Genomic DNA, 115,343 nt, shown 5'->3' on the forward strand with positions numbered 1-115,343 from the left:
TTTCCCGTACCAAACGTTCCTGGTAACGGTAACGGACTAATGAACGACGATAATCCTCTACCAATTTGTCAACATCCTCTTTTTCATTTCCAAGATTGCGTAGCGCCACATCATAAACCAAGGCATCCTTTATCCATTTCTTCATAATATTTTCCGCAAACAGTAAACTGTCAGCAGAGGAAACCGCACGTGGTATCTGATCTACAACTTCAGAACGCCTAAGGACACGATCCTTCACTCTTACCAATGCATCCGAATCTTCTACCGGCTGCGTATTCTTGCAAGAACACAGCAAAGATACAAATGCTATAAAAATGAAGCAATATCTCATAACTATCTCTTAACTATTTCTTTATTTTTTCTCCCTTTAATAAGGTCTGATTCTCCTTACTATCGTTACTACATGAAAATCAGGTTACAAAAATAACACTAATCTAACGGATACCTAACTAAAAAAGTATGAGTCCCTATTAAATTAGTGTTTTTTATAATTGGTGTGATTTACATTATCAATAGAGTTTATAATCAATTTGCCATTTCAGACAAAAATTTAATACGAACCAGACGTATTTCTTCTTCCGTATAATCCCCGCCCAATTCCTCAATCGCATCATCCAGACCATCTGTTTCCGAATCCTTAAAATATTCATAGATGTCTTCCACATGGTCTTCATCCATCACATCATTCAGGAAGTAATCAATATTGATACGGGTACCGGAATAAACAATAGCTTCGATTTCATCCAACAGTTCGTTAAATTCAAGTCCGTTCGTCATTGCGATTTCATCCAATGCCACCTTACGGTCTATACGTTGTATGATGGACACCTTCAATTTGGATTTATTTGCAACAGTACGTACACGAAGATCTTCCGGACGTTCTATTTCATTCTCTTCTACATGTTTCTTGATTAACTCGACAAACTCTTTGCCATAACGTTTCGCTTTACCGGCTCCTACCCCTGGGATATTCTGCAATTCATCCAAAGTTACAGGATAAGTTGTTGCCATAGCCTCCAATGAGGGGTCTTGGAAAATAACAAAAGGAGGAACTTCCAGACGTTTGGATAACTTCTTACGCAAATCCTTCATCATGGAATATAAAACAGGATCTACGGCACAAGTTGCACCTCCACGAACCGGAGCTTCTTCTTCCTCTTCATCAAATTCGTTATCCTTGGTAATCTTAAACGAAACGGGCTTCTTAATAAAGTCTTTTCCTTTGGGCGTTATTTTTAACAGACCGTAATTTTCTATATCTTTAGCCAGATATCCGGCAATCAAAGCCTGGCGGATAACAGCATTCCATGTTTTTTCATCTTCATCCTGTCCTGAACCAAAGATTTCCAGCTCGTTATGTTTATAAGACTGGATTTCGGAGGTTTCATTACCCACCAACATGTTTACAATATATTCTGCTTTAAACTTTTCTTTCAATGTACCGATAACTTCCAGTACTGCACTTAATAATTCTTTTGCTTCCACTTGCTTTTTGGGGTTCAAACAATTATCACAATTACCACAATTATCTTCCAGATATTCCTCACCAAAATAATGCAATAACACTTTCCGGCGGCATACTGAAGTTTCAGCATAAGCCGCTGTTTCCAACAACAACTGCTTACCTATCTCCTGCTCTGCTACAGGTTTCCCTTGCATAAACTTTTCCAGCTTCTGCAAGTCCTTATAAGCATAAAAGGCGATGCACTGCCCTTCACCACCATCACGCCCGGAGCGTCCGGTTTCCTGGTAATATCCTTCAAGACTTTTCGGTATGTCGTAATGAATTACATAACGAACATCCGGTTTATCTATTCCCATTCCAAATGCGATTGTTGCCACAATCACATCAGCCTGTTCCATCAGAAACGCATCCTGGTTGGCCGAACGTTGCTGGGAATCCATACCTGCATGGTAAGGCAGTGCTTTTATTCCGTTTGCTTTCAAAATATCGGCAAACTCTTCCACTTTCTTACGGCTCAGGCAGTAAATAATTCCGGATTTTCCTTCGTTGGATTTAATATATTTAATTATCTCACGATCTATGTTGGCACCTTTCGGGCGGATTTCATAATATAAATTGGAGCGGTTAAAAGAAGATTTAAAAACAGAGGCATCAATCATACCCAGGTTTTTCTGGATATCATGTTGTACTTTCGGTGTTGCCGTTGCAGTCAAAGCCACCAAAGGACGCTTACCGATCTCGTTTATAATCGGACGGATACGACGGTATTCCGGACGAAAATCATGTCCCCATTCCGAAATACAGTGTGCTTCATCCACTGCATAAAACGAGATATTTACTTGACGAAGGAATTCCACATTTTCCTCTTTTGTCAACGACTCGGGAGCTACATACAATAATTTCGTTTTTCCAGATAAAATATCATCCTTTACCTGGTCTATTGCCGACTTATTCAGAGATGAGTTTATAAAATGGGCTATCCCATCTTCCTCACTGAAGTTACGCATGGCATCCACCTGGTTTTTCATAAGTGCTATCAACGGGGAAATAACAATAGCCGTACCTTCCAGCATAAGAGAAGGCAACTGATAACATAAAGACTTCCCACCACCGGTCGGCATCAACACAAATGTGTCCTTTCCTGCCAGCACATTTTCGATGATCGCCCTCTGAGTACCTTTAAAGGTATCAAAACCAAAATACTTTTTGAGCTCCTCTGTTAAATGATCTTTTTTTGCCATACTCAATTATATTTTTTACCGCCAACTAAGCTACCTGTAAACGGTTTACATCCGATTTCTCAAACTTTTCCTTCGCATACTCCACTGTTATGTGAAGCGACTTTTCGTTTGCCGAAGGCATCGTATACATAGCATCCATCATAATGGCTTCCACAATGGAACGTAAACCACGAGCCCCAAGCTTAAATTCAAGAGCTTTATCCACTATAAACTCATAAACAGCCTCATCAAATGTAAGTTTTATTTCATCCATTTCAAACAATTTGACGTATTGTTTAATAATTGAATTTTTTGGTTCCGTCAAAATACTACGCAATGTGGCCCTGTCTAACGGGTTCAGATAAGTCAGAATAGGCAGACGACCTATAATTTCCGGTATCAGTCCGAATGATTTTAAGTCCGTAGGCGTAATATATTTCAGTAAATTGTTCCGGTCTACCTGAGCCGTTTCCGTTGTTGCCGTATATCCTACTACATGAGTATTTAAACGCTGGGCTATTTTCTTCTCTATTCCATCGAAAGCACCTCCGCATATAAATAAAATATTCTTCGTATCCACCGCTATCATTTTCTGTTCCGGATGCTTACGTCCACCCTGAGGCGGTACATTTACAATAGAACCTTCCAGCAACTTCAACAGCCCTTGCTGCACACCTTCTCCACTCACGTCGCGAGTAATAGACGGATTATCGCTTTTACGGGCGATCTTATCGATTTCATCAATAAAGACAATGCCACGCTGAGCCGAGTCCACATCATAATCAGCTGCTTGCAGTAAACGGGTCAATATACTTTCAATATCCTCTCCCACATAACCGGCTTCGGTCAATACGGTTGCATCCACTATAGCAAACGGAACATGAAGCAATTTAGCAATTGTACGAGCCAGCAAAGTCTTGCCGGTACCCGTAGCTCCTACCATAATAATATTTGACTTCTCGATCTCTACATCATCCGATGTTACCTTCTGGATCAAACGTTTATAATGATTATATACGGATACAGACAAATAACGCTTTGCATCATCCTGCCCTATCACATACTGATCCAGGAATTTCTTTATATCCTCGGGTTTAGGAAGCTGGTCACGACTTAAGCCGAAAGAGCTCTTCGCCCCGGGTTTTTGTTCTTTTACAATTTCATACGCCTGCTGTGCACATTCATCACAAATAGCGCCCGATATTCCGTTAATCAACATATTAACGTCCCGGCTACTACGCCCGCAGAACGTACAGGTATCCCCTGTTTTGGTCATTCCGTATTTGTTTTTTAAACAGGGCAAAGCAATGCTCTGCCCTTACATTAATATTACTTATTACGAACAAGGACTTTATCTACCATACCATATGCTACAGCTTCTTCTGCTGTCATCCAGTAATCGCGGTCGCTATCCCGCTCCACTTCCTCATACGGTTTTCCCGAGTGGGTAGATATAATTGTGTACAACTCCTTTTTTACTTTCAGGATTTCACGAGCCGTAATTTCAATATCGGAAGCTTGTCCCTGTACACCTCCCAGCGGCTGATGAATCATTACGCGGGAATGGGGCAAAGCCATACGCTTTCCTTTGGTACCTGCAACTAATAATACAGCAGCAAAAGAAGCAGCCATACCCGTACAAATCGTAGATACGTCACTACTGATAAACTGCATCGTATCATAGATACCATAGCCTGCATATACAGAACCACCGGGAGAGTTAATATAGATAGAAATATCTTTTCCCGGGTCACTTGAATCCAGATATAATAATTGTGCCTGAATTACATTTGCTGTATAATCATCAACCTGTGTACCTAAGAAAATAATACGGTCCATCATTAACCGTGAAAAAACGTCCATCTGGGCTACATTCAATTGGCGTTCTTCAATAATCGTAGGAGAAATATAACTACTGGTAATGTTCATATAACTATCCAGTGCGTTGCCATTCATCCTTAAATGCTTTGTTGCATACTTTCTGAAATCTTCCATAATCTTTAGTCTAAATTATTGCCGAAAAACCATAAAAAAAGGGATTCCTCTCAAGCTTATCGGAATAACAAAGTTATAAATAAATTTCTGAAAGAAACAACTTATTTGCTATCCTGTAAGATATTTTTTAGAGAGAAAGCCCCTTTTACGCACAAAAAAGCAACTCAAAAGCTGCTTTTTCTGATATACGATTATTCAAAAAGTTTATTAAACTCTTCGACTGTCATTGTTTTTGTATCCAGCTCAACCTGTCCTTTCAACCATTCTGCCAATTTTTCTTCTACGGCACGGTCAATAATATTCTGCAAAGTCTGTTTGTTCTTCAACATATCTTTTGCATAGTTGCTCAACACATCTTCCGGAACAGAAAGCATTCCATACTGAGCAAACTGAGCCTTAGCTACACGTTTTGCAAAGTTTTCAATGTCTGCATCTTCTACTTTCAGGTTGTTTTCTTTTACCAATGCTTCTTTTATCAAATGATACTTCAAATCATTGATAATCTGAGGATATTCTTCATCAATTTTTTCTTTGGTATTCTTTTCGTTAGCTACAAGCAACCAACGTTTCAACAAATCTTCTGCAAAAGAAAGTTCGCCTGCTTTTTCTACCAATAGATCGCGTGTATCTGTCAGGAATTTAAAATCACTTTGTGGAGTGAATTGTTCCAAAATAGCTTCGCGGATTTTATTTTTAAATTCTTCTTCACTAGTTACTGTGCCTTCACCAAAGACCTTGTCAAACAGTTCCTGGTTCACTTCTGCACTCTTATGACGGGTTACTTCTTTAATTTCAAAACTGAAATCACCAGTAATACCGGCAACCGCACTCTTGTCTACTTTCAGAAATGAAGAAATCTCAGATTCAGCACCTTCGTAAGCTTTATTCGGATTGAATATAACTACAGCATTTTTCTTAGCACCGATAAATTTAGCCTTTTCAGCCTCATCCTTGATATACATCGGCATTAATACAGCATCTTCTACAACAATACCACCTTCTTTCGGAGCACCGTTTTCAAGTTCTGCAACTGTACCTTTTATCAAATCTTTCTCTTCAACGTCTTCTACTTCATCGTAAGCGCCATAGTTTGCCTGATAAGACTCTATTTGCTTGCCTACCATTTCATCATCAATAACAACCTGATAATAAGGAACTTTATCACTCTTAGACAATGCTATTTTGATTTCAGGAGCAAAAGCCACATCAAAACAGAATTCAAATTCATCCTGTGTATCGAAATTAATTTCTTTCTGTTCTGTTTCGTTAGGCAGAGGTTCGCCCAAAATGTTCAGTTTGTTTTCACGGATATAGTTATACAGATTTTCAGAAACCAGCTTATTGATTTCTTCAACCAATACATGTTTACCATACATCTTCTTTACCATACCCATCGGTACCATACCCTTACGGAAACCCGGTACATTTGCTTTCTGACGGAAGCTGCGCAGGCTCTTTTCCACCTTTTCAGCATAATCAGCAGGTACTATTTCCAATTTCACAATGCCTTTGGTAGCATCAATGTTTTTAAGCGAAACGTTCATTCTGAATGATTTATTTAATTAATAGTCGTATCAAATTTTAGGGTGCAAAATTAGTTTTATTCTTTTAATATCGCAAATTGTTTGCATAAATTGTTATAAGCCGCATAAAATTAGAAGGTCGCATATTTTTTTGAGGCTAAATTATTGTTTTTCTAAAATAAATGTATTCCTTTGTGGTGTAAAAAGGTACAGGCCTTGGACGTACATAACATTGTTTTTTTATTTCTTCATTTACTTGTTACTTGTCGAATTATCACTCACTGTTACGAATTCCGGTTTTTTACTTTTTTCTCATTAGTAACAATTTATTTTTTTAATTTTCTATTTTATGAACATTTATGTTGGAAACCTGAACTATCGTGTTCGGGAAGATGATTTAAAACAAGTTATGGAAGAATACGGATCTGTTGAATCCGTAAAAATCATCAAAGATCGTGAAACCGGTAAATCTAAAGGCTTTGCTTTTGTTGAAATGTCTAACGATGCTGCTGCTCAAAAAGCTATCGAAGAATTGAACGAAGCAGAATTTGAAGGCCGCCAGATGGTAGTAAAAGAAGCTCGCCCAAGATAATTTTACACCGATAAAGAAATGGAAGGGACTGTCTTTAATCAGACAGTCCCTTTTTTTATGTTTTGATTCGTACTTCTTATGCAGAATATGCAACCCCCTGAAACTTTATGAAACGTATTTGACAGCCTTTTCTTTTTTGACCTCTGCTTTCTTAAAATTTAATACGATGATTTTAAAAATCATCTCGATGTTTCTCCCAAAAGTAACCAATGAAATATTCTTTTGACAATTATAAAAATATAAACTGACAGCTATAAAAATAAAAAACAACATATATCAAAAGCAATTACTATAATCATCAAAAGAAAATATTGTCGGTATCTTTTTAGGAAAAGAAGCCGACAATTTTTAAAAAGTAACCGTTCTTTTTTAGAAATCAAAAGTATCTGTATTTTGTATGTAGATACAATCCTAGAGAGCCTATAGAGTATCTATCTTCTTTATACTACTTCACAGGGATATACCAGGACAAAACGGGCACCATCCACATATTCAGAATCAACAAAGATGGTTCCACCTAAACGGTCGGCTATGATACTGCAAATAGAAAGTCCCAAACCGGCGCCAGGTTTATAATCATCTAATTTCTCAAAACGCTTAAACACATCTTTTTGTTTCTCAAGAGGAATGCCACATCCGGTATCAGTTACGGCTATACGTACTTTATTACCCTCCGGCTCTAACCGATAAGACAGGTTAATCTCCCCTTGCTGAGTAAATTTTGCAGCATTCGTTAATAAATTAGTCAACTGCTGTTGCAAACGCAATGTGTCCGTAGATATTATTATATTTTCCGGAGACGGAGTAAATGTCAACTTCACACTCCCAGACACGCGGTGACGAACACTGTCCAATGCCATTTGGCAACATTCCTTCAATTGATATTTTTTTATGTTAAAAGTCATATCACCGGCCTCTATACGCGACAAATCCAATACATCATTCAACAGGTTTAACAGCAAGTCCGTATTATTCTTAATAATATGAATATATTCCTCCCGTTCTTCCGCCTCAACAGAAGGTTCCACTAATAAACCTGAAAAACCTACAATTGCATTCAAAGGTGTCCGTATCTCATGGCTCATATTGGCAAGAAAAGCACTTTTCATAAGACTGGCATTTTCTGCACTCTTTTTCTCTTTTAATAAATTACTTTCAGATTCAAGCAGGGCATCCTTTTCATGTAATAGCTCATTCTTCAATTGACGGGTACGTTTATAATACCTGAGCAATACATAAAAGACAATCAATAGTACCAAAGAAAGCGAAACTGAAAAAACAAGTTGTTTTTTCTGATGTTCCATCCGTTGATTACTCAGCTGCAATTCATGTTCTTTTTTTTCTTTTTCGCGTAGCTCATGAAAAGCACGTAATTGATTGATTTGCCGAAAAAATGTTTCATTGTTTTCTTGCAATGCTATATCATACAATTCGTCACACAACACCAATGCCTCTCTATATCGTCCCAGATGGTTCAATATATCAGCTTTCATTCTCAGGTCTTCAGGTAAACGTTCTGTTCTCAAGACCTCATCCAGATAATGGAGTGCCAACGTGTGATTTCCTATTTGTTCATAATAACGTGCCTTAACAGCCAAATAGGTATTAAGCGCATAGTCACCTTCTATTAGGATATTTCCATTATATTTAGTAGCCATGTCCAATGCTTCTTTAGCCTTGTCCATTTTATTTTCCTTCAAATATAAGCTCGTATAAAAACTATACAATAACCAATATTCCCGCTCTACAAGACAAATATCACCGACCTGTTCATTCAATTTAGCCTGTTCATCTATAAAAAATCTGTAGCGTTGCAATATTTTTTCCGCCCACTCAAATTGTGTCGTACGAACTGCACTTTCCGCCTGATAAGAAGCAAGCCGTATCAAAGAATAATCTTTCTTTCCAATACTCAATATTTGTTTCAAGGCATCATCAAATGCATCAATCGCTTCATCGTCATGCCGTATTCGTTGGTAAATCAGGCCTAATGTTTCTGTACAACGAGCCATACCATATGGAGATTTGTGCTTTTCTACCAACCGGTACAGTTTAGTCGCTTCATCCAATGCCATCTCATAATTCTTATCCCACAATAAGGATTGTGCCAAAAGACTTTTCGCTTCATAAAAAACATCCGGATATTCTTTCCGTATCAAAATTAGCGAGTCTATTTTTCCTATCCAGTAGATCATACTATCACGACCACCGCTCAAATTATAATAGTATTCAACCAAACCACCTAACGATGCATAAATCGCTTCTACAGAATCTATCCGCAATGCTATATTTAATTGTTGTTTTAAAAAGTCAAGACGTATTGGCGATTCCTGTGATAAATCAGATAGCAAAGACAAAATAGAAATCTTTTGTTTCGGATCTGCAGATCGGGATAGCACCTGCTGCAAACTATCTATTTCATGTATATTTTTTTGCGATAATACAGCCGGTGCGTCCGAAGCAAGTAAACATAATCCCAAAAGAATTACCAGAATCCTTTTGCAACTTCTTGTTTGTATACCATCTTTCCAATTCATAATCGGGCATTTTTCAATCAAGATTCCTTTGTTACTTCATTATTCATCGGATGAATAAAAACAAAACGAGCACCATTTTTATAGGAAGGATCAATAAATAACCTCCCACCCAAACGGTCTGCAATAATACGGCAAATGGGTAATCCTAATCCTGTCCCTTGAGCAAACTCATCCAATTTTTCAAAACGTTCGAAAATACAGTTCTGTTTATTAAGCGGAATGCCACATCCAGTATCCGTAACAACCAAACGGACTTCTTGTCTCCCATTATCAATTTCAAAAGAGAGCACAATCTCTCCTTCTTTTGTAAACTTGGCTGCATTAATCAATAAATTCACCAATAATTGCTGAACCCGGTACGGATCTGTATTCAAGGCAAAAGAATCGGATGCCGGAACGAAAGAAAGATGTACACCCGGGGCAAGCCGATGCTCCATTTCGCTCATGGATTTCCGACAACAATCCAGCAAATCAACCGGCTGAATATTAAAAATAATATTCCCGGCCTCCAGACGGGACAAATCGAGCACATCGTTTATCAAATTCATCAACAATTCCGAATTTGTATTGATTGTAGAAGCAAACCTTTTTTTCTCATCTTCTTTATAATCTTTATCTGTCAACAATTCTGAAAAACCAACTATCACATTCAAAGGAGTTCGTACTTCATGGCTGATATTGGAAATAAATGCGGTTTTCATTTGATTGGCAAGAATTGCTTCTTCTTTCATTTTCCATAATTGCTGTTCAGATTCCACCAATGATTTTTTTTCAACCAGCAATTCATTCTTCAGTTTCCGGATACGCAAAAAATACACACATAAACGATATAACAGAATGAGCAGCACAAACAATATTATAACCGAAAGGACTAATAAACGCTGCCTGACGATAACCTGTTCATTTTGAACTTTCAGAATCCGGTCTTGTTTCTCCTGGTCGTTTAAATCATTCAATTCGTTAATCTGGGCAATCTGTCGGGTGAAAGCTTCTTCATTTATCTTATTTGTTTCTTCCAGTAACTCTTTATATACAGGAATCGCTTCCTTATCTTTTCCATAAAGGCGCAGTATACTGACTTTCAAAGAGAGTGCATTCAAATCGCGCTTCAAAACAAGGGCCCGGTCTACATAAATTAGAGCTTGGGAATAGTTTCCTGTCTTTTGGTAATAGGAAGCCTGCATCATATAATAAATATACCGGACAAAATCTGTACTTCTTTCGCTTATATAGCTGGATGCTTTTTCTTTATAAATACGGGCCTCTTCCATTTTATCTTCTAACATGCATAAATCCGCATAATAAGAATTTATGATTATTCGATACTCATCAACAGAATAATTCTGTCCTGTGGTTTTACATTCCTTTTCTATCTTATTAAGCAAACTATCATACCGTTCAAATAACAGAATAGCCTTTTCATATTTCGACAAAGGAAGGCAAGACATGATCATTTCCGGATAAAAGTCCAACTTCAGTAATATGAACTTATCATCATCCTGTCTATCAAGCCATCCCAAACATTTTTCAAAAGCAATTAAGGCATCTTCATTTCTGTTGATTTTCTGGTAAACAAGAGCCAGTGCATAATTCGCCCACATCAAACCTTCCTCATGGTTTTCTTTTCCAGCCAAGTCCAATAGCTTAAGAGCCTCATTCATTGCCACCTCATAATTGTTGTCCCACAAATAATCCTGGCTAATCAAGCTTTTAGCAATAAATAAAGCGTTCGGACATTCCCCTCTTGCAAGCGCCAAAGCAGTTATTTTATCAGCCCAAAATAAAAGACTATCACTCTTATCTTCATAATAATAATACAGACCAAGACGCACCATGGCATCATACATGATATTCACAGAATCAATTTCCTGTGCTAAAACAACTATATCTTTCAGATAAACAACTTCTTCCGGTCGATGCCAATATAAATCAGCCAAATCTTTCAATACCGGAATCTTGGCTTGAGAAGTCGACAATTGAGGTAATATTTTCAATAAACTGTCAGAGCGCACCATACTAATAGAATCTCTGGCTGATAAGTAGCCCGACGACATTAGGATACATACCAACACAATACTTCTAAAGGAATAATAAACAAACGCGTGCTTAACGTTCATAGGTGCATTTTAACAGCGGCAAAATTACAATAAATTATTTAAATCGAACTTATCAATCCTAAATGAGTTTACATTTAAAACCATTAAAAATCAAAACATATAGCAACGACATCATCCTAACTTTCCCCAAAAGGGAAGTATCTTCTTTTTTCAAAAACTGGTCTGTCAAAATATCACATTTTTCTTACCACTACCTACTTATTGCTATCATTTCATTTATTATCCCCACAAATAGGTATTGCCCACTCTTGTAACGCCCAATACCTTTGCGTCAATTAAAATTATAACATAATTCATGAAAAACAGACAATACAGGGAAACGGATAAAATGGGTGACCTGATATGCGAAAACTATGCAATGGTTTTAGTAATGAGCCGCTTTGGTATTGATTTAGGTTTTGGAGAAAAAAACATCGGGGATGTTTGCCGCCAGAACGGTATCGATTCACAAACGTTCCTGACGGTTGTGAATTTCTTGATAAAAGGAGAAAATACAACTGGAACAAAGAAAGATATATCCATTATCTCATTAATAACTTATCTGCATAACGCACACGATTATTTCCTAAACTTCCGTCTCCCGCATATACGGCATAAACTGACAGATGCAATCACGAACTGTCCTAAAGATGTTGCTTATGTCATTCGACAATTCTTTGACGAATATGCCGAAGAAGTACGCAAACACATGTCATATGAAGAAAAAACCGTATTCCCCTATGTACAAAACTTGTTGAAAGGAGAAAAAGACCCCAGATACAATATATCCATCTTTCGTAAGCGGCACGACCAGATAGAAATGAAAATCACGGAATTAAAAAACTTATTGCTCAAATATTATCCGGGACCGGATAGTAACCTGCTAAACAGTGTTCTCTTTGATATCTTCGCAACCGAACAAGATTTGGCTTCTCATAATCAGGTAGAAGACTATCTCTTTGTTCCTGCCATTTTAGCGATAGAAAAAACATATAATAAATAATACAGCAATGTCCACAAATATTAAAATCACGATTGCCGAACCATCCGCCATCATTCGCTGTGGACTGGAAACACTCCTCAAACGACTGACAGGTTTCCGCATACAAATCTCGGAAGTAGCCGTAAAGGAAAATCTTGCAGAGAGCCTGTGTATTTATAAACCGGATATACTGATCATTAATCCTTCCATTCCCGGAGCATTCAACCTGTACGCTCTGAAAGAAAGTTGCAGCTGCCCTAATATGAAATGTTTTGCCCTTTTATATACAATTACAGACCCTATACTTCTCCGTCCCTATGATGACCAAATATCCGTATACGACAGTATTGATGAAGTAAAGCATAAACTGGAACGGCTCAATGCAGATGAAGCTCCTGAAATTGAAAAAGGAGAAGATGATTCGCAAACTCTCAGCAGCAGGGAGAAAGAAATAGTCGTATGTGTTGTAAAAGGTATGACTAACCGGGAAATAGCAGACCGTCTTTACCTGTCGACTCATACGGTAATTACACACCGGCGCAATATCGCCCGAAAACTACAGGTTCATAGTGCCAGCGGCCTGACTGTATACGCCATTGTAAATAAATTAATCGAACTGAAAGACCTGGATAATTAATAATAAAAAACTTCTGTCTATCTTTGACCTTTGTTTTTTATATTGATATGTATGCAGATAAAAGGTATATACGCCGGAAAACCGGCATTATTTCAGTTAATAGTCTTACTGCTGTTCATTCTGGCAGGAAGTATTATTTCTTCTTTCATTTCATTGGGACTATTCTATGCTTTCTATGGAGCATCTGTTAATCTGAACGAATCCCCCAATATGATGCGGATCGTCCAGTTTCTGTCCGCTATCGGAACATTCCTTTTCCCGGCGGTAGGTATTGCCTATACGTGCAGCCATAATCCGGCAAAATACCTTTCCATCCGAAAAATACCCAAAGGAAATATTTTGCTACTGACTTTTGTTTGTGTATTCCTGCTATCACCAACCATCAGCCTGACAGGACTTCTGAACAAACAAATGGTATTACCTGATTTTCTGGCCCCTGTGGAACAATGGATGATAGATCAGGAAGCCCTTGCCGAAAAACTGACACTTTCTTTAATTTCCGATAACCGGTTGCCTATAGTTCTTTTTAATTTGCTTGTGATAGCAGTAACGGCAGGTATTACAGAAGAATTTCTTTTCAGGGGAGCTTTACAGCGAATTATCGAAGGTTGGACAAAAAATCACCACATTGTTATCTGGAGTGCAGCATTCCTTTTCAGTGCTTTTCATTTACAGTTTTTCGGATTCCTGCCACGTATGTTGTTAGGCGCTTATTTCGGTTATTTGCTTTATTGGAGCCGGAACATATGGATACCTGTATTCGCCCATTTTGTAAACAACGCATTTGCTGTAATAGGCATGTCCGATGAAAAACTCAGAAGCAATGAGTTTGTCACCGGAGATATTTCTTCACAGCACCTACTGCCCTACTCGATTGCAGCAGTAATTACCTTAATCCTACTCTATTTTTGTACAAAAAAAATAAAAGAAGAGCTGGCTTCGTCGGCGAAGCCGACGAAGCAGTTGACAGTTGACAAGTGACAGTTGACAGTTAAGCTTCGCGCCCGATATACTAATCGGCTGAAAGCCGAAAATAACTGTCAACTGTCACTTGTCACTTGTCAACTGTCAACTATTTTCCGCTTTTCCCATATGCTTCATCACCTTTGCATCCAGATAGAAGATTAATTCCTCTGCAATATTTGTACAATGGTCGCCGAAACGTTCCATTTTCCGAATTACACCTGCCATATATAAACCGGAAAGTGCACTTCCGGGATGAGTTTCGATATATTGGGCGATAATAGGTAATGATTTATGGTTAATATCGTCAATCAAGTTGTCTTTCAGGAAAATACGGGAAGCTATTTCCGAACTTTCTTTTTCAAAGGCCTCCTGGGTCAGAGCGATCATGCTCAGAAGTTCTTTCAGCATTTCTTCCACACGGGTAATCCGTATCAATTCCGGGTCCAGAGGTTCATCTTCAGGCATATTTCCGGCAAAACGGGCTATGCTTTCGGCAAAGTCTCCCAAGCGTTCCAGGTTTGTATTAATCTTATACATTGCCAATACAAAACGCAAATCGATTGCCACGGGAGCATAAAGGGCGATGATGTCTTCACAATCGCTGTCAATCTTCAACTCAAAGGCATTCACACGGCGTTCGCGGCTCAGTACTTTATAGGCAAGTTCCTTATCACCTGTCAGCATCGCTTCTCCGGCATTATATAACTGTTGGTGGACAAGGCTCCACATTTCGCTGATACTATTCTTCAGCGCTACTATTTCTTGTTCTATAACTTTCATATCTGTTCTGTTTTTATTCTTTCCCTGTTTATAAAAAATATAACTCCGGATGTGATTTACTCTTATACATCTCCTATCCGAAACGGCCCGTTATATAATTTTGAGTCGATTCTTTTTCCGGATTCGTAAATATTTTACGGGTATTCCCGTATTCAATCAGTTCACCCAGATAAAAATAACCGGTTTTATCACTTACACGGGCAGCCTGCTGCATATTATGTGTAACGATTACAATCGTATATTCTGTTTTCAGTTCATGGATTAAATCCTCAATCTTTCCGGTTGAAATCGGGTCGAGTGCCGAAGTCGGTTCGTCCATCAATAAAATAGAAGGGGAAATAGCCAGGGCACGTGCAATACAGAGACGCTGTTGCTGGCCTCCGGACAAAGCAAAAGCAGAATCTTTCAGTTTATCTTTTACTTCGTCCCAAAGAACTACCTGCTTCAATGTTTTCACGACTGTTTCTTCAATAAAGCTGTTGTCTTTCACTCCATTCACCCGCAGGCCATAAGCTACATTTTCAAAAATTGTCTTTGGAAATGGGTTCGGCTTCTGAAATACCATCCCCACATTTTTACGAAGCTGGTCTACTTTCTCGCTTTTATCATAAATATCCCTTCCGTCTATCAGGATTTTTCCTTCCAGACGTGTTTCCGGGATGAGGTCGTTCATTCGGTTAAACAAACGGAGAAATGTAGACTTGCCACAACCGGACGGGCCGATAAAGGCGACCGAGGTGTTTGCTTCTATTTCCATGGATATATTTTTCAATGCATGGAAATCCCCATAATAGAAGTCTACATTTTGAGCATCAATCTTTATCATATTATTTATCATTATTATCTTTATGATGTTTTTATTAGCTAATTATTATCTTTCTATGGTCGTCATCACTTATTTGCCATTTTCCGTTAGCTGTATACCGGTTTTATGAGCTTTATATCATAATTTCATGGCTTTTTGATGATGTTTTTATTAGGTTCCTGTGATGTTTCAGTTCATTTTCACCTTTTTCGCAAAATAACTGCGGAGCGCATTAGCAAGCAGATTAACCACCAACACGATTGCAATCAACACAAGAGCCGTTCCGTAAGCCATACCACGCGAAGCTTCGATATCCGTTCCACTGGTTGAAATCACATACAAATGGTAAGGCAATGCCATACACTGGTCGAAAATACTTCCCGGCAGTTGGGGAAGGAAATAAGCCGCAACCGTAAACAGGATAGGTGCCGTTTCTCCCGACACACGCCCGACAGACAGGATTAGCCCTGTGATTATATTCGGAAATGCCATCGGTAAAACCACCCGCCGGATTGTCTGTAATTTAGTCGCTCCCAAAGCAAGGCTACCATGGCGGAACGAATCATCTATACTCTTCAACGCTTCTTCCGTTGTACGTATAATTAGCGGCAAAGACATCAGAGCCAATGTAAACGAACCTGCAATGATGGAGTCTCCCCATCCCAACGCATTCACAAACAAAGACATACCGAACAAGCCAAATACGACAGACGGTACCCCGCTCAGGTTGTTTGTCATTATACGGATGAAACGTACCAGTTTCCCGTTTGTAGCGTACTCATTCATATAAATACCACTCATGATACCTATCGGGAAACTAATCAGGCTACTGCCGAGTATCAAATAAAAGGTTCCGACAATTGCGGGGAAAATACCACCTGCAGTCATCCCTTCTTCCGGCGCTTTAGTCAGAAAATCCCAACTGATAACGCTTCCTCCTTTTATAATAATGAAACCCAGTATGATAAACAAAATCACTACAACCAAATAACTCAGGAAGGTAAAGAAGCCAAATGCCACTTTCTGGGACATTCGCTTATTCGTATCTATGTTTCCTACTTTTTGAACAGGTGCCATAACTTTATCAGATTTTTCTTTTAGATGAAATATATTCTACCGTGATACTCAACAACAAAGTGATGAGGAACAAAACCGCTCCCAGAAGGAATAAGGCTTCATAATGCGCACCGCCAGCCGGAGCTTCACCAAGTTCTGCAGCAATTGTTGCCGGAATAGTACGTACAGGCTCAAAGAAAGAGGTCGGTATTACAGCAGCATTGCCGGTTACCATCAATACAGCCATCGTTTCTCCGATAGCACGCCCGATACCTAACACAACCGCCGAAGTAATGCCGGAAATAGAATACGGAATGATTACTTTATAAATCGTCTGCCATTGGGTAGCCCCCAAGGCAAGACTTGCTTCTTTCATAGCACGCGGCGTTGTACGCATAGCATCTTCCGCTACCGTAATAATCGTAGGAAGCGCCATGATAGCAAGAACGACACTTCCAGCAAAAGCAGTTTCCCCAACCGGTAAATCCAATGTTTTTTGGATAAGCGGCACAATCACTACCAACCCGAAAAAACCATAAACAACAGAAGGGATTCCTGCAAGCAATTCTATAATCGGCTTCAGCATATCGCGGGTCCGCTTATTTGCAATCTCCGCCAGATAAATAGAAACCGCCAAACCGAAAGGAAGCGATAAAGCAATAGCCCCGATACTGACCAGCAACGTTCCGAGCAGTAAGGGTATCAATCCGAATATCGGTGCCGGAGTTGCTGTCGGATACCATTTCGTTCCTCCAAAAAATTTTCCCGGAGTAATATTCTCATCAGGGAGTACCCTGCCCTGAAAATCATCCGCCAACAAATATTGTTTTGGGAAAAAGGCGATAATTCCCGGTTCACGGGCAACCAACTCACTTATCTTTTGAGGAACATGCTGAAACTCATCACCCAACTCTTCTTCTGAAAAATAATTTGTTAAATCAGAAAAACGAAATACAAGGATATCCTGGTCTGTACCTCCTATTTCGTTCCAGTTTGTAATCTCTCCGTCAAAAACATCCATAATTTTTTCCGGGGAAAGGTTCTCTACCGTGTTGGCATTATTCACTGCCAGCACATATCCTTCTTCTACCGCCGGAGTATTAAACAGTCCACCGGCTTCCTTAAAAAGGAAAAAAACTATCAGCAATATGGTGAAGCTACTGACCCCTCCGCTGATAAGTAATCCTCCTTCTACTATTTTCTCGAAAAACTTTCTCACGTTGCTTATCATTTTTATTCTGTTGCAAAGGAACGAAACAGATATTAAGAAGCTGTTACAAGCAATTGAATGAGGTGTTACATTCGTATTTCAAATTGGTTACAGGGGGTGGTTTTCCCTTGAATCCCACCATGTCAGGAAATATTCCTGCATATTTCCTGAAAACCGAATAATTCCCGAACAATGAAAACAAATTACGAATTACATTATGCCGCACCTCCTGAAGATGTCCAGCTATACTTTTGTCAATTTGACAAAACAACCGTTCCCAGCTTCGCCTATACCGAGGATAATCCAAGGCGCTTTTCCAATATGCCACTCTCGAGAGGTTTAATTTTTCCGCTTTGTTAGCGCTGAGACTGGTATACTTACTAATTGAATCAAGAGGCGGATAGTATTTATTGGACGCGGATGACGCGAAAAACGCGGATTAAGAAATGAAAAACTGTATTAATCCGCGTTTTTTTGCGTCATCCGCGTCTAATCATATTGTTATTTTTTTGAGGAGATAGCAAGCTAATTGATATCCGCGTAATGTTAGCTTTACAGACCATTCCAGAGTCGCGTCTCTGCTTAATAACATCGAAAAACGAAACATATATGCTTTGAATTCAAAACATATATGTTTTAAATTCAAAATACAGGTGTTTTGCCGCGCAGATTATTGTTTTTTGGTCCGCAGATAATTGGAATTAGTTGCGGAAACAACTGGAATTACCCACCAAGTAAATGAAAACAGGTGCCGGACAGTGTTAAAAATCTCCCGGTTTGACATCTAAAAGAGACAGATTCTTCCTGAAACAGCTTTTATACACAAAGCCTAAGTTAGCAATAAAGGGAATATACTTTCAATATGTCATAAAACAGCGCCGAATACCTACATACAGTAATACACAAAAAGGGCTGCCTAAAATGAATTAAGCAGCCTTTTGTCGTATTAATAGTTATATCTATTACTTATTATATTTGCTCCAATCCACATTGTGCATATCGCCACTTGCAGCCAATTCTTCATGGAAGGCAAAGCAACATTTTAAATTTTGAGGCGTATGTCCCTTAATGCCCATTTCCAGATATTCATTCAACAACGGTCTGTAGTCCGGATGAACGCAATTTTCAATGATGCAACGTGCACGTTGTATCGGAGACTTACCACGCAAATCAGCCACACCGTATTCAGAAATAATTATCTTAACCGAGTGTTCGCTGTGGTCGAGGTGAGAAACCATCGGAACAAATGCGCTAATCTTACCATCTTTAGCTGTAGAAGGAGTAGTAAAGATGGACAACATAGCGGAACGGGTAAAGTCGCCGGAGCCACCTATACCATTCATCATCTTGGTTCCTGATACGTGAGTCGAGTTGATATTGCCGAATATATCAGCTTCCAGTGCTGTATTGATAGCAATCAAACCTAAGCGGCGTGCCACTTCCGGGTTATTGGAGATTTCTTGCGGACGCAATAAAATTTTATCCTTAAAGAAGTCCAGATTAGCATAGATTTCACGAATCACTTCATTGCTGACCGACAGAGAACAACCGCTTGCAAACTTAACACGGCCTTCTTTCATCAAACTGATAACAGCATCCTGGATAACTTCGGTATATACATTGAAAGCAGGAATGTCCTTATTGGCGCCCATACAACCAAGCACTGCATTAGCAACATTACCTACCCCACTCTGCAATGGAACAAATTCTTTCGGCAGACGACCAGCCTGAATTTCAGAAACCAGGAAGTTGGCAACATTCTGTCCGATAGCCATTGTTACATCATCCAGCGGAGTAAATTTACCACCTTCGTTCGGTTCTTCTGTCCTGACTACGCCAACAATCTTGGCCGGATCCACTTTCACAAACGGGCTACCGATGCGGTCGGAAGGCGTATAAATAGGAATTTCACGACGGTAAGGAGGATCTGCCGGTTCGTAAATATCATGCATGCCACGGATTTCTTTCGGATGGCGGCTGTTCAATTCTACAATGATACGGTCTGCCATACGACAAATAGTAGGCAGGATACCCACACCACTGGTAGGAACGATTTCACCGTCTTCAGTTACATCGGCAGCTTCAACGATTGCAACGTCTACCTTACCGAGAAAACCATAACGCAAATCCTGAGCCAATTCAGAAAGGTGCATATCGAAATACTGAGCGCCATGTGCATTCAGCAAAGCACGTAAATCCTTATTTGACTGATACGGAGTACGGAACTTGATAGCATTGGCACGCGCCAGTTCCCCGTCCAGTTTATCACCTGTCGAAGCACCGGTAAACATACCAATCTGGAAAGGATTGCCTTTTTCATGCTCTGCAATTGCTTTTCTTGCAATCGCTCCGGATACAACTTTAGGACATCCAGCAGGAGTAAATCCACTAAAGCCTACATTATCATCGTGATGTACGAATGAAGCAGCCTCTTCAGCTGTAATAAATTTTAAAGCCATGATATTATATTGTTGTTAAATAAGTTAATACATCAACATTAATCAGAACGGGCACAAAGGTATTAAAAAAAGGAAACGGATTAATATTTACGATTTAGTATTTCGCTATAAATAACCGCTTTTCGTAATTCTGCGGCATTATCAAAATCCATATCATCCAACAAGCTATCATCTACCGGATTATCGGCCATAATACTTTGCCGGGCAATAGAAGTTGCCTTAGAAGCATTCTTTATATTTTCAAATGATGCGGGTGACGCGGCTTTAGGTGTTTTCTGCTTCTTTTTACTGGTAACGACGGGCTGTACAGGTTGTGTTTTTTCCTGTTGCATTTCTTCCAACAATTCCCAAAAACCTTTCTGGGGAGCCTCCTTGTGTTCCACGACAATTTCCCTGCCGGGTTGCCCAAGCACTTCCGTAGGATGTTTTTTCTTTTTCTTAGAACTTAGTAAACCACTAATTCCTGCAACAATCAGAAAAACAATATAAAGCCAATCGCCTGCATTATCCATAACTTTTGATTATTTTTGCACTCCAAATGTAGATAAAATTATTTAGAAGTGAAAGAGAGGAAAGATATAAACATTATAAAAGTAAATAAGGGTAACTTCACAGCCACCCTTATTCGATTTAACCAAAACCTTAACTATGAAAAAATTTACGTTTTTCGTATGCAAATATAACCGGCGGTTTTGAACTACGCAAACGTTTGAAGGATTATTTTTGACAAAAATACTTATTTAACTATAATTAATTATTACAAGATGACTATTCAAGAAAATGACGCGGACTTAAAATCTGCGTTCACAGAAAAGAGATTGTTCATTGAAACTTATGGCTGTCAGATGAATGTCGCAGACAGCGAAGTTGTAGCATCCATCATGCAAATGGACGGTTATTCGATGACTGACAAAATAGAAGAGGCTGATGCTATCTTTGTAAATACCTGTTCTGTCCGCGACAATGCAGAACAAAAAATTTACAGCCGGCTCCAATATTTTCAATCGTTAAAAAGAAAAAATAAATCCTTAATAGTAGGTGTATTAGGATGCATGGCTGAACGTGTGAAAGAGACGTTAATTAAAGAGCACCATGTCGACCTGGTAGTAGGTCCTGATTCCTATATGGATTTACCGAATTTAATCGGAGCAGTCGAGCATGGCGAGAAAGCCATCAACGTTGAATTGTCCACCCAGGAAACTTACAAGGATGTAATCCCGCTAAAGATAGGCGGCGTCCATATTTCCGGCTTTGTATCGATTATGCGCGGGTGCAATAATTTTTGTACCTATTGTATTGTTCCTTATACCCGCGGACGCGAACGCAGCCGGGATATCGAAAGTATCTTAAATGAAATCCGCGACATGCGCGACAAAGGATTCAAAGAGGTAACCCTTCTCGGACAAAACGTAAATTCCTACCTATTTGAGAAAGACGGAGAAAAAATTTCATTCCCAATCTTGCTGGCACGTGCGGCAGAAGAAGTACCGGAAATGCGTATCCGCTTTACAACTTCCCACCCCAAAGACATGAGTGATGATACTTTACACGTCATTGCAGCCCACGACAACATTTGCAAGATGATTCATTTGCCGGCGCAGTCGGGCAGTTCGCGCATCCTGAATGTCATGAATCGCAAGTATACCCGCGAATGGTACCTGGACCGCATTGCCGCTATCCGCCGCATTCTTCCTGATTGTGCTATTTCCACCGACTTATTCTGCGGTTTCCATTCCGAAACAGAAGAAGATTATCAAGAAACGCTTTCACTCATGCGTGAAGTCGGATACGATAGCGCTTTCCTTTTCAAATATTCGGAACGTCCGGGTACATACGCCTCAAAACATCTTCCGGACACGGTATCTGAAAAAGAAAAAGTACGCCGCCTCCAGGGCATGATAGACCTGCAAAACCAACTTTCCGAAGAAAGCAACAAACGGGATATAGGCAAAACTTTTGAAGTACTGATTGAAGGTTTTTCAAAGCGTTCCCGTGAACAATTGTTTGGCCGTACAAGCCAGAACAAAGTGGTAATTTTCGATAAAAAGAATTATCATGTCGGACAATTTATAAAGGTTCGCATCAACCGCGCCTCCTCAGCCACTCTTTTCGGAGAACCGGTTGAAGACTGATAAGAGACAGAATACAGACACTGGTTTTGTAATTTTTGTTATTTCAAACCCTAAATAACACACCTAAAAAGACAGAACCAGTGTCTAAGTAGAATCCGCTACTCGATTGTATTAGTAATGGTGTTTTAGATTAAAACATATACGAATATTTCGTAGACAAATAATTTATCGTATCTTACGCCTATTAATCTAATATGAAAAACTATGAGCAAATATTACTCGCTTTTTATAGTTTTCGGGGTGTTTTTAGCATCCTCCTGCCAGCATAAAAAAGCAGAATCATCGGTAATTGCTGCTAAAACCGATACTGTTATAACCGAAGCCAGGCTTCCTCCTTTAGAAGCCGGGGATGTGTTCCTAAAAAATAAAAATCCATTTGAAAGTATTATCGAATTAAAAGGCGAACATATAGCAAACGATACTTTCATCTTTAAACCGGGAGAACCCCATATGATTATTTGCGGAAATAAATTGATAACATCCAATTTATCCCGCCAGCAAGGCGACGGACAAGTTCTTATCTTCAATTACCCGGAAATGGTACATCTGAAATCGCTTGCCCCTCGCGGGAATGGCGCGGATGAATTTGCCTATCCGTCAATTATCCCAACTCCGGACACCACATTATATGCCTACATTTTCGAATCCACCCGCGAACAACTTTATAAACTGGATAAACAGGGGAATATCACTCCGGATTTTCATTTTCCAACCTCCAAACAAGGTGGATATTGGAGCAGCAAACAGGACATTGTCAACCTGGGACCTGAAGACTTTATTTATGCGGATGACAGTAAAACCGGAAAGAGCATCTTCCGCGTCTATAAAGAAAAAGATTCGGTTATAACAAAAGAATTACTCAGCCTGCAACTGAATCCTAAACGGAAATCACCTTTTACCTATATTGGCGATTTTGGTGTCAATCCGAAGAAAAAGCGAATGGTTTATGCTTATAAATATTTCAAGATACTAAAATTCATAGACATGGAGACGAATGAAGTCCGCACATTAAATTTCCAACAGGGAGATTTCAATGACGGCTCTTTAAAAATGGCCGATGGCTTGGATCAAAATGTCACCCACTATTGGGGTATGTGCGCACAGGACAACTACGTTTATTGCCTGTACAGCGGACGTACTCCTGTGGAAGTAATGCGGGACTTCGGTAAAGGAAAACATTATATATATGTAGAACAATTTGACTGGAATGGAAACCCTGTCAAAAAATACAAACTGGACCATTGGGGATATTTTTCGGTGGATGAAAAAAATAAAAGGATTATCATGATGTCTACCAATGATGACGACCCATTCTTTTTCTTCCAATTACCCTAAGCCCACATTTATTATACGCGGATTCAAGTAGTTAAAGAATTATAAAGAAGCCGCTGTTCCATAAAATATTCGTTCTTTTGCAAAAAAATTGGGAGGTATGTTCTCTAATGCATGCCTCCCCAATTTACTAAATAATAATCAAGGTTACGTCTAATGGCTGAAAAGAATAAGGTAGGGGCTGTTTCTTTTTTTAATTCTCGTTTGACTTCCATTATCAGTATCTCATTGGTACTCTTTCTTTTGGGACTCATTTTTTTGATGGGATTATTAGGAAACAAGCTCTCGGTATATGTAAAAGAGAATATTTCGTTCTCCATTATTTTAAAAGACAACCAAAAAGAGGCGGATATCAAGAAAATGCAAAAAACACTTGATACAATGCCTTTTATCAAATCGACAGAATATATTTCCAAGGAACAGGCTGCGAAAGAACTGGAGGAAGAACTGGGAGAAAACCCTGAAACATTTCTTGGCTTCAATCCGCTTCAAGCTTCCATCGAAGTAAAGTTGCACTCCGAATATGCCAATCCTGACAGCTTACAGTTAATCGAAAAAAGAATCAAAAATTATACGACCGTATCCGATTTGCTCTACCGTAAAGATATGATGCAAATGGTGAACGACAACATGAAGCGTGTCAGCATTATTTTGCTCGGACTTGCCGTCATGCTTATGGCGATATCATTCGTTCTGATCAGTAATACAATACGCTTGTTGATTTATTCTAAACGGTTCCTGATTCATACGATGAAACTCGTTGGAGCGACTCCCGGATTTATCAGAAAGCCCTTTGTAAGGTATAATGTGGTAAGTGGCATTTTCGCGTCTATCCTTGCGATATTAATGCTTACCGGAGCATTATATTATTTGCAAAATGAGTTATCCGGCTTTATTCAATTGCTGGATATTAAAACGTTGATTTGCCTATATGCCGGCGTATTGGCTATGGGTATTATCTTATCTATACTGGCAACAGTCGTTGCCGTAAATAAATACCTCAGAATGCGTGTTGATAAACTTTATTATATATAATGTGTATGGCTAAAAGAGATTTTGCTTTTGGAAAAGAGAATTTTATACTGATTGCCGTTTCTATCGTAATCATAGCAATCGGTTTCATGTTGATGAGTGGTGGCGGTTCTCAAGACCCTACAGGTTTTAATCCGGAAATATTCAGTGCCCGCCGAATCGTTATTGCACCCGCAGTTGCATTGTTCGGTTTTATCCTGATGATTTTCGGTATATTAAAAAACAGCAAAGATAAAAGAGCTACGGAATGAGTTGGTTTGAAGCACTGATATTGGGTATCGTACAGGGACTCACGGAATATCTGCCAGTCAGCAGTAGTGGTCATTTAGCTATAGGCTCAGCCCTATTCGGCATAAACGGAGAAGAAAATCTGGCTTTCACTATTGTTGTCCACGTAGCAACAGTGTTTAGTACATTGGTGATTTTGTGGAAAGAAATCGAATGGATTTTCCGCGGACTGTTCAAATTTGAAATGAACGATGCAACCCGGTATGTCATTAATATCTTGGTTTCTATGATACCTATTGGCATTGTCGGAGTTTTCTTCAAAGATAAGGTTGAAGCAATTTTTGGTTCCGGACTATTGGTTGTAGGTATTATGCTGCTACTGACTGCTGCATTACTCAGTTTTTCTTACTATGCGAAACCACGCCAAAAAGATAAGATTTCGATAAAAGACGCTTTTATCATCGGTTTATCCCAGGCTTGTGCGGTAATGCCGGGACTTTCCCGCTCGGGAACAACCATTGCAACAGGATTGTTATTAGGGAACAATAAGGCTCAATTAGCCCAGTTTTCTTTCCTGATGGTAATTCCTCCGATTTTAGGGGAAGCACTGTTAGACATCATGAAAGCAATAAAAGGCGAAGCTATTGCAGGGGATATACCGGCACTTTCTTTAGTTGTCGGATTTTTTGCAGCATTCATTTCCGGTTGTATCGCTTGTAAATGGATGATTAACATAGTAAAAAAAGGCAAACTTATTTATTTCGCCATTTATTGTGCGATTGCAGGATTAGTGACAATAGCCTGCACATTATTAAATTAAAAAAGGAAGCACTATCCTAATCATAACGGGAATGGATTTTATAGCAGGAGAAGTACTATATTTTAATAAACCTTTGAAGTGGACCTCCTTCGATTTGGTAAACAAATTCCGCTACAAACTGTCACGGAAGCTGAAAGTAAAAAAAATCAAGGTTGGGCACGCCGGAACATTAGACCCGCTTGCAACAGGAGTCATGATTATCTGTACCGGCAAAGCCACTAAAAGGATAGATGAATTCCAATATCAGACAAAAGAATATGTTGCCACATTGAAACTCGGAGAAACAACACCTTCTTTTGATCTTGAAAAAGAAATAGACGGAGTATATCCGACAGAACATATCACTTGCGAGGAAGTTGAAAAAGTATTGCAATCGTTTGTGGGAACGATTCAGCAAGTGCCACCCGTATTCTCGGCATGTAAAGTGGAAGGTAAGCGGGCTTATGAACTGGCACGTAAGGGGGAAGAAGTTGAATTGAGGTCCAAGACGCTGGTCATTGACGAGATGGAATTACTGGAATGTAACCTGCCTGTGATCAAAATACGCGTAGTATGCAGTAAAGGTACTTATATACGGGCATTGGCACGCGACATTGGCGTAGCATTGCATTCCGGAGCCCATTTAACAGCCTTGGAACGTACTCGTATCGGAGATATCACACTGGCACAATGTATGTCGACAGACGATATCGATACATTTTTAGACCAGGCAATACCTTCTGTAGAAACAGATGTGCAATCTGTGTAGTTATTTTGTATAATGATAAAAATAAAATAAAGTTGCATTATGAAGCTTTCTAAATTCAAATTTAACTTACCGCAGGAGCTTATAGCTCTTCAGCCGGCAAAGAACAGGGACGAAGCCAGGTTGATGGTTATCAACCGCAAAACCGGAGAAATAGAACATAAAGTATTTAAAGACCTATTGAACTATTTCGGAGAAAAAGATGTATTCATTTTCAACAACACAAAAGTATTTCCTGCCCGCCTGTATGGAAATAAGGAAAAAACAGGTGCACGCATCGAAGTTTTTCTATTACGCGAGTTAAATGCGGACCTCCGTTTATGGGATGTATTGGTTGATCCGGCACGAAAAATACGTATTGGCAACAAACTATACTTTGGGGAAGACGACTCAATGGTTGCTGAAGTAATAGACAATACGACTTCCCGTGGCCGTACGCTACGTTTCCTGTATGACGGGAACCATGATGAATTTAAAAAAGCTTTATATGCTTTAGGCGAAACTCCACTGCCCAAATATATAGATCGTCCGGTGGAACCTGAAGATGAAGAACGTTATCAGAATATCTTCGCAGCAGAAGAAGGTGCAGTTGTTGCTCCGGCAGCCGGTCTGCATTTCAGCCGTGAATTAATGAAACGTCTGGAAATAAAAGACTGCAAATTTGCATTTCTGACACTTCATTCCGGCTTGGGTAATTTCCGTGAAATAGATGTGGAAGACCTGACCAAACACAAGATGGATTCCGAACAAATGGTTGTGAATGCAGATGTAGTGGATATCGTAAACAAAGGTAAAGATGCAGGACAACAGATTTGTGCAGTCGGTACATCCGTAATGCGTGCCATCGAAACAGCCGTGAGTACAGACGGACACCTAAAAGAATTTGAGGGATGGACTAACAAATTTATTTTCCCTCCTTATGATTTCAGTGTGGCTACCAGCATGATTACCAATTTACATATGCCCCTTTCCACTCTATTGATGATGACTGCTTCTTTTGGCGGTTATGACCTGATTATGGAAGCATATGAGGTTGCCCTGAAAGAAAAATACCGTTTCGGAGCCTATGGTGATGCTATGTTGATTCTTTAAAAAAACAGTTTATGGCTATCGTATATCTGGGATTAGGGACAAATATCGGTAACAAACGGAAAAATATGATAACAGCCGCTTCGCTGTTAGCCAGAAGGGCGGGAGATGTTCTCGCCCTTTCCTCCTTTTACGAAACAGAACCCTGGGGATTTGAATCCTCGAATAAATTCCTGAATGCTGCCATTAAAATAAGGACATCCCTCTCTCCCATCGAATTGCTTCATCTGACCCAGGAATTTGAAAAAGAACTTGGGCGTACTGAAAAAAGCAAGGGTACATACCACGACCGTGTTATCGACATCGACCTATTAATGTATGACGGACTGGTTTTGCAATCCGAAGAATTGGTATTACCTCACCCCTTAATGCACAAACGAAAATTTGTGATGGAACCTCTATCTGAGATAGCTCCTTTTGTGACACACCCTGTATTAAAAAAACGTATTATTGAACTAAACGAAGAAATATGAACGATATAGAAAAAATCTTGACCGGTGGAGGAATGGTTTTTAAGAATAAAGCCAAAGATGAAAATACCGGTGAACGTAAAATAAAGTTTTCCGATTTTCTTAAAGGGACTCATGGCTCTGATTCGGCCAAATACAAAGCAGGTTTCAAGTATAAAAAAGCCTTGCGCAACTCTAAAAAAAAGAAATAATTAGCGGTTTCACCTTCTAATTATCAATTAATTTATAACTTTGCATCCGAATTGATGTGGATAGATTTGTATTGCTTGCAACCACAGGAAAAAATGCTAAAAACAAGCTTCATCTTTCATGGCCGTCCGGCAAGCAAATTTCCCCTCGTCAATCCAATATTTTAATTATTAACCGTCAGTTGCAAATTGACAGCCCATCTTTAGGCATTATATTTCCGATGAGTCGACTGTCAACGGCCAACTGTCAACAACAAAAACGATGAGTTATTTATTTACCTCCGAATCGGTGTCCGAAGGGCACCCCGATAAAGTAGCCGATCAAATATCGGATGCTTTGCTGGATGAGTTCCTTGCTTACGACAAGAACTCGAAAGTTGCTTGCGAAACCCTTGTTACAACCGGACAGGTTGTCTTGGCTGGAGAAGTTAAATCAAGTGCATATGTAGATGTGCAGGAAGTTGCTCGCGGCGTAATCGAAAAGATTGGTTACACCAAAAGTGAATACCAGTTTGAAGCTAAATCCTGTGGCGTTTTCTCGTCAATCCACGAACAGAGTGGCGACATTAACCGTGGTGTCGAACGTGAAGATCCGTATAACCAAGGAGCAGGGGACCAAGGTATGATGTTCGGTTATGCAACAAATGAAACCGAGAACTACATGCCTCTTGCACTGGATCTTTCGCATAGTTTATTATGGGAACTTGCCGAAATCCGCAAGAACGAAAATGACCTGATGCCTTACCTCCGTCCGGATGCAAAAAGTCAGGTTACTATCGAATACGATGATAATGGCAAACCATTACGCATCGATACCATTGTTGTTTCAACCCAGCATGATGAGTTTATTACCGCAAAAGGTATTACGCAGGAAGAAGCAGACGTCGCCATGCAGAAGAAAATTGCAGATGACGTTAAGAATATTCTGGTTCCACGCGTAAAGGCACAATATCCGGCTCATGTACAGGCATTATTCAATGACAATATTATCTACCATGTAAACCCGACCGGTAAATTCGTTATCGGAGGTCCTCATGGGGACACAGGTTTAACAGGACGTAAAATTATTGTTGATACCTACGGTGGCAAAGGAGCTCATGGCGGTGGCGCTTTCTCAGGAAAAGATCCTTCCAAGGTAGACCGCTCTGCGGCTTATGCAGCCCGCCATATTGCAAAGAATATGGTTGCAGCAGGTGTTGCCGACGAAATGCTTGTACAAGTCTCATATGCGATTGGCGTAGCTAAACCTATGAATATTTTCGTAAACACATTTGGCCGTTCCAATGTGAAAATGACAGATGGAGAAATTGCAGAGAAAATCTGGGATATTTTCGATATGCGTCCGAAAGCAATTGAAGAACGTTTGAAATTACGTAATCCGATTTATCTGGAAACAGCTTCCTACGGCCATATGGGACGTACTCCTCAGATCGTTACTAAAACATTTACTTCCCGTTATAATCCGGAACCAACCATGTGCGAAGTAGAACTTTTCACTTGGGAAAAACTGGACTATGTAGATAAAGTAAAAAAGGTTTTCGGATTATAAGAAACTAACTTATAATTAATTCGAATATATAAAGGTTCCTGTCTGATTCCTTATCAGAACAGGGACCTTTTTATTTTAATTACAATAATTATCTTTACTAAAATTTCAAAATAAAAAAATTGTATATTTGCTCAGTCCTATAGGACAATATATTAATATTTGGAAGTGCCTTACTTCGTTAAAATCGCCAGTTTTGACAGCACACAAGGCACAAGCAACTGCTATATCCAGTGGGTTGTTTGTTTGCGTGTGCTTAGGTCTCTGGCGATACCTTACGAAGTGTGGACGACAACCCACTTCCTTTTTTATTCATCCTTATATTGGTTGTCTAAAGGTAAACGCAAATCGAAAATCACCATATGCCTAAAGAAGGTTTTTATGTGCAAAAAATAGAAGAAGGAGACCAGAGTGCTTTCCGTTCTTTTATGGATATGTACTCAAAAGACCTCTATCATTTCGCTATAGGATATGTGAATACCCGGGAAATAGCAGAGGAAATTGTCAGTGATGTATTTCTGGAAGTATGGAACAACCGCCGGAATCTTCATCAAATCCAACAAATAAAACCATGGCTGCTTATTATTGTCAGAAACAAAGCTATTTCCTATTTACGGAAAGAACATCCGGACACTACCGTTTCGTTTGATGAAATAGAAGATTACTATATACCATTAGTCCAATCCCCCGACCATGCAATAATCAGTGAAGAAGAAATAAAAAAAATCAACCAGGCCATTTCTTCACTTCCTCCCAAATGCAAAGAAGTTTTCATGTTGGCAAAAATAGAAAAAACGCCTTACAAAGAAATTGCCCAAATTTTAAATATCTCAGTGAAAACCATCAACATACATATCGCAAAAGCCCTAAGCCTTATATCACAAGTTCTCGAAAAATAATTTTTTTCAAAAAAATCATCTTTTCGAATAGGATATTTTTCTTTAATCTGCGTCTTTTTTATGTAGTACCATAGAAAGGCTGAATGAAGAAAAAACAAAACATAGCAGATAAAGACCTTTTCCAACCTGCAGACAAGGAGACACAGAAAAAACTGGATTTTTTCTGGGAGCACTGCTCGCCGGAAATTGAATCAGGCATAACAGATTCTATCCGCGAACAAACACTTAGAAAGATACAGGGAAAAATGAATCTGCAACCATTGGTACCTGAAAAGAAAAAAACATTAAAAACATTCTACATAACAGTTACATCCATTGCCGCTTCCATAGCCATATTAGTTGCGGCCATTCACATTATCAATCATTCCCCCCAACAGGATAATATCAGGAATATTATATCCCAAATAGAATTACCGTCATTCGAAGATACGGACGAGGTAGTCCTGGTTATGTCAGACATGGAAAAACACCAATTAGCGACAGATGCACAAATCACTTATACCCCCGAAGGAAATGTGTCTGTCAACTCGGAAAAGCTCTCTCTGGAAAAAGAACAACCCCAAAAGGAAACAACAATCCAGGAACTATATAACCAGTTGATTGTCCCCAAAGGAAAACGTTCGCAACTCTTATTATCAGACGGAACGAAAGTCTGGGTCAACGCCGGAACGAAAGTTATCTATCCGCGTGTTTTCAATGAAAAGAAACGAGAAATTTATGTAGAAGGTGAAGTGTATCTGGAAGTAACCCATGACCAAAACCGCCCCTTTTACGTAAATACAGACGGGTTCGATGTAAAAGTGCTGGGTACCTCCTTCGATGTATTTGCCTATAAACAAATGCCTGCCAGCCGGGTCGTTCTTGTAAACGGAGCAGTAGAAATCAAAGACCGGAACAATCAAACAATACAAATGCAACCGGATGAACTCGTATCGCTCGAACAAAACAACATTACCGGCAAAAAACAGGTAAATGCAAAAGACTACAGAGCCTGGATTGACGGAATAATGATTTTAAACGGAGACCACCTCCGGCAACTTGCCGAGCGCCTGAGTTTGCTATATGGAACCCCCATAAAATGTGACTCATCGTTGGCAAACGAACAAGTATACGGGAAGTTAGACCTGCGAGACAATTTGGATGAAATTATAGACAACATTAAATCGATGATACCTATTTCTGCGCGCGAAGAAAACGGAATAATTCATTTAAAAAGAGAGTGATAACCTAATTTGTTAATCTAAAAAATTATACCATGAATAAAAAATAGCAACATTTCAATATAAAAACCGGAAGACACTGCCATGTCCTCCGGTAGAGATTTTTCAATCAAAAATTTTCAGTGATTAATCAAAAATCTAAGTAAAGTTATGAATAAGAAAATTAATCCTTGGTGGATACCAAGGAAAAAAGATTTTTTGTTTTTAATAATTAGTATTTTTTTATCTTTTTCTACCATTCCTTTATATGCATCAGCGAATGATACCTATGAACAAGATAAAAGTTTCACAGTCAGAATAGAGAACAAAACTGTGAAAGAAGTAATGAATTACATCGAAAAGAACAGTGAGTTTATTTTTATCTACACGAACAACCTGTTAAAAACACTCGACAAAAAAGTTTCCATCCAAGTTGAGAATAAAAACATATCAACGATTATGGAACTGCTTACACAAGAAACAGGCATCCGTTATGAAATAAAAGGCAGACAGGTCATCTTATCGAACACAGTAGCAAACCAACAACAGCCTCAAAAAGGAATTAACATTAACGGTACGGTTTGGGATGAACAAGGAAATCCTCTACCCGGTGTGAATGTTGTTGTTAAAGCAACCAATATTGGTGCCACTACCGATATTAACGGTAACTATTTCTTAAGTGTTCCCAGTAAAACTTCCACACTAACATTCAGCTACATTGGTTTTGAGTCTCAGGATATAAAAGTAGGAAACCAAATCAATATCAATGTCAATTTGAAAGAAGTCTCTACTGGCTTAAATGAAGTAGTAGTGGTCGGGTTCGGTTCACAGAAAAGGGAATCCATTGTCGGTTCTATCACAACAATAGATCCCGGACATTTACAACAAAGCCCGACACGTGCGTTAAGTAATAACCTTGCCGGTCAGTTAGCCGGTGTAATTGCCGTACAACGTTCCGGAGAACCGGGAGTAGATGGTTCCAACTTCTGGATTCGCGGTATCTCCTCTTTTCAAAATGCAGGAAGAAGCCCACTGATATTGGTTGATGGCATCGAACGTTCATTAGATGATATGGACCCTTCCGAAATCGAATCATTTTCCGTACTGAAAGATGCAGCCGCCAGTGCCGTATACGGAGTTCGTGGTGCAAATGGTGTTATCATCGTAAATACCAAACGAGGGAAATTAGGAAAACCTTCTGTGGATGTACATTATGAACAAGGATTTACCCAACCGGTCAAACTGCCTAAATTCATCGGTTCGACAGAATATCTTTCATTAATGAACGAATTATCTTTGGATGGTGGTGGTTCAGAGGTCTATTCCCCGGAAATAATTGAAAAATACCGTACAAACGCAGACCCGGAATTATATCCGAACGTAGACTGGCTGGATGCCATAACAAGAGACCATGCCACAAACCAACGGGCAAACCTGACAATTACCGGAGGTAGCGATATTTTACGCTATGCATTAGTAGCTTCTTACTATGGCGAACGCGGTATTTTCGAACGGGATAAAAGCCAGACATGGGATTCGTCTACAAAGCTGAACAAATATAATATGCGTTCAAATGTGGACGTTAACATCACAAAAACAACTGTTGCCCGTATTAGTATCGGTGGTTATCTGCAGGAAACAAACGGTATGGTTGACGATGGTGATACAAGAGCCTCCGACCATGTATTAGGAGCCGCCTTTGAAACACCTCCGTTTGTTCACCCGACCATTTATTCCACAGGAGAAATTCCTAAAGAGAAAAACCGTATAAACCCGTGGTCCAGAGCAACCCAACATGGTTTCAGCACATATTCTAATGCAAAAATAGAGTCCTTGTTCTCGTTGGAACAAGATTTAAAATTCTTACTTCCGGGACTTAAAGTGAAAGGTATATTTTCTTTCGACCGTTATATGAGATCCGGTGTGGTCCGTTCAAAAAGTCCGGACTATTATTACCCGGCAACTCAACGTAAAGAAGATGGAAGTCTGGATATTACGATTGCAGACTACGGACAAATGTTCTTAGGCTCGGATTCAAAAAAAGAATGGGGAAATAAAGCCACTTACCTGGAAGGTAATTTAAGCTATTCACAGAAATTCGGAGAACATAATGTAGATGCCATGTTTATGTACAACCAACGGGATTACCAGGATGGCAGCATCGTGCCTTTCCGCCGCATGGGTATTGCAGGAAGAACGTCCTATACATATGGAAACCGCTACATTGCAGAGTTCAATTTCGGATACAACGGTTCTGAAAACTTTGCTAAAGGCTATCGATTCGGATTCTTCCCCTCTGTTGCTATCGGTTACTTATTCTCGGAAGAACCCTTTATGGAAAAATTCAAAGACACATTCTCTAAAATCAAACTAAGAGGTTCATGGGGGTTAGTTGGTAACGACCAATTGGAAGGACGCCGATTTGCCTATATTACGACCATTAATAGTAGCGATGACAACCAATACAAATGGGGTGTAAACAACGATTACCATCGTACCGGTCGCTTCGAAGGTGATTTTGGTATTCCGAACCTGACTTGGGAAACTGTCGAGAAAATAGATGTTGGTTTGGAATTGGGCCTATGGAATGCTTTAGACCTGCAAGTCGATTGGTTCAAGGAACATCGCCGCGATATCTTTATGAAAAGAAATACCATACCCTCTGCAGCCGGCTTCATTAACACGCCATGGGCTAACTTCGGAAAAGTAGACAACCAAGGTATTGATTTATCACTCACATACAATAAGCAAATAAACAAAGACTTGTATGTCGGTTTCCGGGGCACACTGACTTATGCCAAAAATAAAATTGTTGAACAGGATGAAGCCCCCGGAGTGATGGGGACTAACCGGCAAAGAACAGGTCTGCCTGTCGGACAGTTATTCGGTCTGGTTGCTGATGGATTATTTACAGAAGCTGATTTTGAAAATGTAGAAGAAGGTACGCTGAAGAAAGATATTCCGACACATACTTTTAGTTCGAAAGTTCGTCCGGGAGATATCAAATATATTGACATCGACGGTGACGGAGCAATAACAGACATGGATGAAGTTCCTTTAGGAGGAACAGTCGACCCCCAAATCGTATATGGATTCGGCGTGAATGCATCTTACAAAAATGTAGATGTGAACATATTCTTCCAGGGTAATGGTAATACATGGAGATTTATCGGAGGTTCCGGTTTCCTGCCTGGCAGTTCAATGGGAGCAATGTATAATATTTACGATAATTATCAGGACAGGTGGACACCGGATAATCCAAGCCAGGATGTTTTCTACCCGCGCCTGACGTACGGACAAAATGAAAACAACTCCAAAAATTCAACTTGGTGGCTACGAAATATGAGCATGTTGCGTGTGAAAGATATAGAAGTAGGCTATCGCTTCCCCAAAACATGGATGGGAAAAATCGGAGTGAAATCACTCCGCCTGTACCTGAAAGGTTCTAATTTGCTGACCTTCTCCAAATTCAAAATGTGGGATCCTGAACTGGATACAGGAAATGGTATGAAATATCCGATTATGAAATCTGTTTCTTTCGGACTGGATGTTAATTTCTAATAGCATAAAATGACACATATGAAAGCAATCAAATTATTGAAATATATAGGAATTTCAGCAGTATGCCTGACATTGAACGGTTGTGCCGATTTTATCGATAACGCACCGGATGACCAATTGACACTGGAAATGGTCTTTAATGATAAAACACGTACGGAAGACTGGTTAGCCAATATCTACTCCAGCATTCCCGATCCTTATTGGGGATATGCCAACAAAATAGGTTGGGAAATTGTAGGGGATGACATGACTCCTTCACAACGTTGGGTTCAATGGTGGAGCGGCTCCTTATTAAATTTCCGTACAGGGAATTTTTACACAAACTCTTCTTGGGATGCCGGTTTCTGGGCAAATCTGCCACAACGTATCCGTGCAGCTTATATCTTAATAAACAATGCACATGCGAATCCGTTACAAAAAGTTACGGAAGAAGACATCGAAACAATGAGAAATGAATGCCGTTTCCTGATAGCTTATTATTATTGGACAATGACAGAAGCCTATGGTTCCGTTCCTTATTTTGAAGATATTGTAGATGTTAATGCTCCATTAGAAGAAATGTCCATCGGCCAGATGGCATTCGACGATATGGTAGATATGCTCGATAAGCAATTACTGGACTTGTCTAATAAATTACCGGCAAAATGGGAAGAAGCCTTTTTCGGACGTGCAACCTCCATTGCTTGTTTAGCGGTGCGTGCCCGTATGCTATTATTCGCGGCAAGCCCATTGGTCAACGGTAATGAAATGTATAAAGGCATTGTCAACAATGATGGCAAAGAACGTTTCAATACCTCTTACGATGCAACCAAATGGAAAAAAGCGGCTGATGCTTGCAAACTGTTAATAGATAAAGCACATGCGGCAGGACACGGATTATATTATGAATATATCAACGGGAAAATTGACCCGTTCATGTCCTGCTACAACCTGCACTTAAAGAAAACATCCGAAGGGAATAATGAAATCCTGTTCGCCCGCCCGGATTGTGACTATAGCAACTGGGAAGGGCATTCCACACCTCGCGGTTGCGGAGGTAACGGAGGATACGGTGTCACCCAAAGTTTAGTAGACGCTTTCTTTATGAAAAACGGCCTCTCTCCTATCTTGGGATACAACAGTGATGGTTCTCCGATTATCAATGAAGCATCCGGTTATACGGAAAAAGGGTTCTCCACCGAACCGGAAATCCGTGAAACAGCTTGGGACCCATGCCGCAAATTTTCGAATGTAAAACCCGGACAAATCACAACTCCGAATACATTCAATATGTACAGTAACCGTGAACCCCGTTTTTACTTAACCGTTTTATACAATGGCGCTTGGTTCCATCAAGAAAACCGGGCAACGGAAATGATGTCAAACCAGGCAGACGGCGGTCCGACACACGATGCACCCCAAAACGGCTACCTGAACCGGAAAAAGATCTCTTTGGAATCAATCCCCAGAGACGGAAAACGTCCTTATCGTCCGGGAATCTTATACCGTTTAGGAGAAGCATACCTAAACTATGCAGAAGCTCTAAACGAATGTGAGCCGGGAAATTCCGACATTATCACTTACTTAAACAAGATACGCGAACGTGCCGGTATTCCTGAATATGGAACAGGAACCGACAACAACGGTTTTCAACGTATTCCGTACAAAAATGACCAAGCCAGCGTACGGGAACTTATCCGGAAAGAACGCCGTGTAGAACTGTGTTGCGAAGGAATCCGTTATCATGACATCCGTCGCTGGAAATTAGGAGAACAATTGCTGAATGGATACGATTATGGTATGAACTTTAACGGCACGGAATATTCAGATGATGCAACAAAAAGCAATTCATTCTTTGTCCGCACAAAATGCCTGTTACGCTCCTATCAGAAAAAACAGTATTGGATGCCTATCTTCCAGGATCAGATAGATAAAGATGCAACTTTAGTTCAAGCTCCTTTCTGGAATTCAAATGAATAATAATAAATATAAAATGTGTTTTTAATCTAAGTATAACTTTAAGAAGGGCGTTACTTTTATAGAAGTACGCCCTTCTTTTTTTATTGACTAACAGTTTGCTAAACTGCAGAAAGCCCCAAAACAGCCAATAACCATTAGTTAACTGTCAACCAAATAAAAACTTTATTTAAATAGTTGAATCAGCCTTTATTTTTCTATATTTGGCACATATTATTTATCTAAATCTAAAACTTATGCGTAAAATTACCCAGTTTATCCAGTTAGCCGTCATTCTATTACTGGCGACTGCCTGCGCAAAGACCTCTCAGTTTAAATATGAGTCGGTCCCTAATGATCCTCTGAAAGCCCGCATTTACACACTCGACAACGGTCTAAAGGTGTATATGACAGTAAACAAAGAAACGCCTCGTATCCAAACATTCATTGCGGTTCGTGTCGGAGGTAAAAACGACCCCGCAGAAACTACCGGTCTGGCACACTACTTCGAACACCTGATGTTCAAAGGAACCCAACAGTTCGGAACACAAAATTATGAACAGGAAAAACCTATGCTCGATCAAATCGAACAACTGTTTGAGGTCTACCGGAAAACAACAGATGAAGCAGAGCGAAAAGCAATCTACCACCAGATAGATAGTGTTTCGTATGAAGCATCCAAACTGTCGATACCGAATGAGTATGACAAATTAATGTCTGCTATCGGTGCTACCGGAACCAATGCATATACAGGTTTCGACCAAACCGTATACATTGAGGATATCCCATCCAATCAGGTGGAAAACTGGGCGAAGATTCAAGCCGATCGCTTCGAAAATAACGTAATCCGCGGCTTCCATACCGAACTGGAAACGGTATATGAAGAAAAAAATATGTCATTAACCAGTGACGGGCGTAAAGTTTATGAAGCTGTATTAAGTTCACTCTTCCCCGACCATCCTTATGGAACACAAACCGTATTAGGGACTCAGGAAAACCTGAAAAATCCGTCCATTACCAATATTAAAAATTATCATAATATTTGGTATGTACCTAATAACATGGCTATTTGTATGTCCGGAGATTTCGATCCTGACCAAACTATCGAAATTATCAACAAGTATTTCGGAGGTATGAAACCCAATCCGAACCTGCCTAAACTACCGGTTACCCACGAATCGCCTATCAAAGCGCCGGTTGTCAAAGAAGTTTTAGGACTGGATGCTGAAAATGTCACATTAGGCTGGCGTTTTCCTGGCGCAGCATCACCGGAACAGGATTTATTAGAGTTGACCGGAGAAATTGTAAACAATGGAAAAGCCGGTTTATTGGATGTGGACTTAGTTCAACAACAGAAAGTATTAAGCTGCTATGCCGGAACTTATGGCATGTCCGATTATAATGCTTTTGTAATGAGCGGACGTCCGAAGCAAGGACAAACACTGGACGAAGTAAAAGACTTATTCCTGGCTGAAATAGAAAAATTGAAAAAAGGAGACTTCGATGAAGGCCTGCTCGAAGCGTCAATCAACAACTATAAACTGAGACAAATGTACCGCCTGGACCAGAATGGAGGACGTGCCGATATGTTTGTTTCTTCTTTCATTGATGGTGTAGACTGGAAAGATGAAGTTGCATCACTGGATCGTATGAGTAAAGTTACAAAACAACAGATTGTTGATTTTGCCAATAAATACTTCGGCGACAACTATGCCCTTATTTATAAAAGAGAAGGTAAAGACCCGAACGAAAAGAAAATCGACAAGCCACAAATTACTCCTATTGTAATGAACCGCGACAGCTCGAGTACATTCTTAAAAGATATACAGACTGCAAAAGTTGCACCGATCGAACCGGTATTCCTTGATTACAATAAAGATTTGCAAAAGTTAACAGCAAAATCAAATATACCTGTTCTTTACAAAGAAAATACGTCTAACGATATCTTCTCCCTAATGTATGTGTTCGATATGGGCAACAACAACGACAAAGCAATGGGAACCGCTTTCGAATACATGAAATATTTGGGTACTTCAAAGAAAAGCCTGAAAGAAATCAATGAAGAATTTTATCGGTTAGCCTGTTATTTCAGTGTATTCCCCGGATCAGACCGTACCTATGTGATGCTGGAAGGCCTGAAAGAAAATATGCCGAAAGCAATGGCGCTGTTTGAAGAAATCTTAGCCGATGCCCAAGTAAATAAGGAGGCTTATACGAATCTGGCCGGCGATATCTTGAAAAAACGGTCTGATGCTAAATTAAATCAGGGGCAGAACTTCAATCAATTAATCCAATACGCTATCTGGGGACCTAAATCTCCGGCAACAAATGTATTGACAACCGCTGAATTACAACAAATGGACCCACAAGAGTTAGTAGACCGCATTCATAAGATCAATTCCTTCGAACACAAAATCTTATATTACGGCCCGGAAAAGCCACAGGCTTTACTGGATATCATACAGAAGTATCATAATGTACCTGAAAAATTAAATCCGGTTCCGGCTGGTATTGAATTTACACAACAGGAAACCAAAGAAAATAAAGTATTGCTTGCTCAATATGATGCAAAACAAATTTATTTCTCAGCAGTATCCAACCGTGGAGAAAAATTCGACCCTGCTATCCAGCCGACATTGAATATGTATAACGAATACTTCGGTGGAGGTATGAATGCCATCGTATTCCAGGAAATGCGTGAAGCCCGCGGTTTGGCTTACTCTGCCGGAGCATTCCTGATTACTCCTTCCAAGCTGAAATACCCGTATGTATACCGTACATTTATTGCTACTCAAAATGATAAAATGATTGATGCAATGAAGGCTTTTGATGAAATCATCAACAATATGCCGGAATCGGAAAAAGCATTCAACCTGGCAAAAGATGCACTTATCACTCGTTTGCGTACGGAACGTATCACAAAATCAGGTGTACTCTGGTCTTATTTGTATTCTCAGGATTTAGGACAGTCTACCGATAGCCGGAAAGAACTGTTTGAACAAGCACAAACATTGACTCTCCCTGAAATCAAAGCATTCCAGGAAAAATGGGTAAAAGACCGTAAGTATACGTACTGTGTATTAGGTGACGAAAAAGACCTTGACCTGAAAGGACTACAAAAATACGGCCCTGTTCAGAAACTGACGAAAGAAGAAATATTCGGATATTAATTCTATCCGAATAATATACCCCAAAATTAACTGTATCCCAAAAGTTGGATAGTAAATTATTAATCCCATTTTGAAAGAGTTCGGCATTAGACCGGACTCTTTCCTTTCAACCGGAATTTAATCCTTTTATGGTTAAAGTATTGAATATATTCCTCTAAAGCCTTAATGAAGTCTACATCAGATTCGGGCTTATTCGAACAAACGACATTAGAAATCATATCGTATTTTATTTATATTTTCCATTGAATTTATAAAAGATCAAAGCAGGATTCGTATTATCATCTGCTGCATTCATTATTTCCAAATAGTGTTTATTAAATAGCACAGAATCATTCAACACAGGCATAGGATTAAATGATGACACAAAATAATCTTTATATACACATTGTGGGTTTGCGATTACATAAAGTCCATTCTTAAAAGGACGTGTCTTATCAAATATCTTTTCAAAATCAAAATAGAAAGTTTCCTTTTCTGCCTTATTATAATAATAAGGACGTAAAAGAATTTTTCCCTTACAAGATAAATTTACAAAAAAGCAACAATAGTCATTATTTTCAAAAAACTCACTACCCAAACTTGTGTAGTTATTGTCGAAAATGAGATCAGCATGATCTATATTTGATAAAGATTCATTCTTTTTATTCCATAAACTCTTTGTTTGATTTATCACATACTTCGCCTGATAACACTGATTATCAAACAAATGATAAACCGTATCACATAAAAATGGAATATAAAGTAATTCTCCTAAAGCATTTTTATTAAATGGATTACTGGTTACAGCATCTTGCTGAGTAGGATAAAAAGGAAAACCAGCATTTAATACAAACGTATCTTTACATAGCAATAATGCATATTCCTCTCCTGTTTCACTTTTCATCTGTTTATACCCAACACAATTATAAAAAGAATCATCTATTCCTGGATAGTAGAAAAATCCAGGAACTGTTTGAGTTTTTCGAATCAACTCTCCATCTAAGCTATAATGAAGAAATTTAGGATATCCTTCATCGGCTATTATAAGTTCTTTAGAATCCTCATTAACATTTATTCTGCCTAATCTCAAATATTCATTTGGTCCTCCACCTTGATTGTCTATGGCGCGAATCAATCCCCCTTGCATATTAAATATAAAAACTTTTTTTGCCAAAAACTGATCTAAAATAAATATCCTATCTTCAAATATACAAAGACTTGTTATTTCTCCTATCAGTTCTTCTGATGATAGTTGTAAAAAATAAACACTATCTACAAAATCATCAATATAATCTCTATAAGATAATGACTTGGCTTCAGAAATATCTATTTCTGTTGCAGCTTTCTCAATCCTATTAAAACCTCCAAAATCCTTATAGACAAATTCCTTTACATCTTTTTGTGAATATCGGCAAGAGTTCAACAGTATTATAAACAATAGGCTCGCTATATATCTTCTTACTATTTTTTCAAATAATGATTTCATAATATTTTTTCTTCATAACTATTCTGTGTATTCAAAACTCATCCAACAAAAATTGATCAAAATAGGGCCGAATAATTATTTCAATTTATAGACTAAACATAAACCTATCCGATTCATGTAATATAAATTATTAACGGGTAATATTAACAAAGCTATAAAACAAACCTAACAGTCAAATTAACTCAAATCAGATTAAGGGTTCTACATTAAACAAGAAACATTCATTCTTTTTGCAAAAGAAAAAAACAAAAAGCATACAAACAAGCAAATTACACACTTTTTTTGTTGGGGCGATATACTCCACGATTGGTCTTTCCTTGGAAAAGAGAGGTCGTCAATTCGGCTTTCAGCGTTTTTCATATGCCATTCAGGATCAAAATTATCTTCTGTAGCATCCTCCGGCACCTGTACATTGGTTATCGTTACAGTTATGTGAACATCTTCTTTTGTCACAGGAGCAAAATGCACGGTGGTTTCCATTTCATAGCTGCCTCTCAATCTGGTTTGGGAAACATACTCCAAATGCCCGATATTACCTTTATCTTTTTCATCTTAGTAGCATTTTTCCTTTACAGACTAAGCGGCACACGCTACAAATGCTATTTCTTATCATGCATCTCTCCCATCTCAACTTCTTTTACCTTACGGAATAAGTCTGAGGCAAAAATAAAGTCATTCAATGCCTGATTATTAGATGTGATTACTTCATCCTTCGTTCCCTGCCATTCCTTTACACCTTCTTTGATAAAGATAATATTCTCACCTATATTAATCACAGAGTTCATATCATGCGTATTAATAATCGTGGTCATATTATACTCTCTTGTAATATCATGAATCAAGTCATCAATCAGAAGAGAAGTTTTAGGGTCCAGACCAGAGTTTGGCTCATCACAGAAAAGATATTTCGGATTCAAAGCAATTGCCCGGGCAATTGCTGCACGTTTCATCATACCTCCACTAATTTCAGAAGGGAATAAATGTCCTGCCTCAGCCAGATTAACACGTTCCAGGCAGAATTGGGCACGCGCCAAACGTTCTTTCGTTGTTTTTTTAGAAAACATATCCAATGGAAACATTACATTTTCCAGGACCGTCATACTGTCAAACAACGCGGAGCCCTGGAACAACATACCCATTTCCCGGCGCAATATATTCAGGTCATGCTTCCCCATCGAGGTCAAATCCCGTCCATCATACAGTATTTCCCCGGAATCCGGACGCATCAAACCTATAATATTCTTAATCAAAACCGTTTTACCCGAGCCGCTTCGCCCGATAATGAGGTTTGTCTTTCCGGACTCGAACACAGCACTGATATCCTTCAATACGGTTCTTCCTTCAAAAGACTTTATTATATGTTTTACTTCTACCATTTTTTAAGTAAGCATTAACTGTGTCATAATCACGTCGGCAAGCAGAATCATAATACTGCTCATCACGACTGCATTCGTACTCGCTTTACCCACTTCCAACGCACCACCTTTCACATTATAACCGAAATAGGCTGCAATCGAAGAAATAATAAATGCGTATACAACCGATTTGATAATTGAGTACCAGATATAAAACTCATTAAAATAAAACTGCAAACCATACTCAAATGAATAAGGTGTCATACCTGTTCCTGTAGAATGGCTGGCACCGATACCTCCTAATATACCGGTAAACATACTGAAAATAACCAACACCGGAATAAAAACCATCAGGCCTACCATTTTAGGCAAAATCAGGAAGTTAGCAGAGTTAACCCCCATAATCTCCATTGCATCTATCTGCTCCGTTACCCGCATCGTTCCTATCTCGGAAGCAATGTTACTTCCTACTTTTCCGGCAAGGATCAAACACATGATAGAAGATGAAAATTCCAACAAAATAATTTCACGCGTAGTATATCCGATTGTGAATTTGGGAATCAAAGGAGAACTGATATTCAAAGAGATCTGGATGGCAATAACAGTACCGATAAAAACAGAGATTATGACCACAATCCAAAGCGAGTCTACCCCCAGCTTATAGATCTCTTTTATCAACTGCTTAAAGAACATGCTCCAACGGTTAGGAACAGTGATGCATTTTCCCATCAGCATGACGTACTCTCCAAAACTGTGTAATGCTTTATTCATTATTTATATATTACTATTCAAATTACAGCCTGCAAATATAACGCAAATCCGGGAACAAGTGTTCATTTATTCTTTGATAGTTCTGGTTCGAAATGAAATAATATATAGAGAAATCTCTATTTCCTTCCTATTAAACAACTATCCACTCTTTTACGGTAGTAGTCCAAATCAATTGAGTTAAATTCATATCAGATGATTTTATTTTTCAATTATTTGCATTTTATTTGCCAATATTGCTAAATATTTTTATTTTTGCAAAGATATTTTTAAACAAATCGCACAATATCACAAAAAGAGAGTAATTTATTTGTTAACTTTAAGACAAGCCATGAACAGTAGTTGAAAAAAGCCAGTGAGTGAAAAGTGTCTTTTCCTCCTAATTTCCTTTCAGTATTTAAATTGTTCTCTAAAAAGAGAACGCAGTGTGTAATCTAGTAATTTATTAATGTATGGAGAAACAGTTAATAGTCCCGAATTATAGATCGAGCAGGACTATGAAAATTGTGAAAATGACCGCATTGTTACTTCCTTTCAGCCTGACGCAAGTTATGGCATCCGATGTACAAACGGTCCCCACAGGAGTTTCAGCAAATCGCACAATGCTGGGACAAGTATCAGAACAAACGCCGTCATCCCCTGTGCCTCAACAAGCGACACGCCAAATCACAGGGACTATTTTAGATGAGACAGGCGAACCCATCATCGGTGCTAATGTTGTTCAAAAAGGCACAACAAATGGCACTATGACAGACTTAGACGGAGCATTCAGCTTAAATGTTCCAAACAATGCAACACTTGTTATTTCTTTTATCGGTTATAACAGCATGGAAGTAAATGTTGCCGGTAAATCTAAAATCACAGTTACGCTAAAAGAAGACACTCAAAAACTGGAAGAAGTCGTTGTGGTTGGTTACGGAACACAAAAGAAAGTAACTGTTACAGGTGCTGTTACAGCTATTGGTGCCGACGAAATCACACAGGCTCCGGTTGCGAATATCAGTAATGCCCTGGTAGGACGCCTTCCTGGTGTACGTGTCCAAAACACAGGTGGTATGCCGGGACAAGAATCCTCTGTAGATATTCGTGGTTTCGGTAAACCATTAATTCTGGTAGACGGCATTGAGCAACCGGGATTTCAGGTTGACCCGAACGAAATCGAAAGTATTTCCGTATTGAAAGATGCTGCTGCTGCAATTTATGGCGTGAAGGCTGGTAATGGTGTTGTATTAATCACCACTAAAAAAGGTTCCGCAGGAAAAGCAAAAATTACCTACAATGGTTCTGTAGGCTTTCAGAGCTTTACAAATTATCCTGACGTTGTAAATGCTGCCCAATATGCAGAACTAGTAGATGAAGATGCTATTAATCATGGCAACAGTCCTATTTACGGACCGGAAAAACTGGCACTTTTCCGTGAAGGCACACAAGATGGTTACAGAAGTTATAACTGGAAAGACATCCTGACTCGCAAAAATGCTCCTCAGACTCAACACAACATCAATATCAATGGTGGTAGTGAAGACATCAAATATTTCGCATCTGTCGGATATCTTGATCAGGAAGGTATTTATTCTACAAAAGACCTGAACTTCAGCCGCTATAACTTCCGTTCCAATATTTCTGCCAAAATTGCAAAATACTTAACTGCAGACGTACAATTAGGCGGGCACGTTGAAAATAAAATGTCACCATTCGACGAAGACACCTATATCATACATGGTATCACTCGTATGCTTCCGACATTTTCTCCATATGCAAATGATGAAGAAGGAGAGCATTATGGTTTGACCAACTTCCAAAATCCATTGGCACGTGCAGATGCAGACGTATCCGGATACCGGAAAGAAAAGAAAAAATTATTTAACGGATCATTCTCTTTGAAATACGATATGCCGTTTGTACCCGGTCTATCCGCCAAAGTAATGTTTTCTTATCTGACTAAAGTTGAAGAATATAAAAACTTCGCAAAAGAGTTTTATTTGTATTCGTATGATCAACCCAATAACAAATACGAAAAAGTATTTACAGGAAATTCACCATCCAATTTGTATCGCAAAGACTACACAAGCGAACAAAACTTACTTCAGTTCTCCTTGAACTCAGTCAACAAAAGTACAAAATAATATGATTCGAAGAGGGAGAATATAAATCCCCCCTCTCAAAAAAACAAATCAAGGAATTGTTACTTCAATTACTTTACTGTAATTATAATAGTTTCCCGGATTATTACCTAAAGCGCCTACTCTGAAATACAAAGTACTCCCACTCTTTAATTCAGTAAATTCAGCCTGCAATGTTGATGCAATAATCTGCTCATCAGTCATTCCAGACAAATCAATTTCCTCCTTTTTATCATTTGTATTCTTATCTACATAGGGTGTTTTTCCACAGTAGAATTCAACTGCTTTAATAGCATGCTTACCTGCTGATTGTGCAATATTTGCAGTCATTTTCACAGATGTTCCCATAGCAGTTGCATTCGCTGAAATACGAAGGAAAGGAATAACTTTTAATTCCAATGCAGTTGTACCGGAAATTTCCACTTCTACTTTATCCAGTGTTTCAAACGGTCCTTCTGCAACAATCTGATATTTACCGGGGAAGATAGCATTATTAGTAAACGTACCATCCTGCTTCGTGTAAAAATCATTTGGTTGATTTGACCATTGTCCATTATAAAATTCATAGACACGGATTCTGGAACCATTTTGATATTGGCAAGGCATATTCTCATTTGTTTCCGAATCCACTAAAGCCCCTGTTAAAGAGGCGGACGGTTTATCATAATTATCCAAACTACAAGCCTGGAATCCCACCAATCCGCAAAGGGCGACGGTTAAAAATAATATTTTTCGCATATATTTCTTTTTAAACAATTAGAAACCTGGGTTTTGAATCAATAAGTCGTTCTTGTTAACCTCCGGTATCGGTTGATAATAGTTTTTATCAAGGAATGTTTTCGGCAATTGCAACGTATTTGGACCTTTATCAAAAGTATATTTCTTAGTCTTATAGTCCAACCAGGGAATCAAAGCCGAGAAAGTTGTGTTATTCATTACTTTGGTTGCAGTTCTCCAACGTATCAGGTCCCAGAACCTCAAATTTTCAAATGCTAGCTCAACCTGGCGTTCATGCCGCACATCCTCAAGTGTAACAGCCGATTTTTGCTTGATTCCGGCACGTTTACGAACATCATTTATTTTAGGTAAAGCTAAATCTGCTTTCCCTAATTCGACAGCAGCCTCTGCATAATTCAACAAGGTTTCAGCATAGCGGAACACCATAAAATTCGTTTCCGAGCGATCTTGTTCAACACGATTTGCCGGGTCCATAAATTTTTTAATATAGAATCCGGTACGGCTACAGTCTCCCTGCATAACCAAACCATCTTTGCCACTGGTGGTCAGAGTTGGATCCTCCGGAAACTTATCTGCAAATGCCGTAGCTTCGATTTTCTTTCCCTCACTGTTAATTATACCACGTCTGATTTCAACAACACTATTCTGCCATGGGCAATTCGGATATAAAACAGAAGCAAAGAAACGCGGGTCTTTATTTTTAAAGATATCGTCTGCATTATCATAATAAATAGCTTTACCATTATTTTCTGTTTTCAACGTACCAGGAGTTCCGTCTACATATTCGTAAGCTTCTACCAATTCCAATGTCGGACTTGTGTTAGTACCCCAGTCTATCTTGAAAGAAGGAGCAGCCATAGCATAATCAAAATTATGTCCTTTATCCGGTACGGAATATGCTTTTACATAAATAGCCTCTTCATGTAATGTTTTATCAAGGAACAAGTTTTGATAATTCGTAGCTTTGTCGTCATTTTTTTCATATAAATCAAACTTCTTTGAGCCGATAATAATTTCCGATGCAGCAAATGATTTTTCAAAGAAATCATCAGCTTTATCTGCAGAAATGCCCACTAAACCATTCAACTGGACACTACCATATTTACTGATAGAACCGGCATACAACATGGCACGTGATTTCAGTGCGGCAGCAGCATATTTTGTTGCACGAAACTGATCGGTAGCCGGGTAGCTCTCCGGTAGATCTTTCATCGCTAAATCACATTCGTCACCGATAAAATTCCAGGTTTCTTCTTCTGTATTTCTCGGAATTTTCAGCTCTTCAATATTACCACCGGAATATTCCTGAACTTCTTTTAACAAAGGAACACCTCCGAAACGTTTAGCCAGACCGAAATAATAAAAAGCACGAATAAAATGAGCTTCCGCTTCATAACGCTTTTTTAAATCTTCCGATACACTGGAAGTCGGTAGTTTCTGGAAAAATTCATTTACAATGCGTATGTTTTTATAACTGGTTGACCAAAAATCTCCGGAGCCATCAAAATCACTCATAAAACTATCCGGAAAAGTTGGAGTATAAGGATGCCCCCATGAATAACTACGCATAGATTCATCTGTATAATGACCTAAAGTACCCCAGTTTAGCAACCATCCATGAGGTTCCACAAACATTTTTTCATACATCCCTGCCATATAAGCCTGGATGGCACTTTCATTTGCCCACACATCATCATCGGATATAACATCCAATGGCTTTCTATCCAGAAAATCGTTGATGCAGGACGAAAAAGCTAATAATCCGCTAACAGCTATTATTATTAAAGATTTTAAACCTTTCATATTCAATCAATTAAAAAGAAACATTAACACCTATATTCCAGATTCTCAACTGCGGATAGAGGATACGGTCACTACTTGGAGCTTCCGGATCGCCAAAAGGCAGATTATCGAAAGTCAGCAAGTTATTACCAGATACATATAACCGTAAGTTGCTGATGCCTACTTTACTCATCCATTTATTAGGGAACGTGTATCCAAATTCCAAGTTCTTTACACGCAAGTAGTAAGAACTAATACTATTGAACGAGGACATTCTGTTATTAGAAGTTTTCCCAGAGTTATAAGTTGATGGATATTTTCCTGGAATCCACTCAGAATCAGGATTGTAAGGGTCCGAACGATGCCATCTGTCCATAAAGCATTCCAAAGCACTGGAACCATTAAACAAAGCAGCTCCCATAATACCTGTCATATACGTATTGTAATTGGCTGCACCTTGCATTAAGACAGACAGGTCAAAGCCTTTCCATGAAGCAGACAGATCCAATCCAAAATAAATTTCCGGAGTATTACTACGGCTAATCGGCTGAAGGTCATATTCATTGATAACACCATCTCCATTGAAATCATCATACATCAAATCGCCAGGCATAAGTGTTGTGTTACCGGCTCCATCCTGAACAGCCCAAGTATTGATTTCATTTTGATTCTGGAACTGACCGACGCATTTGTAGCCGAATTCCATATTCTGCCATCTATCAGTTTTATTATTTCTCCAATTCGTATAAGAATTAATAGGATCAGCCTGCTCCACATGACGGTCTTTTACACGAGTGAACGACATGTTTCCTTTTACGGAATAAGTCCAGTCTCCGACTTTATTAGTATGCCCTAATACCAACTCAAAACCGCGATAATCATCGCTATTCAAGTTTTCCTGTGGAAAAGAAGCTCCAAAAGTATTAGGCAAAGAACCTGAACGATAAGCAATCAACCCGTCTCTTTTACGATAAAATACATCAAAGTTGACTTCCAACATACGGTTCCATAAAGAAGCATCAATACCCACATTCACAATTTTAGAAGTAAGCCAGGTATAATCCAGGTTTGCCAACCCTTTAGTAATCACACTGTTTATAACATCACTTCCAAAAATATAATTGGTTCCTCCCGGATAATTATATCCTGTAAGATACTGGAAAGGCTTAACTGTCGGATTACCATCTTTATCCAAAGCCTGGTCGTCCCCCATCACACCATACGATGCACGCAACTTCAAATTATCGAATATGGAAGTATTGTTTTTTACAAAAGCTTCTTCTGAAATACGCCAACCAACAGATACACTTGGGAAGAATCCCCAACGGTTATTTTTATGAAATTTGGCTGAACCGTCTTCCCTGAATGCAAACTCAAACAAATATTTACTCATGTAGTCGTAATTGATACGTCCGACGAAAGAAACATTCGCAAGTTCACTTTCCACCCCGTTATTTGTCTTGTTCTTGTCCATACCGGCATTAATCTGGTCCAAAGCATCAATCGCAAATTGACGGTAAGCTGAAATGTAATCATCCAGGTCCTCGCGCTGTTCATACAGGAACAAAGCCGAGATATTATGCTTATCCAAGAATGAACGGTTATAGTTCAAGGAGAACTCAGTCATCACAATTTACCGGATAAACACAATGAACAGAATAAAAACTCTATACTGGTTACTATTCAGCTTATTACTTCCTTTTGTTCTCTTACTTCTCATCGAAGCAGGGCTACGTTATATACATTACGGTACTAATCTGGATGATATTTTCCTAACAACACCGGATGGAAAGTATCTCTATATAAACAAAAATATAAGCAAGCGTTATTTCACAAGCTCTCAAGCAACCACTGGCAACATAGAGTTTTTCAAAAAGAAAAAAGACATAAATACAATTCGCATGTTTGTATTGGGAGAATCTGCCGCACTCGGTTTTCCCTATCCGAACAATATCTCTTTTCAACGAATGCTGAAATATGAATTGCAAAAAAACAATCCGCAGAAGAATATAGAAATAATAAACTTATCCTTAACAGCCATCAACTCATACACCTTCTACGATTTTGGGAAAGGACTGGCAGCATACGAACCGGATGCAATCCTCATTTACGGAGGACACAATGAATATTATGGAGCCCTGGGTGTCAGTTCAACCAATACATTTGGGAAAAATACAGCGATAGTACGTACAATTATTCGCTTACGGCAGACTAAACTCGTACAATTATTGGAAAACTTGAGTAATACCTTCAAAAAATCAGCGGATAATAAGACGGATAATTTAATGAAATATGTGGTAAAAGACCAACTCATAAAATACCAAAGTTCTACCTTCTATAAAGGCATTTATCAATTTGAGAGAAACATGCAAGACCTGTTAACTATCTTAAAAAAAAATAACATCCCCGTCTTCTGGTCTACGGTTGCAACCAACCTGAAAGACCAATATCCATTCAGAAGTTTGTTATCAGAAAAAACAGATTCTCTTTCTTTTTATAAACAGTTGGAGCTTGCCAGTACCAAACTGAGTTCCGGACAAACAAAAACAGCCGACTCAATCTTAGCAGGTCTTTATGACCAAGATCCTGCTAACGCCGATTGTGCCTATTTATGGGGAAAGGTAAAACTGGCCTTGGGAGAAAAAGAACAAGCCCTAACCCGCTTTAACGAGGCCAAACAAAAGGACGGATTAAGGTTTCGGGCTCCTGATGAAATCAATGAAGTAGTGGAATCATTATCCCGGCAGTTCAATAATGTCTATCAGGTAAATTCGGAAACTGATTTCCAACATGCATCAACAGACGGTATTCCCGGATATAAGTTACTATTGGAACATGTACATCCAACAATAGAAGGACACCGGTTAATCGCTAAAAGCTTTTTAAAAGAAATGGAAGTATCAGGTTTTTTCCGTTCTGGAAATATGAATAGTTACACTATATCGGATAGTAGTTTAACCTCCTTCCCCGCTTTAGCATTCGATTCATTGGTCGGTGTTTATTCTTGTGCCCGTTTAAAACAAGGATTTCCCTTTTATGAGAAAGGAATAGATACGTTTAAAATTGAAACACCTGTTGAAAAACTGTCTATGCAGTATGCTAAAGAAAAAAACTGGTATAAATCGATGGACGCTCTTTATCAATATGCTCTATCTGTCAAAAATTATCCATTAGCCCTGGACATAATGAAAGTTCGCATGTTAGATAATGAATATGACACACAGTTTCAAACCTCAGCCGGCGATCTATGCACAATCATACATAAATACGAAGACGCATTAGCCTATTATCAGAAAAGTTTCTTCCTGCAGAAAAGTTTCTCCGGAGCTAAAGAAATTATATCCACAGCTCTCCGTCTCGACAAACCGGAAATAGCCCTGCAATACATGGAATATGCTATTTCTCATAATGAAACAACGATGAACTTCAGAAAACTACAAGCATATTGCTCTGCAATTATCCAATATAAAAAGCAATTGAAAGAGATGCCATCTGCGGATATCTACCGGAAAATCGAACAGATTTACACGCGAATCGGCAACACGGAAGCAGCAGAACTATATCGAAACAAAATATTGCAAGAAGTAAGACAATCATAAGGAAACAAGATGTTTATATTAGGGATATCAGCATATTACCACGATTCGGCTGCCGCTTTGATAAAAAACGGAACAATCATAGCTGCAGCACAAGAAGAGCGTTTTTCCAGAAAGAAAAATGACGCATCTTTTCCTTGCCAGGCAATTCGTTATTGTTTGGAAGCAGCTTCCATTCCGCTATCATCCATTGATATTATTGTATTTTACGACAAACCATTCCTTAAGTTTGAACGTATATTGGAAACCTTCTACCGGCATGCCCCAAAAGGCGTCCTGCCCTTCTTGAAAGGTATCCCTGTCTGGATTAAAGAAAAAATGTTTTTCAAGAGGATGTTAAGGAAAGAATTGCATAAGCAGGGAGATTACAATGAACAACAGACCAGACTGCTTTTTACGGAACATCATTTAGCACATGCTGCGTCCGCTTTTTTTGCATCTCCATACAAAGAAGCGGCTATCCTGACAATTGACGGTGTTGGAGAATGGGCTACTTTATCTCTTGCCGCCGGATATGAAAATACAATCCGGATTATTAAAGAAATGCATTTCCCTGACTCTGTCGGCCTGTTCTATTCTGCTTTTACCTATTATCTCGGATTCCGGGTAAACTCCGGAGAATATAAATTAATGGGGTTAGCTCCTTACGGAGACCGGCAGTCAGAAACGACACTCCATTTTGTCCGGTTGATAAAAGACCGATTACTTTCCATTCATCCGGATGGTTCCATTACCCTGAATCTGAAATTTTTCAATTACCAGAAAGGGTTGACAATGGTGCAAAATAAAAAATGGGAAAAATTGTTCGGTTTTCCACGCCGGGAACCAGAAACAGCTTTAGGAGCGAACCATTGCAGCTTGGCATGTGCAGTTCAGATGATAACGGAAGAAATCCTGTTAAAACTAACAGCTGAAGCCCGCAAACAAACCCCATATTCATCCCTGTGCCTCGCCGGTGGAGTTGCCCTGAACTGTGTTGCTAATAGCAAAATAGTCAAATCCGGATTATTCGACAACCTATTTATCCAACCGGCCGCGGGAGATGCCGGAGGGGCTTTAGGGGCAGCCTTAGCCGCTTATTATATTTATGCTGGGAACGAACGAAAAAATCCGGCATTCGACTCTATGCAAGGAGCCCTTTTAGGACCGGAATACACAGACGAAGAAGTACACCGGATAGCAAAAGATAAAAATATACCGTTCCAGACCTTCGAGAATAGTGAACTGCTCTGTAACTATACAGCTAAAAGACTATCAGAAGGAAACTGTATCGGTTGGTTTCAGGGGAGAATGGAATTTGGTCCGAGAGCTTTAGGAAACCGCAGTATATTAGCAGACCCACGTTATCCGGAGATGCAACAACAAGTGAATGTAAAGATTAAATTCAGGGAAAGTTTTCGGCCTTTTGCCCCAGCCATATGTAAAGAAGATGCGGCATTGTATTTCGATAGTCCTACGGAATCGGATTATATGCTGCTCACCACGGATATTAAAGGCAATTATAAAAAAACACTTCCGGACAATTATACCCAATTATCCGTTATGGAAAAACTTAGTGTTCCCAAATCGGATTTTCCATCGATTACACACGTTGATTTTTCTTCGCGTTTACAGACCGTCGACCGTAAAACGAATCCGTTATTCTGGTCTCTTCTGACAACGTTTAAACAACAAACAGGATGTCCCATGCTAATCAATACCAGCTTCAATGTAAGAGGAGAACCGATAGTCTGTACCCCTGAAGATGCGCTCGATTGCTTCATCGCGACAGATATGAATTATTTAGTGATAGGTAATACGATTTTCGATAAAACACAATACAAAAGATAATATGGAATTTATAAAAGACTTATTCATGTTTTTCCGGGAAAGAAAAAAATGGTGGCTAATGCCATTGATTATTTTTCTATTGCTAATAGGTATGTTACTACTGGCTACCGGTAATACGGTTCTGGCTCCTTTCATTTATGCGTTATTTTAAAACGAACAAATATGCCTGTTATCCGACAAATAGCTCAACAGTTCCTTTCCATATGGAGTAAATTCGGAATGTTACTAAACCGGATTTGCTCACCACTCATATTAGGCACGGTCTATTTCCTGCTCCTAACCCCTGTGGCATTACTATACCGTTTGTTTACAGCCAGCAGGGAAAAAGACAACGCCACATCATTCACAGAACGTAATAAACGGTTTACTGCAAAAGACTTCGAGAATCCATGGTAAACAAAAGACATCCTATACAATCAGTATTCCTGAAATACGGATATGCAGCATTCTTCCTGTATATTGCTATTTTCCTCTGCTTTTTTTATAACTACCATCTGTTATACACTGAGCAATTACAAATATTCCAGTTTACAAACTTTTATTTCCTCACTCTGATAGAAAGACTGGGAGGACTGGCCAACTACATTGGTTCCTTTATTACACAGTTTTATATATTCAACCATGCGGCAGGTTTAATCATCGCCTCTTTGCTATTTCTTTTATTCTTTCTTCAAAAAAAAATAGAGATAGCATGGCACATAAAAAACGGAACTGTGTTTAGCTTGATTCTACCTGCACTCTTCACACTGTTTTTTATGGATATAAATGCACAGGCCGGAGGGTTACTTGCCACAATAATAGCCATGTTATTTGTTTGGTTGACGGCCTTATTGCCGGATAAATGGTATAAGTACCTGATAACATTGTTTTTTATGCCAATCCTGTACGCCATTACCGGTGGAGGATTGATAACCTATACTCTCCTACTATTGGCGGGTCATTTGCTACAAGAAAAGAAAAACATTCCATATATATCCGTGCTTCTCCTTTTTTCTCTCGTGCTTCCATTGGTTGTCCGACAGTATTTCATCCCATTACCCTGGAATCATACATGGATTGGTACAGCTTTTTATAAAGGGAATACGATTCCGGACTTACTTTGGTGGCTCCTTTTCACTCCTGCAATACTCCTTTTATTAACTAAAAGTACCGGAAAACTCCTTTCCGGTATAAAATACCCGGAAAAGACCGGAAGCCTTCTCTTTATTGGTATTTTCATCGGCACAATCGTAGCTTTACAATATAATAAAAACCAGCGGGAAGAAACCATCTACAGGCTGGACCATCTTCTGAAAAAGCAAGATTGGCAACAAATAGTACAAATAGCAGAAAAACAACCGTTTCATAATCAGGTATTTGTATCTTATGTAAATATAGCTTTACTAAACCAAGGATTATTACCGGACAAAATGATGAACTTCTCCCAACGTCCGGAAGTCAACGAATTTTGGACATCCAGTTATCTCCCGATGTTCCTTACAGGTGAATCCTACTACCATTTAGACATGTATAACGCCGCACGCGCTTATCTGTTTATGGCAAATACACAATCCCCATTATCTGCCTCTCCTTTCATCTACCTGCGACTGGCTGAATTGGAAACTGTCCGTGGAAATGCCAAGGCCGGCATGAAATATGTACAAGTTTTGAAACAGACCTTATTTTATAGGGAACAAGCTGAAAAAATGGAACAGGCGATACAGGGCAGCAACTATCGGCAAGAGATACAATCAAAAATTGACCGGTATACGGAAAATGATTCTTTCCTTGCCAAAGAAATGCTTTATAATGTAACTTGCAAACATAAGGAAGACCCTTACAACCGGAAAGTCTTCGACTTTTTATTAGCCAAATATATATTGGCCAATGACTATAAAAATTTCCTGCATTGCATAGCCGGATTACCATATAGCATTGGCAATGATATACCCCGTTTATATCAGGAGTTTTTACTAATGTATGCCTATATGCTCGGCGACAACACATTAATAAAAAAGTGGGGGATACAGCAGGCCGTAGTAACAGACTTCTACAAATATCTGCAAATCAACCAATCCGGACAATCCGAACAAAAAATAAAGGAAGAACTGAAAAAGACTTTCGGACATTCCTACTGGTTCTATATGCAACATAAAAATGACTTCTAACAAATAATAATATAATGAGACACATCATACATACCGGCAAATGGATTTTAATACTGTTTTTAGGAGCTATTCTATCCAGCGGATGCAACCAGGCACCTTCCGGAGCTATCCAGCAAAATGAATTACCCTCTATCTACCCCGATTATATGGAAGCGACTATCCCTGTCAATATTGCTCCCCTTAATTTCCGAATACTGCCGGAAGGAAACAACCATGTTGTATTCTCGACCAAAGGCTATCAATTCACGATATCCGGATCTGATTATATCGATATACCTGAAAAAAAATGGAAACAGCTCTTGGGAGCTGCAAAAGGAGACTCTATTACCGTATCTGTTTATAACCGGGAAAATGGCCATTGGCTAAAATACAAATCCTTCCATTGGTATGTCCCAACTGACTCTATCGACAATTATTTGGTATACCGCCTGATTGAACCGACTTATGCCAACTGGAATCAAATGGGGATTTATCAACGGAACCTGTCTTCCTTTTCTGAAACAGAAATTATCTCTAATGATAAAACAGGGCACAACTGTATGAACTGTCATTCTTTCAACCAAAGAGATCCTCATCAAATGGTCTTGCATATGCGCAAAACAAATCCCGGAACCCTCTTAATCAAAGATGGAAAAATCACAAAGTTGGATACTCAGACCCAATATACCATTTCAAACTTCGTTTATCCATATTGGCATCCGTCTGGAAATGATATCGCATTTTCCACAAATAATACCCAAATGTCTTTTTTTGAAGCAAATGACAAATTAATAGAAGTATACGACTTATATTCGGATATCGTTTTATACAACATCGATAAGAACGAAGTTTATACCAGTCCTTTGCTATCAGCCAAAGACCAGTTGGAAAACTTCCCGGTCTTCTCACCCGATGGAAAAACACTCTATTTTTGTTCATGTCCGCGCGTAGATAGTTTACCCCAAAACTTCGAGCAAGTAAAATATCAATTGTGCAGTATAGGTTTTGATGCTGACAACCGGACTTTTTCCCCACAAGTTGACACACTCGTCAATCTGACACAAAAAGGGAAAGGAGTATCATTACCCAGCATATCCCCTAACGGGCAATATATCCTTTGCAGCGTGGCTTCCAGTGGTTGCTTCCTGAGTTGGGATAAAAATTCCGACCTTTTCTTATATGATACTCATTCAAAGGAGTTGCGTTTGGCAGAAGCATTAAATACGGATCAATCCGAAAGTTATACCAGTTGGTCCTCCAACAGCCGATGGATCATATTCAGCAGCCGCAGGCTGGATGGTGTATATAACCGCCCTTATATCGCCTATATCAATGAAAAGGGAGAAATAGGTAAACCTTTTATTCTCCCTCAAAAGCATCCGGACTTTTATCAATATTTATTTAAGGCCTATAATCTGCCTCAATTAGTATCAGGAAAAGTAACCATCAATCCGCACGAAATTGCAGAAACGGTAAAATCACCCAACAGCCAATCCGTTAAATTTCGCCAAGGGGAACATCAACCCGCTGTTACGGAAAAAACAGCTGCAAAAAGCGAAGTAAATTAATAAGGACGGATATACATCGTTTGTTTTCCGTTGCCTGTCTCCACTAATTTGCCATCCTTCACCAGCTCCTGAAGGTCTTTCAAGGCAAGGTAACGGCTGCAATTATTTAGCTTCATGCAGATTGTGCTATTAATACTTAAATGTTTACGTACATACTCACGGATATTCTTTTTACGGGCCAACAGGTCCGGAACTTCTTTCTTTTCCCGTTTGGCAACTTCAAGGTCTGCCTCCCTTACCTGTTTTTTTAAGGATGTAGCACATCTGAATGCCACTCCGTCGACACGTGCTTCCAGTTTTTCCCTGCCTTTATCATCGCGCACAACTGTAGTTTTCAATGTCGGGGAAAAATGCCCCAGCCCTTCCAGGTCGACAATTTTTCCTTCTTCCAACTGAAGTCCTACCCAAAAATTTAAGGCTTCCAAAATACCTTTTACATCCGCCGACGAAAAACTGCTGGATGAAGATATGAACTTACACATCATCTCCATATTTACTGTCCCTTGCGGAACCACACGCGCATGCAACAAGCCTTTATCTTCCTTTCCGTCCGGAACAGGAGTTTTATACCAACCGATTTTTATACTCATACCTATCTTTTTAAAATTCGACCCTTATTTTTCGGGAAAAGTACCTTATGAAATATTCTTTTGATAGTTATAAAAAGAAAATATAATAGATGTCATTAATAAAATGAACAATTATCATTTTTATTTTCAACATCTGTCAAAATAATATTTCATAGAATGCAAATATATAAAAGATGCCGTCGAAATATACATTTAAAGCCGTGTTTTTTTTCAAATCCATCCATTTTGTAAAATTAGGGAAGATTTATAGCCCTTAAAGTTATAAATGTGTTCTATTTATGCATTATCTGAAAGATTAAAAACTTAATACAAGAATATAGAGTATGAAGAAAAACGGATTTACGGTATGTGCAAATAACTACATTGAAGATTTGCGAAAAGAAGGGCGTTTCGCCACAGCACATGTTTATAAAAATGCCCTCCGCTCCTTTACCCTGTTTTGCGGAACTCCGGGAGTATCATTCAAACAAGTCACCCGTGAGAATCTAAAACGCTATAACGATTATCTCGTGACTTGCCAGTTAAAACTAAACACAGTCTCAACCTATATGCGTATGTTGCGGTGTATTTATAACCGGGGTGTAGACGCCGGTCGGGCACCTTATGTATACAGGCTGTTTCATGACGTTTTTACAGGCATCGATACCCGCCAGAAAAAAGCGATCCCCGTCAGCGAATTGCATACATTATTATATAAGGACCCCCAATCCGATAAATTACGCCGTACACAGGCAATCGCCAATCTATTGTTTCAATTCTGCGGCATGCCTTTTACAGACCTTGTCCATCTGGAAAAATCGAACCTGGAACAAGGGCTGTTAAAATACAACCGTATCAAAACAGGAACACCTATGAGTTTGGAAATATTAGACACTGCAACCGGCTTTATATCCACCCTGCGTAACAATCATCCACAACTCCATCCCGATTACCCTGATTATCTTTTTCATATATTAAGCGGAAAAAATAAACGGAAAGAAGAAGGTTCCTACATAGAATACCAATCAGCCCTGCGCCGGTTCAACAATCAATTAAAAAGTTTGAGTAAACGGTTAAAACTACGCTCGCCTGTTACCTCCTATTCACTCCGGCATTCCTGGGCAACGATAGCGAAATACAGGAATGTCCCGATAGAAATGATTAGCGAGTCATTAGGGCATAAGTCAATCAAAACAACGCAAATTTATCTAAAAAGTTTCGAGTTGGAAAAACGAACAAAAGTGAATAAATTGAATTTTTCTTATGTAAAGAATTATGGAGAAAAACAAGCGCAAATATCTTTATAACTAAATAATTACCATTACTGTTACTTCTTAGGTAACGGATAATAAATCGGTGCGAAGATAGACAAAAATTTCAACAATAAAAAAGAAAATTCACTTTTCTAACTACAATAGAAAACATAAGAGTGGCTGAACATGAAAAATTCTTATTTCATGCTCTATAATTTTTATATCCCATAAGTAAAAAACTTTTATCCTAAATGCCGGACGAGATTCTTCCAACGTAATATTTTCCAGCACTTATCTCCTTTTCTCTTTTATAAGTCCACAAAAACACAACATCCGTTACCTAAGAAGTAACAGATATTTGTGGAATAACAGACCTATGATTTTACAGCGAAGTGAATCAACAAATGCCGGGACCGATTACGGGACAGGGGAAGGCGTAGCACACCCTAAACGCTGGTATGTAGCATTTGTCAAAATGCACCATGAGAAGAAGGTTGCCGGATATCTGGCCAAAATGGGAATCGAGTGTTTTGTTCCCATCCAACAACAAATACACCAATGGAGTGACCGGAAAAAACGGGTAGATTGTGTGCTGCTTCCTATGATGGTTTTTATCCATGCCGATCCTAAAGAACGCATGGAAGCCTTAACCCTCTCCTCTATATTCCGCTACATGGTTCTACGTGGTGAAAATACACCGGCAATCATTCCCGACGAACAAATGGACCGCTTCCGTTTTATGCTCGATTACTCGGAAGAGACTGTCAGCATAAACAGTTATCCCCTGGTACGGGGAGAACAGGTTCGTGTAATCAAAGGCCCATTGACCGGACTTACCGGGGAACTTGTTACGATGGATGGAAAAAGTAAAATTGCCGTCCGGCTTAATATCCTGGGATGTGCCTGTGTAGACATGCCTGCGGGATATGTAGAGCCGGTTAACGAAAAACTCTGATTTACTGAAATATTTGATTTATAAACGATGATACAAAGATTTTTTAGTTTTCTTCTGTTTATGCTGATTTTAGGCAGTTGCCCGTTGAAGGCACAGACCATTAGCGACGAACAAGTTCTATTATACGTAAAAGAAGGCATCAAACAGGGTAAAGACCAAAAACAGTTGACTACCGAACTTGCCAAGAAAGGGGTTACCCAAGAACAAGCCATGCGGGTGAAGCAACTCTATGAACGGCAGAAGAATGCGAATACTTCAAAGACAAGTGGCACAGATACTAACCAATCGAGAAAACGCAGCAAGGTAGAGACGGATATGGAAATGGATATAGATGCCGAGACTGATTCCATATTCGAGGAACAAGATAAACTTTTACTTGCATATCAGGATTCTATTCGTGAGAATCAAGTATTCGGACGGAATATTTTCAATACTAAAAATCTGACATTCGAGCCCAGCCTTAGCATAGCAACTCCCCCAAACTACCGCCTGGGGCCGGGAGATGAAGTTATTATCGACATTTGGGGGGCAAGCCAGAATACCATACGGGAAGAAATTTCCCCCGACGGGACTATTAACATACAAAAAATAGGTCCGGTATCCCTTAACGGGCTAACTGTATCCGAAGCAAATGAATATCTAAAAAATGCTTTAAACAAAATATACAACGGACTTAGCGACACTTCCGACCCTAGTTCGGATATCCGCCTGACCTTAGGAAATATCCGCACCATTCAAATCAATGTAATGGGCGAAGTTGTCCAACCGGGGACATATGCTCTTTCCGCTTTTTCCACTGTTTTTCATGCGCTCTACCGTGCAGGAGGCGTAAGCGAAATCGGTAGCCTGAGAAATGTACAATTGGTAAGGAATGGAAAAAACATTGCTAATGTGGATGTATATGATTTCATTATGAAAGGGAATACTCAAGACGATATTCGTTTGCAGGAAGGAGATGTGGTGATTGTCCCGGCTTATGAAGCGTTGGTAAAAATAAAGGGGAAAGTAAAACGCCCAATGCGTTACGAAATGAAAAAGGACGAATCTTTATCCACCCTTATACAATATGCCGGAGGGTTTGATGCGGATTCTTATACAGGTTCCCTATGTATCATACGCCAGAACGGTATGGAATATGAAGTTAATACAGTTAAAGCGCCGGATTACGGGAACTATGCGATGAAGAACGGAGATGTTGTAACTGCCGAGGCGATTCTTAACCGTTTTACGAATAAACTGGAGATACGCGGCGCGGTTTACCGTCCGGGAATTTACCAATTAAGCGAATCACTGAATACGGTCCGTGCTTTGATAGACGAAGCAAAAGGATTAACAGGTGATGCATTCCTTAACCGGGCTGTTCTCTATCGCCAACGTGAAAATCTCACGACTGAAGTTCTTCCTATCGACCTGAAAACGGTCATAAACGGAACATCACCGGATATCGCATTGATGAAAAACGACAGTCTCCATATCTCCAGCATTCACGATCTGGAAGATTGGGGAAACGTGACCATTCATGGTGAAGTTGCAAATCCGGAATCATATCCTTATGCAGATAATATGACGCTCGAAGACCTTATTATACAAGCAGGAGGTTTACTGGAAGCGGCATCTACCGTTCGTGTAGACATATCAAGAAGAATCAAAAATCCGCAAAGTACAACCAGTGACAAAACGATCGGACAGATGTTCACTTTTTCACTGAAAGACGGATTAATTATAGATGGTCAACCCGGATTCATTCTCCAACCTTATGATGAAGTACATGTACGCCGTAGCCCGGGTTATCAACCCCAACAGAACGTAATCGTGGAAGGTGAAATTCTTTTTGGCGGAACCTATGCCTTAACCAGCCGGGAAGAACGGATTTCCGATTTAGTAAAAAAGGCGGGTGGAGCAACAAATTATGCTTATTTACGCGGAGCTAAATTATCACGTATTGCCAACAGCGGTGAAAAGAAACGAATGGAAAATGTCATCCAGCTAATGAGAAGGCAATTGGGAGAAGCCATGATGGACTCTCTCGGTATCCAAGTTGAAGATACGATTACTGTGGGTATCGATTTAGAAAGAGCTTTAGCACGCCCGGGAAGTACGGCAGACATCGTACTGCGCGAAGGCGATATCATATCTATCCCTAAATATAGTAATACCGTTGCTATCGATGGTGCAGTGATGGTTCCAAACACCGTTTCCTTTATGGAAGGTGAAAATATCGACTACTACATCAACCAGGCAGGAGGCTATGCAGACAATGCCAAAAAAGGCAAGAAATTCATTGTTTATATGAATGGACAAGTCACAAGAGTTAAAGGAAATGGCAAAAAACAGATCGAACCGGGATGTGAAATTATTGTTCCCAACAAATCGAAGAAAAGAACGAATATTAATGAGATACTTGGATTTGCATCTTCATTTAGTTCATTAGGGATGATGATTGCTTCGATTGCGAATTTGATAAAATAACAGACTCATTATGACTAAAATAGAATCTAAACACATATCCGTATGTGAATCAAATAAATCCGCAAACGATAAATTAACGATTGAAGATATAGTTGACAGGATCTTTAATATTCGCAAAACACTATACAAAGCAGCAGGGATAGGAATAGCTATCGGTATCATTGTCGGATTAAGTATTCCTAAGCAATATACAGCCATAGTGACCCTTTCACCTGAGATGGGAAATAGTCAAGGCAATAATGGATTAGCAGGATTAGCAGCATCCTTTTTAGGAAACGGAATGGCTACCGGAAATTCTACTGATGCATTAAATGCTTCTCTTTCTGCAGATATAATATCTTCAACTCCTTTCCTTATAGACCTTTCTGATGTAAATGTTATTACAACTAAAAGAAAAAATTATACATTAGATGTTTATCTAAACGAACAATCCATTCCTTGGTGGAATTACGGAATGAATATTCCGGGGATAGTCATCAGTAAGCTAAGAAGCATATTTAGCAATGGAAGTAAAGACTCTACAATCAATGATATAAAGCAAAGTACCATAGAGTTAAGCCCTGAAAAATATAGAACATTACAATTACTTAAAAAGAGTATTATAGTTTCTATCGATAAAAAAACATCTATAACCAGTATTTCAGTAACCCTTCAAGACCCCAAAGTTGCAGCTATTTCCGCCAACTACGTGGCAAACAATTTACAAGAATACATTTCCAATTATCGTACATCTAAAGCAAAAGAAGATTATATTTATTTGGAAAAAATGTATAAAGAATATCAACAGGAATATTACATATCACAAAAAAAATATGCTGACTATATAGACTCCAATGATAATGTCATATTACAAACAGTACTAACCGAACAAGAACGACTACAGAATGACATGAACTTAGCATATCAAGTTTATAGCCAAATCACAAGCCAGTTACAAATTGCAAAAGCAAAAATACAAGAAGAAAAACCTGTTTTTGCCATAGTGGAACCTGCAGTTGTTCCTATATATTCCTCCAGTATCGGTTTAAAAACATATATTTTATCGTTTATGTTCTTAGCTATATTTTGTACTGCAAGTTGGATATTAATCATAGAAAATATTTGGAGCAGTTTAAAAAATAAAATGAGAAGCAAATGATTATATATATGAACACGATATTTATCATTATATCCTTTACACTCTCTGCTCTTTTAGCCCGATTTATTATACCTCGCATACTAATGATCTCATTCCGTAAAAAATTATTTGATATACCTGATGAGCGCAAAATCCACCAACGAGCTATCCCTCGTTTAGGAGGTGTTGCATTCTTTCCTACAATATTATTTTCTTGTTGTATGGTTTCTGCACTCCGAACTTTAACTGGCTACAATATTCCGGCTATACAAACTCAGTATATTTTACCTGAAAGTTTGTTGTTGGTTTGCGGTATGGTTCTTTTGTATCTGGCAGGTATTGCAGATGACCTCATGGGAGTTCGTTATCGCCAAAAATTTATCATCCAAATTATTTGCGGTTGTTTTTTCCCTCTTGCCGGTCTTTGGATAAATAACTTTTATGGATTATTTGGCATTAATGAGATTCCCAATTGGATTGGCATACCTTTTACGATATTGATTGTTGTTTTCATAACCAATGCCATCAACTTAATAGATGGCATTGATGGTCTTGCTTCCGGACTCAGCAGCCTTGCTTTACTCTTTTTCGGTTTTTTATTTATTCTGAAAGAACTTTGGATATATGGTATGCTTGCTTTTGCCTCTTTGGGTGTTCTTATTCCATTCTTTTATTACAACGTATTTGGTAGTGAAGAACGTGCTAGAAAGATATTTATGGGAGACACAGGCAGCCTGACATTAGGTTATATATTATCTTTTCTTACTATAAAATATAGTCAATATAATTTGAATGTTACACCCTATACAGAAGGAGCATTTATTATTGCACTTAGTCCACTCATCATTCCTATATTTGATGTAATCAGAGTTATTTTCCTACGTATTAGAATAGGCAAAAATCCTTTCGAGCCAGACAAGAACCACATACACCACAAATTTTTAGCAATGGGATTTACTGCAAGAAATTCAATGATAATAATATTACTAATATCCTGCGGATTTAATCTCATCAATAATTTACTAATTCCATATACAAATAACACACTCATACTTATTGGGAATATCACAATATGGATTGGGATAAATCTATGGTGGGATAAAATAATAAAAAACAAGATACTTAATTAAATATTTATCACATACAAGTAGAACAAATTATAGCGAATTACATGTCTGAGCAAGATGAATATAGAAAAATAGCTAAAAATACTGCTATACTAGGAGGTTCCCAAGTAGCACAAATGATTACAACATTAATACGCACAAAAATCATAGCAATTCTATTAGGTCCAGTAGGAATGGGGGTTAACATCCTTATACTTTCAGCATTATCCACCATTCAACAATTTTCATCATTTGGAATTTTTCAAAGTGGAGTCCGCGATTTATCATACACCTATGAAAACAAAGGCCCATTAAAATTTGCAATATTACAACAAGTTTTTAATCACATCACATTTATTTCAGGATTATTTGGTGTCGCTATATGCTTATTACTATCCCCTCTATTAAGCCAATTATCATTTGGAAACTTAGATTACACATGGTCATTTGCTATTGTATCAATCAGTTTATTATTCATTGCACTTCAAAATGGGATAATAAGCATATTACAATCCACTAAAAATCTACAATTAATAGCAAAATCCACCATAGTAGGTGCTATATTAAACCTTACAATAACAACTCCAATATTCTATTTTTTCAAAATCAAAGGAATTGTTCCATCAATAATAATAGGATATATAATACTTTATTTAACCTACAAACATTATAAAAATAAAATAAAGTTTACCATAACTAAAACTCCAACAAAAAGTCAAACAATAGCATATAGCAAACCTATTTTAAAATTGGGTGCAGTACTTATGACAAGTAGTTTAACAATGGTTACATTTACATTTCTACTTAATATTTTTATTAGGTACTTTGGAACAATGAGTGATGTCGGTTTATATCAATCAGCATCAGCTATTTGTTTGCAAAGCATGGTAATAATAAACGTAACCTTAGCATCTGACTATTTTCCTCGTTTATCTGCGGCTCACAATGACCCGAAGAAAATGCTCTCCATTGTCAATAAACAAGCAGAAATAGTAACAATGATAATAATACCTATATCAGTTTTGATACTAGCTTTGGCGCCACTTATCATATACGCTCTTTATTCAGAAGAATATCTTAGTATTGTTCCAATTCTACAAATCATGTCATTATCTTTAATTTTCAGATCACTATGGATGATTTTAAGTTTCATTATCTTAGCTAAAGGAGATCAAAAAACATATTTATTTTTTGATGCTTTTATCGGTCATGGTCTAAATTTTATTCTTAATATAGTTGCATTTTATTTCATGCAGCTATATGGACTTGGTATTGCATATCTACTAGGAGCTATCAGCATGACCACAATATTAACAATTGTCATTAAAATAAAATACAAATTCATATTTAAACGCAAAATTATTATCACCACATTTATTTATTTCATAATATTAGTAAGCATGTATATCTTTAGAAAGTCATTTATGGAATGGAAAAGTTCAATCATTATGTGGATAATTATTATAGTATTAATTTATTATTGTTTTTCAAGACTAAACAAAATGTTAAATATCAGCCAATTTATAAGCAATAAATTTTCCAAATAAAAAAATAACACTTCTACATAAAGTTATAAATATCAATCAGATCTCAAGCCAATTCATCATTATAATTAAGAGCATAAACAATAGTTAAGATGTATACAAACACTCGTTCAATTGCAATATTACTAGCAGCATACAATGCTGAAAAATTCATAAAACAGCAAATCGAATCGCTTTTACATCAGAGCAATCAAAATTGGACCCTTTACATTCGCAACGATGATTCTACTGACTCTACAGGATCTATTATCAACGATTATTGCCTGAAATACAAAAACAAAATAATAGAAATTGATAAAAACGGAAAAAATTTAGGATGCCGTGGTAATTTTTTTAGATTATTAGAATGTGTAAAATCAGATTATTATATGTGCTGCGATGCTGATGACATCTGGTTACCTGAAAAAATATCTATTAGTTATGAAGTTTTAAAATCCAAAGAAGAAATCCACAAAGGCCTTCCTTTATTAGTACATACAGATAAAGTTGTATGTAATGAAAAAATGAATATTATTGCAGCTTCATGGTGGAAAGCAGTCAAACTAAATCCTGATTTATTTTTAAAATTCAAATATATCCCTATTTCCCCAGTTATAGGAGGAGCTACAATGCTATTTAATCGAGAAGTTCGAGAAAGATGTTTACCCATACCTAAGAATCCACCACAACATGATTGTTGGATCCCAATGATTGCATCTAAGTATGGTAAAATTTTCTCAATACACACTCCTCTTATACTCTATCGTCAGCACTCAAATAACATGATTGGTGCACCTGTATCTCCATACAGGTTCAGTCTAAAAAAAATAACTCATACAATTTCCATTTTGAAAAGAGATTACAAATATGTTAAGTATCTAAACACATTAGGTTATGACAAAAATTTATTATCATATACTTATTATAGAATAATTGTATTAATAAAGCTACAATGGAGCAAAATAACATACAAATAACACAGCATAATACTCGTCCTATTGCAATTTTATTAGCAGCTTATAACGCAGAGATGTATCTTGAGCAACAAATTAATTCAATCTTATGCCAAACAAACCAAGATTGGACTCTTTATATCCGCGACGACAAATCCACAGACAATACCTTAATACTCATAGAAAAATATACAAATCAATATCCTGATAAAATCATTCAGATCGATACTGGAGGAGAAAACTTAGGTTGCCGAGCTAATTTTTTTAGACTGTTCGAGACTATTGAATCATTATATTATATGTTTTGTGATGCTGATGACGAATGGTATTCACACAAAGTACAAACACTATTCGAGGCTATTCAAGATTTAGAAAAACAATATCCTTCATTACCACTCCAAGCATTTGCAGACACAACTGTATGTGATGAAAACATGAATATTATCGAATATTCACACTGGAAAAATACTGGTATCAATCCAGAAAAATTCCTCTCATATAATTATATGGCTGTATGCTGCAATGCAGGTGGAGCTTGTTCCATTTACAATCACAAAGTTAAAGAGTTAATATTTCCACTTAAAAACGACTTTCTGATCTATGATTTTTGGATCGCCATTAATGTAGCAAAACATGGAAAATTCAAGGTTATTCACCAACCTCTAATCAAATATCGTCAACATAGAAATCAAGTTTATGGAATTAAATACGGAAAACAAAATAGTCTAAAATATAAATTTAAAAACATCTTAAAATTAATAAAACAATACCATTGGGAAGCACAGCACCATACAGATTTCGGATATGGTCCACATATCAAATATTATTGGTTTAAACTACTCACAATTCTCAAAATTAGACTTTCCAGATATTAATTACCAATGATTATATATATTGTTATATTTATTTTTTCACTACTAATGGCATTGTTAGATTTTATCATAGAAAAAGATAAAACTTACAATTATACATATATTGGATTTGCAATTTTCATTTTTTTCATTGCTGCTTTTCGAGGAATGGGTAATGACTATGATGGTTATCGTGAGATATTCGATTCAATTCAGGGCATAGACTTCATTAGCATTTTCGATCCCTCACAAGTCTATGTCGAACCGGGATTTGCCATACTAAATCTTATTATAGGATATTTTTTACCATACCAAAGCATATTGATTATAATGGCAGCAGCAAATATTTCTATTTTATTTCCATTTTTCAGAAAATACTCTCCGTATCCTTATGCAACACTACTATTTTTTGCAGGTATGTTTATGTATTCCGGTATGATGGGACTAATACGGCAAGCATTAGCAATATCAATATGCTTATGGGCAATGGCAGAGTCAGATAAGCGTCGATTCTGGTGGCTTATATTACTCGCCACTACATTTCACTATTCTGCAATATTGGTTATTATTGCTCGATTTGTCAAAGACAAATTCTATACTCTTAAAACCTATTTGGTTATATTAGGGATAGCTATCACTTCAAATCTGTTATTTTATGGTATATTTAAACTAATGGTAGCTTTTTTACCACAAGTAATCTCTTGGAAATTACAAATATATTTAGGTACAGAAGAAGGGATACACTTCGGATTCAATGCAGCAGTCGCCATACGGCTATTTACATTTAGTCTGGCATATATATACCGAGATAAAATTATAGAATGTTTCCCAAAACATGGTCCATTGTTCGTTAATCTCTATTTCTTAGCTATTGTGATTTATACAGGTTTCGGTTTTCTACCGCAAATGGCGGCACGTGGTGCTGTCTATTTCCACTATATGGAACTACTTGTTGTTCCTATCATTCTATATTGTGCCAGTAACCTAAATCGAACATGGATTTTCACACTCTATACTCTTTTTTCATTATGGCGGCACATTGAAATGGTAACAACTTATGCAGACGCATATGTACCTTATAAAAATATACTATTCTAAATAATACATATTCTATGCAGAAAATACCTAAAATTATACATCTATGCTGGCTTAGCGGTGAACCATACCCTGAAGTTATTGGGAAATGTATAAAAACATGGCAGGAAGTAATGCCCGACTATCAAATCATTCTTTGGAATAAAGAACGATTTGATAATGAAATCAAGAACACTTTTGCCCGACAAGCTTTCGAAAAACGTAAATGGGCTTTTGTTGCCGATTATATACGACTCTATGCACTTTACACCTATGGTGGTATATATATGGACTCTGATGTACGAGTTTACAAACGCTTCGACACTTTTTTAGAACATAGTTTCTTTTCATGTATTGAGTATTTTGAACCCACAAACTATGTAGCTATTGAAGCTGCAATTATGGGAGCTGAAAAAGAAAATGAATTCATAAAGGAATGTCTTGAATTGTACCATAATATTCCATTCATACTGCCTGATGGAACATTGGATCAGACTCCCATCACCGTTAAGATTGCAAATATTGCAGCACAAAACTGGGGATTTAAATATATTCCTCAAGCACAAATACTAAGAGGAGATATGCATCTATACCCTCCGGTAACCTTTACTAACCCCTCCGGTGAATTTTCAACAACTCAAACATATGCTATTCATTTATGCAACGGAAGCTGGGTGGACAAAAGAAATAATTTTATCGAGCGTATAATATTTTTCATCAAAAACTATTACAACCACCCACATATAGCAATAGTAAATATTTACAAAAAATTGAAATCTAAAATTCTTCGCTAATTACGATGGATACTATCGTTGTAAATGCTACAGCTCTTGATACGGCTGGTGCTTTAACCATATTAAGACAATTTATTGAAGCTATACCACAAGATGAAAATATTAAATATATTATTTTTATTAGTCCATTTATACAGTTACAAAACAAATACTCCAATATACAATTAGTGCCCATCTATGGTGTAAAATCATTAATATGTCGTTTTTTGTGGGATGCTTTTGGCATACGGAAGTGGTTAAGAAAAAATAATATAATACCTACGATTTCATTATCACTTCAAAACACAAATTTTCGTACAGGATACAAAATTCCAAACTATGTCTATTACCATCAGTCAATACCTTTTTTCAAACGACATTGGTCATTCTTCAATACTCAAGAACGTCCAATGTGGTTTTATAAGAATATATATCCATTTTTTGTACGTATATTCCTTAATAAACGCACTGAAATATTTGTCCAACTTGAATTTATAAGAAATGGGTTTACTCACAAATTTGGTAAAGACATCCATAAAATACATGTCATTAGTCCCAAAATCACAACTTTAATCAGTGAGTTACCTACTGAAAAATATTCTCTTGATTTAACATGTATCAATCTCTTTTATCCTGCAACTCCGTTTTTTTATAAAAATCATAAGATGTTGATCGAAGCTATTAATCGATTAAAAAATAAATCTATAGCATTGTATCTCACTTGCAATAAGACAGATATAGACTATGAGGTTCCCGACAATGTACATTTTATGGGCAGCATTTCGTTCAGTCTGGTAATGTCGATGTACCGGATGTGCGATGCAATGGTCTTTCCAAGCTACATTGAAACCTATGGCCTACCTTTGATTGAAGCGGCTTCAAACGGAAGCCCTATCATCGCAGCAGATCTCCCATATGCCCGAGAAGTTCTGACAAATTATTCCGGTGCTGTATTTATACCCTACGATAAACCTGATTTATGGGCCAAGGCTATAGAAAATGTAAAAAAAGGAACAAAGTATCCACCGATGAAACAAAACAATCTAAAATCTTGGAATGAGCTATTTAAAATAATAACTAAAAAATAAAATAACAATGTTCAAAGACAAAGTACTTCTAATTACCGGTGGAACAGGTTCTTTCGGTAATGCTGTTTTACGTAGATTTCTTGATTCTGATATTAAAGAAATACGTATTTTTTCCCGGGATGAGAAAAAACAGGATGATATGCGACATGCTCTGCAAAATCCTAAAGTAAAGTATTATATAGGTAATGTTCGCGATAAGGCTTCTGTAGATATTGCTATGTCCGGGGTCGACTATGTATTTAGTGCTGCGGCACTAAAGCAGGTTCCTTCCTGTGAATTTTTTCCATTGGAAGCTGTACGTACAAATGTTGAAGGGACCGAAAATGTGTTACGTTCTGCTATTGAACACGAAGTTAAAAGTGTAGTCGTACTTTCTACAGATAAAGCAGCCTACCCGATTAATGCAATGGGGATGAGCAAAGCGCTAATGGAAAAAGTCGCAGTCGCTAAAGGACGTGAATTAGGGGAAAATGCAAAAACAACCATTTGTTGTACACGCTACGGGAATGTTATGGCCAGCCGTGGTTCTGTGATTCCTCTATGGGTAGAACAGATGGTAGAGGGCAAACCTATAACAATCACAGATCCTAATATGACTCGCTTCATGATGACTTTGGATGATGCTGTAGATTTAGTTGTATATGCTTTTACACATGCCCATAACGGAGACCTTTTTGTACAAAAAGCGCCGGCTGCTACTTTAGCAACATTAGCACAAGCGTTAAAAGAAATATATCACAGTAGTAGTGAAATAAAAATCATAGGAACACGCCATGGAGAAAAACTATATGAAACATTAGTGACTCGCGAAGAGATGGTTCGTGCTATCGATTTGGGCAATTATTATCGTATACCTTGCGATACTCGCGATTTGAATTATGACAAATATTTCACAAAAGGGAACGAAGAGGTTTCAAAAATAGAAGACTACCATAGCCATAACACCCGCAGGTTAGATATTGAAGGCATGAAGGAGTTGTTAATGAAGTTACGCTTTATACGGGAAGATTTGGGATTGGAAATGAAGGCTAAAGCCAGCATAATCAGAAGTGAATAAATAAACGAAGTGCAGTCATGTTAAAAGTAATGACAATTGTCGGAACCCGTCCGGAAATTATAAAATTGAGTCGGGTTATGGCTGAGTTAGATAAGTACACTGAACATATTATCGTCCACACCGGTCAAAATTTTGATTACGAGCTGAATGAAATATTCTTTCAAGAGCTTCATATCCGTAAACCTGATTATTTTTTGAATGCAGCAGGAAAGAATACAGCGGAGACCATTACGAATGTGATCCTTAAATCCGATCAATTAATGGAACAGATAAAACCTGATGCATTGTTACTTTACGGAGACACAAACAGTTGCCTTTCTGTCATTTCCGCAAAAAAGAGAAAAATTCCCATTTTCCATATGGAGGCCGGTAACCGTTGCTTCGACCAAAGAGTTCCGGAAGAAATCAATCGCAAAATCGTTGATCACTTGAGTGATATTAACATGCCTCTTTCAGAACATGCACGCCGATATTTGATTGCAGAAGGATTGCGACCGGAAACCGTAATAAAAACAGGTTCACCTATGACAGAAGTACTGCTATACCATTTACCCGAAATCGAAAAAAATAATATTCTTGAAAAAGAAGGATTGAAAAAAGGTGAATATTTTATAGTAAGTACCCATCGGGAAGAAAATGTAGATTCAGAACAGAATTTTTCGGATTTACTAAATTCTCTGCAAGCTGTTGTAGATAAATATCAGAAGAAAGTTATTGTATCCACTCACCCCCGTACCCGTAAAAAATTAGAAACAATTGGTTTTGTAAACAAAAATCCAATGATCGAATTTATGAAGCCGTTCGGATTTCCGGAATATATAAAACTACAACAAAATGCTTTTTGTGTAATATCTGATAGTGGCACCATTACAGAAGAATCGTCTATTCTTCATTTTCCTGCTATTACAATTCGTCAAGCTCACGAACGGCCGGAGGGAATGGACGAAGGGACACTAATTATGACCGGATTAAATAGCGAACGGATAGTAGACTCTATTGAAATTGTTACATCCCAACATACAGAAAAAGAAAATAGTATCCATTCTATCCCTGATTATGCTGCCGACAATGTTTCAAAAAAAGTAGTTCGAATCATTCTTTCCTACACAGATTACATCAATCGGACAGTCTGGCACAAAAAAATCTAATATTTTATTTTCATTTTATGGTTAAGAAAAAAATTTTATTGTTCGGTGCTACAGGTATGGCCGGACATATTGCCTATTATTACCTGCAATCTACGGGTAAATATGACATCGTGAATGTGACTTATCGTACGAAGCTAACTAATGATAGTATTATCGTAGACGTATCAAATAAAGATTCCGTACAACAACTAATACAGAATATCAGGCCCGACCTTATACTCAATTGTATTGGTGTCCTAATTAACGGTTCCAAAAACCATCCGGATAATGCAATTTTAATTAATGCCTATTTCCCTCATTTATTAAAAAAAATATCGGATGAGATAGGAGCAAAATTGATTCATATAAGCACAGACTGCGTATTTTCCGGTAAAAAAGGGAATTATACAGAAACGGATTTTCGGGATGCAGATGACATTTACGGCCGTAGTAAAGCTCTCGGGGAAATTATAAATGATAAAGATTTAACAATCCGAACCTCTATTATTGGGCCTGAACTAAAGATAAAGGGAGAAGGTCTGTTCCATTGGTTTATGCAACAAAAAGGGACAATCAATGGCTTCAAGACTGCTATTTGGGGAGGTGTCACAACCTTAGAACTTGCAAAAGCTATTGACTATGCCATAACACAAAATCAAACGGGATTAATCCAATTAAGTAATGGCATAGGAATTACAAAGTATGATTTACTTCACCTATTTAAGAAAATATGGAATCGGAAAGATATTAAAATTCACCCATTCGACGGTAATGGAGTGGATAAATCCATTGCTAAATCTGAAAGATTTGACTATAGAGTACCCGGATATGAAGAGATGTTGATAGAACAATTTGAATGGATGAATGATAAAAGAGAACTGTATCCTCAATATTTTGATTTCTGATGAAACAGAAGAAAACATTAGTTATTGGTGAAGCCTTTTATCCTGAGGACTTCCTCATCAACGATTTAGTAAAAGAATGGGAGAAAGATAATTTTTGTTTTGAAGTTCTCACAAGAGCTCCTTCTTATCCATTTGGGAAGGTGTATAAAGGATATAAAAATAAAATATACCAAACAACTTATTTTAATTCCATAAAAATACATCGTTTTCCCGTCATACAAGGATATGAAAAAAGTACATTAATTAAAATTTTAAACTATCTTTCCTTTGTTTTCTGGAGTTGCTGGATAGTTTTGTTTATTGGACATAAGTTTGATAAAGTTTTCATTTACCAGACAGGTCCACTAACTTTAGCTACAGCAGGGATTCTTCTAAAAAAGTTTTACAAAGCCAAAGTTACAATATGGACCCAGGATTTATGGCCGGAAACAGTATATGCTTATGGTTTTAAACAAACTCGTTTCCTTTGCTTTTTCTTAGATTGTTTTGTAAAATGGATATATGATAATTGTGACCATATTATGGTTTCATGTGAAGGATTCATTGATAGGATTCACAAATATGTACCTGGAGCCACTATTGAATTTGTTCCGAATTGGTCACTGGTTGAATACCATCCTCTTCAAAAACAACAATTGCCGGGTCGTTTCAATTTCACTTTTGCAGGCAATATCGGTAAAGTACAAAATCTGGAGAATATCATACGGGGGTTTTCTGTTTTTGTAAAAGACAATCCTGAAGTTTATTTGAATATCATTGGAGACGGTTCTTTTTTACCGGAATTAAAAGAGTTCGTTGTAAAAGAAGGTATTTGTAATATCAATTTTGTAGGACGGGTACCATTAAACGAAATAGCTGATTATTACGAGGCAAGCGACGTTTTGGTTATTTCTTTAAAGGATACACCTCTTTATGAAATAACTATTCCGTCTAAATTCCAAACTTACCTCTCGACAAAAAAACCTATCTATGCCATTTTCAAAGGAGAAGTCAAGAAATTAGTTGAAAAATATCATATTGGATTTGTAGCTCATCCTTCGGATCTGAATGAAATTGCTAATGGTTTTAAGACATTCCTCAATTTATCCGAAGAAAAAATGAAAGACATATCAACAAACTCATCCTTGCTTTTACACTCTGTATTCAACAGAAATTCAATTATTAATAAAATAAATTCTATTTTTTGGCAATAAATAGTATAAACAACACCAGATGAAACAAAGTCCAAATACATAAGACATAAGAAGATTTACGCTTGATAGAACGTCTCTTCCTGCCACTGGAAAAGCGATTCAAGAGACCGTAACAGTGGCATTCCGGGCGTGAGGGATAAATTTTCCCCCTCCCGGAATTTTTATGAAAGAACTATTGATAGCGCTGTTTGACGGACACAAACCTTCCGTCAGAAAGTATTACGAATTTTTAGAACGTATGCCTCTCGAACAAAGAGGCATTTTTTGTAAGCAGACGTATGGAATTGCCCTGGCTGAATGGAATGAGCTGGAACCGGCATACCAACTATTTTTAATCCGCCTGATAAAAAAAGAGCGGCAACAATTTGTTGATTACATACGGAAGGAGACGCTACTCGGCAAGTTTCTATATGAAATAGATGAGTTAAATCTGTTGCTGAAAGTGCTTAATTTATGGATGCAACCACATAAAAATATTAAACCCTCTTATACGGATATTTCTTTTTCTTTATCACTCACCTTCAACACCAACTTATCTATCAAATACTTAGCAGATAAAATCCGATATTCACGAATGGATTCATTCGATTTCGCCGAGCTTTTGGAAAAAAGCAATGAGATGGAATAAAAGAATTGCACCTTCCAGGGTTCCTTTTTAACTGATAATAGAACCACTGAAGGTGCAATTATTCAACTCTTGCCTATTTTGTTGCTTCTTCTTGATGCCATTTAGAGTACGGAGATACACCAGTGTTTATAATATTTGTTTTAATAGTATTTCTCAATCCCGCCAAATCCTGTTATCTTTTTATTTTCTTTCGTTTTTCTGATGAAGTGGTTTAACCGCTTCTCAAATTCTTCAAGGCGTATCCTCGCTGCTTCAATGTATGCAATTCGGATGCGTTTATATGATTCGGAAAAATGTTGATAGTTATTCCATACTGTTTTATCTTCTTTCAATTTGTCAATAATATCGTTTGGAAAAATAAAAGGTTCAGACAAAACAGTTTGTATCTTATCCTCAAATTTTGGATGTATCATTTTATTTTCCAATAGCCACTTAAGCCTTTCCTTATTGGCTTGCGAGTAAGTACTTTTAGGGTTTCTGGGGGTGAAGCGCTGAATTTTATGTTCGTTATCAAGCGATTTTATCGTACTGTCAATCCAATCGAAACAAAGGGCTTCTTCAACCGCATCATTGTATAAAATGCTTTTCTTACCTGATGACTTATTAGAGAATACAAACCAAATTTCATTGGCAGTATCGAAGTTGTCAGTCAACCACTTTCGCCAATCTTCCCGATTTTCAAAATACTTTATTTTACTTTCTTTTGTCATAACAAGTCATTCAAACTAATTAGGGATATACAGTAAATATCTCTACCCAAATACTTGAGAAGAGGTATGCAATGTTTTACTACAAACATAGTAAAAAAGGGCTAATCCAATAAACTGGTTTAAGAAATTCCACCTATTTAATCCGCCTGATAAAAAAGAGCAACAACAATTTGTTGATTATAGACAAAAAAAATACAATAAGACAGTATAAGAGAGAGACATTTCTTACTGGAAGAGAGTCCACCTCACTGCTTTTTTAACAGTTTTCTCCCACTATACATTTGCGCTGTTCCCAATAACGGGGATGCAACTTAAAAACAATTTAAATTATGGCACAAGGGTATGTATTGGTGCTCCGTCCGTCGGAGCCGGGAAACAAAGATTCGGAAAAGAAGTATTATGCGTTGTCGAAAAGTACAGGAGTAGTCAACCTTAAATATTTAGGGAAACTGATTGCTGCACGAAGTGCTATCTCAACAGCAGATGTGAAAGCGGTACTGGATAACTTGAGCTTCTTTATGGATTTGGAATTACAGGAAGGTAAAATCGTACAATGGGACGAATTCGGTAGTTTCCGTTTTACGGTAGGAAGTGAAGGGGTTACGGATAAAACAAAATTCAACGCGAGCATGGTTTGGCCGTCACGTTTGGTTTTTACTCCCGGTACAGATTTAAAAGGGACAAAAAAACTGCTGACATTCTCACATTTGGGAAATACTGTAGAGAAATCCAATGATGGCGAAAGTGACGGAGATAAACCGTCCGAACTTTAATGAACCGGATACGGATGGTTGAAAACCGTTCCTGCATGAGAAAAGTAACGATTCAATTGACAATGGCAATCCTGCTCGTACTGAGCGGGATTGTCCTGATTTTCTCCGGTTTCTGGATTGCACCGGCCGGAGAAATCCATAACAGTGTATTAGTGGCATTCGGAGAAGTCAGCACATTTGCCGGAGCATTATTCGGTGTGGACTACTCATACAAACTGAAAATTGATAATAGAAATTTAAAAACGAAAGAAGATGAAAGAGATAATCAGTGAGCATTTTAATATGGAAGAATTTATTTACAGCACAATAGCGATAGAACAAGGTATTGACAATACACCTCCGATTGAAGCGCAGGCTGCCATCCATAATTTGGTAAACCGGTTACTGGAGCCTTTACGGGTTTATATAAATAATCCGCTTATCATTTCCAGCGGTTACCGGTCAGAAGAACTTAACCGGTTGGTAAGAGGCGTACCTTGTTCACAACATCGCAAGGGAGAAGCGGTAGATATTTACACATTCAATAATCCACACTTATTGGAATATTTACTCGATAGCGGATTGGATTTCGACCAGGCAATCTGGTATCAAAAGAGAAAGTTCATCCATTTGTCTCTGAAATATAATGGAATAAACCGCCACCAGGTATTAATGCGATGAAAAACCACATTTATCTTATAGCGATTATTTGCGGATTGTCCGGCTGCATATCCCATAAAAAGGAGATGGAATATAAGTACCGTTTTACAACTGATTCCATTTTTCATGTGCGGTCGGACAATTCTTTGCAAATAAATCAGCGATGGACGCGAGGACTGGGTACTGAAACAATCAGGGAACTTACATTTTCCATACCGAATGATAGCGGAAAACAATATTTAGAAAAAGTAATCTACTCCAAACGAAAATGGTGCATGGAAGACTCCATCCGGACTAACATAGAGAAAACGGTTACCGATTCAATAGCCATAAAGCAACAGAATACGACTGAAACATACAAAGAAAAAGAACAGAAGAAACAACAAGGGAACAATAGATGGAAATGGCTCACAACGGTACTTATCCTATTTTCACTGTACGCGTATTTGTACAGAAGAAATTAATAAGGACGAATAAAACCTTTTGTCCGTTCCTATACCTTCGTTTACCGGTGCCCGGGCTTTCAAGCATAAAACATAGGTTTAATTACTATAAATATAACATATGTTTTTCTAAATAAAACAAAGACGTGAAAAATGCAGATACAGTGACAGATACAGACTAACAGTGGCAGATGTTTTTTATCTGCGACCACTATTATACATATTGCATTACAAAGGATATAAGAAATAATGATTGATACTATAGATCTATAAAACGAAACCGCGTTAATTCATACCTAAGATATATGTTTCACTATAGTTTCAGCAGGACTATGTCTTTTTAAGCCTTTCAATAATTGTTTATTTCGAACATCTTGCCCATAGAAGACTCAATATTAACACCTTATCACCCAAACTAATAAAACAATCTCCCCAAGAATATATTATCAGCCGTGTGCATATCTTATGCAAAAACGCCTCTTTATTCGGTTTTACATTTGGGAACGGGCGCAATTTAAATAAAAATATTGAAAATCCAATTTATATTCATAAAAATAAAAGATAATACATTAAATCTTTTACCGGAATAGACATTTATACATACATAAATTCACAATAAGGATTTAGACCAAAAGACATAGTCCTGCTGAAACTATAATAAAAAACATATTTTATTAACAAAAAAAGGTGTCTATGATGAAAAAGTTAACATTAGTAATGCTATTCCTTTTAGTCGGGGTCGGTATGGTGATTGCCCAGACGAAGGAAGTGACAGGTACTGTTATTTCCGCAGAAGACAATGAGCCGATTATTGGTGCTTCTGTAATAGTGAAAGGTACAACCATCGGTACGGTAACGGATGTAAATGGAGCTTTCTCTTTGGAAGTGCCCAATACAACAAAAGTATTGACATTCTCTTTTGTCGGAATGGTAGGAAAGGATGTTCCGGTTCAAAACGTGATGCGCGTAGTCTTAAATACAGCTTTAACGGAGTTGGATGAAGTAATGGTCGTAGCTTACGGGACTGTTAAAAAATCATCGTTTACGGGTTCTGCAGCCAATATTAAGTCGGAAAAACTGGAAAACCTTCAAGCGGCCTCATTAACAAAAGCATTGGAAGGAGCGGCTCCCGGTATCCAAGTAACAGGAAGTACCGGTATGCCGGGAGATAATGCAAAAATCCAAATCCGCGGCATTGGTTCGGTGAATGCCTCGAACGATCCGTTATATGTTGTCGACGGTGCTCCTTTTGATGGTGACATCAGTACGATCAATACGGAAGATATTGCCAGCATTACCGTTTTGAAAGATGCGACATCTGCTGCCTTGTACGGAGCCCGTGGTGCAAACGGTGTGATTATGATCACGACAAAAAAAGGAACGTCCGGCAAAGTGCAACTGAATGCGAAAGTCAATCTGGGTGTCGTTTCACGTGCCATTCCTGAGTATAACCGTGTAAGTACAGGCGAATACTATGAATTGATGTGGGAAGGATGGCGAAATGCGTTGATAAACAACAGTGGTTACACACCCGAACAGGCTGCAGCTACAGCCAGTGGAGGAGATCAAAACGGTATCGTGGGTAAACTGGGGGGATATAACAGCTATAATGTTGCGAACGGCCAACTGATTGGTACGGATGGCAAGCTGAACCCGAATGCACGTTTGCTGTATAACGACGATTGGAATAAGGCTCTGGCACGTACCGCTTTGCGCCAGGAATATAATGTTTCGGTAAATGGAGGTACACAAAATACGACATTCTTTGCCTCGGCGTCCTATACAAATGAAGAAGGAATAGTGAAATGGTCTGATTTCGATCGCTTTACCGGCCGTGTCGGATTAACGAGCCAGATCAATTCCTGGTTGAAAGTAGATGCCAGCTTATCCGGTGCGACTTCCAACCAAAACGGCTTTGAAGCCGAAGGGACTTATACGACCAACCCATTCTATTACGGGCGCATGATGGCTCCCATTTATCCCATTTATCAATATGACGGCAATGGCCAAATTGTAAAAGATGGTAATGGGGATCCGATGTACGATATGGGAGGCGGTACTTCGCCTTATTCGTGGGCCGGCCATACCCGTCAATATGCGCCTAATTCAAACCTGATGGTAACATTGCCCCTTGATGACCGTTCAACGGAACGCAATACGCTTTCGGCACGTGTATCGGCTGAAATCAAATTCCTGAAAGATTTCACATTGAAAATCTCCGGTAATACAGATATCAGCAACGACTACAAGACCACCTACCAGAACAATATGTATGGTGATGCAGAAGGTGTATCCGGTCGTTCTACCAAGAATTATATCAAAAAGAATTCATATACGTTCAACCAGATTTTAACCTGGAACAAATCGTTCGGCGACCATAACCTGGCACTATTGGCCGGACATGAAAACTATATGTATACCTATCGTTATCTGGAGGCTACCCGTACAGGTTTTACCATTCCGACAACAGAGATCGTTGCAGGTTCCGTTGCCGAAGGTTCGACTTCCTATACGAATGAATACAGCTTGGAAGGCTACTTGTTCCAAGCCAATTACGATTATGCCAATAAGTACTATTTGTCGGGTTCGTTCCGTTATGACGGGACATCCCGTTTCTACAAGGATGCCCGTTGGGGAGCATTCTGGTCGTTGGGAGCATCCTGGCGTTTGAGTGAAGAAGATTTCATCAAGGATTATACGTGGATCGACAATTTGAAACTGAAAGCTTCTTATGGGCAACAAGGAAACGATAATATTCTGGATGAATGGGGGGACCCGATTTATTTCGGCTGGCAAAGTTTGTATTCATTCGATGACAAAAATAACGGGACCCTGAACGGAGCTGTCCATAGCCAGCTCTTAAACAAAAAACTGGAATGGGAAAAGAACTCTAATCTGAATGTGGGGGTTGAATTTTCCACGTTCGATTTCCTCCGTGGTGAGATAGACGTATTCAACCGCGTGTCCAGCAACCTGTTGTTCCAAGTTCCGAGACCGCAATCGACCGGTATTGAATATATGTGGCAAAATATCGGAACGATGCGTAACACGGGATTGGAAGTCTCGTTGGGATTCGATATTTTCAAAAAGTCCGATTTCCGCTGGAGCTTGGACCTGAATGCCACATTCTTTAGAAACAAGATTACAAAGATGCCGAAAGACTCGGATGGTAATCCACAGGAAATCATTAACGGGACCAAGAAACTTTCCGAAGGACATTCAATTTATGAATTCTGGTTGCGGGAATATGCCGGTGTCGATCCTGAAGATGGTAGCGCTCTGTTTTATAAAGATATCAAAGATAGCAATGGTAATGTAACCGGTCGCGAAACGACTAAAGACCAGAATGCAGCCGACTATTATTATATGGGTGACGCTATTCCCGATTTGTATGGAGGTTTTACGAACAGCTTCAGTTATAAAGGTTTCGATTTGTCCATTTTCTTCAGTTATCAGATCGGTGGCAAGATGTACGACACGAATTACGCAGGTTTGATGCATCCGGGATCATTCGGTACACATTGGTCTACGGATATTAAGAACCGTTGGCAGAAACCGGGAGATATCACGGATGTTCCCCGCTTGCAGAACAACTATCCGGCCGCCAGTGCAGGTTCTTCACGCTGGTTAGTTAATGCCAGCTATCTGGCACTGAAGAACGTGACACTTTCTTACACCTTACCGAAATTTATCCAGAATAAATTGGATATGAAGGGATGTAAGGTCTTCTTAACCGGTGATAACCTGTTTTTGTTATGCAAGCGGAAAGGTATGGACCCGCAACAGAATTTTAACGGTACGTCGGATTATACATATGTGCCGAATCGTGTAGTAAGTTTAGGTATTAACGTAACATTCTAAAACATGAATCAAGTAATGAAAAAAATAATTTCATCCATCATATTAGGCACATCCCTGCTGATTGCTCCGGGATGTGGTGAAGATTATCTGGAGAGAGTTCCGACTAACAGCGTTACGGACGAAAGTCTGTTCTCTACGGTTGAAGGTGCAGAAACGGCACTTAACGGAATTCATCGTTCCACCTATGCATTTTATGATTCCCATGACCGATTCGGGCAAAAGTCCATTGATATTATTATTGATTTCATGGCTGACGATTTCTTACAACTGGAACGTGGTTACGGTTGGTTCGTAAGCTGGTATCAATACTTGGATAGCCGGAATATCAATTCCGATAATTTGGAATATGCCTGGTCGTATTATTACGATATTATCGACAATGCGAATCTGCTCCTTGAAAATGTCGATAAGGCCACCGATGCGGCTTTAAACGAGGACAAAGTGAAAAACATAAAAGGACAGGCATATGCTTACCGGGCTTATTCTTATTGGCAGTTAGTGCAGATGTTTGCTTATCGCTACGATTATAATGGGAATAACACTCAACCGGGTGTCCCTTTAGTCTTGGACAATAGTGGAGAAGCTAAACCTCGCGCTACAGTCGAAACGGTATACGAACAGATTTTCAGCGATATCGACCAGGCAATCACGCTGCTGGTTGAATCGGATGTGGACCGCCCGAATAAATCGCATATTAATTTGAATGTCGCTCAAGGTTTTAAAGCCCGTTTTGCCTTGACGACCGGTGATTGGGCCACTGCTGCCGATATGGCACACCAAGCTCGCCAGGGTTATAAACTGACCAGTAATTATAAAAATGGTTGGAATGATTCGAATGATAGCGAATGGATATGGGGAGCTGTTTTGATTGACGAACAACAAACCAGCTACGCTTCTTTCTTTTCGCATGTGGATCCGAATTTCGGGGGATATGCTTCAATGGGAAGCTTCAAATTAGGCAGCACGGAAATTATTGATTATATGGCCGACAGCGACCAACGTAAACAATTATTTGATAAAGATCGCATCGGTTATAAGTTTACCGGTTTCGGAGAGTGGACAAATGATTATATCTATATGAAATCCGGGGAAATGTATCTGATCGAAGCGGAAGCCTTAGCTCGCCAGAGCAAAAATGCAGAAGCGCAAGATGTTATTTTCGAACTAACAAAGAATCGCGACCCAGAAGCTCAAAAGCCGACTATGACGGGTGATGCCCTGATCCAACACATTTTGATGGAACGCCGTTGCGATCTGTGGGGAGACGGATTCCGGTTGTTTGACATCAAACGCTTGAATATTGCTATGGATAGACATAACAAAGGCCATAACGAAACGTTCTGGGCTAATGCCGGCTATTTTGAAGCAGGGTCAAAAGAACTTCTGTTCTTAATTCCGAAACAGGAAATGGATGCTAATCCGTTGATGGAGCAGAATCCGTTGTAAGTGCAATGCTGAAAAAACTTCAGCGGTTTTCATTAAGCTGGAGTTCTTAACAATATGGGATATCCCAATATCTAATATTTAGACACATTTATTAGAAGGTCAGGGTTTGTAGTGATACAGACCCTGATTGCTTTTGAATAATGAATGGCTCACAATGGCACTCATCCTATTTTCACTATACACCTATTTGTACAGAAGAAATTAATTCCGTTTCTTTGTGCAAAGATTTTTTAGATATGGCAGATGAAGAGCAAATGGTCCTCCGTACAGAGGATTTGGTAAAAAAATATAAGACACGAACCGTAGTTAACCACGTTTCCATCAATGTGAAACAAGGAGAAATTGTGGGATTGCTTGGGCCTAACGGGGCAGGTAAAACTACAACTTTCTACATGACCGTTGGTTTGGTAACTCCCAATGAAGGCAGAATATTCCTGAATGATATGGAAATCACTAAGTTTCCCGTATATAAACGTGCCCGTAACGGTATCGGATACTTGGCCCAGGAAGCTTCCATCTTCCGTAAAATGACAGTTGAAGATAATATCCGTTCTGTATTGGAAATGACGGAAACAACCGCCGAATACCAAAAAGAAAAACTGGAGAGCCTGATTTCCGAATTTGGTCTGAACAAAGTACGCAAGAATTTAGGAGACCAGTTGTCCGGAGGTGAACGCCGCCGTGCCGAAATTGCCCGCTGCCTGGCCATAGACCCTAAATTTATTATGCTGGACGAACCTTTTGCCGGGGTCGACCCTATTGCCGTACAGGATATTCAAAGTATCGTAGCAAAACTGAAACACAAAAATATCGGTATTCTGATTACGGACCACAACGTATATGAAACGTTAAGTATCTGCGACCGTGCCTACTTGCTGTTTGAAGGTAAAGTATTGTTTCAGGGAACAGCCGAACAGCTTGCAGAAAACGAGATCGTACGTGAAAAATATCTGGGTAAAGACTTCATCCTGCGTAAGAAAGACTTTTAAAATTCCCCATAAACCAAACGCGGATATACGGACCTCTAAAAACGATCCGTATTATCCGCGTCTGTATTTTCAAGGGATTATAGTATTTGATTGTTCTTTATCAAATCAATTGCTGTTCGAATTATCTAAAAAAGGAAGGATAACCGTCTCTAAAATATAATTTCTCAAATCTGTCCAATCTTCCACAAAATCCATCATCAGTGTTCCTCCTCTTTTCAAATAAACTGCGCTTTCTTTTAATACATCCAATCCTTCCTTATGGAATCTAACAGCATATCCTTTCGGATACGGTATATAAAAGTTTCCTGAAAAATCATACCCTGAAGTAAAAAACAAAAACCACCGGGTAGGATCCTCTTTTAGAGTTGGCAATATTTCAGGGAAAACTTCTTTGACAACCCGGACTTTTGTTTCCGGATAGGCTTTATAGCGGTCACTTATAGCAACACGAAGACATCCATTTACTTCAGAAGTAGGATTTTGAGTTGTATCATCCGGCCAGTTTATTCGTGGAGCACCTTCTATATATCCTAAATTGCCTTCATTATATCCATGGGTTACCATAACAATCTTCCCTCTTAATTCAGAAATCGGTTGATTTAGCAAATCTTTCTCAAACAAAAAATGCTCCCTGCCAAGTTCATCTACATTTTTTTGAAAATTCTCATTATAAACAGGACCCGGACCTTTTGCATCTTCGGCTTTTAGCATTACTACAATAAACTCCCTCTGATTAGATTGTAAAAAGGTTATGCACGTTTTTGCAAAATCTGTAAAATCCATTTCACAGTAAGAGACGCCATGAAAGAAATTCATTCCTTCATTCAAATGGCAATCAAACACACGAACGCCCCATGATAATTGATCTTCTATATTTAAATCTTGACATTTGACACATCCGGACATACATTTAAATGTCCCGGCATCATGAGAACCGAAAAGAACTAAATTTGCTAATTTATTATTATCGGAGTAAAGTCCTATCCATTCATTTGGCTTAACTTTAGAATTTAAAGATTTTGTAGTCAAACCTTCATTTGTAGCCTTTCCGTTTTCCAAATGTTCCGTCAAATCCGTACATGATGTAACCACCCCTACGAAAAGACCTAATAAAATAATTACTTTGCGCATAGTCATTTAAGATTTAGGTAAAACATAAAAATTCTCATCTCCTATACTTTATATGACAAACAGTAAATGCTAACTACTTAAAGTTGAATCTTATCTTTTCGTTAATAAAACCTATACAGTTTACTAATAAAGCAAAAAGAACTATCTTCACGCCTTTGTTAATAAGTTATGAAAAAATGAAGAAGTGTTTTTACCTCATCTTGACCTTATTGTCTTTTTCTTGTTTTGTCTTAGCCACCCCAATCTCCCGTATTAAAGGAAAAATTGTGGATGCAAGTAATAACAATCCCATAGATGCAGCAGATGTATTCCTTTTCCTGCAAGGAAATGCCAATCCTATATATCAGGCCCTACCTGAAATGGATGGAAGTTTCAATATACCGGACATCAAAGACGGAACATACAGCTTGTTAATTCGTTTGGTCGGTTACGACCTGTATTCAAAAACCGATATAGAAATCATTCCTTCACGGCAAACAGTAGATTTGGGAATTATATCTCTAAAACCTCTTGAAGTAGGATTAGCAGAAGTTGAAATTGTAGCCCAGAAAAAGCAAGTCATTTACAAACTGGACAAAAAAGTAATCAGCGCCTCATCTAATCTACTGGCAGGCGGCGGTTCTGCTGTTGATATTTTGGAAAACACGCCCTCTATCCGTGTAAATGCCGAAGGGGAAGTCACTTTCCGCGGCAGTAGTGGTTTTATGGTTTATGTAGACGGGAAACCGAGCGTTTTCAGCGGTACACAGGCACTGGAGCAAATACCATCCAGCCATATTGAAAATATAGAAATCATCACCACACCATCTGCCCGCCATGATACAGGGGGAGATGTGGGTATTATCAATATTATAACAAAGAAACATAGTCAACACGGCCTCAGTGGTATGGTAAACGTAACCGGAAGCACCTTCCTGTCCCGAGGAGTGGACTTTCTACTGGCACAACAAAACAAAGCTTCCCGCTGGTATATCGGTGGAAACTGGAGCGACCGCCTGAGGAAAAGCCATTTCGACCAGGAGAAAACCACGATTGTTTCCGATACTGCCACAACCTCACATTCCAATGGTCCCCGTGAGAGTAATAATTTCGACTATTCATTAAAAGCAGGATGGAGCTATACCCTTCCCCACACAACATTAAATGCAGACCTGCAAGGTGGTTACGGAGGACGTACCCGAAAAGGAGACCTCGATTATACGGAAGTCCGCTCCACCCATAATAATATCATAGGAAACGGGGATTATTATAGCCGGGATGATTATGATTTACATGAGACCTATTTCCAAGGTACTATCGGTGCCAATCATAAGTTTAATGACAAGGGGCATGAATTATCAGCAAGTTTCTATTTGAAATACGGAGGCAACGCGCTTGAATATTTCCAGAGTGACTTGTACAATAAGAACAATGAGCGTGAGCAAGGCCACCGCGCGTGGGAAGATGAACATCGTTGGACTGTCCGGGGGAATCTGGATTACATCTATCCCTATAGTAAAACCGGACATATAGAAACGGGCTACCAATACTTCTCCTATCTGGAAGACGGCGACTACAGTATGCAATTCTGGAATCCGGAGAAAAAAGAATTCTATTGGAGAGATGATATTTATAATACTTTCTACTTCCAACATGGTATTAATTCTATCTATGCTATTATCGGAGACAGTTACAAAGCGTTCGATTTCCAAGTTGGTGTTCGTGGAGAGCATACCCATCGTGTACTACGCAGTTCTATAAAAGGAAAAGACAGGACTTACAACAAATTTGAGTTTTTCCCTTCTTTCCATTTAGGATACAACTTTCCCAAAGAGCATAAGTTGTTGTTCTCTTATTCACGCCGTATCACACGTCCTGAGCTATTTTTCATGGAGCCATATATAACTTATCGTGACTTCTATTCTGCTGAAATCGGGAACCCGGACATTCGCTCCGAATATATCAACTCCTTTGAACTGAATTATAAAAAGAACATTGGCGAACATACATTATCTGCAACACTTTTCCACCGTAGCAGGAAAGATAAGATAGAACGTTTACGCGTTCCTTTTCAGGCTGGCGTCACACTAGACTCTATGGCGAATGTGGGACACGACTACTCTACCGGATTAGAATTAAGCGGGCAAGTGCAGGTAACGCGTTGGTGGAATATCAATTTGAACGGGAGCCTCTATCATTATAAAGTAGAGAACCAATATAAACTGGATGGCAAAAACGAAAAGAGTACCAACTACGACATTGTTTGGAACAACTCGTTTGACATCGGTAAAAATACACGTATACAACTGGATGGTAATTTTGTAGGTCCTTCTGTAACCACCCAGGGACGTACAGACGCATTCTGGTATGCAAACCTTGCCGTCCGGCAACAATTAATGAAGCGAAGACTCACTGCTACACTTGCCTTCCGTGATGTCTTCAATTCGGCAAGGTACGTAAGTAATATTACGACTTCGGACTTACAATCCATCACCCATATCCGGCCGAATTATCCTTTAATAACTTTGACATTGAGTTACACTTTCAATAACTTCAAAATTAAGGGAAAACAAAGTACGGAAAATCATGATTTATTTGAAGGAACGAACCATTGATTCAGGTGACAGGTGACAGGTGACAGGTGACAGGTGACAGGTGACAGGTGACAGGTGACAGGTGACAGGTGACAGGTGACAGGTGACAGGTGATAACAAAATAAACGAAAGGAGCAAATTCTACCCAAAGAAAATTGCTCCTTTTTTATGTTTTAAAAATCCCGCTCGCCACTAACTGTCAACTGTCAACTATTTTTCCCCCGTTCAGAATTGAAGCAACAATTCCGAACCCGATTGAAGTTCACAAAATAACATTCCATTTACAACCGGTAGAGAGACCGCTTTTTGGTTGATATGGATGCTTAAGTTTTCAGAATTAGCTGGTAACTTGATATGGAAAGTACCGGGAACAAGAGCTTTCAGCGTTGCCTCCGTCAGTTTATTATCTTGCCACTTGGCAGAAACTTCACCTCCACCACGAACTTTCAAGCCTTTAAAACTACCTTCTTTCCATGCAGAAGGCAAAGCTGGCAACAATTCAATTGCACCTGTTTGGCTTTGAAGCAACATTTCTGCTATACCAGCCGTACCTCCAAAATTACCATCAATCTGGAAAGGCGGATGCGCACAGAAAAGATTCGGATACGTACCACCGCCATTTGTCATATTTGTTGTCTTATCTACACATGGACGCAATAAATCTCCAAGCAACTTATAGCAATGGTCGCCATCGTACAAACGCGCCCAGAAATTAATCTTCCATGCCATCGACCATCCTGTACTTTGGTCTCCACGCGCTTCCAACGACTTACGTGCAGCCTCGGCAAGTTGAGGTGTTTGTTCCATTGAAATTTCATTTCCCGGATACAAACCATATAAATGAGAAACATGGCGATGATGCAGTTCTACTTCTTCATACGGTTCCAACCATTCCATGATACGGCCATCCTTACCAATCGTCGTAGGCATCAAGCCCGCCCTTTTAACTGCCAATTCTTCAGAAAAAGCAGAATCTATCCCCAGAATGGCTGCTGCATCTATCGTATTAGTAAACAGTTCACGTAAAATCTGGTTATCCATTGTCGAGCCGGCACAGATAGAAACAACCTTACCATTCGGTAATTTATAAGCATTTTCCGGAGAAGTGGTAGGAGCTGTCACCAAGAAACCATTACGCGGGTCTTTTACCAGCATATCCACAAAAAATAGGGAAGCCCCTTTCATCACCGGATATACATCTTTCAGGTATTCCTTATCCTGCGTATATAAATAATGCATGTATAAATGTTCACACAACCATGCGGCGGAAGTATTGGTCGCCCCCCAGGAAGGATGTTCGCCGGGAGCAGTAAATTCCCATACATTACCCAGAATATGCGTTACCCATCCACGAGCATTATAAAAAGCCTTTGCAGTCTGTTCACCGCTTGCCACCTGTTGTTTAGTCCATTCTGCTAACGGAAGATGCAATTCGGACAAATTGGTTACTTCTGCCGGCCAATGATTCATTTGCAGATTGATATTCAAATGATAATCGCCATTCCAAGGGGTATTGATCGTATTGCACCACAAGCCCTGTAAGTTGGGAGGTAATAAACCGACACGCGTAGACGATATTAATAAATAACGTCCGAACTGGAAATATAAGGCAGCCAAACTGGGATCATTCTTATCCTTGTTAAATGCTTCCAGCCGCTTATCCATTGGAAGATTCTCCCTTTCCGTATGTCCCAGATCCAGTTCCACACGCCCGAACAAGGAACGATAAGCCGCAATATGTTCTTTTCTTAACGTAGCATAATCCTTCTTTTCAGCTTTTGCCAATAAAGACTGAACCTTTGCTTCCGGCTCCTTTTCAAAATAATCGGTAGCCATGCTCACTAACAAAATTGCTTCCGTCGCATTTTTTACAGAAACAGAACTATCATTTGCAATAACCCTTCCGCCTTTCGGAAGAAGTACCCGAACACGGGACGCATATTGCATACCTTTCATCTCCATTGTATCCACGCCGTCGAATAAGCGTCCTTGCATCAGTAAGTCGTTCCCTTCAGTAAATACTTTATAATGCTCGGGACGGTTCATTCCTACTGAAAAATTCAACGAATTATCAACGTCTGCCGTCAAACGGATAACACCCAGGTCATCGGAAAAAGAAGTAAAAGCTTCACGATTGAAAGTAGTCTTTCCCTTACGGAAAGAAACGGATGCGATAGCTTCATTCAAATTTAATGTACGATTGTAGGCAGAAACGGAATCTTTGCCGGAAGGATATTCGTAATCGAGCAGCAAATTTCCAAACAGTTGGTAACTTCCATACGGCACCTTTGCCCCCTGCCCTTCACCGCTACCAGGACCTTTACATACAAAAGTCCGATACATCAGTTCCTGTGCTTCATCATTACGTCCTTCAAATAATAACTTACGGATAGCAGGAAGTGCATATAAAGCCTGGGGATTATCCGTAACCTGCTTGCTGCCGGACCACATGGATATTTCATTCAAAACAAATTTTTCTGAGTCGACACCTCCGTCCGGCATCATTCCTAAACGTCCATTCCCCAAAGGAAAGGTTTCTTCCCAAATCCGGGCCGGAGTATCAAAATAATAAGACAAGGCATTCCCGGATTTCATCTCCGGCACATTACATCCCCATAGGAATAAAAGGGACAAAGCCATACAGAGTGGGAACCATTTCCGTCCCACACCCGATAATTTAGTTTTCATAGGCATTATTTAGTTTAGATTTTCAGAAACTCTGCATATCACACAGACGCTTATAATAGCCGTCCCGTTCCAACAGTTCATCATGGCGTCCGCGTTCTACAATCTCGCCTTCATGCATCACACATATTTCATCTGCATTGCGGATGGTGGAAAGACGGTGGGCAATCACAATTGTTGTACGGTTGCGCATCAAATTTTCCAGGGCTTCCTGTACCAGACGTTCGGATTCGGTATCGAGAGCGGAAGTCGCTTCATCGAGTATCAGAATCGGCGGATTCTTTAAAATGGCACGGGCAATACTGATACGCTGGCGTTGGCCTCCGGATAATTTTCCTCCACGGTCGCCGATATTCGTATCGTACCCTTCTTCACTCGCCATAATAAATTCATGCGCATTGGCAATACGGGCAGCTTCCTGCACTTGTTCCAAAGTGGCACCTTCCACACCAAAAGAAATATTATTGAAGAACGTATCATTAAACAGGATGGCTTCCTGATTTACATTTCCCATCAATCCCCGCAAATCGTAGAGAGTTGCCTCCCGCACATCGGTTCCGTCAATGGTAATTCCACCTTTATCCACATCATAGAAGCGGGGTAATAAATCCACAAGGGTACTTTTTCCGGAACCCGACTGTCCGACTAATGCGACAGTTTTACCCTTCGGTATAGTCAAATTAATACCTTTCAATATCCAGTCATGCTGGTATTTGAACCAAACGTCATTATAGCGGATACATTCGTTCAGAGCTATCGGTTTCGGATTTGCCGGATTATTGATGTTGCTTTCCGCCTGTAATATTTTATCGACACGCTCCATGGATGCCAGCCCTTTCTGGATGGCATATACGGATTTGCTCAAATCCTTTGCCGGATTGATAATACTGTAGAAAATTACCAGGTAATAAATAAACGTTGAAGCATCTATCGGACTGTTGCTACTTAAAATCAACGTACCTCCATACCACAGGACAATAGCTATCGTTGCCGTTCCAAGAAACTCACTCATCGGATGCGCCATCTGTTGACGGCGGTAAATACGGTTGGTCAGTTGACGGAAAATATCGTTGCTTTTTTCAAAACGTTGCTGTATTTTCTTCTCCGCATTAAATGCTTTGATGATACGGAGCCCCCCAAGCGTTTCCTCTATCTGGCTCATCAGATACCCCCACTGTTGCTGTCCTTCAAAAGATTTACGTTTCAATTTCTTTCCGACCTGTCCCATAACATAACCGGCAATCGGCAACAGGATAAATACAAACAAGGTCAACTGCCAGCTAATGGCAATCATTCCAATCAGATAAATAAGAATCAGAATCGGGTTTTTGAAAAGCATATCCAGCGAACTCATAATAGACGCCTCTATCTCGTTTACATCACCGGATACGCGCGCTATGATATCGCCTTTCCGCTCTTCAGAGAAGAAACCCAACGGCAATTCCGTTATCTTGCGGTTTATCTGGTTACGGATATCACGTACTACGCCGGTGCGGATAGGTATCATCGTGTAAAATGCCATATACATGGTTCCTACCTTCAGGAAAGTAGATACAATAAGGAAAATGCCTAATATAATCAGCGTAAAGGAGCCCCCGCGTGTTTCTATCATATCGGAAACAAACCAGAAAAAATTATTCTTCAATAATTCCGGGGTTGCTTTCCAAGCTTCAAATGACAAGGGATTGAATGTCCAATCCATATACGAATAAGTCTCATCACTGATTTTAAACAAGACATTCAAGATGGGAATTATCAAGGCAAAAGAGAAGAGGTTTAAGATGGCGGACAGGACATTAAATATCACATTCCATACCATAAATTTCTTATAAGGAGGCACAAAACGCCTTAATACGCGGAGAAAATCTTTCATGTTTAAATGTTGGATTGAATTTGGGGCGCAAGTTACTCAATATCCCTCGGATTACGGGCATAACTGGAAATTTTTATTACCTTTATCCGCTCAATCAAAAAACATATTTATACATGAAAAACGCTATTATCCTTTGCGCCCTGTTAGCATTCGGTCCCGTTTGCATGGCACAACAAGCTGAAAAATACCCGTTGGGTGACTATCAGGAACTGACAGACACAAAACCTCATGATAGTGAAGCTGTCTGGGACAAACAAGCCAAGCCTGTGCAACTTAGCTGGGGTTCCACCGACATCCGTTATAAGAAACTGAACGTACCGGAAGTGGCAAAAACATCCCGCCTGCAATCCAAAGCATGGAAAGGCGAACGGATAAATGCCCAAGCCGTATTATGGACAAAAGAAAATCTGGAAGGAGCAACCATCACAGTCAGCGACCTGAAAAACGGCAGTGCCGTTATCCCGTCTTCTGCTGTCACTACTAATTTCGTCCGCTATGTGATGACCGACGAATTAAATAAAGACCGCAAAGGCGGTTGCGGACATCGCGAAAACAAAGCGGAATGGGATTCTTCCGTTGTTGCCGATGTTTTGGATATTGTAAAAATCCACGACATCCAAGCCCGCACCACTCAACCGATATGGATGAATGTATGGGTTCCGTTCGACGCCCGCCCCGGAAAATATAAAGGCACACTGACTGTTTCAGGCAAGAATTTCCAGCCGATGAACCTGCAAGTGGAAATCGATGTATTGAACCGTACACTGCCGGAACCGAAAGACTGGAAATTCCATCTGGACTTATGGCAGAACCCGTATTCCGTAGCCCGCTATTACCAAGTTCCTTTATGGAGCAAAGCGCATTTCGATGCCATGCGTCCCATCATGAAAATGCTTGCCAATGCCGGACAGCGTGCAATCACCGCCAGCATCATGCACAAACCATGGGCGGGACAAACCGAAGACCATTTCGACAGCATGGTGTTCCGCATGAAGAAAATCGACGGCACATGGGAATATGATTATACGGTATTCGACAAATGGGTTGAATTTATGATGAATGAAATAGGTATCAAAGATTTAATCAGTTGCTATACGATGATTCCGTGGGCATTGACTTTCGACTATTACGACCAGGCTACCAACCGTGTACAATTTATCAATGCCAAGCCGGGTGATGCCGAATATGCTGAATATTGGGGTACTTTCCTGAAAGATTTCTCCCGTCACCTGCGTGAAAAGGGTTGGTTCGAGAAGACGGCTATTTCGATGGACGAACGTCCTATGGAAGCCATGCGCGAAGCTATCAAAGTGATCAAACAGGCCGACCCTGAATTTAAAATCACTTTGGCTGGAAACTATCATCCTGAAATCCAATCCGACCTGTATTACCTGAGCATCCCGTACGGTCATAAATTCCCGGCTGACGTAAAGGCTGCCCGCGAGAAGGCCGGACAAATCAGTACGGTTTATACTTGTTGCTCGGAAGCTTTCCCCAACACATTCACATTCTCCGACCCGGCCGAAGCCCCTTGGACTGTATTGCACGCCATTGCCGGAGGTTACGACGGTTACCTGCGTTGGGCTGTAAACAGTTGGACTGCCGACCCGCTTCGCGACTCCCGTTTCCGTACATGGGCTGCCGGCGATACCTACAGCATCTATCCGGGACCGAGAAGCAGTATCCGTTTCGAACGTTTGGTCGAAGGCATTCAGGACTGCGAAAAAGTTCGTATCCTTCGCGAAGAACTGGCAGCCAAAGGTGCTAAAAGCAAACTGGAAAAGCTGAACAAAGCAGTTGCCAAATTCACTCCGGAAGGCTTGGCCGAAACACAACAGACGGCGGCAGAGATGGTGAATGAATTGAGTAGGTTACTGAATACGCTGTAAGAGACGGATTATCGGATACAAGACGCGGAGATTAATTTTTGACGCGGATTTCGCGGAAAACGCGGATGAATACATGAGTGTATAATCTATATACAAATTTTATTTATCCGCGTTTTCTTGTGTTATCCACGTCATTTTTTTTCAATCTCCCCCTGCGTCTCATCAAGTTTTTTATACCATAACAGAATTATCATCTTATAATAATTATCTTTACATAAAAAGAATCCTGTATGACAATACTGAATGACCCATTTGTTACCCGCGGATATGTTTCTCCTGAATATTTCTGTGACTGGGAGAAAGAAACCAAAAATAATATCTATTTTTGGTTCAATTAAAAACAATGCTTATCAAAACGACAGCCGAATATATAAACATTTTACAAGATTATGTAACCAATAATGCCGGCAAATACCATATTACTCGGATGGGCATCTTCGGTTCTGTTGCCTGGGAAGAACAGACTGAGGATAGCGATGTCGATGTTTACCTGGAAACCACTAAACCAAGATGATGCTGACGTGATTTTCGATGTCATGAAAAACGATCTGCCGACAGTGAAACAGACGATAGAGAAAATGATGACAGATTTAGATAAATAATTAACTATTCAATATTCGACAAAAATCGACATTTTTATCTGCCTTTCAAAATTTCAGCCAGAAAAAAAGACTGTAACCCCAAGATTACAGCCTCTTTCATTATCTTATCAATACAAACCTTACAATTCCTATTTTTCCCTGATAAATATATTAACCGGAGTCCCCGTAAATTCCCAATTCTCACGAATCTTGTTTTCAAGGAAACGTTTGTACGGGTCCTTTATCCACTGAGGCAGGTTACAGAAGAAAACAAAGGAAGGAACTTGTCCTGCCGGAAGCTGGGTGATATATTTAATCTTGATGTATTTGCCTTTCCATGCGGGCGGCGGATAATTCTCGATAATCGGCAACATGATTTCATTCAACTTGGCAGTCGGGACACGACGCTGGCGGTTCTTGTAAACCGCTTCAGCTGTCTCCAATACTTTCAGGATACGTTGCTTGGTCAGTGCCGAAATAAACAAAATCGGGAAATCCGTAAATGGAGCCAACCGTTCGCGAATGGCATTCGTAAACGTATCAATCACCTTCTGGCTCTTGTCTTCTACCAAATCCCATTTGTTCACACAGACTACCAATCCTTTCTTATTTTTCTGCACCAGCGAGAAGATATTCAAATCCTGGCTTTCGATACCACGGGTAGCATCCAGCATCAACACGCAGACATCCGAATTTTCAATCGCACGGATGGAGCGGATAACCGAATAATATTCCAGGTCTTCGTTCACCTTTCCTTTCTTACGGATACCGGCGGTATCCACCAGATAGAAATTAAGGCCGAACTTATTGTATTTCGTATAAATGGAATCGCGTGTCGTACCGGCAATATCCGTTACTATATGGCGGTCTTCCCCGATAAACGCATTAATCAAAGAAGATTTGCCTGCATTCGGACGACCGATAATGGCGATACGGGGAATATCTTCCTCTACTATTTCCTGTTTATCTTCGGGCAGCAACTCTATAATCTTGTCCAATAAATCACCGGAACAAGAGCCGTTGATAGCCGAAACACAGAACGGGTCGCCCAAACCAAATCCATAAAATTCGGCGGAAGCCGGATGAAGGTCGAAGTTGTCCGCTTTATTGGCCACCACCACCACAGGCTTCTTTGTGCGACGAAGGATGTCGGCTACCTCATTATCCAAATCGGTGATGCCGCTCATCACATCGACAACAAACAAAATCACATCGGCTTCTTCCAATGCCACTTGTACCTGTTTATTGATTTCTCCTTCGAAAATATCTTCCGAGTTTACTACCCATCCGCCTGTGTCGATCAGCGAAAATTCTTTACCCGTCCACTCTACTTTGCCATACTGGCGGTCGCGAGTTGTACCTGCCTCCTCATTCACAATCGCCTGACGGGACTGAGTAAGGCGATTAAAAAGAGTGGACTTACCTACGTTGGGCCTGCCAACTATTGCAACAATATTTCCCATAAACTACAATTCATTTTTAAGAGCCGGGGCTCTAATCCAACTGATATCCGAAATTCTTCAGTATGTTATCCCTGTTGCGCCAGTCTTTTTCAACCTTGACAAACATTTCCAGGAATACCTTTTTCTCGAAGAAACGTTCTATATCTTTACGTGCCATGGCTCCTACCTTTTTAAGAGCCTGCCCGCGGTGCCCGATAATAATTCCCTTCTGGGAATCGCGTTCCACAATGATGAGCGCTTTGATATGTATCATATCCGCATCTTCCTTGAACAGCTCCACAACGACTTCCACTGCATAGGGGATTTCCTTCTGATAATACAAAAGTATTTTCTCGCGGATAATCTCTGTCACGAAGAAGCGGGCGGGTTTGTCTGTCAACGCATCTTTTTCAAAATAGGGAGGCGATTCGGGCATCAAATCTTCCACCCTGCGCTTTACATAATCTATATTGAAGTTCGATAAAGCTGAAATCGGAATGATTTCGGCTTTCGGAAGAAGTTCCTTCCAGTTGGCAACCAGTTTTTCCAGTTCCGGCTGGGTAGTCGTATCAATCTTGTTTATCAGCAACAAAACAGGACACTCCATTTTCTGCACACGCAGAAGAAATTCTTCATTCTTATCGATTGTCTCAACGACATCGGTTACGTATAAGAGCACATCGGCATCACCTAAAGCCGACTGTGAAAAGTTAAGCATGGATTCCTGCAACTTATAATTCGGCTGCAGTACCCCCGGCGTGTCTGAATACACAATCTGCATATCATCGGTATTCACAATCCCCATAATACGATGACGGGTAGTCTGCGCTTTCGACGTGATGATAGAGATACGTTCCCCTACCAAACGGTTCATCAGCGTAGATTTCCCTACGTTCGGATTACCGACAATATTAACAAACCCGGATTTATGCTTGTTCTCCATCATAACCCCATTTAAGATAAATTGCACCCCAGGTAAATCCGGCACCAAAAGCAGCAAGGATCAGGTTGTCCCCTTTCTTCAATTGCTTCTCCCACTCCCAAAGACAGATAGGAATTGTTCCGGCACTGGTATTGCCATATTTCTGAATATTAATCATTACCTTGTCCATATCCACACCCAGGCGTTTGGCTGTTGCATCTATAATACGCAAATTAGCCTGATGGGGGACAATCCAGGCAATATCATCATGTGTTAACTGATTACGTTCCGCTATTTCGGCAGCCACATCCGCCATATAGGATACAGCATACTTGAACACATATTTCCCATCCTGGAAAACAAAATGTTCACGATTATCAACTGTTTCATGGCTGGGAGGATAAGCCGATCCCCCGGATTTCATAATCAAATGCGAGTAACCGACACCATCCGTACGCAGGATTGTATCCATTACACCAAAGTTTTCTGTTGTAGGTTCAAGTAAAACGGCGCCACAAGCATCTCCGAACAACGGACAGGTAGAACGGTCCGTATAATCTGTAATAGCGGTCATTTTATCTCCGGCTACGACTATTACTTTCGAATAGCGCCCGGAACGAATATAGTTGGCTCCTGTTTCCAATGCATATAAAAAGCCGGCACAAGCACCTTGTACATCAAAAGTCATTGCATTTTTACACCCGGTATGGTAAGCAATGATAGAAGAAGTCGTTGGGAAATGATGATCTGCAGTCGTTGTCGCAGTCAAAATCACTTCGATTTCTTCCGGTTTGACTTTTGTCTTTTCAAGCAGTTGATTTACTGCGCGTATACCCATGTAAGAAGTACCTTTGCCTTCTCCTTTCAATATACGACGTTCTTTTATGCCTACACGCGTCATGATCCATTCGTCTGTTGTATCGACCATTTTCGAAATATCTTCGTTTGTCAACACATCTTCCGGAACATATCCGCCAACCCCCGTTATAACCGCATTAATTTTATCCATAACTTAAAAAAATAAATAGGACAATTATCCTAATTAAAAAAAAGCCCTAAAAAGAAATTTTAGGGCTATTCTTTGATTTACCAAGACTAACTCAGTGATGATAAACTCAGACTGCAGCTTCTTTTTCGATAGCTAACTTACCTCTGTAATAACCGCATTCACCACATACAGTGTGATAAATATGCCATGCACCGCAGTTAGGGCAGATAGCCATTGTAGGTGCTACAGCTTTGTCATGAGTTCTTCTCTTCGCTGTTCTTGTCTTACCTTGTCTTCTTTTAGGATGTGCCATGTTTTAATTTATTTAATTGTTATCATTCTCTATTAAACCTTTCAGACCATCCCAACGCGGATCGGTCATTACATTTACATCTTCGTCGATAGCAATATCTTCATCACCACTATCTTCGAATTCATCATCTCCGTCTTCCGTGCTTCTTGCCGAATGTTTCTTCAACTTAGAAGACATTGCCTTATTACATTTCCCCGGAGCATGAACATGTTTCATTGGAATAGCTAATGCAATAAACTCATACAAGAACCATGCGATGTTAATAGCACCTTCATCTTCCGGTATAATCACAATCTCATCGCTTTCTTCAGCGTATTCCTTTCCGAACTTTACAATCAGACGATTATTGGTCTCAACTGGAATTTCCATATCATCCAGACATCTGTCGCATGGAACCATAACCACTCCTTCTATACGAAAGTTCATTTCAAACATCGAAGAGGTCCTTTTTACAGTAAGATTTACCTTTACTTTACCCTTCTGGACTTGATCTCCGTCGATGTCCACAAAAAACTTATTCTCCAATAAGTACTCGAATTCGTGTACTCCTGAAGTGAGATTTTTCAAATCTACATTATATAAATTAAATTTTCCCAAAGCCTTTTAGTGTAAAAACCTTGCAAAGGTACGAAAAAACTAAACACAAATGCAATACCTTTACAGTTATTTTTTATTATCTATGCCATTCCATTATATCTCCAGAAAAACCGCTCTTAATAATCAATATTCATATTATAAGAACAATCACCGAAAACGTAGTATTCAAGCGCTATCTGCTCAATACAATACAAGAAAACAGACAGCGAATACAAAGATAGGAAAGAAATCCTATACAGCAAATAAACCTACAATAATCGGAAAGAAATACATGAATAATATACTCAGATGATACGAAGAACGAGGTTTACGGATAACGCGGATAGAGCGGATTAAGCTTACCTCGTTCTTCGTTCTGTGCCCATATCGCCACATACGAAAAAAGGAGTCAGCCTTTCGACTAACTCCTTTTCCTCTCTAAGCTTTCGCTTATTTAAGACGGCGGCTACCTACTCTCCCACTTTTACGCAGTACCATCGGCGTGGTTGGGCTTAACTTCTCTGTTCGGAATGGGAAGAGGTGGATCCCCAACGCTATAACCACCTTAATATCGTTTATTAAGATTTTGACTGGACAACTCCATATTTTGGAGTAACTCTTCGAGCCATATGGCTTTCGCCATCTGCTGATATATCAATCCTTTACGTATAAGAAAGTCTCGGGCTATTAGTACTACTCGGCTTCGACATTACTGCCCTTACACCTGTAGCCTATCAACGTTGTAGTCTACAACGACCCTTTAGGGAGATCTTATCTTGAGGCTGGCTTCGTACTTAGATGCTTTCAGCACTTATCCAATCCAGACTTAGATACCCGGCGGTGCACCTGGCGGTACAACCGGTAAACCAGTGGTCTGTCCAACACGGTCCTCTCGTACTAGTGTCAGAACCCCTCAAATCTCCTACGCCCACGATAGATAGAGACCGAACTGTCTCACGACGTTCTGAACCCAGCTCGCGTGCCACTTTAATGGGCGAACAGCCCAACCCTTGGGACCTTCTCCAGCCCCAGGATGTGACGAGCCGACATCGAGGTGCCAAACCATTCCGTCGATATGAGCTCTTGGGAATGATCAGCCTGTTATCCCCGGAGTACCTTTTATCCTTTGAGCGATGGCCCTTCCATGCGGAACCACCGGATCACTATGCTCTAGTTTCCTACCTGATCGACTTGTTTGTCTCCCAGTCAAGCACCCTTATGCCATTACACTCTGCGACCGGTTACCAATCGGTCTGAGGGTACCTTTAGAAGCCTCCGTTACTCTTTTGGAGGCGACCACCCCAGTCAAACTACCCACCATACAGTGTCCCCGCATGCCGCGGGTTAGAACTCAAACAATCAAAGGGCCGTATTTCAACGACGGCTCCACAAATACTGGCGTACCTGCTTCGTTGCCTCCGGCCTATCCTACACATCAAGTGCCCAAATTCAATGTAAAGCTATAGTAAAGGTTCACGGGGTCTTTTCGTCCCATCGCGGGTAATCGGCATCTTCACCGATACTACAATTTCACCGAGCTCACGGTTGAGACAGTGTCCAGATCATTACACCATTCGTGCAGGTCGGAACTTACCCGACAAGGAATTTCGCTACCTTAGGACCGTTATAGTTACGGCCGCCGTTTACTGGGGCTTCAATTCAATGCTTCTCTTGCGATGACATCTCCTCTTAACCTTCCAGCACCGGGCAGGTGTCAGGCTGTATACTTCATATTTCTATTTCGCACAGCCATGTGTTTTTGTTAAACAGTTGCCTGGACCTATTCTCTGCGCCCACCTGTTACAGTGGGACCCTTTATCCCGAAGTTACAGGGTCAATTTGCCTAGTTCCTTAACCGTGAATCACTCGAGCGCCTCAGTATTTTCAACCCAACTACGTGTGTCCGTTTGTGGTACGGGTACTACAATGATATGCTTAGCGGATTTTCTAGGGAGCCTGTTTACATCCATATTGCCTTGTGCAAGCACTCGGCATACTGTCAGGTTCGACTCTGGGTGCGGATTTGCCTACACCCGTCGACGTCTACACCCTTTAACCACCTATTCCGTCAGATGGCAGGATTGTCACTTCTCCGTCTCCACATCGCTCACTGTACTAGTAAGGGAATATTAACCCTTTCTTCCATCGGAATCGCCGTTCGGCTTATCCTTAGGCCCCGACTTACCCTGATCCGATTAACGTTGATCAGGAAACCTTAGTCTTTCGGCGAGGGGGTTTCTCACCCCCTTTATCGTTACTTATACCTACATTTGCTTTTCCAGTTACTCCAGCAAGGGTTATCCCTCACCTTCGACGCCACTGGAATGCTCCCCTACCATGTGTTACCACATCCATAGCTTCGGTAAACGGTTTATGCCCGAGTATTATCCACGCCGGACTCCTCGACTAGTGAGCTGTTACGCACTCTTTAAATGAATGGCTGCTTCCAAGCCAACATCCTAGCTGTCTCTGCAGTCTGACTTCGTTAGTTCAACTTAACCGTTATTTGGGGACCTTAGCTGATGGTCTGGATTCTTCTCCTCTCGGACGCGGACCTTAGCACCCGCGCCCTCACTCCTTATCAATATATAGCACGCATTCGGAGTTTATCTGGACTTGATAGGCGGTGAAGCCCTCGCATCCAATCAGTCGCTCTACCTCATGCTATACTAAATAAAGGCTGCACCTAAATGCATTTCGGGGAGTACGAGCTATCTCCAAGTTTGATTAGCCTTTCACCCCTACCCTCAGTTCATCCGAAAGCTTTTCAACGCTTACCGGTTCGGTCCTCCAGTTGGTGTTACCCAACCTTCAACCTGACCAAGGGTAGATCACTTGGTTTCGCGTCTACTCCCTCCGACTATGTCGCCCTGTTAAGACTCGCTTTCGCTTCGGCTCCGTACCTGAAATACTTAACCTTGCCGGAGAAAGTAACTCGTAGGTTCATTATGCAAAAGGCACGCCGTCACCACTTAATGTGGCTCCGACCGCTTGTAGGCAGACGGGTTCAGGGTCTATTTCACTCCTCTGTTCGAGGTTCTTTTCACCTTTCCCTCACGGTACTGGTTCGCTATCGGTCTCTCGGGAGTATTTAGCCTTACGGGATGGGCCCCGCTGATTCACACAGGATTTCTCGTGTCCCGCGCTACTCAGGATACCACTAGGCTGCGTCAGGGAGTCGTGTACCGGGCTGTCACCGTTTGTTGCCGTCCTTTCCAGAACGTTCCACTTCCCTGAGTTTTTGCCACGTCGTGGTCCTACTACCCCGTTGTTGCCTAAACAACAACGGTTTGGGCTGTTCCGCGTTCGCTCGCCACTACTTGCGGAATCACTGTTGTTTTCTTCTCCTATGGGTACTTAGATGTTTCAGTTCCCCACGTTTGCCTTCCTTACGGAATGATTGGCCTTCTACCAACCGGGTTGCCCCATTCGGAAATCCTCGGATCAATGGTTATTTGCACCTACCCGAAGCTTATCGCAGCTTATCACGTCCTTCTTCGCCTCCGAGAGCCAAGGCATCCACCGTCTGCCCTTGCTTACTTTCTTTATACACGGCACCACTTAGTGCCGGATTGATATATCTTCAGCTTGCTCTGTTTTGTTACTTTTTTTTGAAGTTGTCCAATACGTCAAAGATCTTTTTCAGGTGACAGTTGACAAGTGACAGTTGACAATTAAGCAACTATGTTGTCCAATATCCCTTTTTTTGTGGAGAATAACGGATTCGAACCGTTGACCCTCTGCGTGCAAGGCAGATGCTCTAGCCAGCTGAGCTAATCCCCCAAGGTTCAGGTGACAGTTGAAATGTGACAATGGACTGTTTTTTGTCCCACACCCTGACTGTAAACCGGATTTGAGTTTTTCTTTATCGTTAACTGTCAACTTTCAATTGTCAACTGTCAACTTTTAAGAAGTAGTCCCAGGCAGAGTTGAACTGCCGACCTCTACATTATCAGTGTAGCGCTCTAACCAACTGAGCTATAGGACTGTCAACTTTTCTAGCCCGGGATTGTCATCCCAGCTTCTTGTTTTCTCTCTCTTCTTTTGTCGAGATCTATATATGAATACATATTCAACCGTAGTACAAGAACATACTGTCTTGTTTATGAGACCACCATAGTCATATCTCTGTGCTCCAGAAAGGAGGTGTTCCAGCCGCACCTTCCGGTACGGCTACCTTGTTACGACTTAGCCCCAGTCACCAGTTTTACCCTAGGCCGATCCTTGCGGTTACGGACTTCAGGTACCCCCGGCTCCCATGGCTTGACGGGCGGTGTGTACAAGGCCCGGGAACGTATTCACCGCGCCATGGCTGATGCGCGATTACTAGCGAATCCAGCTTCACGAAGTCGGGTTGCAGACTTCGATCCGAACTGAGATGGGGTTTGGAGATTGGCATCCTGTCGCCAGGTAGCTGCCCTTTGTCCCCACCATTGTAACACGTGTGTCGCCCCGGATGTAAGGGCCGTGCTGATTTGACGTCATCCCCACCTTCCTCACAGCTTACGCTGGCAGTCTCACCAGAGTCCTCAGCTTGACCTGTTAGTAACTAGTGATAAGGGTTGCGCTCGTTATGGCACTTAAGCCGACACCTCACGGCACGAGCTGACGACAACCATGCAGCACCTCGCAAATGGCTATTGCTAGAAAGGGTGTTTCCACCCCGGTCCAAATGCGTTCAAACCCGGGTAAGGTTCCTCGCGTATCATCGAATTAAACCACATGTTCCTCCGCTTGTGCGGGCCCCCGTCAATTCCTTTGAGTTTCACCGTTGCCGGCGTACTCCCCAGGTGGATTACTTAACGCTTTCGCTGTAGAGCTTACATTGTATCGCAAACTCCTAGTAATCATCGTTTACTGCGTGGACTACCAGGGTATCTAATCCTGTTTGATCCCCACGCTTTCGTGCTTCAGTGTCAGTTATGGTTTAGTAAGCTGCCTTCGCAATCGGAGTTCTGCGTGATATCTATGCATTTCACCGCTACACCACGCATTCCGCCTACCTCAAACACACTCAAGTAATCCAGTTTCAACGGCAATTTTATGGTTGAGCCACAAACTTTCACCGCTGACTTAAATTACGACCTACGCACCCTTTAAACCCAATAAATCCGGATAACGCTCGCATCCTCCGTATTACCGCGGCTGCTGGCACGGAGTTAGCCGATGCTTATTCATACGGTACATACAAAACGGGACACGTCCCGCATTTTATTCCCATATAAAAGAAGTTTACAATCCATAGAACCTTCATCCTTCACGCGACTTGGCTGGTTCAGGCTCGCGCCCATTGACCAATATTCCTCACTGCTGCCTCCCGTAGGAGTTTGGTCCGTGTCTCAGTACCAATGTGGGGGACCTTCCTCTCAGAACCCCTATCCATCGTCGGTTTGGTGGGCCGTTACCCCGCCAACTGCCTAATGGAACGCATGCCTATCTATCAGCGATGAATCTTTAACAAATATTCCCATGCGGGACCCCTGTTTTATGGGGTATTAATCCGACTTTCGCCGGGCTATCCCCCTCTGATAGGTAAGTTGCATACGCGTTACTCACCCGTGCGCCGGTCGCCACCCGGTATTGCTACCTGTGCTGCCCCTCGACTTGCATGTGTTAAGCCTGTCGCTAGCGTTCATCCTGAGCCAGGATCAAACTCTTCGTTGTTAATTTTGTTTGTCTTGCCCAGAATATAACTATCCTTTTTATCGTAGTCTCTTTTCCTTGACGGTATGTTCGTATTTCTACGTTTTCTTGTACTACTTTAGTTGATATGTAAATCTTTCAAAGAACTTTTGCTTTCGTTTGTTTTGCGATTGCGGCTGCAAAGGTAAGGAGTTTTTTTTATCTGCCAAATTTTTCGGCAAAAATATTTGAAGTTTTTTCTCCGACTCTCAGAAGTGGTTGGACATATTGCTTAGACTGGCTAACCTCATCCCCTGCTCTTGATTTATCTTACCTCTCCTCCATCATGTCCTATTACGCCGTTCTCTCTCGAATGCGGGTGCAAAAGTAGTGTTGTGGAACATATCTTCCAAATATTTCTACTACTTTTTTTCATCTTTTTTTTAACATAACGAACGGTTATTAATGGTACACGTACACGCGATGGATTTTTTCTATCTCTTCCCTTTTTCCTCTACAGGAAACCTTATTTGCCCTACCACTTACAGAAAATCCTGCAATAGTTCAGCCTCAGGGATACGCGACAGGTACTGCACAACTGCCCAACATATAGGGGTAATCAAAGATTAAAAGAAACAAACTTGCCTGATGGGAAGATTGAATGGAATACCAGCGCAACAAAAGGTCGGTTCCTCCCTAAAACCAACCATCCCTTTTATCCGTCCGACAATTTCTTCGGATACTTATACACTATCACTCATGTTGACAAGAGCACCCTGAACGATTAGAAAACCTAATGCCCGGACACCGGTTATATCAGTAACAGTCTGGGTTGTATTATTTGTCGCAGTAAAACCGAACTTTCAGATTCTGAACTGGTGTATTTACTTCCATACTTATTTTATTGTCTACAGCCGCACCGACTTTCAAAATACCAGCCAGTACACCTTCACCGCCGATTGATTTGGCATAAAGAGTCATATCACCTGTTACAGGAGCATTAAAATCATATACAATCTGTTTTTCTACATCAGAATGCCACCCCCCGAACTCAAAACCAAGCTTAACAGGATTAAATGGCTTGATGAGTTTCTCATTGACTTTGACAGAAACCGGTTCCATTTCATTTACTACATCCGTTCTGAATTCCCATGAGTCTGTACATGCGGCTCCTTTGTACCAACAGGAGAAGATGTAATTCTCTTTTATCGGATCTTGCGGCCTTATCGCTTTTTAATATTCTATAACCTTCCGGACATCAATGTTACTGCCTCCCTGCATGTTAAACATAACAATGTACTCTGAGATGACTGTATCATCCTTCTCACAGCCTACGACGATCATCATAAACAACATCAATGAAATTAATTTTCTCATGATTTTTAATTTAGCATATAGATTGATGAATATAAAATATCCAATACAGTTTTTCCCGACTCATAGTTATGGTTTTTCCAAATCATAACTATGAATTGAAAAAACCATAACTATGAATCAAATAGAGAAATGAAGATTGTCGTTTCAAAGGGACAAGACATCATACAGTCAATTTATCACAAATAACATTCCTTCCGCAACTTTTCATAAAGCAGACGTCCGTATGTCGTTATAATTTGTTAGTTTTGCAGCTCAATACAAAAAACTTGGAAGAACGATGAACGTTGCCATTGTCAAATACAATGCCGGAAACATATATTCAGTAAGCTATGCTCTAAAACGGTTGGGCATCGAGCCGACCATTACAGCAGACCCGGAAATATTATGTAAAGCCGACAAAGTAATTTTTCCCGGTGTGGGTGAAGCCCAGACCACCATGGAGCACCTGAAAGAGAATAAACTGGACAGCCTGATTAAAAATCTAAAACAACCAGTACTTGGTATTTGCCTGGGAATGCAGTTGATGTGCCGCCACTCGGAAGAGGGAGACGCTGATTGCCTGGGTATATTCGATACCGAAGTAAAACTTTTCGTTCCCAAAAGGCACGAAGACAAGGTTCCCCATATGGGATGGAATACGATCAGGAATGTACAGGACGGGCTCTTTAACAAGGAATTGGAAAATAAATTCGTATATTTCGTACATAGTTATTATGTACCTGTAAACGAATATACGGCAGCGACTACAGAATATATCCTTCCATTCAGCGCTTCTCTACATAAAGATAATTTCTATGCCACCCAGTTCCATCCGGAAAAAAGTGGTTCCGTAGGCGAGGTTATACTTAATAACTTTTTAAAATTATAGACTTATGATAGAGCTTATCCCTGCCATCGATTTGATAGATGGAAAATGCGTACGTCTCACACAGGGAGACTACGATACAAAGAAAATATATAACGAAGACCCGCTGGAAGTAGCAAAGATGTTCGAAGAAAACGGTATCCGCCGTTTACATCTGGTCGATTTGGACGGAGCTCGCCAGGGACGAATCATAAACTACAGGGTATTGGAGCGGATAGCCACCCGCACTTCCCTGATTATCGACTTCGGAGGTGGGTTGAAACAGGAAGGCGACTTGGAAATTGCGTTCGAAAGCGGGGCGCAAATGGTAACGGGCGGAAGCATTGCCGTAAAAGACCCCGCCACCTTTACTTCCTGGATACAGAAGTTCGGAAACGAAAAAATTATTCTCGGCGCAGATGCCAAAGATAAGAAAATAGCCATCAGCGGATGGGAAGAAACAACGGATAAAGAACTGGTGTCTTTTATCCGGGAATATTACGATAAAGGCATTACCAAAACAATTTGCACGGAAATCAGCCGCGACGGCATGTTACAGGGACCAGCCATAGAGCTTTACAAGGAGATAAAAGAAGCACTGCCTTTCCTGTACCTGATTGCCAGTGGCGGTGTTAGCTCAATTCAAGACATAGAGAAACTGGAAGAGGCGGGTATTCAGTCTGTTATCTTCGGAAAAGCAATTTACGAAGGTAGAATCCGATTGAAAGACCTGCTTCGTTTTACCTGATAAAAGAAAACAATAATTTATGCTGGCAAAAAGAATAGTACCTTGTTTGGATATTAAAGATGGAAAAACCGTCAAAGGGATTAACTTTGTTAATTTTCGCGATGCCGGCGACCCGGTCGAACTGGGTGCCCAATACAGCCGTGACGGTGCGGATGAACTGGTTTATCTGGACATTACAGCCTCGCACGAAGGACGTAAAACCTTCACGGAACTGGTGAAAAAGGTTGCAGCAAATATCAGTATTCCTTTCACTGTCGGTGGAGGAATCAATGAAATGAAAGATGTGGACCGCCTGCTGAGTGCAGGAGCCGACAAAGTATCGATTAATTCGGCTGCATTACGAAACCCGGACTTGATAGAAGAAATTGCCAAGAATTTCGGCAGCCAGGTGTGTGTGGTTGCCATTGATGCAAACTTTGAAAACGGGGACTGGATTTGCTATCTGAACGGAGGGCGTATCCCGACCGGAAAACATTTGTACCAATGGGCTGCCGAAGCGGAAAACCGTGGTGCCGGCGAAATCCTGTTCACCAGTATGACACATGACGGTGTAAAAGATGGTTATGCAAATGAAGCCTTGGCAAACTTGGCTAAACAACTGCATATTCCGGTGATTGCTTCCGGAGGTGCAGGCAAGCAGGAACATTTCCGCGATGCCTTCACACTTGGCAAAGCCGATGCGGCATTAGCAGCAAGTGTGTTCCACTTCGGGGAAATAGGTATCAACGGGTTAAAACAATTCCTTTCCGAAGAAGGTATCAACGTAAGAATATAATACATATATAAAAATGAAATTAGATTTTGAAAAAATGGGCGGTTTGATTCCCGCTATTGTCCAGGACTACAACACGAACAAAGTGTTGATGTTAGGTTTTATGAATGAAGAAGCTTACGAAGAAACAAAAGAAACGGGCAAAGTAACTTTCTTCAGCCGTACAAAAAACCGCTTATGGATGAAAGGTGAGACCAGCGGCAACACGCTACAGGTTGTTAATATCACTGCCGATTGCGACAATGATACTTTATTAATCAAAGCAATTCCCGCCGGACCGGTTTGCCATACGGGTTCCGACACTTGTTTCGGAGAAAAGAACGTGGAAGATATCATGTTCCTGAAATACCTGCAGAACTTCATCGAGCAACGCCGCCAGGAAATGCCGGAAGGTTCCTATACTACTTCTTTATTCCTGAAAGGCGTGAACCGTATGGCTCAGAAAGTCGGAGAAGAAGCGGTAGAAACCGTTATCGAAGCAACAAACGGAACCGAAGACGGTTTTATTTATGAAGCATCCGATCTGGTTTACCACCTTATCGTATTGCTGACAAGCAAAGGGCTCCGTCTGGAAGACCTTGCACGTGAATTAAAGAAAAGACATAAAGGTTAAATAAATATTTATGGAAGATTCAATTCTGCTCAAACTGGAAAATGTGGAGATTTGCCGCGACGAGAACACCATCCTGCAGGATGCTTCATTAACTCTCCATAACGGAGAATTCGTGTATGTTATCGGAAAAGTCGGTTCCGGCAAGAGCAGTCTGTTGAAATCCTTATACTGCGAAATCCCCATCAATCAGGGAGAGGCATGGTTGCTGGATTACAATCTTTGCAAGATGAAACGGAAAGATATTCCTTATCTCCGTAGAAAACTGGGGATCGTTTTCCAGGATTTCCAACTGCTTACCGACCGTTCTGTTTTAAAAAACCTGGAGTTCGTGCTGAAAGCTACCGGATGGAAGAAAAAAAGCGAGATTAACGAACGCATTGCAGAGGTTCTCCAACAAGTAGGCATGCAAGACAAGGGATATAAAATGCCGCACGAACTTTCAGGCGGGGAACAACAACGTATCGTAATAGCCCGTGCCTTGCTGAACGACCCTGTACTGATACTTGCCGACGAACCGACAGGTAACCTGGACCCTGAAACAAGCGGACAAATCGTGCAACTTCTCCACGATATCCGGAAAAAGGGAACCTCGGTCATCATGACCACCCACAACTATACATTGGTTCATAATTATCCGGCTCGTATAGTTAAATGCGAGAATGCCTGCCTGAGTGATGTTGGGGATTGATTTTTTATGTAACTTTGCAACGCATTTAAAGAGAAGAAGAACAATTTAATATACAGTAAAAGAAAATGAAAGTTTTAAAGTTTGGCGGTACTTCTGTGGGATCTGCACAGAGAATAAAAGATGTAGCGAAACTGATTACGGGAGAACGTAATATCGTAGTTTTGTCTGCCATGTCCGGCACAACCAACTCACTGGTTGAAATCTCCGACTACTTGTATAAGAAGAATCCGGACGGAGCAAATGAAATCATCAATAAACTGGCCCAGAAATATTATGGCCATATTGATGAGCTCTACAGTACTGAAGAGTATAAGCAGAAAGCCAAAGAACTGATTAAATCTCATTTTGATTATATCCGCACTTTTACGAAAGACCTCTTTACTTTATTTGAAGAAAAAGTGGTATTGGCACAGGGAGAACTGATTTCTACCGGAATGATGAACCTGTACCTGAACGAATGCGGAGTTAAATCCGTCCTGCTTCCGGCCCTGGACTACATGCGCACGGACAAGAATGCGGAACCGGACCCTGTATATATCAAAGAAAGACTTGTAAAACTGCTGGACGAACATAACGATGCGGAATTGTATATCACACAAGGATATATCTGCCGCAATGCTTACGGGGAAATAGACAACCTGCAACGCGGTGGCAGCGACTATAGCGCTTCTTTAATCGGAGCCGCTATCGGCGCCGAAGAAATCCAGATATGGACAGACATCGACGGCATGCACAACAATGACCCCCGTTTTGTAGAAGGCACCACGCCTGTCCGTCATCTGCATTTCGAAGAAGCTGCAGAACTGGCCTATTTCGGTGCAAAAATCCTGCACCCGACTTGTATCTTGCCTGCAAAGCTGAATAATATTCCTGTCCGCCTGCTGAATACGATGCAGCCGGAAGCCCCGGGTACCATGATTTCAAACATGACCGAAAAGGGAAAAATCAAAGCGGTGGCAGCCAAAGACAATATCACTTCCATCAAAATAAAGAGCGGACGTATGTTGCTTGCTACCGGTTTCCTGCGCAAAGTATTTGAAATCTTTGAGAACTACCAGACTCCGATCGATATGATAACGACTTCCGAAGTTGGCGTTTCCGTAACTATCGACAACCGCAAACATCTGGAAGAAATCGTAGACGATTTGAAAAAATACGGAACCGTAACCGTAGACGAAGATATGGTTATCGTTTGTGTAGTAGGCGACTTAGAATGGGAGAATGTAGGTTTTGAAGCCAGCATCGTCCATGCAATGAAAGAAGTACCTGTCCGTATGATTTCATACGGCGGAAGTAATTATAATGTTTCGCTGCTTATTAAAGCTTCCGATAAGAAGAAAGCTTTGCAGGCATTGAGCGATCATCTTTTTAAGCATTGAAAATGATTTACCGGGAATTGAAAATCAACATAAACCATTCATTTTCAATTCCCGTTTTTCTATTTTCAACTTTCAGTTTTCACTCTTCAACTATCAACTATGCTAAAGGGAACTTTTCCTATTGAAAAATTCAAGGCGCTTTCTACGCCTTTCTATTATTACAACGTTGAGCTATTGAACGAAACGCTCAACATGGTAAAAACCGAAGCCGGAAAATATGGTTATCATGTTCACTACGCCATAAAAGCCAATGCAAACCCACGCCTCCTTTCTATCATAGCAGAAAACGGTTTGGGAGCGGACTGCGTAAGCGGTGGCGAAGTGCAAGCGGCTCTCGACGCTGGTTTTCCTTCCGATAAGATTGTTTTTGCCGGTGTCGGCAAGGCCGACTGGGAAATCAACCTGGGACTGGATAATGATATATTCTGTTTCAATGTCGAATCTGCCGCCGAACTGGAAATACTGAATGAACTGGCTGAAGCGAAGAATAAAGTAGCTTCTATAGCTTTGCGTATCAACCCGGAAGTAGATGCCCACACACATGCCAAGATTACAACCGGTATGAAAGAAAATAAATTCGGTATCAATCTGAGCCAGCTTGGAAAGGTTCTGGATATGATTACCGGAATGAAACATATCAAATTAATCGGCATCCATTGCCATATCGGTTCGCAAATCACAGACCTTTCCGCCTTCCGCGGGCTGGCTATCCGCGTGAACGAAATTCAGGAAGAACTGGAAGCACGTGGTTTGTCTGTTGAAAACCTGAACTTCGGCGGAGGACTGGGTATCGATTATTACCATCCGAACCATTTGCCAATTCCGGCATTCGACAATTATTTTGCCGTATTCAACAAGCTGTTGCAGGTTCGCCCCGGACAACAGGTACATTTCGAACCGGGACGCTCTATCGTTGCCCAATGTGGCACGCTGATCTCCAGAGTTCTCTATGTAAAAGAAGGGGAAACAAAGAATTTCTGTATTCTTGATGCCGGCTTTACCGAACTAATCCGTCCGGCAATGTATGACGCTTACCACCGGATAGAAAATATTTCCAGTAACGATGCGGTGGAAGCTTATGACGTGGTTGGTCCGATTTGTGAATCGTCCGACGTTTTCGGAAAAGATATAGAACTGAATAAAGCCCATCGCGGCGACCTGATAGCGTTGCGTTCAGCCGGTGCCTATGGAGAGGTAATGGCTTCCCAATACAACTGCCGGAAATTGCCGAAGGCTTATTATTCAGACACACTTTAACAGTGGACGGTTGACAAGTGACAGTTGACAATTATTCTCGACTTTAACTGTCACCTGTCAATTGTCAATTGTCAACTATTTAGTCGATGAGCGAAAATTTACTTACACTCTCTTCCCTTGAAATATGCCTGGCCTGCATTACCGGGGGATTATTTGTTATCCAGCTACTTTATGCTCTGGTTGCTTATGCACGCCCGGTCCGTGCGATAAAAAATGCAGAAAGGGATGAAAGGACAACAACCGGAAGAAATGTCCCCGTCTCTATTATCGTATACACACACGGAGAACCGGAAAATCTGAAAAAGAACCTTCCTGCGTTACTTACCCAGGACTATCCGGAATATGAAGTTATTGTTGTAAATGACGGTTCCGACGATGAAAGTGAAGATGTATTGAAAATCCTCTCCAGCGAATACAAACACCTCTATTATACATTCGTTCCCAACGACACCCAATATCTGAGCCACAAGAAACTGGCACTGACCATGGGCATCAAAGCAGCTAAATACGATACGTTGCTTTTTACGGAATCGGGATGCCATCCGGTAAGTAACCAGTGGATAAGCTCCATGACAAGGGGATACGCCAAACAAACCGAAATCCGGTTAGGGTTTTGCTCCTATCCATTCCACAAGGGCATGATGCACAAAATGATTGCCTATGATAATTTACAGAACGGACTCAGGTATTTATCTTCAGCCCTCGCCCGGCATCCTTACTCCGGCAACGGCTGCAACCTCTCTTACCGCAAAGAATTATTCTTTTCCCAAAAGGGTTTCAGCAAATCGTTGAATCTCCATGCCGGGGCAGACGACCTGTTTGTCAACAATGCGGCAACTCCTGAAAATACGCAGGTGGAATATTCGGCAAACAGCCTTATGGAAACAGGAGAGATGGATGACTACGAAACCTGGAAAGGGATAAAAGTATCTCGCGCGGCCACACAGCCTTATTATAAAGGATTCCAACTTGCCTTTTACCAAATGGAAGTATATGGGTACCTGCTATTCCTGATAGCCGCTTTAGTTTCCATTGTCACAGGAATATTGGGGAACTGGCTGGTTGCTTTGTTTGCAGGGCTATTGCTCATTATCCGCTGTGCCGTAAGAATAAATGTATTCCGTAAAGCAGCCATACTGCTCCATCAGCGACCATTGACCGCCTGGTTGCCTTTACTGGAAATAAATCTGATTGCATACGATTTATACATCCATATTTACAGGAATTTCAAAGGGAAGCGGGATTATACTTCCTGGATTTAAGTTATTCGAACCGGATGCTTTTTGCCGGGTCTATCTTCGTAATCAGATAAGACGGCCCCAACATCATGAGCATTGCCGCACATAAAGTTCCCAGATTTAAAAGGAGAAGTGCTCCGATATTCAAATCGATAGGCACAGCATCCAGATAATAAGTTGAAGGATCGAGGCTCACTACATGAAAACAAGATTGTACCACACACAATGTAATGCCGATTACATTTCCCCAAAGCATACCTTTTCCTATCAGGAAGAATGAAATATATAAAAAGATTTTGCGGATGCTTGC

The 115,343-nt window shown here is 39.8% G+C and carries 91 protein-coding genes, 2 tRNA genes, 3 rRNA genes and 3 pseudogenes (2 of these 99 cut by a window edge); 60 read left to right on the forward strand and 39 right to left on the reverse strand.

The window, feature by feature from the left end:
* The 5 genes from ACGE0T_RS15590 to tig form a co-directional block, all read right to left on the reverse strand.
* On the reverse strand, window positions 1–331 hold the beginning of the coding sequence (locus ACGE0T_RS15590; protein WP_459187531.1) for a peptidyl-prolyl cis-trans isomerase. Its footprint begins 524 nt before the window's first position; only the first 331 of its 855 coding nucleotides appear in the window; it begins with the start codon at window positions 329–331; the stop codon falls past the left edge of the window.
* Window positions 332–525: 194 nt separating this feature from the next.
* The gene (recQ, locus tag ACGE0T_RS15595; protein WP_459187532.1) at window positions 526–2,706 is read right to left on the reverse strand and encodes a DNA helicase RecQ; all 2,181 of its coding nucleotides are present in this window, start codon (window positions 2,704–2,706) and stop codon (window positions 526–528) included.
* 25 nt (window positions 2,707–2,731) lie between these two features.
* The gene (gene clpX / locus ACGE0T_RS15600) at window positions 2,732–3,961 is read right to left on the reverse strand and encodes an ATP-dependent Clp protease ATP-binding subunit ClpX (protein ID WP_459187533.1); all 1,230 of its coding nucleotides are present in this window, start codon (window positions 3,959–3,961) and stop codon (window positions 2,732–2,734) included.
* Between the two features lie 53 nt (window positions 3,962–4,014).
* Complete coding sequence (clpP, locus tag ACGE0T_RS15605; protein ID WP_459187534.1) at window positions 4,015–4,680, reverse strand: ATP-dependent Clp endopeptidase proteolytic subunit ClpP; 666 nt, start codon at window positions 4,678–4,680, stop codon at window positions 4,015–4,017.
* Between the two features lie 191 nt (window positions 4,681–4,871).
* A complete protein-coding gene (tig, locus tag ACGE0T_RS15610; protein ID WP_459187535.1) occupies window positions 4,872–6,224 on the reverse strand; it encodes a trigger factor in 1,353 nt (450 codons plus the stop codon).
* Window positions 6,225–6,552: 328 nt separating this feature from the next.
* Here tig and ACGE0T_RS15615 point away from each other — a divergent pair, with 328 nt between their 5' ends.
* Window positions 6,553–6,795: an RNA recognition motif domain-containing protein gene (locus ACGE0T_RS15615; RefSeq protein ID WP_459187536.1), complete on the forward strand. Its 243-nt coding sequence runs from the start codon at window positions 6,553–6,555 to the stop codon at window positions 6,793–6,795.
* A gap of 440 nt (window positions 6,796–7,235) precedes the next feature.
* Here ACGE0T_RS15615 and ACGE0T_RS15620 read toward each other — a convergent pair whose 3' ends face one another.
* Window positions 7,236–9,332: a sensor histidine kinase gene (locus ACGE0T_RS15620; protein WP_459187537.1), complete on the reverse strand. Its 2,097-nt coding sequence runs from the start codon at window positions 9,330–9,332 to the stop codon at window positions 7,236–7,238.
* Window positions 9,333–9,349: 17 nt separating this feature from the next.
* Entirely contained in the window at window positions 9,350–11,449 is a 2,100-nt protein-coding gene (locus ACGE0T_RS15625; protein WP_459187538.1) for a tetratricopeptide repeat-containing sensor histidine kinase, read from the reverse strand.
* 295 nt (window positions 11,450–11,744) lie between these two features.
* Between ACGE0T_RS15625 and ACGE0T_RS15630 the strand changes: the two genes are divergently transcribed.
* The 3 genes from ACGE0T_RS15630 to ACGE0T_RS15640 are packed head-to-tail and all read left to right on the forward strand — an operon-like array spanning window position 11,745 to window position 14,028.
* Window positions 11,745–12,431: a hemerythrin domain-containing protein gene (locus ACGE0T_RS15630; RefSeq protein WP_459187539.1), complete on the forward strand. Its 687-nt coding sequence runs from the start codon at window positions 11,745–11,747 to the stop codon at window positions 12,429–12,431.
* A 7-nt stretch (window positions 12,432–12,438) separates the two neighbouring features.
* Window positions 12,439–13,047 carry a response regulator transcription factor gene (locus tag ACGE0T_RS15635; protein ID WP_459187540.1) on the forward strand — a complete coding sequence of 203 codons (609 nt, stop codon included), beginning with the start codon at window positions 12,439–12,441 and terminating at the stop codon, window positions 13,045–13,047.
* 51 nt (window positions 13,048–13,098) lie between these two features.
* Window positions 13,099–14,028 (forward strand): CPBP family intramembrane glutamic endopeptidase, encoded by a 930-nt coding sequence (locus ACGE0T_RS15640; RefSeq protein WP_459187541.1) that lies wholly within the window; start codon window positions 13,099–13,101, stop codon window positions 14,026–14,028.
* Window positions 14,029–14,115: 87 nt separating this feature from the next.
* On the opposite strand, the gene phoU is transcribed toward ACGE0T_RS15640, so the two are convergent.
* The 6 genes from phoU to ACGE0T_RS15670 form a co-directional block, all read right to left on the reverse strand.
* The gene (gene phoU, locus ACGE0T_RS15645; RefSeq protein WP_459187542.1) at window positions 14,116–14,793 is read right to left on the reverse strand and encodes a phosphate signaling complex protein PhoU; all 678 of its coding nucleotides are present in this window, start codon (window positions 14,791–14,793) and stop codon (window positions 14,116–14,118) included.
* Between the two features lie 73 nt (window positions 14,794–14,866).
* On the reverse strand, window positions 14,867–15,619 hold the full coding sequence (gene pstB, locus ACGE0T_RS15650) for a phosphate ABC transporter ATP-binding protein PstB (protein WP_459187543.1): 753 nt from the start codon (window positions 15,617–15,619) through the stop codon (window positions 14,867–14,869).
* A gap of 168 nt (window positions 15,620–15,787) precedes the next feature.
* Window positions 15,788–16,675 carry a phosphate ABC transporter permease PstA gene (pstA, locus tag ACGE0T_RS15655; RefSeq protein ID WP_459187544.1) on the reverse strand — a complete coding sequence of 296 codons (888 nt, stop codon included), beginning with the start codon at window positions 16,673–16,675 and terminating at the stop codon, window positions 15,788–15,790.
* Between the two features lie 7 nt (window positions 16,676–16,682).
* The gene (pstC, locus tag ACGE0T_RS15660; protein ID WP_459187545.1) at window positions 16,683–17,873 is read right to left on the reverse strand and encodes a phosphate ABC transporter permease subunit PstC; all 1,191 of its coding nucleotides are present in this window, start codon (window positions 17,871–17,873) and stop codon (window positions 16,683–16,685) included.
* A gap of 953 nt (window positions 17,874–18,826) precedes the next feature.
* Window positions 18,827–20,323 (reverse strand): acetyl-CoA hydrolase/transferase family protein, encoded by a 1,497-nt coding sequence (locus tag ACGE0T_RS15665; RefSeq protein ID WP_459187546.1) that lies wholly within the window; start codon window positions 20,321–20,323, stop codon window positions 18,827–18,829.
* A gap of 80 nt (window positions 20,324–20,403) precedes the next feature.
* On the reverse strand, window positions 20,404–20,835 hold the full coding sequence (locus tag ACGE0T_RS15670; protein ID WP_459187547.1) for a hypothetical protein: 432 nt from the start codon (window positions 20,833–20,835) through the stop codon (window positions 20,404–20,406).
* 252 nt (window positions 20,836–21,087) lie between these two features.
* Here ACGE0T_RS15670 and miaB point away from each other — a divergent pair, with 252 nt between their 5' ends.
* The 15 genes from miaB (at window position 21,088) to ACGE0T_RS15745 (ending at window position 40,669) form a co-directional block, all read left to right on the forward strand.
* Entirely contained in the window at window positions 21,088–22,455 is a 1,368-nt protein-coding gene (gene miaB / locus ACGE0T_RS15675; protein WP_459187548.1) for a tRNA (N6-isopentenyl adenosine(37)-C2)-methylthiotransferase MiaB, read from the forward strand.
* 204 nt (window positions 22,456–22,659) lie between these two features.
* A complete protein-coding gene (locus tag ACGE0T_RS15680; protein WP_459187549.1) occupies window positions 22,660–23,790 on the forward strand; it encodes a BF3164 family lipoprotein in 1,131 nt (376 codons plus the stop codon).
* Between the two features lie 153 nt (window positions 23,791–23,943).
* A complete protein-coding gene (locus tag ACGE0T_RS15685) occupies window positions 23,944–24,822 on the forward strand; it encodes a cell division protein FtsX (protein WP_459187550.1) in 879 nt (292 codons plus the stop codon).
* 5 nt (window positions 24,823–24,827) lie between these two features.
* Window positions 24,828–25,070 (forward strand): DUF3098 domain-containing protein, encoded by a 243-nt coding sequence (locus ACGE0T_RS15690; RefSeq protein WP_459187551.1) that lies wholly within the window; start codon window positions 24,828–24,830, stop codon window positions 25,068–25,070.
* Complete coding sequence (locus tag ACGE0T_RS15695) at window positions 25,067–25,867, forward strand: undecaprenyl-diphosphate phosphatase (RefSeq protein WP_459187552.1); 801 nt, start codon at window positions 25,067–25,069, stop codon at window positions 25,865–25,867. Before ACGE0T_RS15690 ends, ACGE0T_RS15695 begins: the two co-directional genes overlap by 4 nt.
* Before the next feature lie 31 nt (window positions 25,868–25,898).
* Window positions 25,899–26,615, forward strand: coding sequence for a tRNA pseudouridine(55) synthase TruB (gene truB, locus ACGE0T_RS15700; protein ID WP_459187553.1), 717 nt, complete (start codon window positions 25,899–25,901; stop codon window positions 26,613–26,615).
* Window positions 26,616–26,654: 39 nt separating this feature from the next.
* Window positions 26,655–27,704 carry a tRNA preQ1(34) S-adenosylmethionine ribosyltransferase-isomerase QueA gene (gene queA, locus ACGE0T_RS15705; RefSeq protein WP_459187554.1) on the forward strand — a complete coding sequence of 350 codons (1,050 nt, stop codon included), beginning with the start codon at window positions 26,655–26,657 and terminating at the stop codon, window positions 27,702–27,704.
* A gap of 11 nt (window positions 27,705–27,715) precedes the next feature.
* The gene (folK, locus tag ACGE0T_RS15710) at window positions 27,716–28,174 is read left to right on the forward strand and encodes a 2-amino-4-hydroxy-6-hydroxymethyldihydropteridine diphosphokinase (protein WP_459187555.1); all 459 of its coding nucleotides are present in this window, start codon (window positions 27,716–27,718) and stop codon (window positions 28,172–28,174) included.
* Complete coding sequence (locus ACGE0T_RS15715; protein WP_459187556.1) at window positions 28,171–28,362, forward strand: hypothetical protein; 192 nt, start codon at window positions 28,171–28,173, stop codon at window positions 28,360–28,362. Before folK ends, ACGE0T_RS15715 begins: the two co-directional genes overlap by 4 nt.
* Window positions 28,363–28,621: 259 nt before the next feature.
* Window positions 28,622–29,908 (forward strand): methionine adenosyltransferase, encoded by a 1,287-nt coding sequence (gene metK, locus ACGE0T_RS15720; RefSeq protein ID WP_459187557.1) that lies wholly within the window; start codon window positions 28,622–28,624, stop codon window positions 29,906–29,908.
* A 359-nt stretch (window positions 29,909–30,267) separates the two neighbouring features.
* A complete protein-coding gene (locus tag ACGE0T_RS15725) occupies window positions 30,268–30,804 on the forward strand; it encodes an RNA polymerase sigma factor (protein WP_459187558.1) in 537 nt (178 codons plus the stop codon).
* Window positions 30,805–30,887: 83 nt separating this feature from the next.
* A complete protein-coding gene (locus tag ACGE0T_RS15730; RefSeq protein ID WP_459187559.1) occupies window positions 30,888–32,027 on the forward strand; it encodes a FecR family protein in 1,140 nt (379 codons plus the stop codon).
* Between the two features lie 147 nt (window positions 32,028–32,174).
* Window positions 32,175–35,564: a SusC/RagA family TonB-linked outer membrane protein gene (locus ACGE0T_RS15735; RefSeq protein WP_459187560.1), complete on the forward strand. Its 3,390-nt coding sequence runs from the start codon at window positions 32,175–32,177 to the stop codon at window positions 35,562–35,564.
* A gap of 18 nt (window positions 35,565–35,582) precedes the next feature.
* A complete protein-coding gene (locus ACGE0T_RS15740; RefSeq protein ID WP_459187561.1) occupies window positions 35,583–37,523 on the forward strand; it encodes a RagB/SusD family nutrient uptake outer membrane protein in 1,941 nt (646 codons plus the stop codon).
* Window positions 37,524–37,756: 233 nt separating this feature from the next.
* A complete protein-coding gene (locus ACGE0T_RS15745) occupies window positions 37,757–40,669 on the forward strand; it encodes a M16 family metallopeptidase (RefSeq protein WP_459187562.1) in 2,913 nt (970 codons plus the stop codon).
* 86 nt (window positions 40,670–40,755) lie between these two features.
* Here ACGE0T_RS15745 and ACGE0T_RS15750 read toward each other — a convergent pair.
* The 4 genes and pseudogenes from ACGE0T_RS15750 to ACGE0T_RS15765 form a co-directional block, all read right to left on the reverse strand.
* A pseudogene (locus ACGE0T_RS15750) lies at window positions 40,756–40,854 on the reverse strand (IS3 family transposase); the annotation flags it as partial.
* A 41-nt stretch (window positions 40,855–40,895) separates the two neighbouring features.
* Entirely contained in the window at window positions 40,896–42,134 is a 1,239-nt protein-coding gene (locus tag ACGE0T_RS15755) for a 6-bladed beta-propeller (RefSeq protein ID WP_459187563.1), read from the reverse strand.
* A 599-nt stretch (window positions 42,135–42,733) separates the two neighbouring features.
* Entirely contained in the window at window positions 42,734–43,510 is a 777-nt protein-coding gene (locus ACGE0T_RS15760; RefSeq protein ID WP_459187564.1) for an ABC transporter ATP-binding protein, read from the reverse strand.
* Window positions 43,511–43,513: 3 nt separating this feature from the next.
* The gene (locus ACGE0T_RS15765; RefSeq protein WP_459187565.1) at window positions 43,514–44,260 is read right to left on the reverse strand and encodes an MlaE family ABC transporter permease; all 747 of its coding nucleotides are present in this window, start codon (window positions 44,258–44,260) and stop codon (window positions 43,514–43,516) included.
* 494 nt (window positions 44,261–44,754) lie between these two features.
* On the opposite strand from ACGE0T_RS15765, the gene ACGE0T_RS15770 reads away from it, so the two are divergent.
* Window positions 44,755–46,383, forward strand: a complete 1,629-nt coding sequence (locus ACGE0T_RS15770; RefSeq protein WP_459187566.1) for a SusC/RagA family TonB-linked outer membrane protein — start codon at window positions 44,755–44,757, stop codon at window positions 46,381–46,383.
* Between the two features lie 48 nt (window positions 46,384–46,431).
* Here the strand turns inward: ACGE0T_RS15770 and ACGE0T_RS15775 are convergent, their stop codons facing one another.
* The 3 genes from ACGE0T_RS15775 to ACGE0T_RS15785 are packed head-to-tail and all read right to left on the reverse strand — an operon-like array spanning window position 46,432 to window position 50,527.
* Complete coding sequence (locus ACGE0T_RS15775) at window positions 46,432–47,118, reverse strand: DUF3823 domain-containing protein (protein WP_459187567.1); 687 nt, start codon at window positions 47,116–47,118, stop codon at window positions 46,432–46,434.
* Between the two features lie 18 nt (window positions 47,119–47,136).
* Window positions 47,137–48,921, reverse strand: a complete 1,785-nt coding sequence (locus ACGE0T_RS15780) for a RagB/SusD family nutrient uptake outer membrane protein (RefSeq protein WP_459187568.1) — start codon at window positions 48,919–48,921, stop codon at window positions 47,137–47,139.
* Window positions 48,922–48,931: 10 nt separating this feature from the next.
* Window positions 48,932–50,527, reverse strand: coding sequence for a SusC/RagA family TonB-linked outer membrane protein (locus ACGE0T_RS15785; protein WP_459187569.1), 1,596 nt, complete (start codon window positions 50,525–50,527; stop codon window positions 48,932–48,934).
* 22 nt (window positions 50,528–50,549) lie between these two features.
* On the opposite strand from ACGE0T_RS15785, the gene ACGE0T_RS15790 reads away from it, so the two are divergent.
* From ACGE0T_RS15790 to ACGE0T_RS15815, 6 genes are read left to right on the forward strand one after another with little or no spacing between them, the layout of a single operon-like run.
* Window positions 50,550–52,499: an SGNH/GDSL hydrolase family protein gene (locus ACGE0T_RS15790; protein ID WP_459187570.1), complete on the forward strand. Its 1,950-nt coding sequence runs from the start codon at window positions 50,550–50,552 to the stop codon at window positions 52,497–52,499.
* Between the two features lie 9 nt (window positions 52,500–52,508).
* A complete protein-coding gene (locus ACGE0T_RS15795; RefSeq protein WP_459187571.1) occupies window positions 52,509–54,326 on the forward strand; it encodes a carbamoyltransferase family protein in 1,818 nt (605 codons plus the stop codon).
* Window position 54,327: 1 nt separating this feature from the next.
* Entirely contained in the window at window positions 54,328–54,477 is a 150-nt protein-coding gene (locus ACGE0T_RS15800) for a DUF5989 family protein (RefSeq protein ID WP_459187572.1), read from the forward strand.
* Between the two features lie 11 nt (window positions 54,478–54,488).
* The gene (locus ACGE0T_RS15805) at window positions 54,489–54,722 is read left to right on the forward strand and encodes a hypothetical protein (protein ID WP_459187573.1); all 234 of its coding nucleotides are present in this window, start codon (window positions 54,489–54,491) and stop codon (window positions 54,720–54,722) included.
* The gene (locus tag ACGE0T_RS15810; RefSeq protein WP_459187574.1) at window positions 54,716–56,473 is read left to right on the forward strand and encodes a DUF6057 family protein; all 1,758 of its coding nucleotides are present in this window, start codon (window positions 54,716–54,718) and stop codon (window positions 56,471–56,473) included. Before ACGE0T_RS15805 ends, ACGE0T_RS15810 begins: the two co-directional genes overlap by 7 nt.
* 14 nt (window positions 56,474–56,487) lie before the next feature.
* Complete coding sequence (locus ACGE0T_RS15815; protein ID WP_459187575.1) at window positions 56,488–58,020, forward strand: TolB family protein; 1,533 nt, start codon at window positions 56,488–56,490, stop codon at window positions 58,018–58,020.
* On the opposite strand, the gene ACGE0T_RS15820 is transcribed toward ACGE0T_RS15815, so the two are convergent.
* Entirely contained in the window at window positions 58,017–58,610 is a 594-nt protein-coding gene (locus tag ACGE0T_RS15820) for an HU family DNA-binding protein (RefSeq protein ID WP_459187576.1), read from the reverse strand. The two genes, ACGE0T_RS15815 and ACGE0T_RS15820, sit on opposite strands and share 4 nt — an antisense overlap.
* A 323-nt stretch (window positions 58,611–58,933) precedes the next feature.
* Here ACGE0T_RS15820 and ACGE0T_RS15825 point away from each other — a divergent pair, with 323 nt between their 5' ends.
* From ACGE0T_RS15825 to ACGE0T_RS15900, 16 genes are all read left to right on the forward strand, one after another.
* The gene (locus ACGE0T_RS15825; protein WP_459187577.1) at window positions 58,934–59,896 is read left to right on the forward strand and encodes a tyrosine-type recombinase/integrase; all 963 of its coding nucleotides are present in this window, start codon (window positions 58,934–58,936) and stop codon (window positions 59,894–59,896) included.
* Window positions 59,897–60,218: 322 nt separating this feature from the next.
* The gene (locus tag ACGE0T_RS15830) at window positions 60,219–60,797 is read left to right on the forward strand and encodes a UpxY family transcription antiterminator (protein WP_459187578.1); all 579 of its coding nucleotides are present in this window, start codon (window positions 60,219–60,221) and stop codon (window positions 60,795–60,797) included.
* Between the two features lie 27 nt (window positions 60,798–60,824).
* Window positions 60,825–63,266: a polysaccharide biosynthesis/export family protein gene (locus ACGE0T_RS15835; RefSeq protein ID WP_459187579.1), complete on the forward strand. Its 2,442-nt coding sequence runs from the start codon at window positions 60,825–60,827 to the stop codon at window positions 63,264–63,266.
* A 10-nt stretch (window positions 63,267–63,276) separates the two neighbouring features.
* Window positions 63,277–64,404 (forward strand): chain-length determining protein, encoded by a 1,128-nt coding sequence (locus ACGE0T_RS15840; RefSeq protein WP_459187580.1) that lies wholly within the window; start codon window positions 63,277–63,279, stop codon window positions 64,402–64,404.
* Between the two features lie 8 nt (window positions 64,405–64,412).
* Window positions 64,413–65,513, forward strand: a complete 1,101-nt coding sequence (locus ACGE0T_RS15845; protein WP_459187581.1) for an MraY family glycosyltransferase — start codon at window positions 64,413–64,415, stop codon at window positions 65,511–65,513.
* Between the two features lie 41 nt (window positions 65,514–65,554).
* Window positions 65,555–67,036: an oligosaccharide flippase family protein gene (locus ACGE0T_RS15850; protein ID WP_459187582.1), complete on the forward strand. Its 1,482-nt coding sequence runs from the start codon at window positions 65,555–65,557 to the stop codon at window positions 67,034–67,036.
* Between the two features lie 89 nt (window positions 67,037–67,125).
* Window positions 67,126–67,989: a glycosyltransferase family 2 protein gene (locus ACGE0T_RS15855; RefSeq protein ID WP_459187583.1), complete on the forward strand. Its 864-nt coding sequence runs from the start codon at window positions 67,126–67,128 to the stop codon at window positions 67,987–67,989.
* Window positions 67,965–68,840 (forward strand): glycosyltransferase, encoded by an 876-nt coding sequence (locus ACGE0T_RS15860; protein ID WP_459187584.1) that lies wholly within the window; start codon window positions 67,965–67,967, stop codon window positions 68,838–68,840. The genes ACGE0T_RS15855 and ACGE0T_RS15860 overlap by 25 nt, the downstream gene beginning before the upstream one ends.
* A gap of 45 nt (window positions 68,841–68,885) precedes the next feature.
* Window positions 68,886–69,914, forward strand: a complete 1,029-nt coding sequence (locus tag ACGE0T_RS15865; protein ID WP_459187585.1) for an EpsG family protein — start codon at window positions 68,886–68,888, stop codon at window positions 69,912–69,914.
* A gap of 14 nt (window positions 69,915–69,928) precedes the next feature.
* Window positions 69,929–70,684 carry a glycosyltransferase family 32 protein gene (locus ACGE0T_RS15870; protein WP_459187586.1) on the forward strand — a complete coding sequence of 252 codons (756 nt, stop codon included), beginning with the start codon at window positions 69,929–69,931 and terminating at the stop codon, window positions 70,682–70,684.
* A gap of 5 nt (window positions 70,685–70,689) precedes the next feature.
* Window positions 70,690–71,751 (forward strand): glycosyltransferase, encoded by a 1,062-nt coding sequence (locus ACGE0T_RS15875; RefSeq protein WP_459187587.1) that lies wholly within the window; start codon window positions 70,690–70,692, stop codon window positions 71,749–71,751.
* 1 nt (window position 71,752) lies between these two features.
* Complete coding sequence (locus ACGE0T_RS15880) at window positions 71,753–72,808, forward strand: polysaccharide biosynthesis protein (RefSeq protein ID WP_459190490.1); 1,056 nt, start codon at window positions 71,753–71,755, stop codon at window positions 72,806–72,808.
* Window positions 72,809–72,825: 17 nt separating this feature from the next.
* On the forward strand, window positions 72,826–73,956 hold the full coding sequence (wecB, locus tag ACGE0T_RS15885; RefSeq protein WP_459187588.1) for a non-hydrolyzing UDP-N-acetylglucosamine 2-epimerase: 1,131 nt from the start codon (window positions 72,826–72,828) through the stop codon (window positions 73,954–73,956).
* A gap of 17 nt (window positions 73,957–73,973) precedes the next feature.
* Complete coding sequence (locus ACGE0T_RS15890; RefSeq protein ID WP_459187589.1) at window positions 73,974–74,840, forward strand: dTDP-4-dehydrorhamnose reductase family protein; 867 nt, start codon at window positions 73,974–73,976, stop codon at window positions 74,838–74,840.
* On the forward strand, window positions 74,840–76,033 hold the full coding sequence (locus ACGE0T_RS15895) for a glycosyltransferase family 4 protein (RefSeq protein ID WP_459187590.1): 1,194 nt from the start codon (window positions 74,840–74,842) through the stop codon (window positions 76,031–76,033). Before ACGE0T_RS15890 ends, ACGE0T_RS15895 begins: the two co-directional genes overlap by 1 nt.
* A gap of 163 nt (window positions 76,034–76,196) precedes the next feature.
* Window positions 76,197–76,661, forward strand: a complete 465-nt coding sequence (locus tag ACGE0T_RS15900; RefSeq protein ID WP_459187591.1) for a hypothetical protein — start codon at window positions 76,197–76,199, stop codon at window positions 76,659–76,661.
* Between the two features lie 140 nt (window positions 76,662–76,801).
* Here ACGE0T_RS15900 and ACGE0T_RS15905 read toward each other — a convergent pair whose 3' ends face one another.
* Window positions 76,802–77,371 carry a YdeI/OmpD-associated family protein gene (locus ACGE0T_RS15905; RefSeq protein ID WP_459187592.1) on the reverse strand — a complete coding sequence of 190 codons (570 nt, stop codon included), beginning with the start codon at window positions 77,369–77,371 and terminating at the stop codon, window positions 76,802–76,804.
* Between the two features lie 329 nt (window positions 77,372–77,700).
* Here ACGE0T_RS15905 and ACGE0T_RS15910 point away from each other — a divergent pair, with 329 nt between their 5' ends.
* From ACGE0T_RS15910 to lptB, 7 genes are all read left to right on the forward strand, one after another.
* Window positions 77,701–78,144: an HU family DNA-binding protein gene (locus ACGE0T_RS15910; protein ID WP_459187593.1), complete on the forward strand. Its 444-nt coding sequence runs from the start codon at window positions 77,701–77,703 to the stop codon at window positions 78,142–78,144.
* A 35-nt stretch (window positions 78,145–78,179) separates the two neighbouring features.
* Window positions 78,180–78,416 (forward strand): hypothetical protein, encoded by a 237-nt coding sequence (locus ACGE0T_RS15915; RefSeq protein ID WP_459187594.1) that lies wholly within the window; start codon window positions 78,180–78,182, stop codon window positions 78,414–78,416.
* Entirely contained in the window at window positions 78,397–78,804 is a 408-nt protein-coding gene (locus tag ACGE0T_RS15920; RefSeq protein WP_459187595.1) for a D-Ala-D-Ala carboxypeptidase family metallohydrolase, read from the forward strand. Before ACGE0T_RS15915 ends, ACGE0T_RS15920 begins: the two co-directional genes overlap by 20 nt.
* Entirely contained in the window at window positions 78,801–79,247 is a 447-nt protein-coding gene (locus tag ACGE0T_RS15925) for a hypothetical protein (protein ID WP_459187596.1), read from the forward strand. Before ACGE0T_RS15920 ends, ACGE0T_RS15925 begins: the two co-directional genes overlap by 4 nt.
* 672 nt (window positions 79,248–79,919) lie before the next feature.
* Entirely contained in the window at window positions 79,920–83,087 is a 3,168-nt protein-coding gene (locus ACGE0T_RS15930) for a SusC/RagA family TonB-linked outer membrane protein (protein ID WP_459187597.1), read from the forward strand.
* Between the two features lie 15 nt (window positions 83,088–83,102).
* Window positions 83,103–84,533: a RagB/SusD family nutrient uptake outer membrane protein gene (locus ACGE0T_RS15935; protein WP_459187598.1), complete on the forward strand. Its 1,431-nt coding sequence runs from the start codon at window positions 83,103–83,105 to the stop codon at window positions 84,531–84,533.
* A 236-nt stretch (window positions 84,534–84,769) separates the two neighbouring features.
* On the forward strand, window positions 84,770–85,522 hold the full coding sequence (gene lptB, locus ACGE0T_RS15940; RefSeq protein ID WP_459187599.1) for an LPS export ABC transporter ATP-binding protein: 753 nt from the start codon (window positions 84,770–84,772) through the stop codon (window positions 85,520–85,522).
* Between the two features lie 105 nt (window positions 85,523–85,627).
* Here the strand turns inward: lptB and ACGE0T_RS15945 are convergent, their stop codons facing one another.
* On the reverse strand, window positions 85,628–86,653 hold the full coding sequence (locus ACGE0T_RS15945) for a PI-PLC domain-containing protein (RefSeq protein WP_459187600.1): 1,026 nt from the start codon (window positions 86,651–86,653) through the stop codon (window positions 85,628–85,630).
* 176 nt (window positions 86,654–86,829) lie between these two features.
* On the opposite strand from ACGE0T_RS15945, the gene ACGE0T_RS15950 reads away from it, so the two are divergent.
* Window positions 86,830–89,247, forward strand: coding sequence for a TonB-dependent receptor (locus ACGE0T_RS15950; protein WP_459187601.1), 2,418 nt, complete (start codon window positions 86,830–86,832; stop codon window positions 89,245–89,247).
* A gap of 204 nt (window positions 89,248–89,451) precedes the next feature.
* On the opposite strand, the gene ACGE0T_RS15955 is transcribed toward ACGE0T_RS15950, so the two are convergent.
* A complete protein-coding gene (locus tag ACGE0T_RS15955; RefSeq protein ID WP_459190491.1) occupies window positions 89,452–91,866 on the reverse strand; it encodes a glycoside hydrolase family 95 protein in 2,415 nt (804 codons plus the stop codon).
* Window positions 91,867–91,936: 70 nt separating this feature from the next.
* A complete protein-coding gene (locus tag ACGE0T_RS15960; RefSeq protein ID WP_459187602.1) occupies window positions 91,937–93,784 on the reverse strand; it encodes an ABC transporter ATP-binding protein in 1,848 nt (615 codons plus the stop codon).
* A 113-nt stretch (window positions 93,785–93,897) separates the two neighbouring features.
* Here ACGE0T_RS15960 and ACGE0T_RS15965 point away from each other — a divergent pair, with 113 nt between their 5' ends.
* Both ACGE0T_RS15965 and ACGE0T_RS15970 read left to right on the forward strand, forming a co-directional pair.
* On the forward strand, window positions 93,898–95,673 hold the full coding sequence (locus ACGE0T_RS15965) for a DUF4091 domain-containing protein (protein ID WP_459187603.1): 1,776 nt from the start codon (window positions 93,898–93,900) through the stop codon (window positions 95,671–95,673).
* A 349-nt stretch (window positions 95,674–96,022) separates the two neighbouring features.
* Window positions 96,023–96,181: pseudogene (locus tag ACGE0T_RS15970) on the forward strand (nucleotidyltransferase family protein); the annotation flags it as partial.
* Between the two features lie 222 nt (window positions 96,182–96,403).
* Here the strand turns inward: ACGE0T_RS15970 and der are convergent.
* The 13 genes and pseudogenes from der to ACGE0T_RS16035 all read right to left on the reverse strand — a co-directional run bounded on the left by der (window position 96,404) and on the right by ACGE0T_RS16035 (window position 107,494).
* Complete coding sequence (gene der, locus ACGE0T_RS15975) at window positions 96,404–97,717, reverse strand: ribosome biogenesis GTPase Der (protein ID WP_459187604.1); 1,314 nt, start codon at window positions 97,715–97,717, stop codon at window positions 96,404–96,406.
* A gap of 31 nt (window positions 97,718–97,748) precedes the next feature.
* Complete coding sequence (gene era, locus ACGE0T_RS15980; protein WP_459190492.1) at window positions 97,749–98,639, reverse strand: GTPase Era; 891 nt, start codon at window positions 98,637–98,639, stop codon at window positions 97,749–97,751.
* Complete coding sequence (locus tag ACGE0T_RS15985; RefSeq protein WP_459187605.1) at window positions 98,623–99,627, reverse strand: beta-ketoacyl-ACP synthase III; 1,005 nt, start codon at window positions 99,625–99,627, stop codon at window positions 98,623–98,625. Before ACGE0T_RS15985 ends, era begins: the two co-directional genes overlap by 17 nt.
* Window positions 99,628–99,733: 106 nt before the next feature.
* A complete protein-coding gene (rpmF, locus tag ACGE0T_RS15990) occupies window positions 99,734–99,919 on the reverse strand; it encodes a 50S ribosomal protein L32 (RefSeq protein WP_005634607.1) in 186 nt (61 codons plus the stop codon).
* A gap of 12 nt (window positions 99,920–99,931) precedes the next feature.
* On the reverse strand, window positions 99,932–100,516 hold the full coding sequence (locus ACGE0T_RS15995; protein ID WP_459187606.1) for a YceD family protein: 585 nt from the start codon (window positions 100,514–100,516) through the stop codon (window positions 99,932–99,934).
* Between the two features lie 436 nt (window positions 100,517–100,952).
* Window positions 100,953–101,063 (reverse strand): 5S ribosomal RNA (rrf, locus tag ACGE0T_RS16000).
* 100 nt (window positions 101,064–101,163) lie between these two features.
* Window positions 101,164–104,041, reverse strand: a 23S ribosomal RNA gene (locus ACGE0T_RS16005).
* A gap of 163 nt (window positions 104,042–104,204) precedes the next feature.
* A tRNA-Ala gene (locus tag ACGE0T_RS16010) sits at window positions 104,205–104,278 on the reverse strand.
* Between the two features lie 131 nt (window positions 104,279–104,409).
* Window positions 104,410–104,483: transfer RNA gene (locus ACGE0T_RS16015), tRNA-Ile, on the reverse strand.
* Between the two features lie 151 nt (window positions 104,484–104,634).
* Window positions 104,635–106,159 (reverse strand): 16S ribosomal RNA (locus tag ACGE0T_RS16020).
* Together the 16S, 23S and 5S rRNA genes with 2 tRNA genes alongside form the textbook arrangement of a ribosomal RNA operon.
* A 795-nt stretch (window positions 106,160–106,954) precedes the next feature.
* Window positions 106,955–107,239, reverse strand: a complete 285-nt coding sequence (locus tag ACGE0T_RS16025) for an InlB B-repeat-containing protein (protein ID WP_459187607.1) — start codon at window positions 107,237–107,239, stop codon at window positions 106,955–106,957.
* Window positions 107,240–107,257: 18 nt separating this feature from the next.
* Window positions 107,258–107,344: pseudogene (locus ACGE0T_RS16030) on the reverse strand (InlB B-repeat-containing protein); the annotation flags it as partial.
* Window positions 107,345–107,350: 6 nt separating this feature from the next.
* Window positions 107,351–107,494, reverse strand: coding sequence for a hypothetical protein (locus tag ACGE0T_RS16035; RefSeq protein ID WP_459187608.1), 144 nt, complete (start codon window positions 107,492–107,494; stop codon window positions 107,351–107,353).
* A 277-nt stretch (window positions 107,495–107,771) separates the two neighbouring features.
* On the opposite strand from ACGE0T_RS16035, the gene hisH reads away from it, so the two are divergent.
* The 8 genes from hisH to ACGE0T_RS16075 all read left to right on the forward strand — a co-directional run bounded on the left by hisH (window position 107,772) and on the right by ACGE0T_RS16075 (window position 115,057).
* Window positions 107,772–108,362, forward strand: a complete 591-nt coding sequence (gene hisH, locus ACGE0T_RS16040; RefSeq protein ID WP_459187609.1) for an imidazole glycerol phosphate synthase subunit HisH — start codon at window positions 107,772–107,774, stop codon at window positions 108,360–108,362.
* A gap of 4 nt (window positions 108,363–108,366) precedes the next feature.
* A complete protein-coding gene (gene hisA, locus ACGE0T_RS16045) occupies window positions 108,367–109,086 on the forward strand; it encodes a 1-(5-phosphoribosyl)-5-[(5-phosphoribosylamino)methylideneamino]imidazole-4-carboxamide isomerase (protein WP_459187610.1) in 720 nt (239 codons plus the stop codon).
* 19 nt (window positions 109,087–109,105) lie between these two features.
* On the forward strand, window positions 109,106–109,861 hold the full coding sequence (gene hisF, locus ACGE0T_RS16050; protein ID WP_459187611.1) for an imidazole glycerol phosphate synthase subunit HisF: 756 nt from the start codon (window positions 109,106–109,108) through the stop codon (window positions 109,859–109,861).
* 13 nt (window positions 109,862–109,874) lie between these two features.
* Window positions 109,875–110,471, forward strand: coding sequence for a bifunctional phosphoribosyl-AMP cyclohydrolase/phosphoribosyl-ATP diphosphatase HisIE (gene hisIE, locus ACGE0T_RS16055; protein WP_459187612.1), 597 nt, complete (start codon window positions 109,875–109,877; stop codon window positions 110,469–110,471).
* Between the two features lie 10 nt (window positions 110,472–110,481).
* The gene (locus ACGE0T_RS16060; protein WP_459187613.1) at window positions 110,482–111,159 is read left to right on the forward strand and encodes a cell division ATP-binding protein FtsE; all 678 of its coding nucleotides are present in this window, start codon (window positions 110,482–110,484) and stop codon (window positions 111,157–111,159) included.
* Between the two features lie 65 nt (window positions 111,160–111,224).
* Window positions 111,225–112,538: an aspartate kinase gene (locus ACGE0T_RS16065; RefSeq protein WP_459187614.1), complete on the forward strand. Its 1,314-nt coding sequence runs from the start codon at window positions 111,225–111,227 to the stop codon at window positions 112,536–112,538.
* Between the two features lie 99 nt (window positions 112,539–112,637).
* Window positions 112,638–113,795 carry a diaminopimelate decarboxylase gene (gene lysA, locus ACGE0T_RS16070; RefSeq protein ID WP_459187615.1) on the forward strand — a complete coding sequence of 386 codons (1,158 nt, stop codon included), beginning with the start codon at window positions 112,638–112,640 and terminating at the stop codon, window positions 113,793–113,795.
* A gap of 86 nt (window positions 113,796–113,881) precedes the next feature.
* On the forward strand, window positions 113,882–115,057 hold the full coding sequence (locus tag ACGE0T_RS16075; protein ID WP_459187616.1) for a glycosyltransferase: 1,176 nt from the start codon (window positions 113,882–113,884) through the stop codon (window positions 115,055–115,057).
* Window position 115,058: 1 nt separating this feature from the next.
* Here the strand turns inward: ACGE0T_RS16075 and ACGE0T_RS16080 are convergent, their stop codons facing one another.
* On the reverse strand, window positions 115,059–115,343 hold the final stretch of the coding sequence (locus ACGE0T_RS16080) for an ABC transporter permease (RefSeq protein WP_459187617.1). Its footprint extends 960 nt past the window's final position; only the last 285 of its 1,245 coding nucleotides appear in the window; the start codon falls outside the window, past its right edge; the stop codon is at window positions 115,059–115,061.

It is taken from the genome of Parabacteroides sp. APC149_11_2_Y6 (genome assembly GCF_054506995.1).

Coding starts and splice junctions, on each gene's coding strand:
- ACGE0T_RS15735 (WP_459187560.1), top strand. CDS start 32,175: ATGAATAAGAAAATTAATCCTTGGTGGATACCAAGGAAAAAAGATTTT.
- queA (WP_459187554.1), top strand. CDS start 26,655: ATGAAGCTTTCTAAATTCAAATTTAACTTACCGCAGGAGCTTATAGCT.
- ACGE0T_RS15870 (WP_459187586.1), top strand. CDS start 69,929: ATGCAGAAAATACCTAAAATTATACATCTATGCTGGCTTAGCGGTGAA.
- ACGE0T_RS15840 (WP_459187580.1), top strand. CDS start 63,277: ATGACTAAAATAGAATCTAAACACATATCCGTATGTGAATCAAATAAA.
- ACGE0T_RS15635 (WP_459187540.1), top strand. CDS start 12,439: ATGTCCACAAATATTAAAATCACGATTGCCGAACCATCCGCCATCATT.
- lysA (WP_459187615.1), top strand. CDS start 112,638: ATGCTAAAGGGAACTTTTCCTATTGAAAAATTCAAGGCGCTTTCTACG.
- rpmF (WP_005634607.1), bottom strand. CDS start 99,919: ATGGCACATCCTAAAAGAAGACAAGGTAAGACAAGAACAGCGAAGAGA.
- ACGE0T_RS15765 (WP_459187565.1), bottom strand. CDS start 44,260: ATGAATAAAGCATTACACAGTTTTGGAGAGTACGTCATGCTGATGGGA.
- ACGE0T_RS16065 (WP_459187614.1), top strand. CDS start 111,225: ATGAAAGTTTTAAAGTTTGGCGGTACTTCTGTGGGATCTGCACAGAGA.
- ACGE0T_RS16060 (WP_459187613.1), top strand. CDS start 110,482: ATGGAAGATTCAATTCTGCTCAAACTGGAAAATGTGGAGATTTGCCGC.
- ACGE0T_RS15760 (WP_459187564.1), bottom strand. CDS start 43,510: ATGGTAGAAGTAAAACATATAATAAAGTCTTTTGAAGGAAGAACCGTA.
- hisF (WP_459187611.1), top strand. CDS start 109,106: ATGCTGGCAAAAAGAATAGTACCTTGTTTGGATATTAAAGATGGAAAA.
- ACGE0T_RS15925 (WP_459187596.1), top strand. CDS start 78,801: ATGAAAAACCACATTTATCTTATAGCGATTATTTGCGGATTGTCCGGC.
- folK (WP_459187555.1), top strand. CDS start 27,716: ATGGCTATCGTATATCTGGGATTAGGGACAAATATCGGTAACAAACGG.
- metK (WP_459187557.1), top strand. CDS start 28,622: ATGAGTTATTTATTTACCTCCGAATCGGTGTCCGAAGGGCACCCCGAT.
- wecB (WP_459187588.1), top strand. CDS start 72,826: ATGTTAAAAGTAATGACAATTGTCGGAACCCGTCCGGAAATTATAAAA.
- ACGE0T_RS15740 (WP_459187561.1), top strand. CDS start 35,583: ATGAAAGCAATCAAATTATTGAAATATATAGGAATTTCAGCAGTATGC.
- hisIE (WP_459187612.1), top strand. CDS start 109,875: ATGAAATTAGATTTTGAAAAAATGGGCGGTTTGATTCCCGCTATTGTC.
- ACGE0T_RS15795 (WP_459187571.1), top strand. CDS start 52,509: ATGTTTATATTAGGGATATCAGCATATTACCACGATTCGGCTGCCGCT.
- tig (WP_459187535.1), bottom strand. CDS start 6,224: ATGAACGTTTCGCTTAAAAACATTGATGCTACCAAAGGCATTGTGAAA.
- ACGE0T_RS15820 (WP_459187576.1), bottom strand. CDS start 58,610: ATGAGTATAAAAATCGGTTGGTATAAAACTCCTGTTCCGGACGGAAAG.
- era (WP_459190492.1), bottom strand. CDS start 98,639: ATGGAGAACAAGCATAAATCCGGGTTTGTTAATATTGTCGGTAATCCG.
- hisA (WP_459187610.1), top strand. CDS start 108,367: ATGATAGAGCTTATCCCTGCCATCGATTTGATAGATGGAAAATGCGTA.
- ACGE0T_RS15815 (WP_459187575.1), top strand. CDS start 56,488: ATGAGACACATCATACATACCGGCAAATGGATTTTAATACTGTTTTTA.
- miaB (WP_459187548.1), top strand. CDS start 21,088: ATGACTATTCAAGAAAATGACGCGGACTTAAAATCTGCGTTCACAGAA.
- pstA (WP_459187544.1), bottom strand. CDS start 16,675: ATGGCACCTGTTCAAAAAGTAGGAAACATAGATACGAATAAGCGAATG.
- ACGE0T_RS15900 (WP_459187591.1), top strand. CDS start 76,197: ATGAAAGAACTATTGATAGCGCTGTTTGACGGACACAAACCTTCCGTC.
- ACGE0T_RS16025 (WP_459187607.1), bottom strand. CDS start 107,239: ATGGAACCGGTTTCTGTCAAAGTCAATGAGAAACTCATCAAGCCATTT.
- ACGE0T_RS15865 (WP_459187585.1), top strand. CDS start 68,886: ATGGCATTGTTAGATTTTATCATAGAAAAAGATAAAACTTACAATTAT.
- ACGE0T_RS15680 (WP_459187549.1), top strand. CDS start 22,660: ATGAGCAAATATTACTCGCTTTTTATAGTTTTCGGGGTGTTTTTAGCA.
- ACGE0T_RS15625 (WP_459187538.1), bottom strand. CDS start 11,449: ATGAACGTTAAGCACGCGTTTGTTTATTATTCCTTTAGAAGTATTGTG.
- ACGE0T_RS15930 (WP_459187597.1), top strand. CDS start 79,920: ATGATGAAAAAGTTAACATTAGTAATGCTATTCCTTTTAGTCGGGGTC.
- ACGE0T_RS15965 (WP_459187603.1), top strand. CDS start 93,898: ATGAAAAACGCTATTATCCTTTGCGCCCTGTTAGCATTCGGTCCCGTT.
- ACGE0T_RS15845 (WP_459187581.1), top strand. CDS start 64,413: ATGAACACGATATTTATCATTATATCCTTTACACTCTCTGCTCTTTTA.
- hisH (WP_459187609.1), top strand. CDS start 107,772: ATGAACGTTGCCATTGTCAAATACAATGCCGGAAACATATATTCAGTA.
- ACGE0T_RS15670 (WP_459187547.1), bottom strand. CDS start 20,835: ATGGATAATGCAGGCGATTGGCTTTATATTGTTTTTCTGATTGTTGCA.
- truB (WP_459187553.1), top strand. CDS start 25,899: ATGGATTTTATAGCAGGAGAAGTACTATATTTTAATAAACCTTTGAAG.
- ACGE0T_RS15830 (WP_459187578.1), top strand. CDS start 60,219: ATGATTTTACAGCGAAGTGAATCAACAAATGCCGGGACCGATTACGGG.
- ACGE0T_RS15715 (WP_459187556.1), top strand. CDS start 28,171: ATGAACGATATAGAAAAAATCTTGACCGGTGGAGGAATGGTTTTTAAG.
- ACGE0T_RS15860 (WP_459187584.1), top strand. CDS start 67,965: ATGGAGCAAAATAACATACAAATAACACAGCATAATACTCGTCCTATT.
- ACGE0T_RS15805 (WP_459187573.1), top strand. CDS start 54,489: ATGCCTGTTATCCGACAAATAGCTCAACAGTTCCTTTCCATATGGAGT.
- clpX (WP_459187533.1), bottom strand. CDS start 3,961: ATGACCAAAACAGGGGATACCTGTACGTTCTGCGGGCGTAGTAGCCGG.
- ACGE0T_RS15690 (WP_459187551.1), top strand. CDS start 24,828: ATGGCTAAAAGAGATTTTGCTTTTGGAAAAGAGAATTTTATACTGATT.
- ACGE0T_RS15910 (WP_459187593.1), top strand. CDS start 77,701: ATGGCACAAGGGTATGTATTGGTGCTCCGTCCGTCGGAGCCGGGAAAC.
- ACGE0T_RS15960 (WP_459187602.1), bottom strand. CDS start 93,784: ATGAAAGATTTTCTCCGCGTATTAAGGCGTTTTGTGCCTCCTTATAAG.
- ACGE0T_RS15825 (WP_459187577.1), top strand. CDS start 58,934: ATGAAGAAAAACGGATTTACGGTATGTGCAAATAACTACATTGAAGAT.
- ACGE0T_RS15775 (WP_459187567.1), bottom strand. CDS start 47,118: ATGCGAAAAATATTATTTTTAACCGTCGCCCTTTGCGGATTGGTGGGA.
- pstB (WP_459187543.1), bottom strand. CDS start 15,619: ATGATAAAGATTGATGCTCAAAATGTAGACTTCTATTATGGGGATTTC.
- ACGE0T_RS15835 (WP_459187579.1), top strand. CDS start 60,825: ATGATACAAAGATTTTTTAGTTTTCTTCTGTTTATGCTGATTTTAGGC.
- clpP (WP_459187534.1), bottom strand. CDS start 4,680: ATGGAAGATTTCAGAAAGTATGCAACAAAGCATTTAAGGATGAATGGC.
- ACGE0T_RS15810 (WP_459187574.1), top strand. CDS start 54,716: ATGGTAAACAAAAGACATCCTATACAATCAGTATTCCTGAAATACGGA.
- ACGE0T_RS15785 (WP_459187569.1), bottom strand. CDS start 50,527: ATGACTGAGTTCTCCTTGAACTATAACCGTTCATTCTTGGATAAGCAT.
- ACGE0T_RS15695 (WP_459187552.1), top strand. CDS start 25,067: ATGAGTTGGTTTGAAGCACTGATATTGGGTATCGTACAGGGACTCACG.
- ACGE0T_RS15730 (WP_459187559.1), top strand. CDS start 30,888: ATGAAGAAAAAACAAAACATAGCAGATAAAGACCTTTTCCAACCTGCA.
- lptB (WP_459187599.1), top strand. CDS start 84,770: ATGGCAGATGAAGAGCAAATGGTCCTCCGTACAGAGGATTTGGTAAAA.
- ACGE0T_RS15800 (WP_459187572.1), top strand. CDS start 54,328: ATGGAATTTATAAAAGACTTATTCATGTTTTTCCGGGAAAGAAAAAAA.
- ACGE0T_RS15985 (WP_459187605.1), bottom strand. CDS start 99,627: ATGGATAAAATTAATGCGGTTATAACGGGGGTTGGCGGATATGTTCCG.
- ACGE0T_RS15920 (WP_459187595.1), top strand. CDS start 78,397: ATGAAAGAGATAATCAGTGAGCATTTTAATATGGAAGAATTTATTTAC.
- ACGE0T_RS15935 (WP_459187598.1), top strand. CDS start 83,103: ATGAAAAAAATAATTTCATCCATCATATTAGGCACATCCCTGCTGATT.
- ACGE0T_RS15945 (WP_459187600.1), bottom strand. CDS start 86,653: ATGCGCAAAGTAATTATTTTATTAGGTCTTTTCGTAGGGGTGGTTACA.
- ACGE0T_RS15755 (WP_459187563.1), bottom strand. CDS start 42,134: ATGAAATCATTATTTGAAAAAATAGTAAGAAGATATATAGCGAGCCTA.
- ACGE0T_RS15855 (WP_459187583.1), top strand. CDS start 67,126: ATGTATACAAACACTCGTTCAATTGCAATATTACTAGCAGCATACAAT.
- der (WP_459187604.1), bottom strand. CDS start 97,717: ATGGGAAATATTGTTGCAATAGTTGGCAGGCCCAACGTAGGTAAGTCC.
- phoU (WP_459187542.1), bottom strand. CDS start 14,793: ATGAAAGTTATAGAACAAGAAATAGTAGCGCTGAAGAATAGTATCAGC.
- ACGE0T_RS15955 (WP_459190491.1), bottom strand. CDS start 91,866: ATGGCTTTGTCCCTTTTATTCCTATGGGGATGTAATGTGCCGGAGATG.
- ACGE0T_RS16075 (WP_459187616.1), top strand. CDS start 113,882: ATGAGCGAAAATTTACTTACACTCTCTTCCCTTGAAATATGCCTGGCC.
- ACGE0T_RS16035 (WP_459187608.1), bottom strand. CDS start 107,494: ATGAGAAAATTAATTTCATTGATGTTGTTTATGATGATCGTCGTAGGC.
- ACGE0T_RS15890 (WP_459187589.1), top strand. CDS start 73,974: ATGGTTAAGAAAAAAATTTTATTGTTCGGTGCTACAGGTATGGCCGGA.
- ACGE0T_RS15780 (WP_459187568.1), bottom strand. CDS start 48,921: ATGAAAGGTTTAAAATCTTTAATAATAATAGCTGTTAGCGGATTATTA.
- recQ (WP_459187532.1), bottom strand. CDS start 2,706: ATGGCAAAAAAAGATCATTTAACAGAGGAGCTCAAAAAGTATTTTGGT.
- ACGE0T_RS15640 (WP_459187541.1), top strand. CDS start 13,099: ATGCAGATAAAAGGTATATACGCCGGAAAACCGGCATTATTTCAGTTA.
- ACGE0T_RS15745 (WP_459187562.1), top strand. CDS start 37,757: ATGCGTAAAATTACCCAGTTTATCCAGTTAGCCGTCATTCTATTACTG.
- ACGE0T_RS15915 (WP_459187594.1), top strand. CDS start 78,180: ATGAGAAAAGTAACGATTCAATTGACAATGGCAATCCTGCTCGTACTG.
- ACGE0T_RS15630 (WP_459187539.1), top strand. CDS start 11,745: ATGAAAAACAGACAATACAGGGAAACGGATAAAATGGGTGACCTGATA.
- ACGE0T_RS15620 (WP_459187537.1), bottom strand. CDS start 9,332: ATGAATTGGAAAGATGGTATACAAACAAGAAGTTGCAAAAGGATTCTG.
- ACGE0T_RS15770 (WP_459187566.1), top strand. CDS start 44,755: ATGAAAATTGTGAAAATGACCGCATTGTTACTTCCTTTCAGCCTGACG.
- ACGE0T_RS15615 (WP_459187536.1), top strand. CDS start 6,553: ATGAACATTTATGTTGGAAACCTGAACTATCGTGTTCGGGAAGATGAT.
- ACGE0T_RS15725 (WP_459187558.1), top strand. CDS start 30,268: ATGCCTAAAGAAGGTTTTTATGTGCAAAAAATAGAAGAAGGAGACCAG.
- ACGE0T_RS15950 (WP_459187601.1), top strand. CDS start 86,830: ATGAAGAAGTGTTTTTACCTCATCTTGACCTTATTGTCTTTTTCTTGT.
- ACGE0T_RS15850 (WP_459187582.1), top strand. CDS start 65,555: ATGTCTGAGCAAGATGAATATAGAAAAATAGCTAAAAATACTGCTATA.
- ACGE0T_RS15895 (WP_459187590.1), top strand. CDS start 74,840: ATGAAACAGAAGAAAACATTAGTTATTGGTGAAGCCTTTTATCCTGAG.
- ACGE0T_RS15905 (WP_459187592.1), bottom strand. CDS start 77,371: ATGACAAAAGAAAGTAAAATAAAGTATTTTGAAAATCGGGAAGATTGG.
- ACGE0T_RS15875 (WP_459187587.1), top strand. CDS start 70,690: ATGGATACTATCGTTGTAAATGCTACAGCTCTTGATACGGCTGGTGCT.
- ACGE0T_RS15665 (WP_459187546.1), bottom strand. CDS start 20,323: ATGGCTTTAAAATTTATTACAGCTGAAGAGGCTGCTTCATTCGTACAT.
- ACGE0T_RS15790 (WP_459187570.1), top strand. CDS start 50,550: ATGAACAGAATAAAAACTCTATACTGGTTACTATTCAGCTTATTACTT.
- ACGE0T_RS15685 (WP_459187550.1), top strand. CDS start 23,944: ATGGCTGAAAAGAATAAGGTAGGGGCTGTTTCTTTTTTTAATTCTCGT.